Source organism: Streptomyces smyrnaeus (genome assembly GCF_017676345.1).
Classification (GTDB): Bacteria; Actinomycetota; Actinomycetes; order Streptomycetales; family Streptomycetaceae; genus Streptomyces; species Streptomyces smyrnaeus.
Window position 1 is genome coordinate 225,825 of the sequence record NZ_JAFFZM010000005.1, and the last position, 113,235, is coordinate 339,059.

Here is a 113,235-nt window from a genome sequence, read left to right on the forward strand (position 1 = left end):
CGACTCGTAGGCGAAGATGACGGCCTGGGCGCGGTCACGCAGGCCCAGCTTGGCGAAGATGCGGCTCACATGGGTCTTCACCGTTTGTTCGGCCAGCACGAGGGATGCGGCGATCTCGGTGTTGGACTGCCCGCGCGCCACGAGCTCCAGCACCTCGGTCTCCCGCTCGGTCAGTGCCTTGAGCCGCAGCTCGGGTGCCGAGGTACGCCCCTTGCGCGGGGCGGTTCCGGACCGCTGCCGGGCGAACTCCGCGATCAGCCGCCGGGTCACCGACGGCGCCAGCAGCGCCTCGCCCTCGGCCACCACTCGTACCGCGGCGATCAGGTCGGCCGGTGGCGCGTCCTTGAGCAGGAAACCGCTGGCGCCCAGCCGCAGCGCTTCGTACACGTAGTCGTCCACGTCGAACGTGGTCAGCATCAGCACCTTGGGCTGGTGGGTGACGCCGGGTGGCGGGTCGAGGAGCTGCTGCGCCGCCTCCAGGCCGTTCAGCCGGGGCATCCGCACGTCCATCAGGACGACGTCCGGGTGGGCGCGGCGGCACAGCTCGACTCCCGCCACGCCGTCGGGTGCCTCGCCGACCACATCGATGTCGCTCTGGGCGGCCAGCAGGGCGGCGAACCCCGCGCGGACCATGGCCTGGTCGTCGACGATGACCACACGGGTCACCCGGTCCGTGGGGGAAGCGCCGGGGGCGCCAATGCCGTTCATCCGGTCGCGGAGCCCTTCGTGTCCTGCCGGCTCTTCGAGTCCTGCCGGTCCTTCGTGTCCTGCCGGTCCTTCGGGTTCTGCCCGCCGCCCTTCGCCTCGCCGGCGTCCGCGGCCTGCTCGTTCCCGGCGTTCCCGGTGTTCTCGCCGTCCGCTCCGTCCGCTCCGTCCGCGCCGTCCGTTCCGTTCCCGGCGTCCTCGGCGGTCTCCTGCGGCTCTTCCAGGGCCGTGACGGGCGGGTGCAACGGGAGCCGGGCGGCGACGCGGAAGCCCCCGTCGGGCAGTGGGCCGACCTCCAGGCTGCCGCCGACCAGCCGTACGCGTTCCCGCATCCCCACCAGCCCGTGTCCGGTACCGGCTGTCTCCAGCGGCGCGGCCTCCGGCTCGGGAGAGGGCCCGTTGACGACCAGGACGGACAGCTGGTCCTCCGGTGCCGTCACCGAGATCCGGGTCCGCGCACCGGGTGCGTGCCTGACGACGTTGGCGAGCGCCTCCTGCACGATCCGGTACGCCGACAGGGCCACGGCCGGCGCCGGCCCGGAGCCCCCGACCGCTGTGCCGTTCTCACCCTCGTCCCCGGGGAGGGAGACGCTCAGCTCGGTGGGTACGCCGGCCCGTACGGTCGCCTCCACCAGCTGCTCCAGTCTCTCCAGGCCGGGCTGGGGGTCGCGCTCCCCGCGGCTGTGCTCGCTCCGGAGAACGCCCAGCAGGCGGCGCATCTCGGTCAGCGACTCGCGGGCCGTGGCGGCGATGGAGCCGAACTCCTCGCGGGCTTCCGGGGTCATCTCGGCGATCCGGTAGGGGGCGCTGTCGGCCTGGACAGTGATGACCGACATGTGGTGCGCGACGACATCGTGCAGTTCCCGCGCGATACGGGCACGCTCCTCCAGCAGGGTGCGCTGGGCGCGTTCCGCCTCGCTGATGGTCTCCTGCTCGGCCAGCCGCCGCTGCGCCTCCGCGCGCTCCCGCAGCGTGGCGCCGAGCAGCAGCACGGCACCGCTGAGCACGATCAGCAGGACATTGGTGCCCTCGCTGCGCTCAGGAGCGACGAACCCCAGCGTGATGGACGCGGTCACCGTGGCGAGCCAGACGGCCAGCAGGGTGCGGCGGCTCTCGCGCAGTGCCAGCGCCAGGCACAGCACCAGATAGCCCACGATCACCGTCGGCGGCCACGGCCAGGGGCGGCCCGCGGTCCCGTCCGCCGCCAGCAGGGTGAGGGCGCCCACCAGGTCGGCGGTGAAGACGATCCACCAGGCGGGCAGCGGCCTGGTGACGGCCAGCAGCAGCGGTGCCGTCTGTGCGACACCGAGCGCACCGGCCAGACCGCCCGGCATCTTGTAGTCGTTCGTGAGCAACTGGACGGTGGACGGGAGGAGGGCGACGGTGAAGGCGAAGGCCAGCACGTAGGGCAGCCGTCGCACCAGTCGGGACGAGGCGTGTCCGAGCAGCGGCTCGTGGGAGGCGGCGGGCGTGGCCAGTGCGGTCCCCAGCGAGCGCACCCCGTCCCGCAGGTCGGGGACCACAGAGCGTAGGGTCACAGTTCCGCCAGCAGCTCGGCCTTCTTGGCGGTGAACTCCTCGTCGGTCAGCAGCCCGGCGTCGTGCAGTTCGCCCAGGTGACGGATGCGTTCGGCCACGTCGGCCGGGTCCGAGCGGTGCGGCTGCGGTGTCGCCGGGGCCGTACGGACGCTCTCCAGCTCCCGCACCGGGTCTGCCGCGCGTACCGCCTCCAGGACCGAGGCGGCGAAGGGCAGCGATTCGTAGACGGGGCCGTAGCCGAGACCGAACACCACGGAGGCCGGGTCCTGGTCGGCCTCCGCGAGCATCTCGGCCCCGCGGGGGCGCAGCCGCAGGTGGCCGCTGAGGCCCTCCGGGGAGCGCCATTCGACGTCTTCGAGCTCGCCCACGGGGAAGAACTGGTCGCCGGCTTTCCATTTGGCGGTGGAGGCGCCGGTCCAGAACCAGCGGAAGGCGACGACCTTGCCGTCGAAGGATGCCTTGCCGTCGTACGCCTTGAAGCTCTGCGGCGCCGCCGGTGCGGCGACCAGATGGTGCTCGGCGGGTTTGGCCGCCTCCTCGGGCAGCGCGGCCCGCAGCTCGGTCGCGTAGTAGTCCGCCAGTGTCTCGCGCTCCGCGGGCAGCACCAGGCGGTAGGGGTCGCTGCTTGCCTTGAGCTGTCCGGCGGCCGCTTCCAGCAGCGGGTCGGCACCCTCGCGGGGCACGGCACGCAGCACCACGGTGCCGCGTTTGCCGCCCGGGGCCAGCTCGACGGCGCTCAGCGCCTCGTACGGAATACGCCGTTCCCCGAGCACCTGGAAGAGCTTCGGTGTGCGGATCCCCCGTTCGAAGCGGATGAGCACGGAGTCCGATTCGAACTCCCAGGTGGAGTGAATTCCAGCCAGTACGTCACCCATGTGGGCCATCGTATGCGGCAGCCGCCTGTCCGTCCCCCCTCCGCCGCCCTCCGTGACGCTACGCGCGCTGATTCGGCGGGTACGGCGCCCCGGGAGCGCTCCGGCGCCCTGGCGTGATGTCAGGAAACGCCAGGAACGAAGGAGCAGTGCGGGTCGGAGGAGTCGCACGTGATGTCCTCGTAGGAGCCGGTGCCGATCGCGGCGAAGTTGTCGAGGCTGCGGGTGTGCGGCACGAAGTAGCCGGTGTGGCCGACGGCGCCCCGGGCCGACAGATGCCGGGCGCCGAAGGCGTCCGCGACGGGGTCGGCACCGTGTCCGAGCCCCCCTACGTCCATATGGGGCACATCGGCGATCCAGTCGTCACGGTCCCGCATCGCCCAGACGCGGGCGCGGGTGTCGAGCTGTGCCACGTTGTCGGCGCGCATCCCGGGACTGCCGGCGACGGCGATGTCGGTGACGCTGCCGGGCAGCTCGGGTGCCGCCACCCCGCACACCACCGAGCCGTAGCTGTGGCAGAACAGCGCCACCTTGGGGGAGGCGGCGGCCGCGGTGGAGGGCAGTGTCCGCAGGAGTCTGTTGAGCCGTACCGCGCCGTCCTGGGCCGGTCCGCCGGATGCCGCGTCCACCCCGAGGCCCGCGGGTGCGGTGTAGTCGGCCCAGGCGATGGTGGCCGTACGCACGCCCGGGCGCGCGCTGTGCTGCTGCCGCTGCAGCGACTCGGCCATGCCGACGGGGGCGGAGTACTGCCGTGCCGACCTCTCGAAGGTCAGCAGTTCGGTGTCGACACCGGGGACGACCACCGAGACCCGCTGTGCGTCCCGCAGGTCGCCGAAGACCTCGGCTGCCCGGCCCCGCCCTGTCGGGTCGAAGGCGAGGATCTGCCGCCCGGGGCGCAGCATCGACTCGAAGCGGTGCATCCGCTGCCCCGCCTGGTTGCGGCCCTCCTCCGTCAGCCGCTGGTCACGCATCCGTTTGCGCTCGGTGTCGCGGGCCTTGAGCAGCGCCGCGTGGTTGGCCCGGTAGCGCAGCTTCAGGGGGGCGCCGCCGAGGTTGCCCACGACCAGCGGATAGCGCGTGGCCAGGGTGCGCTGCTGCGCTGCGCTCAGCGTGGCGAAGTAGCGGGCGATGCGATTGGGTGAGGCGTCCGGGTCGGGCAGTGGGCGGCCGGCGAAGGAGCCCTTCTCCCAGGCGTGCAGTGCCGCTGCGCGGGGCCCGTCGGCGGCCTGGTGCTTGCGGACCGCGGTCCAGCCGGTGGTCGCCAGCAGGACGAAGACCACGGCCAGGGCGAGCAGCGCACGCCAGGCCGTGCTGCCCGGGGCGCCCGACGGGGGGACGCCTGTTCCGGACAGCGGGTTGCCTAGTGCGGAGAAGTAAGTCACTGGAGCGACACCTTAGGAGATGCCGCCCGGCGGTCCCGCATTCATGAGTGCCCCGTGAGTCATCTCACGTTTCGTACTCCGCGGTCGGGTCAGTGCCACACCGCCGTTCGGCGTAGTGGTCACCGTCTGCAACTGCCGTGCGGGGCGCGGCAGTCGGGCTCAGCGCGCTCGGCCCCAGTCGGCGGTGAGCGCGGGGCCCAGTTGCGCGATGTAATCGCGGGTGACCTCACGTGCCGTCTCCAGGGAGGCGTCGTTGCGCATGCTCCACTGCCGGGCCGCGGTGCGCATCACTCCGGTGAAGGCCGCCACCAGTACGCGCGGCCGCGGATCCACCTCGGCGTCCACACCGGTACGCCGGGCGATCTCCTGGACGAGCTTCTCCTCCATCAGCAGCGAGTGCCGCAGATGCGCCGCGAGCAGGGGCGGGGTCACCTCGATCACTTGGCACATCTTCAGGTGCAGGTCGAGAGGGGTGATCTCCTCCACGGCCACGCCCACGTCGTCCCACACGTCGTTGAGGGTGCGGCGCAGGCACTCCAGCGGAGGCTCGTCCGCCGGGCGGGCGCACACCGCCTCGTAGTAGAACCGTTCGACCATGTCCTGCACGAAGAGTGCGACTTCCTCCTTGTTGGAGAAGTAGCGGAAGAAGGTGCGCTGGGAGACGTCGACGGCTTCGGCGATCTGGTCGACGGTCGTGGATTCGTAACCCTGCGTGACGAAGAGCTCGTGGGCCGCCACGATCAGGGCGTCCCTGGTGCGCTGTTTCTTCCGCTCACGCAGACCCGTCAATGCCGCTTCCTCTCCCGCGTCGAATTGCTCACGATACGTGAGCGCCGTCTGACATTTACCGGCTAATAATTTGGTTTGTCAATTGTCAGAGGCTGTCATTACTCTCGCGCCATGAGCACCCAGACCAGCACCGTCGCGCACGGCGCGCCGGATCCATCAGGCCCCGAGGGCGGTCAGGGGACCCGCACCGGGCTGCGCGGACACCCGTGGCTGACCCTCGTGACAGTCGCCTTCGGTGTCGCGATGGTCGCCCTCGACGGGACGATCGTCGCCATCGCCAACCCCGCCATCCAGGACGATCTCGACGCCTCTCTCGCGGACGTCCAGTGGATCACCAACGGCTATCTGCTCGCGCTCGCGGTCTCGCTGATCACGGCGGGCAAGCTGGGTGACCGCTTCGGCCACCGCCAGACCTTCCTCGGCGGCGTCGTCGGCTTCGCGCTGGCCTCCGCAGCCATCGGACTGTCCGGCAGCGTCGCTCTCGTCATCACCTTCCGCGTGCTCCAGGGCATATGCGGCGCACTGCTGATGCCTGCCGCGCTCGGCCTGCTGCGCGCATCCTTCCCCGCCGAGCGGCTGAACGCCGCCATCGGCATCTGGGGCGCGGTCATCGGCGCCTCCACCGCTGCCGGGCCGATCGTCGGCGGCCTGCTGGTCGAGCACAAGGGCTGGGAGTCGGTCTTCTTCATCAACGTACCCGTCGGGGCGCTCGCGCTGGTGATGGGCCTCGTGCTGCTGCTCGACCGGCGCGCGAAGGACGCACCCCGCTCCTTCGACCTGCTGGGCATCGTCCTGCTGTCGGGCGCGATGTTCTGCCTCGTCTGGGCGATCATCAAGGCCCCCGACTGGCACTGGGGCGACGCCAAGACGCTCGGCTTCCTGGCGGTGTCCGTGGTGGCCTTCGCCCTCTTCGGCTTCTGGGAGACGAAGGTCAAGGAACCCCTGCTACCGATGAGCATGTTCCGCTCGGTGCCGCTGACCGCAGGCACCGTCCTGATGGTTCTGATGGCCTTCGGCTTCATGGGCGGCATCTTCTTCGTCACCTTCTATCTGCAGAACGTCAACGGCCTCTCGCCCGTGGACAGCGGGTTGCGGCTGCTGCCGCTGACCGCGATGATGATCGTCGCCTCGCCGCTGGCGGGCACCGTCATCACCAAGGTGGGCCCGCGCATCCCGCTGGTCGGCGCCATGGTGCTGGCCGCCGTCGCGATGTTCGGCCTCTCCACGCTGGAGGCGAACAGCGGCATGGGGATCACCTCGCTGTGGTTCGCCCTCCTCGGCCTCGGACTCGCTCCGGTGATGGTCGGCGCCACCGAAGTGATCGTCGGCAACGCCCCGTTGCAGCACGCCGGTGTCGCGGGCGGACTCCAGCAGGCCGCCATGCAGGTGGGCGGCAGCCTCGGTACGGCCGTGCTCGGCGCCGTGATGGCCTCCAGGGTCGGCAGCGAACTGCCCCACAAGTGGGCGGAGGCCAAGCTGCCGCCGCTGCCCGAGAAGAAGGAGGCGGCCCTCAAGGACGCCGCCGAGGTCGGTATCGCGCCCGTACCCAAGGGCACGCCCGAGCAGATGGCCCAGGCGATCAAGCATGTGGTGCACGACTCCTTCGTCTCCGGCATGGGCCTGGCGTTCGTCTGCGCGGGCATCGTCTCGGTGCTGGCCGCGGGCGTCGCCGTCTTCACCAGCCGCGGCAAGAACGACGCGGGGCCCTCCGTGCACGTCTGACCAACCGGTATCTACCCGCCGCTTCCAGGATCGATCCGGCACGGCGGGAGGTATCCGGATCTCTTCCGGCCCGGTGCATCCGGGGACGGTGGATAACTCGCGAGTTGTGGACAACTCCGCCACCTGTCCCGGTGAACCGGGCCGTTTGCTCTTGGCGGCCCGTCGGCGGCACGCACATGCTGATCACACGCCGGGCGAGAACGTGCCCGGCCCTGAGCGGGGGGAGTGATCAGCCGTGAAAGGCATGCTCGGACGAGGTCCGAAGACGGCGGCCGGGATCCTGGCCGCGACAGCGCTCGCGGTGTCCGTCACCGCCGCCGCACAGCCGGCGGGGGCACGGACGCAGCACGGGTCCCAGCAGCGGGCCGTGCAGAAGGCGGCAGGCAAGGCCGCGGTGGAAGGGACGGCGGCACAGCGGGCCGGCAACGGCGACACCGGGCCCCGGCTGGGGAAATGCGGCCCGGGGGAGCTGTGCCTGTGGGAGCGCCCGAAGTTCAAGGGGAAGCCGCGCGTCCACGAACTGAGCGGTATCGACATCGAAAGCTGTACGCCGCTGCGGGGCGGAGCCTCGGCCACCTCGGCGGCGAACCGCACCGGCAGGCCCGTCACGCTCTATCAGAGCGCGGAATGCGCGGAGACGGCCGAGTTCAACACCCATCCCTCGGGCTCCTGGACGCCCGAGCTGCCCTACCGGGCACGCGCGTTCAAGGTATGGGAGCACTGAGATGCCCGCCGCGTACGCGGGGCGCCGAGATCGGCCCCGCAGGCGAGCGGCCGGGTGCGGTCCACTCCAGGACCGGACCCGGCCGCAAGGCCCGGGCCGGGAGCCGACCGGCTCCCGGCGACCGGGAGCAGGCTCAGGCGTCGCCGCCGGCGGTGCCCGGGTCGGCCGCCGCGACCTCCAGCAGCTGGTAGCGGTCGATGGCCTGCTTCAGCGCGGAGCGGTCCACCTTCCCCTCCTTCGCCAGCTCGGTCAGCACGCCCAGCACGATCGACTGCGCGTCGATGTGGAAGTACCGGCGGGCGGCGCCCCGGGTGTCGGCGAAGCCGAACCCGTCCGCGCCCAGCGACTGGTAGGTGCCGGGCACCCAACGCGAGATCTGGTCCGGCACGGCCCGCATCCAGTCCGAAACCGCCACCTTCGGGCCTTCGGCGTCGTGCAGCGTGCGGGTGACGAAGGGGACGCGCTGCTCCTCCTCGGGGTGCAGGAGGTTGTGCTCCTCCACCGTCACGGCCTCCCGGCGCAGCTCGTTCCAGGAGGTGGCCGACCACACGTCGGCCTTCACATCCCACTCCTCGGCCAGGATGCGCTGCGCCTCCAGCGCCCACGGCACGGCCACGCCCGAGGCCAGGATCTGCGCGGCATGGGTGCCCCGCTCACCCGCCCGGTAGCGGTAGAGGCCCTTGAGGATGCCCTCGACATCCACGTTCTCCGGCTCGGCCGGCTGCTGGATGGGCTCGTTGTAGACGGTCAGGTAGTAGAAGATGTCCTCGCCCTGCGGGTGCTCCTCGCTGGAGCCGTACATCCTGCGCAGCCCGTCCTGGACGATATGGGCGATCTCGAAGCCGAACGCCGGGTCGTAGGCGACCACCGCGGGGTTGGTGGAGGCGAGCAGCTGCGAGTGGCCGTCCGCGTGCTGGAGGCCCTCACCGGTGAGCGTGGTGCGCCCCGCGGTGGCGCCCAGCACGAAACCGCGCGCCAACTGGTCGGCCATCTGCCAGAACTGGTCACCGGTCCGCTGGAAGCCGAACATCGAGTAGAAGACGTAGATCGGGATCAGCGGCTCGCCGTGGGTGGCGTAGGCGGAACCCGCGGCGATGGCGGCGGCGGTGCAGCCCGCCTCGGAGATGCCGTCGTGCAGCATCTGCCCGGTCGGGGACTCCTTGTAGGCCAGCAGCAGTTCACGGTCGACGGACTCGTACAGCTGCCCCAGCGGGTTGTAGATCTTGGCCGACGGGAAGAAGGAGTCCATTCCGAAGGTGCGGTACTCATCGGGCGCGATCGGCACGAAGCGCTTGCCGATCTCCTTGTCCCGCATCAGGTCCTTCAGCAGCCGGACGAACGCCATCGTGGTGGCGATCTGCTGCTGCCCCGAGCCCTTCTTCAGCGTGGCGTACGCCTTGTCGTCCGGCAGCCGCAGCGGCTGTGCCCGGTTGATCCGCGTCGGTACGTAGCCGCCGCACTCCTTGCGGCGGTCGTGCATGTACTGGATCTCTTCCGAGTCGCGGCCCGGGTGGTAGTAGGGCGGCACGCCCGACTCCAGCTCGCTGTCGGGGATCGGCAGATGCAGCCGGTCGCGGAAGCCCTTGAGGTCGTCGACCGTCAGCTTCTTCATCTGGTGGGTGGCGTTGCGGCCCTCGAAGTTGGGACCCAGCGTCCAGCCCTTGATGGTCTGCGCCAGGATGACGGTCGGCTGTCCCTTGTGCTCGGCCGCCGCCTTGTAGGCCGCATAGACCTTGCGGTGGTCGTGGCCGCCGCGGCCCAGGTGCAGGAGCTGGTCGTCGGTCATGCCCTCGACCATCTTGCGAAGCCGCTGGTCGCCGCCGAAGAAGTGCTCGCGGATATAGGCGCCGCTCTCGGTCGCGTAGGTCTGGAACTGCCCGTCGGGCGTGGTGTTCAGCTTGTTGACCAGTACGCCGTCCCGGTCCTGTGCCAGCAGCGGGTCCCAGGAGCGGTCCCACACCAGCTTGATGACGTTCCAGCCGGCACCCCGGAAGTAGGACTCCAGCTCCTGGATGACCTTTCCATTACCGCGGACCGGCCCATCCAGCCGCTGGAGGTTGCAGTTGATGACGAAGGTGAGGTTGTCCAGCCCCTCGCGGGCGGCCAGGGAGAGCTGACCGAGCGATTCGGGCTCGTCCATCTCGCCGTCACCGAGGAAGGCCCACACCCGCGACTTGGAGGTGTCGGCGATGCCCCGGGCCTCCATGTAGCGGTTCATCCGTGCCTGGTGGATGGCGCCGATCGGGCCCAGGCCCATGGAGACGGTGGGGAACTCCCAGAAGTCCGGCATCAGCCGCGGGTGCGGATAGCTGGGGAGCCCGTGCGGCGCCTTGCTCTTCTCCTGCCGGAAGCCGTCGAGCTGTGCCTCGCTGAGCCGGTCGAGCAGATAGGCGCGCGCGTAGATGCCGGGGGAGGCGTGGCCCTGGAAGAAGATCTGGTCCCCGCCGTGGCCCTCGTCCTTGCCGCGGAAGAAGTGGTTGAAGCCCACGTCGTAGAGCGAGGCGGAGGAGGCGAAGGTGGCGATGTGGCCCCCCACCCCGATCCCCGGGCGCTGGGCGCGCGAGACCATGACCGCCGCGTTCCACCGGGTCGCGTTCAGGATCTTGCGCTCGATCTCCTCGTTGCCGGGGAAGAACGGCTCGTCCTTGGTCGCGATGGTGTTGACATAGTCCGTGCTGCGCATCTCCGGGACGGCGACACGCTTCTCGCGGGCGCGCTCGATGAGCCGGAGCATGAGATAGCGGGCGCGTTCCCGTCCGCGCTCGTCGACGGCGGCGTCGAGCGAGTCGAGCCATTCCTGGGTCTCTTCGGGATCGAAATCCGGGACCTGGCTGGGAAGGCCGCCAATGATGATCGGGTTGCGATCGGATCCGGAAGCCACGCTGTTCCTTCGCTGTATCGGTCGGGTGGTGCTCGGGGCCGGGCGACGGCGGACGCCAGGAATCGTGCTCAGTGGGTGGCGCGCCGCCTCCATCGTGTACCGCCGCCGCTGTGACGTCATCTCTACCGATAAGTAACCCAGCGCCCCTCGAGGCGGACCGGAAAGGGGGTGTACGCAGGTGTTCGCGGAATACAGTGGCGCGGTCGAAACGCAACCTTACGCCCGTTCCGGGGCGCGCCGCCCACTCCGCCCGTACCACCCCAAACATACGTTCGGTACCCAGAGGTACCTCTACGGCTCCCCCGGCTCAGCCGGGGCAAACCTGGCAGATCTCAGCGGCTGTAATGTGGCCTGAATCACTCTCGATCAGGCATTGTGGGATGAGACGTCAACGTTTGGGCGGGATGGAAGGCCGGGTACTTGCGTGATCCGGCCCGCCCGTGTGGACTACGGCCCAATGCCTCGCGTACGCGCGGGGTGCAACCCCCATATTCGTAAGACATGACTGGAGGCAATCCGTGAGCGCGACCGCGGACCACGCGGAGGAGCGGACCAACCCCGCCGCAAGGCTGGGTTTCCAGCCCGGGCAGGTGGTCCAGGAGATCGGCTACGACGACGACGTCGACCAGGAGCTCCGCGAGTCCATCGAGGAGATCACCGGCACGGAGCTGGTCGATGAGGATTACGGCGATGTGGCCGACGCCGTGGTGCTGTGGTTCCGCGACGAGGACGGCGACCTGACGGACGCGCTGGTGGACGCGACCACGATGATCGACGAGGGTGCCCCGGTCTGGCTGCTGACCCCCAAGACGGGGCGTGAGGGCTACGTCGAGCCCAGCGACATCGGCGAGGCGTCCCAGACCGCCGGGCTCTCCCAGACCAAGAGCTTCAACGCGGCCAAGGACTGGACGGGCAGCCGTCTGGTCACCCCGAAGGGCGCCCCGAACAAGCGCTGACCGGCGTTCGGGAGGTTTGCGCCTCGTCGGCGTCGGCGCTGTGGCCCGGCGCCGCTTTCCGGTTGCTTCCTGGCCGGGGCCTCCCGGTCCGGTTGCGTTCCGGAACCACCTTTCGGTTGCTTCCGGTGTGTGCCCGACCCGCTCCGGCGGGTATGCGACGAGCCCCTGACCGGCCCATGGCCGGCAGGGGCTCGGTGCATAGGGTGGGACCGTCTTTGTCCGCCCACCGAAGGGAACCCGCCATGGCGATCGAGGCCGGCACCAAGGCACCCGACATCGAGCTCAAGGACCAGCACGGCCAGACCGTGCGGCTCTCGGACTTCCAGGGCAACAAGAACGTGGTCCTGCTCTTCTACCCCTTCGCCTTCACCGGCGTGTGCACCGGTGAGCTGTGCGCGCTGCGTGACGAGCTGCCCCGGTTCGTCAACGACGACGTGCAGCTGCTGGCGGTCTCCAACGACTCGCCGTTCTCGCTGCGCGTCTTCGCCGAGCAGGAGGGGCTGGAGTACCCGCTGCTGTCCGACTTCTGGCCGCACGGCGAGGCGTCCCGCGCCTACGGGGTCTTCGACGAGGAGAAGGGCTGCGCGGTACGCGGGACCTTCATCATCGACAAGGAGGGCACCGTGCGCTGGACGGTCGTCAACGGGCTGCCCGACGCGAGGGACCTCAAGGACTACGTCAAGGTGCTCGAAAAGCTCTGACGCCCGCCGGGCCGCCGCGCCGGGTACGCGCTCCCAGCGCTCCCGGCAACGCTCGGAACAACCCCGATTCCGCTCCGTAAGAGGGCTGTTTCCCGGGGAACCGCTCACTAGGATCGAATCGTTGATCCGAAGGCATCCACACAACGGGGGCACGCGGTGCTCCTCACGAACAACTGACCAGGAGGACTCGTGGGAGTCAGCCTCAGCAAGGGCGGCAACGTCTCGCTGACCAAGGAAGCGCCCAACCTGACCGCCGTCATCGTCGGTCTGGGCTGGGACGCGCGTACGACCACCGGCAGCGACTTCGACCTCGATGCGAGTGCCCTGCTGACGAACGCGGAGGGCAAGGTCGGCAACGACCAGAACTTCGTCTTCTTCAACAACCTCAAGAGCCCCGACGGCTCCGTGGAGCACACCGGCGACAACCTCACCGGTGAGGGCGAAGGCGACGACGAGGTCATCAAGGTGAACCTCGCCGGGGTGCCCGCCGACGTCGAGAAGATCGTCTTCCCCGTCTCGATCTACGAGGCGGAGAGCCGCCAGCAGAGCTTCGGCCAGGTGCGCAACGCCTACATCCGCGTGCTCAACCAGGCCGACAACGTCGAGCTGGCGCGTTACGACCTCAGCGAGGACGCGTCGACCGAGACGGCGATGGTCTTCGGTGAGCTCTACCGGCACGGTGCGGAGTGGAAGTTCCGCGCCATCGGCCAGGGGTACGCGTCCGGTCTGCGCGGCATCGCGCAGGACTTCGGCGTGAACGTCTGAGGACCTGTCGGGTATCGCCACCGGCCCCGCTCGCGGGCCGGTCGGCGCACCTGCCGGGGATCGGCAGCCACGGGCGCCGCAGACTTCCGTGACCCGGAGGTGTGCGGCGCCCGGTGGTACGGAGAGACTGGATGCACCGTGGCGCGGGCCACACGGTCGTGCCACTAGCCGGGGAGAGGACCAGAACATGAGCGTGACGCTCGCCAAGGGGGGAAACGTCTCCCTCTCGAAGGCCGCACCGAACCTGACCCAGGTACGGATCGGCCTGGGCTGGAAGGCCCGTTCCACCACAGGCGCCGACTTCGACCTCGACGCGAGCGCACTGCTGTGCTCCGGCGGCCGGGTCCTCGGTGACGAGTACTTCATCTTCTACAACAACCTCAAGAGCCCCGAGGGCTCGGTCGAGCACACCGGCGACGAGCTGGTCGGCGGTACCGGCGGGGACGACGACGAGACGGTGCTGGTGGACCTCACGCTGGTCCCGGCACAGGTCGACAAGATCGTCTTTGCCGTCTCGATCTACGACGCCGAGAGCCGGCACCAGACCTTCGGCCAGGTCGGCGAGGCGTACATCCGTGTCCTCAACCAGGAAGACGGAGTGGAGCTGGCGCGTTACGACCTCAGCGAGGACGCCTCTTCCGAGACGGCGATGATCTTCGGGGAGCTGTACCGCTACAACGCAGAATGGAAGTTCCGTGCAGTTGGCCAGGGGTACGCGTCAGGCCTGAGGGGCATCGCTCTAGACTTCGGCGTCAATGTCGCCTAGTCGCGGCGATGCCGTCGGGACGACTTCGAGGTCGCAGTCGTCCCGGATTCCTCACCCTTTGTGAACCTATGTAGACCGGATACCGGATTGGGAAGCCAGTGCTCCTGAAAACCTTTGGTTGGTCCTTCGGCGTCACCGCCGCAGGGCTGGCCGCAGCGGCGTTCTTCTGGGGGTGGGAGGCGTTCGCCCTCGTGGCGATCCTTTCCGTCCTCGAAATCTCGTTGTCGTTCGACAACGCGGTCGTCAACGCCGGCGTACTGAAGAAGATGAACGCCTTCTGGCAGAAGATCTTCCTCACCATCGGCATTCTGATCGCGGTATTCGGCATGCGACTGGTCTTCCCGGTCGTCATCGTCGCCATCAGTGCGCAGGTCGGGCCGGTCGAAGCCGTGCGGGTCGCGCTCGAGAATCCCGACCGCTACGAGCAGCTGGTCACGGACGCGCATCCGGCCATTGCCGCCTTCGGTGGGATGTTCCTGCTGATGATCTTCCTCGACTTCATCTTCGATGAGCGGGAACACAAGTGGATCGGCTGGCTGGAGCGCCCGCTGTCGCGACTCGGCAAGGTCGACGGTCTCTCCGTCTGCATCGCCCTGATCGTGCTGCTGGTGACCGCCACCACACTCGCCACCGCCGCGCACCAGCACGGCGGGGCACATGCCGACAAATCGGCCACAGTGCTGCTCTCCGGCGTGGCGGGACTCGTCACCTATCTGATCGTCGGCGGACTCTCCAGCCACTTCGAGAACAAGCTCGAGGAGGAAGAGGAGCGCGAGCACGAAGCCGAGGAAGAGGCCAAGAAGGCCGGGAAGCAGCCCTCGGCCGTCGGACTGGCCGGCAAGGCCGCCTTCTTCATGTTCCTCTACCTGGAGGTGCTGGACGCCTCGTTCTCCTTCGACGGGGTCATCGGTGCCTTCGCGATCACCAACCACATCTTCTGGATGGCGCTCGGTCTGGGCATCGGGGCGATGTACGTCCGGTCGCTGACGGTCTACCTGGTGCGCCAGGGCACCCTGGACGACTACGTCTACCTGGAGCACGGCGCGCACTACGCCATCGGTGCTCTCGCCGTCATCCTGCTCGTCACCGTCAAGTACCAGATCAACGAGGTCATCACGGGCCTCATCGGTGTGGTGCTGATCGCCACCTCCTTCTGGTCCTCGCTGCGCCGCAATCGTGTGATCGAGGCCAACGGGTCGGACGGGTCCGACGGGGAGGAATCCGAGCAATCCGGGGTCACCGCGCGCGTGTGACCGCTTGCCGATTGAGGAACGCTCCCAGCGGGGCGGCTTCCGCGACGGCGTGGGCCACCGGCCCGCACCGCCGTCCCGGAGCCGCCCCGCAGCGGTGAGTTGGGCTTGTTGAGGACGAGTGGGGGTACGGGATGGTCTCCCTGTGGGAGAACTGGCGCCGAGGCGTGGGCATGTCCCGGCGTGGACCCAAGTTCGACACGGTCGGCGGTCCTTCGACGTATGCGATGGAGCTGACCAAACGGCACCCTGAACTGTCGCTGACCAAACAAGGTGCCGACACCGGCAGCATGCAGGTCAATCTCTCCTGGCGAATGCGCAGTTCGGACCTGGAGAGCGTCGGTCGCGGTACGGGCGGCTCGCTGCGGCACCCGCTCAGAGCGTTCAAGCCCACCGTGGTCCAGGCGCACACCCAGGGTGTCGTCAACGTGGACCTCGACCTGGCCTGCATGTACGAGCTGATGGACGGCAGCAAGGGTGTCGTCCAGCCGCTCGGCAACTTCCTGGGGGACTGGAACGCGCCCCCTTACGTCAAGCTCACCGGCGACGACCGGTTCGGTTCGCCGTCCGGCGAGACGCTCTACGTCAATCTCGACCACCGGGACGAGATCAAGCGGCTGCTCTTCTTCGTCTACATCTACGACGGCACGCCGGCCTTCGACCGGACCCATGCCGTCCTCACCCTCATCCCCAGCAACGGCCCGCACGTGGAGGTCGGCCTGGACGAGCGGGCCCCTCAGGCCCGCTCCTGCGCGGTGCTGCTGATGGAGAACGTCAAGGGAGAGCTGAGGGTGCGCCGCGAGGTGCGCTACGTCTACGGCTTCCAGGCGGAGCTGGACCGGCTCTACGGCTGGGGCCTGCAGTGGGGCCGGGCCTACAAGTCGCAGAAGGTCTGAGCGGCCCCGCGCCGGTGCCACCGCGCGCGACACCACACGAGGCCCGGCCGGTCACCGGCCGGGCCTCCTGGTGTGCCGTCCGCGTCAGCGGTTGGTGAGGAACTGCGGGCCCTGGGGCGGCAGCGCGAACGCGGGGTCCGGCTGCGGATAGCCATAGGTGGGCTGTGGATAGCCGTAGGCGGGCTGGGTGGCGGGCGGCTGCTGCGGTGGCTGCGGGTAGCCGTAGGCGGGCTGGTGGGCAGGGGGTGCCGGGATGCCCGGAGCCCCCTGGGGTCCGAAGAGCGGTGCGCCCGGCGGCGGCACCTGCGCCGTGACGGCCGATGACGCCGCCGCTCCTGCCGACGCACCGACTCCCGCCGGGTCCGGCTGCGGCTCCGGTGAGGGAGTCGGCTGCGGCGGCTCAGGAGCGGGCGGCGGCGGCGCGGGGTCGGGGCCGGGGACGGGGCCCGGGCCCGGTGTGGGACCGGGCGGCGGCGCCGGCGGCACCGGTTCCGGCCCGGGCCCGGGCGGGGTGGGCGGCGGTCCGGGTGGGGGACCGGGCTCCGGATGGGGCGAGGGCTCCGGGTGCGGCTCGGGCGGCACCGGGTCGGGCTCCGGGAAGCCCGGCTCGGGCGGCGGCTGCGGGACGGTGGCGGCGGGCGGGCCCAGCCGGAAGTCGTCCGAGCCGACCGTGTCGAAGCGCGGCGTATGGGCCACGGTGGCGTCCGGATCGGGCTCCGCGCCGGGCGCCCCTTCCCGGTCGGCGCCGCGCACGGAGGTCTCACCCCCGGCTTCTGCATCGGTGCCGGCTTCGGCCTCGCCGGTGGCTTCGGCCTCGGTATCGCCCTCGTCGACGGTGATGCCGAACTCGGTGGCCAGGCCGACCAGTCCGGTGTCGTAGCCCTGGCCCAGGGCGCGGAACTTCCAGCCGTCGCCGCGCCGGTACAGCTCGCCGCAGACCATGGCGGTCTCGGCGCCCGTCTCCGGCTCGATGTCGAAGCGCGCGAGGAGCTGTCCGCCGTTGCCCGGGTCGGTTGCGCCGTCCGGGTTGCCCGCGTCGTGCAGCAGCAGCCGCAGCTCGCGCACGCCGGCGAAGGTGCCGCCGTCCGAGGAGGCAGCCAGCAGCACGCGGTCCACGGAGGAGTCCAGCGTGGCCAGGTCCGCCTCGACGGTGTCGCGCAGCCCTTCGGGCTCGCGCTTCTTGGCCAGATGCCGCACCAGTCCCGAGGGGTGGCGCGGCTGGTTGTAGAAGATGAAGTCGTCGTCGGAGCGAACCTTGCCGTCCGGGCCGAGCAGCAGAGCCGAGGCATCGACATCCGGCACACCAGCACCAGGCGCCCAGCAGAGCACAGCGCGCACCGCCGTGGCCTCCAGCTGGATGTTCGATCCCTTCGTCATCGCGTGCGTCATGTCTTCATCCTGCCCCCGGACGGACGCCATCGACAACGCGGCATGTGATGCGGCCGACCCATGACGCGGTGCCGGTGGGGGCCCGGAGGGCCGCATCCCGAGGCGAGGGAACTTGTGACCGACCCTCGTACGTACGATGAGCAGCCACGCGGCACCACGGCGGCCCCGGCAGGACCACCGCCACCGCGCGAGCCACCAGGTACGCCATGGCAGCCAAGAAGGACGGCAGGACGGCGGGACGGGGGACTTTCCATGCGGCATTTCAGGCAGCTGACGCCTGAGCGCCGAAGCGCGCTCTTCCACCGTGAGCCGATCGAGTTCACATCCGACGCACCGGCGAGCACGCTCGCCGTCGCGCTCGGCGCCACTCTCTACAGCCCCGCCACCAGGCCCGCGCTCGCCGACGACGTGCTGAAACAGGCGGCGCGCGGCGTCGTGTCCATGGTGCTGTGCCTGGAGGACTCGATAGCCGACGCCGAGGTGCCCGCCGCCGAGGACAACCTGGTGCGGCAGCTGTGCGAGCTGGCCGACCGGATTCCCGACCGCGTCGCGGAGGACGAGCTGCCGCTGCTGTTCGTCCGGGTGCGGGAGTCCGGACAGATCACCGCCCTGGTGCGCAGGCTGGGCGCGGCCGTGCGGCTGCTGTCGGGCTTCGTACTGCCCAAGTTCACCGAGGACCACTCGGTGCCGTTCCTGGAGGCGCTCACCGAGGCGGAGGCGGCCTGCGGGCGTCGGCTGTTCGCGATGCCCGTCCTGGAGTCGCCCGAGTTGCTGCACCGGGAGACCCGCACGCAGGCCCTGACCGGCATCTCCCGCACCCTGGACAAGTACCGCGACCGGGTCCTCGCGCTGCGGCTGGGTGTCACCGACTTCTGCGCCGCCTACGGGCTGCGGCGTACGCCGGAGATGACCGCGTACGACGTGCAGATCGTCGCCTCGGTCATCGCGGACGTGGTGAATGTGCTGGGCCGGGCCGACGGCACCGGGTTCACGGTGACCGGGCCGGTGTGGGAATATTTCCGGCCGCAGGAGAGGATGTTCAAGCCGCAACTACGGCAGAGCCCGTTCCTGAGCAGCCGGGCCGAGGACGTACGCGCCGCGCTGATCGAGCACGACCTCGACGGTCTGCTGCGCGAGATCGAGCTCGACCGGGCCAACGGTCTGCTGGGCAAGACCTGCATCCACCCCTCACACGTGGCACCGGTGCACGCGCTGTCGATCGTCAGCCACGAGGAGTTCTGCGACGCGACCGATGTGCTGCGCCCCGAGCGCGGCGGAGGCGGAGTGTTGCGCTCCGCGTACACGAACAAGATGAACGAGGTGAAGCCGCACCGTGCCTGGGCCGAGCGCACACTGCTGCGCGGCGAGGTCTTCGGGGTGGCGCGCGAGGGCGTGAGCTTCGTCGAACTGCTGGCGGCGGGAGTCAAGTGAACGGAAACGTACGGGATGCCGGGCCCCTCGCGGCCCTGGGACCGGGGACCGCACCCGATCAGGGCGCCGGAGCCGAGGTGTGGCCGGGCAGCTGGGTGACCCGACGGCTCGGAGTGCGGCTGGAGGGCGAGGGGCTGCGGGACCTGCTGGGGCTCGCACTGCGGCGCAACCCCAAGCGGGCCCACCTGCTGGTCTCCACCGTGCTGGGCAAGCACGTACCGCAGCGTCCGACAGTGGTGCTCGGCGCGGGTTGCCGTCTGGGCAAGCGGGTACGTGAGCTGCTCGGCCCCGAGCGGGCGGCCCGCTCCGTGGTGCTCGGTTTCGCCGAGACGGCCACGGGCCTCGGACTCACTGTCGCGCACAGCATGGGCAGCCGTACGAGCGCGCTGCACTCGACGCGGCGCCGGGTGCCGGGTGTACAGCAGTACGGCGGTTTCGAGGAGGAGCACAGCCACGCCACCTCACATCTGCTGCTGCCCCAGGACCCTGGTGTGCTGCGCACGGACGGGCCGCTGGTACTGGTGGACGACGAGCTGTCCACCGGCCGGACCGTACGCAATACCATCGCCGCACTGCACGCCGTCCATCCGCGCGACCGGTACGTGGTGGCAGCGCTGGTCGACACCCGCAGCGACGGCGATGCGGCCTCGCTGGAGAAGTTCGCCGCCGACCTGGGCGCCCGCGTCGATGTGGTGGCCCTGGCCGCCGGACGGGTGAGGCTGCCCGCCGATGTGCTGGAGCAGGGCCGGGGACTGGTCGAGAAGTACGGCAGCGACCCGGCAGCCGCGCGTGCGACAGCTGCCCGGTCCGCGGCTCCCCGGGGAACCGTGCGGCGGGTGGACCTCGGTTGGCCGCAGGGGCTGCCCGACGGCGGGCGGCACGGTTTCGGACCGCGCGAGCAGATACGGCTGGAGGCCGCGCTGCCGGGCATGGCCGAGCGGGTGCTGTCCGGTCTGGGCCTCGCCGCCGGAGCGGACGCCCCCGCCCACACCCGTGCGGACACCCTCGCCGGCACCCGTGCGGACGCCCCTGCGGGAGCCCCGGCAGACGCTTCGCCGGGGGAGGTGCCGCGCGTGCTGGTCCTCGGCAACGAGGAGCTGATGTACGCGCCGCTGCTGCTCGCGTTCGAGATGGAGAAGCGCACCAAGGGCCGTGCGGAGATCCGCTTCTCCACGACGACCCGTTCGCCCGTCCTCCCCGTCGACGACCCGGGCTACGCGATACGCACAGCGCTGTCCTTCCCGGCGCACGACATGCCCCAAGACGCGTCCCGGGCCGAGCGCTACGCCTACAACATCGCGGGCCAGGGCTTCGACGCCGTCGTCGCTGTCGTGGACAGCCAGGGCGACACCCCCGAACTGCACGCCCCCGGCGGCCTGCTGGACCAGCTCGCCGGATGTGCGCCCACGGTGCTGCTGTCCGTCGTCCCGGCATACGTTCCCGACCCGGCCGGGCCGAACCCGCCCGCGCCGCTGCGTGGCCCCGCCTTCTCCTCGTACGCGCCCGAGGACGTGGCCTGGCTGCTGCGCGACCTGTCCGACGTCGAGCTGGAGGCGCCCACCGAGGAGCGGGAGGAGGCCATCCAGGCGGGCGGCGCGCACTACGCCGAATCGCTGCCCGTCGAGTACCAGCCGTCCCCGGAGTACCAGCAGCTCTTCCACGACGCGTTGGAGTCAGCGGCCGAGCGCCTCGCCCGTGCGGTCGGCACCGTCACCGAGACGGTGCTCGCCGAGCGCGGCCCGCGTCCCGTGCTCGTCTCACTGGCCCGGGCCGGCACGCCCGTCGGGGTACTGATGCGCCGTTGGGCGCGGTACGCGCACGGTTCGGACCTGCCGCATTACGCCGTCTCGATCGTGCGGGGCCGCGGGATCGACACCAATGCGCTGGCCCACCTCGCCGCCCACCACGACCCGGCCGACGTCGTGTTCGTGGACGGCTGGACCGGCAAGGGCGCCATCACCCGCGAGCTGGCCCAGGCGCTCGCCGCGCACCCGCGCTTCCACCCGGAGCTGGCCGTCCTCGCCGACCCGGGCTCCTGCGTGCGCACCTTCGGCACCCGCGAGGACTTCCTCATCCCCTCCGCCTGCCTCAACTCCACCGTCTCCGGGCTGATATCCCGCACCGTGCTCCGTGCCGACCTGGTGGGCCCGCACGACTTCCACGGCGCCAAGTTCTACCGCGAGCTGGCGGACAGCGACCTGTCGCGGCACTTCGTGGACGCGGTGGCCGCCCGCTTCCCCGCCGTCCGCGAGGGTGCCGCCCGGGACGCCGCGGCTCTGGCGGGGGCGGACCGGACACCTACCTGGGCGGGCTGGCGCGCGGTCGAGGACATCAGCGAGGCGTACGGCATCGGCGATGTGAACCTCATCAAGCCCGGGGTCGGCGAGACCACCCGTGTGCTGCTGCGCCGCGTCCCCTGGCGCATCCTGGCCCGACGCGGCGCGGGCGCCGACCTCGACCACGTACGGCTGCTCGCCGCGCAGCGCGGTGTCCCCGTCGAGGAGACCGACGAGCTGCCCTACAGCTGCGTCGGCATCGTCCACCCCCGCTACACGCGCGGCGCGACCGGCGCCGACGGAAAGGCCGCACAGTGACGCCCACCGTCGCCGGGTCCGGCCCGGCGGGAGGCACCCTGGTCGCCAGCGACCTGGACCGCACGCTGATCTACTCGGCCGCGGCGCTGGAGCTGACCATGCCCGACCCCGAGGCGCCCCGGCTGCTGTGCGTGGAGATGTACGAGCACCGACCGCTGTCCTATCTGACGGAGCAGGCCGCCGGGCTGCTGGCCGCGCTGTGCGAGCGTGCGGTCTTCGTGCCGGCGACCACCCGCACCCCCGAGCAGTACCGCCGTATCCGGCTGCCCGGCCCGCCGCCCCGCTACGCGGTGTGCGCCAACGGCGGCCATCTGCTGGTCGACGGCGAGAGCGACCCCGAGTGGCGGGAGCGGGTGCGCGAGCGGCTGACCGGGTGCGCCCCACTCGCTCAGGTCCGCGACCACATGCTGGGCCGGGCGCGCCCCGAGTGGCTGCTCAAGGAGCGGGTCGCGGACGGCCTGTTCGCCTACCTGGTGGTCGAGCGGGCGCTGCTGCCCGACACCTGGGTCAAGGAGCTGGCTGCCTGGGCGGGCCCCCAGGGCTGGAGCGTCTCCCTCCAGGGCCGCAAGATCTACGCCGTGCCCCATCCGCTCACCAAGAGCGCCGCCGTGGCCGAGGTGGCCCGCCGGGCGGGCACGGAGCGGATCTTCGCGGCCGGTGACTCCCTGCTCGACGCCGATCTGCTGCGCGCCGCCGATGTCGCCTGGCGTCCGGCTCACGGCGAGCTCGCCGACAGCGGCTGGCAGCTGCCGCACCTACAGGTGCTGCCGGAGCGCGGCGTGCTGGCGGGCGAGACGATTCTGCGCCGGATGAGCTCCGCGCTGAGCTGACGGAGCCGGACCGCCCATCGGGTGCGGCCCGTGAGGGGTCAGCCGTCGTCCCGCTGCTGCTCGCCCGGGTCGTCGCCCCCCGCACCGGCGCCTGCCGCGCCGGACGGCCCGCCTCGCCCGCTCTCCCCGCCGTGCGCGCTCTCCGTGCCCCCGTACAGCGAGGCCCTGCGGCGCAGTTCCTCGCCGCGTAGGCGAGCACGAGTCCGCTGTTCGCGCAGATCCCGGGCGCGCCGGGCGCCCTCGACCTCGCCCGGGTGACGCTGCTGCCAGTACGGGTTGTCGTGCGGCAGCGCGCTGCCCACTCTCCCGTACATCCCGAAGACCAGCAGCAGCAGTCCGACGGCAAAGCTGAACAGCACGTTCTGCAGCTCGAAGGCGAGCACGTTGAACCGCGTCTCCAGCAGCGCGAGATTGACGAACCCGCTCAGCAGGAACAGCACACCGAAGGTGATGTTGAGACTGGAGGCGAAGTTGCCGCCCCGCACCATGCCCAAGAAGAGCAGCAGCCCGACGACGACGGACAGGACGCTCAGCGCGCCGTTGGTGTTCAGACCCCCCACCCGGTCGCCCCCGATGTCGAAGAAGCCGATGTTGTTCGTGAGCCCCAGAGCGCCGAAGGCGGTCAGGATCACCCCCACCAGCCCGGCGCCCACCCGGTAGACGCGGCTCAGCTTGTGGTGCACCGGCATGTGCTCGTCCAGGACGCGCCGCCCTCGCGGCAGGATGCGGCGGTGGCGGAACGTACGGGTGGGGGACGCAGCCACGGGGGCCTCCTCGGGACGGCTGAGGCGCTCAGCTTCCCCTTCCAGCATCCGCCCGAGGCGCCCGCACCTCAACAGCGACGCTCCGTGACGGCTGCACCAGCTGTTCCAGCGGCTCCAGCTGCTCGGGCTGATTCCGTCGCACCGGGCGCGCCCGGCGAGCCCCACCGTCCCGCCCGGCCCGCCGACAGACGGCCACCGGGGCCTCAGTGCCCGGCCGCGCGCTCCTGGCGGATCTGCTCGACCACCTGCTGCACCGTCTCCTTGACCGCGTCCAGCTCGGTGAGCAGGTGCCAGTAGTCCGGGTGGCGGCCGGTGAGCGAGGCGACCGCGCGATCCACCCGCTCCACCGCGTTGTCCAGCGGCTGCGCATGCCGCGGGTCAGGGGTGGAGCGTCCGGCCATCGCGAGCCGCTGTGCGTCGCGGATCGCGAACCGGGTGCGCTCGACCTCCTTGCTGTGGTCGAAGGAGACCTCGTTGAGCCGCTGCAGCCGCTCTCCGGCGGCCTTGACCGCCTCGTCCGTGGTGTTCAGCAGCGCCCGCACCGTCGACAGCAGGGCTGTGGCGTCCGGCCAGCGCTGCTCCTCACGCGCGGTGCGGGCCTCCCGCAGCTTCTCGTCCGCCTGCCGCGCCGAGCGCTCGGCCTGCTGCGGCACCTGCTGGAGGTCCTGCCAGCACGCCGCGCTGAAGCGGCGCCGCAGTTCGCTGAGGACGGGCTCCACCTGCTGGGCCCTGTTCTGCAGCGCCTCGGTGCGGGTACGCAGCGAGGCCAGCCGCTTGTCGATGTCGGCCGCCTTCTGCGGCAGCCCCTCGGCCTGCGCGCGGAGTGCCTCGGCCTCCCGTACCACCTGGTCGGCGCGGTGGATGGTCTCCTGCACGCCGTGGGTGCCCGCACCCTCGTTGAGCTTGGTCAGCTCCGGCGAGAGCGCCGCCAGCCGTGCCGCGAGGTCGTCCGCCTTCAGCCCTTGTGCCCGTACGGCGTCCAGCGCGTTGCTGGCGGCCAGCAGCGCCTGCCGGGCCCGCTCCACGGCGGGTGCCAGACGGGCGAGCTGGTTCTCCGCGCGGGTCAGCTGCGGGCCGAGACTCTGCGCGAACCGGTCCAGCTCCCCCTTGACCCGCTCCAGCTCGCCGCGCGCCCGGTCCAGCTCGGTACGGGCGCGGGAGGCGGCAGCGGTGTCCAGGTCGTCCCGGTCGAGGTCGTGGGAGTCGACGGCGGTGATGTAGTCGTGGCTGACACTGTCGATGCGCCGCCCGAGCTCGGCGAAGTCCGCCGCGGCCTTGCGGCCCGCGGGGGAGCTGTCGACGGCACTGATCGTCTCTATGGAGATGCGCAGCTCACGCTGGGCGGTGTCGAGTTCGTAGAAGGCGGCTGCCGCGGCGTCCTTGGCGGCCTGCGCGTCGGCCCGGAGGTGTTCCGCGCGGCCACTGCCCCAGCCCCAGCGGCGGATGCCACCGCCGTTCATCGCCGTCACGAAACATCTCCCCGTACGCGCCTGTGGCTCTTCGACCGCTGCTCATTCTCCCACCTGGGCTCAACGAACACACGAGCTGATTCGTTCACGGAACGCTTTGGCCACCCCCACGTTTGCACTGCCCACCGCCGAGCGAGGTACGCTGTCGTCCCACACGTGCTCCGGGCGCATAGCTCAGCGGTAGAGCGCCTGCCTTACAAGCAGGATGTCACTGGTTCGATCCCAGTTGTGCCCACCGGACGGTCGAGCTTTCGGCCAGTGACGGAATCGGGTCCCCGCGGATGTCCGCGGGGACCTTTTGCTGTGCGCGGCGGTTCTTCGCCGGCACGGCGGCTCTTCATCAGTTGGTATGAACAATCCCGGGTGTCTGCCGGATCGCGGGGCGGGGCGGGGACGGATGCGCGGTGTGAGTGGGACCGGAAGGTGTGGACGCCGACGAACGGGCCGGGTGGGCCGGGCGGGCCGACTGGTGGGTGTGGCGGTGTCGGGGCTGGCCGTGGTGGCAGCGGGCAGTGCGGACGGGAACGGGAGCGGGACCGGGAACGAAGGCGGGGGCGCGGGGGTGGTGTCTCCCCGGCCGGTGGTCGAGCCCTATCTCTCCCTGGGGTGGGGCGACCCGCCCGATCCGGCCGCGGTGCTGCGGAAGACCGGGGTGCGGGGTTTCACGTTCGCGTTCGTGCTGAGTGCGGGCGGGTGCGAGCCGCGCTGGGACGGGGTGCGGCCGCTGACCGGCGGGGTGGACGCACGGGCGCTGCGGGCCGTGCGGGCTGCGGGCGGGGAGCCCGTGGTGTCGTTCGGCGGTGGCACGGGGCGCAAGCTGGAGCAGGACTGTCCGGACGCCGCGGCACTCGCGGCCGCCTACCGGAAGGTGATTCGCGCCTACGGGCTGCGCGCGATCGACGTCGACATCGAGACACGCACCTACGAGAGCGCCGCGGCCCGCCGCAGGACCGTGGAGGCGCTCAAGCGGGTCAAGGCCGCCCACCCCGGGCTCACCGTCCATGTGACGCTGCCCAGCGACCGCAACGGGCCCGACGCGCGGCTGATCCGGACGGCGGCGCGCGCGGGGCTGGAGCCGGATTCCTGGACCATCATGCCGTTCGCCTTCAGCAGCGGCTCCGCGACCACCGGGAGCAGCGGGCAGCAGGCCGGTGAGGAGGACATGGGCCGTACCACTGTGCGCGCGGCGGAAGGGCTGGCCGCACGGCTCCGCAAGGCGTACGGCTACGACGCGGCCACGGCGTACGCGCACAGCGGTATCTCGACGATGAACGGCATCACGGGGCGTCAGGAGGTCATCACCGTCGCGGACTTCCGGACCATCGCCCGGTATGCCCACGACCGGCGGCTGGCCCGACTGGCGTTCTGGTCCGTCAACCGGGACCGGCCCTGCGGCGAGCTGCCCTACCCGGCCGAGGACCGCTGTTCGGGGGTGGACCAGCGGCCGTGGGAGTTCACGCGGACGCTGACGGCACCGCGGCGGAACCGGTGACCGTGCCGTCCTCGGCGCCACCGTCACCGGCCACGCGCATCCCCGGCAGGCCGGGGAGCACGGGCAGTACCGGGAATGTGGCCGGTCCGGCGAAGACGACACCGATCGCCGGCAGCACCTTTGCTGCGGGCGGCAGTTGAAAAGCCGTACCCGCACCGGCGGGGGCGGTGCTGCCCGGCACTTCCGCGTCCGGGTCCGCTTCCGCCGACAGGGCCGCGCCCATGCCCGTGCCCGCGCGCATGTCCGTGCCCATGCCGCCCCTGCCCGCGTCCGCAGTCCCAGTCGCGTCCTCGCCTTCGGGCTCACGCCGTATCAGATACGCGGCGAGTCCACCGGCCAGGAAGAGCGCGAGCACCGAGACGGCCGTGCCCAGCCAACTGGTGCCCAGCCACTGGCCGCCGAGGTAGCCGAGCCCCACGCTGTAGACCGCCCAGGCCACTCCGGCCAGCGCCGACCAGGGCACGAAGTCCCGTGCGCTGCGGTGGGTCGCGCCGGCGGTCAGGCTGACGACCGAGCGTCCGGCGGGCGCGAACCGGGCGAGCACCACGAGGGCACCGCCGCCCTGGGACAGGGCGCGGCCGAGCTGTTCCTGGGCGGAGGTGAGCCGGCGGGAGCGGGCGAGGGCCCGGTCGAAGCGGTCGCCGCCCCGCCAGGCCAGCCGCCAGGCCGCCAGGTCACCCAGTACGGAGGCGCCCGCCGCACAGAGCATCAGCAGCAGGACCTCGGCGAGATGGCCGCTCTCGGCCGCGCCGCGCGCTGCGGCGCTGGGCAGATCGGCGGCGTCGGCCGCGGTGGTTCCGGCGGCGGCGGTGGAGGCGGCGATCACCAGCACACCGCTGGGCAGCACGGGCACGAAGACATCGAGCAGTACGGATACGGCGATGACCAAGTAGATCCACGGGGATCCGGTCACCGACCCCAGGATTTCCGGCACTGCTGTCCCCGTTTCTCCCCTGCCCGGCTCTCGTCGGCCGGCGGTTTACCGCCGTACAGCGTACGCCCGGGTCCCCCGCTCAGGGCCGCTGGGTTCGCCAGGTGACACTTCCGCCGTGCCTGTGGATACGGATGTAACGGAATCGGACCATAGGAAAACCGTGAATCAGTGGAGGCCGGCACGATGAGGGTACGTATGCGCACGGTGGGCGTGGGGGGAGTGGCGGCTGTCACGGTCGCGACAGCGCTGCTGGCGGGGAGCGGGTCGAGTACGGCGAGCGATGTGCCGAAGGGCGACGACGGGAAGTCCTCGGCCCGCGCCGAGCGCGTGGATCTCAAGGGCCTGGCCGACCTCTTGAAGAACCTCGGCGGCTCCGGCGCCGACGAGGCGGACATGGACCGCCTGGCCGCGCTGAAGAACCTCCGCGACCTGCCGGAGAGATTCCGCGACGCCCAACTCGGCAGCGTGCGTATGAAGGTCGAATCGGGCGAGGTCGAGATCGTCAGCAGCAAGGGCGGGCACCGCTTCTTCCCACTGGGCCGCGGTACCGCCGACAGCGCCGACCCGATCATCCGGCACACCGACGAGGCCGCCGACGCGACCGACGGCGCCGGTTCTACCGACTCCTACCGGCAGTCGATCGTGGTGCGCTACGACCAGTTCTCCCCGGCGAAGGCCTTCATCCGCCCCGACGCGGTCACCTACGACCGTGCCAAGGTGCCCGCGGGGGCGCACATCATGGTGGCGCGGAAGGCCACCGAGCACCGCACCACCGTACGGTTGCGGGTGAGCGGGCTGCTGCCGAACCGCACCTACGGGGCGCATGTCCACACCGAGCCGTGCGGCGCCCGGCCCGAGGACGCGGGGCCGCACTACCAGCACCGCAAGGATCCCGAGCAGCCCTCCACCAACCCCCGTTACGCCAACCCGCGCAACGAGGTGTGGCTCGACTTCACCACCGACGGGGAGGGCCGGGGCAGCGCCGTCTCCCGCCACGACTGGACCTTCCGGGAGGGCGGGGCCCAGTCGGTCGTACTGCACGAGAGCCGCACCCGCACCGAGCCGGGGCACGCGGGGCAGGCCGGCGCCCGGCTCGCCTGCTTCTCGGTGCCGCTCAGCGGCAGCTGATCGCCGCTCAGCCGCCCCGGTGCTGCCCGGCGGCCGGTTCCGCTCAGCTGAGCCGGCCGCTGAAGACCCGCTCCAGCGCGGAGCGGGGCGTGCCGTCCGGCGCCGAGGTCGCCGGGCGGGCCTGGTCGAGCGCATAGGTGGCGTCGCGTCCGTGCAGGGTGAGCGTCATGAGCATGTTGCCGAACCAGGGGCCGCCGGTGCGGCTCCAGCGCAGGGTGGGCTCCTCGGTGCGGGCGTGCCGTTCCAGCAGCTGCCCGAGCCGGCGCCCTGCCCGGCTCCAGCCGAAGCGGAAGCCCGAGCGCATCACCGCCGGGATGTCGTTGTGTATCGGCGAGCAGGTGAGCTGCACCACGCGGGAGCGCCGCCCGCCGCCGGACACCTTCAGGTCGTCGAACTCCGGCTCGGTGACGTACGCGTGGTGCACATCACCCGAGACGACGCTGACCGAGGCCGGCGCCTCCTGGTCGGTGGCCACCCGCTGGATCAGCTCGGTCAGGGCCCGGAAGGAGCGCGGGAAGGCCGCCCAGTGCTCCAGGTCGGCGCGCTGCCGCAGCTTCTCGCTCAGCCGCGTCCAGCGCGGCCCGCGCGCCCCTGAGCACAGTGCGGTGTTCCAGGTCTCCAGGCCGTGCACGGCGGGTGGCAGCAGCCACGGCAGCGAGGTGCCCAGGATCAGATGGTCGACGGCGCCCGGCCCGCCGTCGAGCACCTGCTCGTGCAGCCAGTCGAGCTCGTCGTCGTCGAGCATCCGCCGCTCGTTCTCGGGCAGCACCCGGCCGGCGCGGGTGTCGATCATCACCAGCCGGGTCCGGCCGAAGTCGCGGCGGTAGCTCCACCGGGCCGCGGTCGGGTCCCGGTCGGCGCGTTCGGCGAACGCGCGCAGCTGCGGCGCCCCGTCGTCCGCGTGCCGTACGGCGGCGAACACCGGGTCCTCGGCCAGCTCGGCGGGCGAGAGGTTGCCCAGGTGCTGATAGACCCAGTAAGAGGTCAGCCCGCCCAGGATGCGTTCGCGCCACCAGTCGGTGGCGCGGATCTCGCGCTGCCACGCCTCGCTGGTGTTCCAGTCGTCGATCACGTCGTGGTCGTCGAAGATCATGCAGCTGGGCACGGTGGACAGCAGCCAGCGCACCTCCGGGTCCAGCCAGGACTCGTAGTACAGCTCGGTGTATTCCTCGTAGTCGGCCACCTGGTCCCACGGGGGTCTGCTCACATCGCGGCGCCGGGCGAGCTTCGCGCGGACCGGTTCGGAGGTCTCGTCCGCGTAGACCTGGTCGCCCAACAGGAGCAGGACGTCCGGGCGGGGGCCGCCGGCCAGCGCCTGGAGCGCCAGGGCGTCCAGTGCGTCGGGTCCCATCGGATCGTGCCGGGAGCCCGCCGGGCGGGCGGCCCAGCGGCACGACCCGAAGGCTATCCGGAGGGGAGGCGTTTCGGCCGGAGCCGCGTCGGGCGGCGGGAGAGTGCGGATGGTGCTGGCGGGGAACGGGGAGTCCGTCAGCGGCCACACCTGTTCGCCGTCGAGAGTCACCCGATAGGGCGTCTCGGTGCCCGGCTCCAGCCCGACGACGGTGATCAGCGCGTAGTGGTGTCCGGCGACCTGCCAGGTGCGGGCCGTACCACCCGCCGTGCTGCCCTCGCAGTGGACCTCGGCCTGACAGGGAGCGTCGGTCTCGACCCAGACGGTGGCGGTGTCCTGGTCGACGTAGCGCAGCAGCGGGCCCAGTCGAAGGCCGGTCATGCGGATCTCCCTCGTCCGTGTGGCGCCGTACGGTGCGGGCCTGGAACCCGCACCGTACGGAACGAGGGAGCCGCCCGACCAGTTTCCCGGCCGGGTCGGACATCGGTTCGTGGCCGGTTTTCGCGTCAGCGGCCGACCGCCTCGGCAACCGGTCGCGTCAGCCGGCCGGCCGTCTCACCGGTCGGCCGCGTCAGCAGCCGGCCAGTGCCTTCTTCAGGGCCGCCTTCTCCTGGGAGTCCGCCGTCAGGTCGTAGGTGTGCTTGACCCAGACCCACATGCGCACGTAGGTGCAGTGGTAGTCGGAGGAGGGCGGCATCCACTCCGCGGGGTCCTTGTCGCCCTTCTCCTGGTTGACGTTGTCGGTGACCGCGAGCAGCTGGGCGATCTTGAGATCGTTGGCCAGTTTCTGGCGCTTGTCCTGGGTCCAGTCGGCGGCGCCGGAGCGCCATGCCTCGGCGAGCGGCACCATGTGGTCGATGTCCACGTCGGAGGGCTTGGTCCAGGACTCCCCGTCGTAGGGGCTGGTCCAGGTGCCCTTCGTCGGGTAGCAGTCGCTGCCGGTCTCCACGCCCTTGCCGTCCCGCTTGAGAACGGCTTCGCGGGTGTTGCAGCTGTCGCCCTGGTCGATCCAGTGGGGGAATTTCTCGCGCGAGTAGCCGTCCATGGAGCCCTCGGACTTCTCGGTGAGATCACCGAGCATGGTGGTGGCCTCCGAGGCGCTCGGCGGCGTGGGGGGCTCAGCCGCGGCGGGGGAGGCGCCCAGGGTGAGGGCGACCAGCAGTCCGCTGACGGCGGCTGCGAGGGCTGCGAGCAGCGCCGACCAGCGTCGACGCGCGTAGAGGGTGCGGACGGTCCGGTGCTTGTGCGCCATGCGAACTCCCGGTTGTGGGGGGAAGTCGAGCGATCCTGCGTGAGGGTGTGTGGCGGGTGCTGCGTTGACAGTGCTGCGTGGACGTGCTCGCCGATGGTGCTTCGGGTGGTGCGGCTCACAGCCTGACGGTCGTGTGCACGTCACATCAAGAGCCTGCCCGGGAATCCGTCTCCGGCCACACGCGATACACCCACCCGACGGATGCCGTACGGGAGTTGGACACCAGAACGACTGCCGACGACTGCCGACGACTGCCGACGACTGCCGGCGACTGCCGTCGGGGCGCGAGCGGAGCACGATCGCGCCCGCGTGCGGACATCGCGTACAGTCGTACGCGTCTGAAGGGGAGTAGCTCTTCGCCGGACCGTCGACACACTGGCCCGCCGCGTGCGGGCCCGGCGCCCGGAGCGAGGCATCCGCCACCCGGTGGCGGTGCCGCGCCAGCGAGACCTTCGGCCGCAGTGTCCGCGTCCGTGCCAGCGCACGGGCGGCCCATGACGCTGCCGTGCCGAAGTGTGCTCGCGCCGGTGCGGCAGCCCCGACCACGGAGGAAACCCGTGCTCAGCATCACCGTCGTCGCCGTCGTGTTCGGCGTCGTCTTCCTCGCCGAGCTGCCGGACAAGACGGCCCTGGCCGGGCTGATGCTCGGCACCCGCTACCGCGCGTCCTACGTCTTCGCCGGGGTCGCCGCGGCCTTCCTCGTCCATGTCACCCTCGCTGTTGCGGCGGGCAGTGTCCTGACTCTGCTGCCGCACCGGCTGGTGCAGGGCATCGTGGGTGTGCTGTTCCTGCTGGGCGCCGCCATGCTGCTGCTCAAGAAGGACGACGACGAGGAGGAGCAGGCGCGCAAGCCCGCCGACCAGTCGTTCTGGAAGGTGGCGGGCAGCGGCTTCATGCTGATCCTCGTCGCCGAGTTCGGTGACCTGACACAGATCATGACCGCCAATCTCGCCGCCCGCTACGACGACCCCTTCTCGGTGGGCATCGGGGCCGTGCTCGCCCTGTGGGCCGTGGCCGCGCTGGGCATCCTGGGGGGCCGCACCCTGCTGAAGTTCGTCCCGCTGCGGCTGGTCACGCGGATCGCGGCGCTGGTGATGCTGGCGCTGGCCGGATTCAGCCTCTACGAGGCGGTGGCCTAGCAGCCGCCGGTGCCCCGGAAGGCCCGCCGCAGTCGGCGGCGCGTCCCCTACGCGGTGCGCCCCCCGGACGGCGGTGCGCCCCCCCGGACGGCGCGGCGTCCCCGGTCGGCGCGGCGTCCCCGGTCGGTGCAGCGTCCCCCGGACGGCGGCGGTCGACAAGCTGTGTGACCGCCGGACCGGCACCGTGGGCGTATGAGCGGGGAACACGCGGCACCGGCACCCCCTCGCACCAGCGGGGTCATGCTGCCGATCGGCGCGCTTTTGCTGGGGCTGCTGCTGGCCGCGCTCGACCAGACGATCGTCGCGACCGCGCTGCCGACCATCGTCAGCGACCTCGGCGGCATGGACCACCTCTCCTGGGTGGTGACCGCCTATCTGCTGGCCGTGACGGCAGCCACCCCGCTGTGGGGGAAGCTGGGCGACCAGTACGGGCGCAAACGCCTCTTCCAGACCGCCATCGTGATCTTCCTGGTGGGCTCCGCACTGTGCGGGGTGGCGCAGGACATGCCGCAGCTCATCGGCTACCGCGCCGTGCAGGGCCTGGGCGGCGGCGGGCTGATCACGCTGTCCATGGCGATCGTCGGCGACCTGGTGCCGCCCCGCGAGCGCGGCCGCTACCAGGGACTGTTCGGCGCGGTGTTCGGGACGACCAGCGTGCTCGGTCCGCTGCTGGGCGGGTTCTTCACCGAGCACCTGGACTGGCGCTGGGTCTTCTACATCAACCTGCCGATCGGCGCCGTCGCCATGGTCGTGATCCTCCTCGCGCTGCACATCCCGGTGCACGCCGAGCCCCACCGGATCGACTACCTCGGCACCTTCCTGATCGCCGCCGTCGCCACCTGCGTGGTGCTCGTCACCTCACTGGGCGGCACCACCTGGTCCTGGAACTCCGCACAGATCTACGGCCTGTCGGTGCTGGCCGTCATCCTGCTGGTCGGCTTCGTCGCGGTCGAGCGCAAAGCGGCGGAGCCGGTGCTTCCGCCGAGCATCTTCGCCGTACGCAACTTCACCCTCTCCGCGGTGATCAGCTTCGTCGTCGGCTTCGCCATGTTCGGGGCCCTGACCTATCTGCCGACCTTCTTGCAGGTCGTGCACGGGATCACACCGACGCTGTCGGGTGTGCACATGCTGCCGATGGTGCTGGGCGTACTCGTCTCCTCCACCGTCTCCGGGCAGCTGATCACCCACACCGGGCACTGGAAGATCTTCCCCGTGCTGGGCACCGCCATCACCACGGGCGGACTGCTCCTGCTGCACGTGATGAGCCCGGACAGCTCGCAGTGGGAGATGGGCGTCTACTTCGCCGTCTTCGGCCTCGGCCTCGGACTGGTGCTGCAGGTGCTGGTACTGGTCGCGCAGAACGCCGTGCGCTACGCGGACCTGGGCGTGGCCACCTCGGGGGTCACCTTCTTCCGTTCCGTGGGCGCCGCCGTCGGCGTGGCCGTCTTCGGTGCGATCTTCGCCTCCCGGCTGGGCCACGAGCTCACCGACGCGCTGCGCGGGCGCTCCCTGCCCGGCGGGATCACACCGGACTCCCTCAAGCGCGACCCGCAGTCCGTCGGCCGGCTGTCGCCCGGCGCCCGGCGCGGGGTGCTGGAGGCCTACTCGACCTCCATCACGGATGTCTTCCTCTACGCCGCGCCGCTCGCCGCGCTGGCCTTCGTCCTGACCTGGCTGATGCGGGAACAGCGGTTGCGGCGCAGCGTGCAGGTTCCGGACGAGAGCGAGACGCTGGGCGCCTGCCCCGTCGAGCGCAGCCCCGCCGACGAGGTCACCCGGGCCCTCTCCCGGCTGAGCACCATCGAGGGCCGACGGGACCTGTATGCGCGGATCGCACAGACCGCCGGGATCGATCTGGCCCCGGCCGCCACCTGGATGCTGTTGCGCGTCCACCACGACGGGCCCGTCGAGCCCGCGCTGCTGGAGGATGCCGGAGTGGTGCCGCGCCGGGTCGTCGCAGACGGGGCACGGGAGTTGGAGGAACGGGGGCTGGCGACACGGGAGGGGCTGGAACTGGTCGCGACCCCGCGCGGCGAACAGGCGGCGCGTGCCCTCTCCGACGCCCGCCAGGAGCAGCTGGCCGAACTGCTGGGCGACTGGTGGACACCGGACCGTCCCACGGACCTGACGGAGCTGGTACGCGAACTGAACGCGGAGGCCGGGCACGCGGAGCCGCCCCGGGCGTCCTGACCGCCGCCTCGCGCCGCCCTTCGTTGTCTTTCGTTTGCCGCCTTCGGTCACTTTCCGTCGTGTCCGCTGCGGCGCTCTTCTGGGCCTTTCCGCAGTACGAACTTTCCGCCCCTGTCACGCTTTTCCTGTGCGCTTGACCCTGACCGACCTCGACCGCGTATCGTCCAGCACTGGACAGTTACTGGCGATTCGGGCACGGCCGCCGTGAACCGGATACGGGGTGGCGGTGCCAGGGGAGGGGATCGGGATGACGGGGGACGGACGATGTCCCGAGTGCGACGGCAGCACACAGCCGTGCGTACACACTGACGGAGGGGCCGTCGGGGGCGGGGCGGACCAGCACGGCGGACAGCCGCACGACCCCGAGGACCCGCTGCACATCCGCCCCTACGTACTGCTGCACGAGGCCAACTCCGCGCAGTCCGGCCCCCGCTCCGAGGGCCCGCCCGGGGCCCGGTCCGGGACAGGGGATGCCGGTGACGTGGACGACGCCCATGTGCCGTTGCCCGACCTGATGCCGGCGGCGGATCCGGGCGGGGACGAGACGGCCGAACTGTCGGCCGTCACCGAAGCGGACAGTCGCGGCGACAAACGGGACGGGCCCGGCCCCGGCGCCCGGAGCTCCGCGGCCGGGGCCTCCGCGGGCCATCGGCGGATGCGGGAGCGTCGCAGACCCAGCACGGCGGTGTTCGCCGGGGTCGGGGTGGCCGCCGTACTCGGTGGGGGTCTGCTGACCACTCAGCTCCTCACCGACAACGGCAGCCGCGCCGGGGACGGGCGCGCGCTGCGCCATATGCCGACCGGCGCCCCCGTCGACCCGGAGCCCTCCGCTTCTCCGTCCGAGGAGGAGAAGCCGGAGCGCAGTGAGCGGCCCACGCCCGCTCCCTCGCGGCCGAGCGCCTCGGCGACGCCCCGCGCCGACCGGGACAGCGGTGAGCACACCGCGCGCCCGTCCCCCTCCCGGGAAGAGGAAAATGCGTCCGGTCGGCCCGACCCTTCGGGGGACAGGGAGCGCAGGCACGGCCGTCCGCACCCGGTGTGGCCGGACCGCCCCTCGGGCGAGACCCTGCGCCCCGGCGACTCCGGTGCCGAGGTCGTCGAGCTGCAGCGCCGTTTGAAGCAGGTCGGTTACTACGACCGGAACGCCCGTGAGGACGGTGTCTACTCCGCGCGCGTCCAGGAGGCCGTCTTCCGCTACCAGGCGCACCACCGGCTGTGGGACGACACCCCCGGTGAGTACGGCCCTGCCACCCGGCGCCATCTGGAGGCCCGGACCTAGGAGAGGGCGGCAGTGCGCGCGGGGCTGGCCGGTTGCCCGGACTGGTTTGTATGATGGGGGAACAAATGGTCCCGCCCGTGTCCCTCACCTGACGGGAGGGGCGTCCCTGACCGGCGGGCGGGCCATCTGTATCTCGTCAGCCGCCCTGTGAGCCGTCAGCTTTTCCGCCTTCCCGCGACAGCTGCGCGCCGACCGCGATTCCGGGAGCCCCGTATGCCCACACCACCGCTCACCGTCCGCGCGCTGCTGCTCGACATGGACGGCACGCTCGTCAACTCCGACGCCGTCGTGGCGCGGGTCTGGCGGGGCTGGGCCGTCGACAAGGGCCTCGACCCGGACGAGGTGCTGCGGGTCGCACACGGCCGCCAGGGGCATCTGACGATGGCCACTCTGCTCCCGGACCGCCCCATGGAGCAGAATCACGCGGAGAACCGGGGCCTCCTCGCCCAGGAGACCGCCGACACCGAGGGCATCGTCCCCGTCCCCGGCGCCGGCGCCTTCCTCGCGGCGCTCGAAGATCTGCCGCACGCCCTGGTGACGTCCGCGACGCCCGAGCTGGCGGCGGCGCGTATGGCGGCGGCGGGGCTGCGCATGCCCGCGATCCGGGTCACGGCCGCCGACGTCAGCGCCAGCAAGCCCGACCCCGAGGGCTTTCTCAAGGGCGCGGCGGAGCTCGGTCATCCCCCGGAGGAGTGCGTCGTGTTCGAGGACTCGGGCGCGGGAATCGCCGCGGGTCTGGCCGCCGGAATGCCCGTGGTCGGCGTCGGGCCACGCGCCGCGGAGCACGGTCCGACCGTGCGGGTGCCGGACCTGGAACAGGTGCGTGCCACCCGACTCCCGGACGGCCGGGTACGCCTCACGTTCGACGGCTGAGCCGAGCCCGGCCACGGCGCAGACACCGTCCGGCCACGGCGCAGGCACGACCCGCCCGCGGCCCTGCCTCGGCCACCGGCGGCCCGTCGGCGGCCGGCTGCGTTGTCGGCGCGGCCATGATCGGCGGGGCGACGTCACCCCGCCGAGGGAGTCACTTCTTTGGCGGTGCCTGCTGGACGACCTCGAAGGACCAGGTCTCCGAGTCGGTCGCCGCGGGCTTGGGCCGCTCGCCGCCGGCCGGCTGCGCGTCGGGCCCGGCCGGCTTGGCCTCCGCACCGCTGTCCTCGCCCTTGGCCCGCTGGTGGGCCTCCTTCATGGGGCCGTTCATCCAGGCCTGGAAGGCCTCCTCGTCCCGCCAGCGGGTGTAGACGAGATACCGGTCGCTGCCCTCCAGCGGACGCAGCAGCTCGAACCACTCGAAGCCGTCGGCGCTCTCCACGAAGCCCTTGCGTGCGGCGAACCGCTGCTCCAGCACCTCCCGCTGGTCTGCCGGGACGGTCAACGCGTTGATCTTGACGATGCTCATGGGCCCATCCTGCCTCACCCGGGGGAGGGGAACCGCCGCCCGGTGCCGGGCCTGTCGGTGACAGGTCTGTCCCGCTTGGTGGCCGGTCGCGCACAGCTGTCAGGTAGCGAGTAGGTTTCTAGCGTCTGACCTGAAGGCCGGCCCCGAGGAACGGGGAGGATCCGGACAGGTGCGGGGGACCCGCGGACAGAACACCGGTGGACAGGACGGGAGACGGCGGGGCGTGGCGGCGGAATCGGTGGCGGAGGGGCCCAAGGGGCCGGACCGGGGCGGCGAGTGGCGCCCGACCGGAGGCGGACCGTTCCGCAGGTCGGCCCGGCAGTGGGGGCGGCTGGACTCCCGCTCGGGAATGCTGCTGGCGGGTCTGTGGCTGCTGGCGCTGGCGTTGGCCGTGCGGCAGGCGGCCGCAGTGCTGCGACTCCCGCAGGACGAGCGGCTCGTCGACCTGTTCGCGTGGATCGGCGACAACGGCGTGCTGCGCGTGCACGGTTCGCTCTACGACGGGGACACGCCCTTCACCGGGACGCCTTTCGCGGGGCTGGTGCTCAAACCGCTCACCCGGGCTGCCGAGCGAGGGCTGGGCGTGGCCTGGACGTTCGGCACGATGCTGCTGGTGGCCGCCGTCGGAGTGGTCGCGGCGCGGGCCCTGCCCGACCCGGTCCCGCGGCGTACCGCGCTGTTCGCGGTACCGGCCGCGCTGAGCCTGCTGGTCCTGTCGGTGCCGGTGCGCAACACCTTCCATCTGGGGCAGACCAGCATCCTGCCGGTCCTGCTGGTGCTGACCGGCTGGCTGGTGGGCGGCGAGTCCCGGCAGCAGTCCGGCGGGAAGGCCGCGACCGCTCTCGCCGGAAAGGCGGGCGGCGTCCTCATCGGCGTCGCGGGCGCGCTGCAGCCCGCCACCTTGTTGTTCGTACCGCTGCTGTGGCTCACCGGGCGCCGCACGGCCGCCGTCTCGGGTGCGGGCACGTTCGTCATCTGCACCCTGGCCACCTGGGCCGCCATGCCGGGCGACTCGTGGACGTACTGGATACACCACGTCGCGGGGGTCGGTCTGGGCGATCCGGCGGACGCGACCGCCAACCAGTCGCTGCACGGCGCCCTGTTGCGTGCCGGACTGCGCGGTGCGCCGGAGGTGGTGCTGCTGGTGCTGCTCGTGACGGGGGTGAGCTGGCTGGCGCTGCGCCGTGCGGTGCGGTACGCGCGCGACGGGCAGTTGCTGCTGGCGGCGGCCGTGGTGGGCTGTGCGGCGGTGGTGGCCTCGCCGATGGCCTGGCAGCACCAGCAACTGTGGGTGCTGCCGGCGGTCGTGGGGCGGGTCGGCCGACGCACCGGGGACCGGCTGGTGTGGCCGGTTTTCGTGGTCATGGTGATGACGCTGGACGGCACGGCGCTGGTGCCCAAGGTCGCCGCTTTCGGTGTGCTCGGCGAGAACGCGGTGCTGCTCGCGGCGCTGCTGGCGTCCTGCGCCGTGCCGTTCCTGCCGCGCACCTCGCCGGCCTGGGCCGACCCGCAGCCCTCCGGCCTGCTCAGCCGTCCCAACCTGATGCTGGAACTGCTGCTGATCCGCGTCGGCTACTGGGCGTACTCCTATGTGCGCGGCCACGCCCCCGACTCGCGCTCCTTGGCCGAGGGCCACGGCGACCAGATACTGACCGTGGAGTCCTTCCTCCACATCGACATGGAGCACAGCCTCAACAAGCTGGCCGCGCGCACGGAGTGGCTGCGCGACGCCTGCGACACCTACTACACGACGTTCCACTTCCTGGTGCCCATCGCGTTGCTGGGCTGGCTGTATGTGCGCAGAGTGCCCCTGTACCGGTCGGCGCGCACGGCGTTGAGCTTCGCCACACTGCTGGGGCTGGTCGGCTTCTGGCTGTATCCGCTCGCGCCGCCGCGACTGATGCCGGGCCTGGGCTACATCGACACCGCCCACGGCCCGCAGGACCTGTCCAACCCGGACTTCGGCGCGCTGACCCAGCTGTCCAACCAGTACGCGGCGATGCCGTCGCTGCACGTGGGATGGTCGCTGTGGTGCGCCATCGTGGTCTTCCTCATCACCCGCAACCGCTGGCTGCGCGCATTGGGGGCGCTGTATCCGCTGCTGACGACGTTCGTGGTGATGGCCACCGCCAACCACTATCTGCTGGATGCGGTGGGCGGTGTCGCGGTCGTGGCGGCGGGCTTCCTCGGACAGCGGTGGCTCGCCCGTATCCGCGGTGACAGGACGACCGCCGAGCCCGGCGCGGACGCGGAGGGCCGTGCGGACGGGGATACGCGTGCGGACGAGGACACCGGTGTGAACGGGGACGCCGGCGCGGAGGCGGCCAACCGTGCTGCTCCGGACGTGGCACAGTCCGGCGCACCCGGCCCCGGGGACCGTGGAGCGGCGGCCCGGGGCGACTGAGCCGCACCGTGATGGGGGCCCCAGCAGGTTTTCGCGGTCACGCTGGAGGCGTACGCCCTGGCGCGCGTCTCACCCGTACACGACCCGCAGTTCCTTGATCCCGTTGATCCAGGCCGAGCGGAGCCTGCGGGGTGGTGGGCCGACGAGGCAGATGTCGGGGGCCAGGTCGGCTATGGCGTCGAAGATGAGGTTGATCTCCAGCACGGCGAGGCTCTTGCCGAGGCAGAAGTGTGGGCCTCCGCCGCCGAATCCGAGGTGGGGGTTGGGGTCGCGGGTGATGTCGAAGACATGGGGGTCCGCGAAGACCTCGGGGTCGTTGTTGGCGGAGGAGTAGAACAGGCCGACCCGCTCACCGGCCGAGATCTTCTCCCCGCCCAGCTGGGTGTCCTGGGTGGCGGTGCGCTGGAAGGAGACCACGGGGGTGGCCCAGCGCACGATCTCCTCGGCCGCGGTCCGGGGGCGCTCGCGGCGGAAGAGCTCCCACTGGTCGGGATGGGTGAGGAAGGCGTGCATGCCGTGGCTGATCGCGTTGCGCGTGGTCTCGTTGCCGGCGACGGCCAGCAGTATCACGAAGAAGCCGAACTCGTCCGGGTTGAGATTGCCCTCGCCCTCGGCCGCCACGAGCCGGCTGACGATATCCGCTGCGGACCCGGCGTAGTGTGCCGGGCACTCCTTGCGGGCCTCGGCCATCGTCATCGCGTACGAGACGAGCTCCGCCGCCGACTGGGTGCCGACCTCCTCGGTGATGGCGTACTCGGGGTCGTCGTAGGCGACCATCTTGTTGGACCAGTCGAAGATGCGGGAACGGTCCTTCTGGGGTACGCCGATGAGTTCGGCGATGGCCTGCAGCGGCAGTTCGACGGCGACGTCGGTGACGAAGTCCCCGCTGCCGCTTTCCTTGGCGTCCCGTACGATCCGCGCGGCACGCTCGCGCAGGGCGTTCTCCAGTGCGCGGATGGCGCGGGGCGTGAAGCCGCGCTGCACGATCTGGCGGACCCGGGTGTGCTCGGGCGGGTCCATGTTGAGCATGATCAGCTTCTGGACGTCGATCTGGTCGCGGCTCATATGGTCGGCGAACCGGATGACGGCGGTGTTGAGGTTGGAGGAGTACAGCTCCGGGTGGGTGGAGACCTCCTTGACGTCCGCGTGCCGGGTCACCACCCAGTAGCCCTCGTCGTCGAAGCCCGCCACACCGCGCGGCTGCCGGTTCCACCACACGGGCGCGCTCTCGCGCAGCACGGCGAACTCGGGCAGGGGAACGCGCTGTTGGTAGACGTCCGGATCGGTGAAGTCGAACCCGTCGGGCAGCGCGGGGCAGGAGGACATCGGCAGCTCCACTCCATCTTCGACGTGCTGACGGCTCGTTCACGGCGCGCGCACCGGGGCGCCCGGCCGAGCCTGACGGTCCGTCAGAATCGCCCCGAAGGTAGTAACGGGTTCTACAAGTGGCAAGAGCCGCGGCGGCAGTTCTTGTGCACGGAGCGTGCGGTCGCGTATGCGGCGGAGTGAGCGCGGAGGGTGCAAGACCCTTGCGCGGCGGTGAGCGCGCTCCGCACACTGTCCGAAGAACTAGAACGCGTACTAGTTGTGCTGGTGGGGAGCCAGCCGGGCTGGAGAGGACGACTCATGGCCGCCGAACCCGTCATCGTCGAAGCGGTACGCACCCCCATCGGCAAGCGCTCCGGCGCCCTGGCCAACCTGCACCCCGCCTATCTGCTGGGGGAGACCTACCGCGAACTGCTCGGCCGCACCGGCATCCACGCCGACTGTGTCGAACAGATCGTCGGCGGCACCGTCACCCACGCCGGCGAACAGTCCATGAACCCGGCGCGCAACGCCTGGCTGGCCGTCGGCCTGCCCTACGAGACCGCCGCCACCACCGTCGACTGCCAGTGCGGCTCCTCCCAGCAGGCCAACCACATGGTGGCCAACATGGTCGCCGCCGGCGTCATCGACATCGGCATCGGCTGCGGCGTCGAAGCCATGTCCCGCGTGCCGCTGGGCAGCGGCTCCAAACACGGCCCCGGAAAGCCGTGGCCGGACGAGTGGAACGTCGACCTGCCCAACCAGTTCGAGGCCGCCGAACGCATCGCCCGCCACCGCGGACTCACCCGCGAACGTGTCGACTCGCTCGGCCTCCTCTCCCAGGAGCGGGCCGCCACCGCCTGGGCCGAGGAGCGCTTCAAGCGGGAGACCTTCGCCGTCCAGGTGCCCACCACCGAGGAGGAGCAGGCCGCAGGGCAGGGCATGTGGCGGCACGTCGACCGCGACGAGGGACTGCGCGACACCTCCATGGAAGCCCTCGCAGGGCTCAAACCCGTGATGCCCACCGCCGTGCACACGGCCGGGAACTCCTCGCAGATCTCCGACGGCGCAGCCGCCGTGCTGTGGGCCTCCAAACGCATGGCCCGCGCCCTGAAGCTCCGCCCCCGCGCGCGGATCGTCGCACAGGCGCTGGTCGGCGCCGACCCCCACTTCCACCTCGACGGGCCGGTCGACGCCACCCGTGCCGTCCTCGGCAAGGCCGGAATGTCCCTCAAGGACATCGACCTCGTCGAGATCAACGAGGCCTTCGCCTCCGTCGTGCTCTCCTGGGCCCAGGTCTTCGAACAGGACCTGGAGAAGGTCAACGTCAACGGCGGGGCCATCGCCCTCGGCCACCCCGTCGGCGCCACCGGCGCCCGGCTCATCACCACCGCACTGCACGAACTCGAACGCGTCGACAAGGAGTTCGCCCTGATCACCATGTGTGCGGGCGGCGCCCTGGCCACGGCCACCATCCTGCAGCGACTGTAGGCGACCGCCCCTGCGGACTCCCGCCGGACCCGGGCCGCCCGCGGTGCCGGCCGGGCCGCACCCGCGGTGACGGCCGGTTCCGGCCTGCGGGGTCCTGGGCGGTGCGGGCGGCGTGCGCGGGCTGCGCGGCATCGGGTGGTCCGGGTGGCCCTGGGCGCGACCTGAGTGCGTGTCCAGACGGTCGTCCGGACGTTCACGTGACCGTTGAGGCGGCCGTTCAGACGGCCGGGGAGGCCGCGCCGTTCAGCAGCGTCTTCGCGGCGGAGCGGGCGTGGCGTGCCGGGTCGGGGGAGTCGGTGATGGAGGCGTTGCTCATCGCGCCGTCGAGCAGCACGGCCAACTGCGAGGCGAGCCATTCGGGCTGCGCCGCGCCGGTCTCGTGGGCCAGGTCCCGCAGATAGCTGCGGACCGCCGTCTTGTGGTCGCGCACCGCGTCGGCCACCGACTGCGAGTCGGCGCCCAGTTCGCCGAAGGCGTTTATGAAGGCGCAGCCGTGGAAGTCCGGCCCGTCGACCCAGTCGTAGAGCCAGTCGAACACCGCCAGCACCCGCTCCTGAGGATCGGTGTGGCAGGCCACCCGCTCCTCCAGTGCGGTCCGGGCCCACTTGTCCCGGCGGCGCAGATACGCCTCGACCAGCGCGCCCTTGGACGGAAAGCACTTGTAGATCTTCTTCAGCGAGACGCCGCAGGCGTCACGGATCCGGTCCATACCCACGGCCTGTACGCCGTGCTCGTAGAAGAGCGCATCCGCCGCGCTGAGGATGCGAGCCTCGGTCGTGGCTTCGCTGTCCATGCTCCCCGTTCTCCCCGTTCTCCCCGTCGTCCCTGTTCTCCCCAGGTCTTGAGAACCGTTGTTCTCTACGATACAGTCTTGCCTGACCGGAGAACGGGCGTTCTCCCGGTCGTAACGGGGATGAACGGGGGGCCTGAGCATGACCGAGCAGACGTTGCAACAATGGACATGCCTGGGCGAGCTGGCGGGGACCGGGCTGTGCGCAGTCCCGGTCGTCGCCGGTGCACGCACAACTGCCGCGCCGCCGCCTCCGACCATCCACGCCGAGGCCATATCCTTCCGCCTCATAGGCACCGGTGCCCGCGTCTGACCGCTGAACCCACCGCAGCCTCCCGGAGTCGGCGCCAGGTCGCGCCACCCGGGACAGGAGCCGCGAGTCCGCTCATCCGGCGGGGCTCGCTGCAGGGCTCGTGTTCCTGCCCGTCGGGGTCGGGCAGGAACACGGGGACCTCACCGCCCCGGCTCTGCCCGGTATTCGGTGGGGCTCATCGGGACTCGGGCAGCGGCGCCGGGACGCTGTCGCTCCCCTCCTGGACGTCCTCCTGCTGCCCGGGCGCCGTCCTGAACGCGGGCGAGGCGTCGAAGGCGGCGCGACGGGTGGCCCGGCGCAGTGCGCGCAGCACCGTGCCACCCAGCGTCAGGGTCAGCACCACGGTGAGCAGCGCTCGCGGTACATCCCAGCCGAGTGAAGTGGCCAGCACATAGGCGGCGTAGCGGGCCAGATTCTCCCCAAGAGGGTCACCGGGTACGAAGGAGATGCCCGACCCGAGGCCCGCGATGTACGGCCAGCCCTGCAGATTCATGACCAGGCCGTAGAGCAGCGCGGAGACCGCCCCGTAGACAGCGAGGAGGAGAAGTTCCCGCCGCCCCCGCAATGTGCCGGGCCCGGGCAGGAGCCCGGCCCCCATGGACACCCAGCCCATGGTGAGCATCTGGAACGGCATCCAGGGGCCCACCCCACCGGTGAGCAGCGCCCCGGCGAACATCGACACAGCGCCCAGCACGAATCCGAAACCCGGCCCCAGCACCCGGCCGGAGAGCACCATCAAGAAGAACATCGGCTCCAGACCGGCGGTGCCGGCGCCCAGCGGCCGCAGCGCGGCTCCGGCCGCGGCCAGTACGCCCAGCATGGCCACGGCCTTGGCGTCCAGCCCGGTCTCGGAGACGGTCGCCACGGCGACAGCGAGCAGAAGGGGGAGCAGTGCGGCGAACAGCCAGGGAGCGTCCTGCGAGTGCGCCAGACCGGAGGTCCGATCGGCCAGCAGCGGCCAGGCGAACGCGGCAACCCCGGTGGCACTGGTCAACGCCAGCGCGGCAATGGACTTCGGCCCCAGCCGTACGGCGCGAACGGCCCGGCCGGTCACAGCGCCTCCCGAACCTGGCTGACGGTCAGCCACGGCTGCGGAGCAAGGATCTTGGAGACCTGTGGAGCGTAAGCGGGTGAGGAGGTGACGACCTCGTCGGTGGGTCCGTCGGCCACGGGCTCCCCCTGGGCGAGGACGACGACGCGGTGCGCCAGCTCCGCGACGAGCTCGACATCGTGGGTGGCCAGCACGATGGCGTGGCCCTCGGCCGCCAGTTGGCGCAGCAGTGTCACCAGCCGGGACTTGGCCGCGTAGTCCAGTCCCCGGGTGGGCTCGTCCAGCAGCAACAGCGGCGGCCGGGCCGTGAGGATGATCGACAGGGCGAGGGCCAGCCGTTGGCCCTCCGACAGATCGCGGGGGTGAGTGGTGTCGGCGATATCAGGAAGCAGTCGGGAGACCAGCGCGCGACAGGTGCCGGGCTCGGCACCGGCGTCGGCGTCGGCCGTCCGGCACTCATGGGCGACGGTGTCCGCGTAGAGCAGATCGCGCGGCTCCTGCGGCACCAGACCGGCGTGCCGGAGGAGTTCGGCCGGACGGGTGCGGTGCGGGGTCCTGCCACCGACGGTGACTCGGCCCGACGTGGGCTTGTGCATCCCGACGAGCGTGTTCAACAGGGTGGACTTGCCCGCCCCGTTGCGCCCCATGAGTGCCACGGTCTCCCCGGCGTGCAAGGAGAGGGACACCTCGTGCAGGGCGGGGACACGGTCGCGGATCAGAGTGAGCCGTGAGACCTCCGCCAGTGGCTCGGCGCCGTGCGGAGGGGCGGCGGTGGTGGCAGCAGCGAGACGGGGAGCCAGTCGTTCGCGGAGCGGACCGGAGCTGCGGCGGGCGTCCCGGACCGACAGCGGGAGGGGGTCCCATCCGGCCAGTTCGCCCAACTCGACCACGGGCGGCCGCACGGGCGAGACCGCCAGCAGCGCGGCCGGCTCCCCGAGCCGCGCCGTACCCCGCAGGGAGAGGGCAGGGGTGGGTGGGGGAGGGGAGGGGAAGCCCCCCGGAGCCGCGCTACCGCTCCCCTCGTCCTCCGGTGCCAGCAGCAGCACCTGGTCCGCGTACTGCACCACGCGCTCCAGTCGGTGTTCGGCCATCAGAACGGTGGTGCCCAGGTCGTGGACGAGCCGCTGCAGGACGGCCAGCACTTCCTCGGCGGCGGGCGGGTCCAGCGCGGAGGTGGGCTCGTCGAGAACGAGGACCTTGGGGTGCGGGGTGAGGACGGAGCCGATGGCGACGCGCTGCTGCTGACCGCCGGAGAGGGAGGCGATGGGGCGGTCACGCAGCTCGTTGAGGCCGAGCAGATCGAGGGTCTCCTCCACACGGCGACGCATGGTGCCGGGAGGCAGACCCAGGGACTCCATGCCGTAGGCGAGTTCGTCCTCGACCGTGTCGGTGACGAAGTGGGCGAGCGGGTCCTGTCCCACCGTGCCGACGATGTCGGCGAGTTCGCGGGGCTTGTGGGTGCGGGTGTCGCGGCCCGCCACGGTCACCCGGCCGTGCAGGGTGCCCCCGGTGAAGTGCGGAACCAGGCCGGAGACGGTGCCCAGCAGGGTCGACTTGCCCGCTCCGCTCGGACCGATGAGCAGGCACAGTTCGCCCTCCGGTATCTGGGCGTCCACCAGCGGGAGGGCGGGGGCGGTCGCGCCGTCGTGGACGACGGTGACCTGGTCGAAGGTGATCACGGTGCGCTCTCCTCGTCGTGCTGTCGGCCCCGCAGCGCCCGCGCGGTACGGCGCTCCGGCGCGCCCTTCACCGGCGCGCCCTTCACCTGTGCGCTCTCCCCAGGTGCGCTCTCCCTGGCGGCGGCCTCCCCTGGTGCGGCCTTCCCCTGCGCCGCGTTCCTCCGTGCCGCGTCCCTCCGTGCGGTCCGCCCGTGTGCGGGGTCGGGGGAGGGGGCACGGGCAGTGCTCGGGGCGGTCCCCGGAACGGCTTGAACGGTGTGCGGGGCCGGGGCGAGGACGGCGGGGAGAAGGCCGAGGAGGACGGCGGCGGCCGGCCACAGGGGCAGGTGGGGTGCGGTGAGCGGTACGGCCGGAGGGTTCAGTGGTCCGGGAAGGACATCGGCTGCCGTGATCATGAGGGCGCCGACGGCGGCGCCGGACGCCGACACCAGCCAGGCGCGGGCTCCCCAGCGGTCGGGGCGATAACGGGTACGGGCCGCCCGTCTGCCGCCCAGCCACAGTCCGGCCAGGGCGAGGGCCAGCCCAACCAGTAGGACGGGAAGGCCGAAGCCCGCGCCCTTGGCCGCCAGCAGACCGTAGGTACCCGCGCAGACGCCGAGCAGCCCGCCGAGGGTCAAAGCGGTGGTGGTGTGGCGTACGGCGGCCGGTACCTGTGCCGTGCGGCCGTAGCCGCGCGCGTCCATCGCCGCCGCGAGCGCCACCGAGCGCTCCAACGCGCCTTCCAGTACCGGCAGACCGACCTGGAGCACGCCGCGCAGCCCCCGGTCGTCCCGCCCGCGCAGTCTGCGTGCCGCCCGCAGCCGCCGTACGTCGGCGACGAGGTTGGGGGCGAACGTCATCGCCACCACCACCGCGACTCCCGCCTCGTAGAGCGCGCCCGGCAGGGACTTGAGCAGTCGCGCGGGGTTGGCGAGCGCGTTGGCGGCGCCGACGCAGATGAGCAGGGTCGCCAGTTTGAGCCCGTCGTACAGGGCGAAGAGCATGCCCTCCGCCGTGACCCGCCCGCCGATCCGCACCCCGCGTGCCCACTCGGGCAGCGGCACCTCGGGCAGTTCGGCGAGCACATGGCTGCCGGGGATGGGGGAGCCGAGGAAGAACGCGAAGACGAGGCGGATGGTGAGTACGAGCAGACCCAGTTTGAGGAACGCGGTGTAGGAGCGGGCCCAGGGGGCGTCGGTGCGGCGGGCGGCGACGACGTAGCCCGCCACCGCGATCACCAGGGCGAGCAGCAGGGGGTTGGTGGTGCGGGAGGCTGCGGTGGCCAGACCCAGGGCCCAGAGCCACCATGCGCCCGGGTGCAGAGCGGTGCTGCGGGTCGAGAGCGGTGCTCTCGGCAGAGAGCGGGGTGCCGTCCGGGCCCCCGCTCCCGCTCCCGTGCTCTTGGTGAGCAGTGCTCTCGGAGTGGAGCGGTGCATCGGCTATCGCCTTCGGCGGCGTGCCTGCCACAGTGCCGCGACTCCGAGGATCGCCACGGCCGCGACACCGGCACCGACCCCCAACCCTGTCGACAGGCCGTCGTCGCTTCCGCTGCTCTTCCCGCCGTCGCTGTCCTTCCGGCTGTCGCTGCTCCCCTTCCCGCTGTCGCCGCTGCCCTTCGCCTGCTCGCCGCATCCCTTGGCGGGATAGTGGTCGATGGCGCACAACAGCCCCTCGGAGCTGTAGCGCAGCGGGGAAGCGACTTCGGCGAGGGCTTCAGCAGCTGTGCCCTTCTCCGGTATGCGCGCGCAGCCGGTGCGGGGGGCCGGTGGGGCCTTGGGCTCACCTTCGGCGGCGTCGGCGCGGGTGCCGAAGTCGATGCGCACGGCGACCCGTTTGCTGCCTGCCTCGGCCGCCGTCTTCGCGCAGGCGTCGGCGAACGCGACGGCGCCGCGCGGCTTGTCGGCCTGTTGCGAGTTCTCGCTCAACGCGAAGCGGAAGCCGAGGGTGTCGCCGTCCTCGGGCCGGTGGGTGGCCGGCCCCTGGGTGGCGTACGACCAGGAACCGCCCTCCTTCTGCTGCCAGAACGACCAGTAGCGGTAGCCGTCCGCCTCGGCCACGACACGGACCTCGGCACCGGCACCCGCGCCCGTGCCGGCGGCGGGGTGCTGGGGAGCAGCCGCGCTCGCCGTGGCGACCGGAAGCGCGGCCGGCGAGGCGAGCGCCGTGACCGCCATCAGGGCGACGGCCGGCAGGCGCACGCCCCGCCACCCCGCGACCGCCCCTGCCCCTGCGCCAGCCCCCGCCCGGGGCCTGGACCTGAGCCTGGGCAGGGGCGGTTCCGGCGCGGTGGCGCCGTGCGCCGTCCGGGCCGTCACAGCTGCTGCCTCTTGCGGCGACCGCTGAGCAGGATGCCGAAACCGGCGCCGATGGCGAGACCGACCAGGATGAAGGCCCAGACGGGGATGGTGGCGCCGTCGTCCTTCTTGTCGGAGGACGAGGAGTCGGCGTCGTCCGACGGCATCTTGGCGGGCTTCGGGCCGGTGTTGCCGAGGCGGGAGAGGAGGTCGGTGCCGCCGAGCTTCGTGGGGTCGCCGCCGGCGGCGCGGGAGGCGAGCATGAGGGAGCTGATGGCGGCCGGGTCGTTCTTGGCCTTGTCCCACTTGTTCACATTGTCCGCGAGCCACGCCAGGGAGGACCTGGCCGGCTTCCGGTGGCCGCCGGCCGCCAGCGCGACGACGGCGTCCGCGGTGTTCGCGTAGTCGGGCTGCTTCTTCGTGTCGCCCGGGGTCACGGAGCTGAAGTGGCCGCCGTTCTTCTTCAGCGTCGCGGCCAGATAGGCCGCGCCCGCACCCGCCGCCTGCTTGCGGCCGCCCGGAACGCCCTTCTTGTCCCCCTCGTCGGTGCCCGCGTCGGCGTCGGTGCCCGCGTCCGAGGCGCACTTCAGCGGTGTGACCGGCTTGTCCTTGGCGTCCTTGGACAGCGGTTCGGGCAGCGCGCCTTCGCCCAGCGCGGCGAGGGAGGCGGCGGCGGTGGCGTCGTCGTTCGGGGCGAGCTCGCCCTTCTTGTCCGGTTGGTAGGCGAAGGCGCCCTGTTGGCCGGGGGCGTTCTCAAGGCCCTTCGCGCCGCAGGTGAGCTGGAAGGACAGCAGCGCGTCGTAGGGAGACCTGCCGCCCTGGGCGGTGGCCTTCTCCGGGTTTCGGCCCGCCGCGTGCAGGGCGCCGATGGCCAGCGAGGTCGAATTGGCGTCCGAGGCGGCGCGCGGGGCGCTGCCCCAGCCGCCGTCCTTGTTCTGGACCGAGGTCAGCCACTCCAGGGCCTCCCGCACCGCGTCGCTCCGGCCGCCGACCGCGGCGAGGGCCTGCACGGCGAGGGCGGTCGCGTTGGTGTCCGAGGGAGTGGCGTCCGGGTCGCACTTCTTGCCGGTGTCGGCGCGGTAGGCGGTGAACGAGCCGTCGGCGCACTGCTGGCCGGCCAGCCAGTCGACGGCCTTCTTCGCGGGGACGGCACCGGCGCCGTCCAGCGCCAGCAGCGCCATCGACTGCCGCCACACCCCGTCGTACTTCGGGTCGGCCGTTCCGTAGAGCCCGTCCGGCAGCTTTGACGGCTTCGCGGCGGCATGGGGCGCGGTTGCGGCGGCGGATGCCACGGGTGCGGCTGTCGCGCACAGCACGGTGGCGGCGGCGAGGACCGTGGCGCGGCGGCGGCGCGGTGACATTGCGAGTGCCTTTCGGTGACGGGAGCGGACCGCAGCCGGGCACGGCCGCCCCGCCGAGGGGGCTCGCGACTTCGCGGCCCCGCACTGCGGCGCACCGGGCTCGGCTCCGTATACCTCGACGGGCCGGTGGCCTCGTTCGGCCACAGGAGCCCACCTCCACCCGGGTGCTCCGGCTCGCGGCCGGCCACCTGCGCGCATACGCCGGGTCGTGGAGGACGACCCGCGGCCGGCGTACGGCGACGGGGTGACGGACCGCTCACGGTTGCGGGTCAGCGCCGGATTCGCACCGGCTTCCCCCGGTCGGAGGCGTTGTCTGGCTGTCGGCCACTGTAGCCGGACCGCCCGCCGGGGCGTTCCGTCGGGCCGGTCCGCTTCGTCCGACTCCAGGTCGCGGTAGCCGCGCGGCCGGGGTCCTCAGCCGGTGGCGCGGTAGGTGACCGGTGTGCTGCCGGGGACGGCCTCGGCCCGGCCGAGCTTGACCAGATGGCGCAGATGGGCCTCGGCCTCGGCCACGGCGATGTTGCGGGAGCCGAACGGGATCTCCTCCCAGGGGCGGTTCCAGCGCATGGTCTCGGCGAGCTGCCAGGGGGTGAGGTCCCGCTCCGAGAGCAGTGCTCTCAGATCGGAGAGGCGCTCCGCATGGTGAGCGGTGAGCTCGTCGACCCGGGCCTGCGCGTCCGTGAAGGCGTACTGGTGTGCGGGCAGCACCTCGGCGGGCCGCAACCTGGCTATCCGTTCGAGGGAGTCGAGATAGTCGCCGAGTGGATCGGTGCTCTCGTCGCTGTCCGGGTCCTCGTACAGCCCGATGTGCGGGCTGATCGTGGGCAGCAGATGGTCGCCGGAGAACAGCCGCCCTCCCCGGCCCCGACCACCCGGGTTGCCAGGGTCGCCGGAGCCGGAGCCGGAGCCGGAGCCGGAGCCGGCCGGGTTGCCCGGGTGCTGCTCCTCCAGGTGCAGGCACACGTGCCCCGGGGTGTGCCCCGGGGTCCAGACGGCGCGCAGCCGCCGTCCCGGCAGGGCCAGCAGCTCGTTCGGCTCGATCTCGCGGTCGGGAAGTGCGGCCCGCGCCCCGGGCAGTGCCCCGCCCCTGCCCTCCGCGAGGGCCGTGCGCAGCGGCGCCGTATGGGTCTCGGGGGCGCCGGCCGCCGCGAGCTTCTCGACGAGGTAGCCGAGCCACTGGCCGCGGTCCGAACGGCGGGTACGGCGCACGACGGCGGTGTCCGCCGCGTGCATGGCGATCCAGGCGCCGGACTCCTCCCGCACCCGCGCCGAGAGCCCGTGGTGGTCCGGATGGTGGTGGGTGACCAGTACGCCGTGCAGCGCTCGGACGGAGGTGCCGCAGGCGGTGAGCCCGTCGGCGAGGGTCTGCCAGGAGGTGGGGTCGTCCCAGCCGGTGTCGATCAGCACGGGCCCCGCGTCCGTCTCGATCACATGGACGAGGGTGTGGCCGAGGGGATTGTCCGGGATGGGTACGGGGATGCTCCAGATTCCGCCCCCGTGGTCGGTGACCCGGGGCCCGCGCGGGGCCGCCCGCGATCCGTCGTCGACCCGCGGTCCCCCGTCGTCGATCCGCGGTCCCTCGGCGTCCACCCGCGGTTCCTCGGCGTCCACCTCCGGCCCCTCGTCGTCGGCCTGCGGTCCGTTCCTCATGGCGACGGCTCCCCCCGGTTCGGTGCGCGGGCGTGGCGGCCTGCGGGCCGGCAGAGGCATTGTTCCCTAGAACTAGAACTGGTACTAGTTCTGATGCGCTGTCAGGAGAGTGTCAGGGGTCACACCGACGGGTGGGGCGCGAGAGGGAGGGCACGGGCATGACGGACAACCCCAGCGGAACCGGCGGCGGAATCGCGTACGCCGACCACCGGCAGCTCTACATCGGCGGGACCTTCACCGACCCGGCCGGCGACGAGGCCATCGAGGTGGTCTCGCCGCACACCGAGCAGCCCATCGGGCGTGTCCCGCACGCCTCGCGCGAGGACGTCGACCGCGCCGTACACGCGGCACGCGAGTCCTTCGACTCCGGGGTGTGGGCGCAGCGCCCGCTGGCCGAACGGATCGAGACGGTCACCCGCATCAAGGACGCCTTCGCCGTGCGCAGCGAGGAGATCGCCAAGGTCATCAGCGCCCAGAACGGCACCCCGTACACCTCGGCCGTCATGGTCCAGTCCCTCGCCGCGATGATGGTCTGGGACACCGCGGTCAAGATCGCCGCCGACTTCCGCCACGAGGAGCGCCGGGCCGGGGTGCTCGGTCCGCTGCTGGTACGCCGGGAGCCGGTGGGGGTGGTGGCGGCCGTGGTGCCGTGGAACGTGCCCCAGTTCACCGCCGCCGCCAAGCTGGCTCCCGCGCTGCTGGCCGGCTGCTCGGCGATTTTGAAGGTCTCGCCGGAGACCCCGCTGGACGCCTATCTGCTGGCCGAGATCGCCGATGAGGCCGGGCTGCCCCCGGGTGTGCTGTCGATCCTGCCCGCCGATCGCGAGGTGAGCGAGTACCTCGTGGGGCACCCCGGCGTCGACAAGGTGTCCTTCACCGGTTCCGTGGCCGCGGGCAAGCGGGTCATGGAGGTGGCCTCCCGCAATCTGACCCGCGTCACCCTGGAGTTGGGCGGCAAGTCGGCCGCCGTCATCCTGCCCGACGCCGATCTGGAAGCGGCGGTCGCGGGTATCACCCCGTTCGCCTGGATGATCAACGGCCAGGCGTGTGTGGCTCAGACCCGGATCCTCGCACCGCGCAGCCGCTACGACGAGATCGCCGAGCGCTTCAAGGCCGCCGCCGACGGACTGCGGGTCGGCGATCCGCTGGATCCCGCCACCGAGGTCGGCCCGCTGGTCGCCGAACGTCAGCGCCAACGCTGCCTCGACTACATCGCCCTCGGCCAGGAGGAGGGCGCCAAGGTCCTCGCGGGCGGTGGCAGGCCGGAGTCCATGCCCACCGGCTGGTATGTCGAACCCACCCTTTTCGGGGACGTCGACAACGCCATGCGGATCGCCCGTGAGGAGATCTTCGGCCCTGTCATCTGCCTGCTGCCGTACGAGGACGAGGAGGAGGCGGTCCGTATCGCCAACGACTCCGACTACGGGCTCTCCGGCAGCGTATGGACCGCCGACACCGAACACGGCATCGACATCGCCCGCCGTGTACGCACCGGCACCTACTCCGTCAACACCTTCAGCCTCGACATGCTCGGTCCGTTCGGCGGCTACAAGAACTCCGGTATCGGCCGGGAGTTCGGGCCCGAGGGATACGCCGAGTATCTGGAGCACAAGATGATCCACCTGCCCGCGGAAGCGTGAGTTCCCGGGAAGCGAGGGGCAGGAGTCACCAGACCGCAGGCGATACGCAACGGGCCGACAGACGGCTGGGGCACCGGCCCGGGATGAGGAGAGCCGATGGCTGACCGCTGGCACGTCGAGGTGGACCGGGACCTGTGCATCGGGTCGGGGATGTGCGTGGGCGGGGCGCCCGAGGAGTTCCGGCTGGATGCCGCCCGCCGGTCCCACCCCGTGACCCCCGACCGCGAACCTTCCGAGGAGGTGCTGGACGCCGCCGAGAGCTGCCCCGTCGAGGCCATCACCATCACTCTGGCCGAGACGGGGGAGCCGGTCTTCCCACCGGAGGACTGACCGGACGGGCAGGGCGGGAAGCGGGCCGAGGGCGGACCGGAGCCGGTATTCCGTTGCCCGGAGCCGGAACGCCGGGGTAGGAACAGCCGCATGACATCTTTCGGTGCCGACAACGCTCTCGGTGCGGTCTTCCGGCCTCAGTTGCCTCCCGAACGGCTGCGGGGCGTGGTCCGCGCCGCCGACGAGGCGGGGCTGGAGCAGCTGTGGCTGTGGGAGGACTGCTTCTTGGAGAGCGGCATCGCCACGGCCGCCGCCGCCCTCGCCTGGTCCGAACGGCTCCGGGTGGGCGTGGGCCTGCTCCCCGTCCCGCTGCGGAACGTCGCGCTGACCACGATGGAGACCGCGACACTGCGCCGTCTGTTCCCCGGCCGGTTCGCGGTGGGCCTCGGCCACGGCATACAGGACTGGATGGGTCAGGTCGGCGCACGCGTCGACTCGCCCGTCACCCTGCTGCGCGAACACCTCGACACCATGCGGGCGTTGCTGCGCGGCGAGCGGGTCACGGTCGAGGGGCGCTACGTCAAGCTGGACGGGGTCGCCCTCGACTGGCCGCCGCTCGCCCGGACGTCCGAAGCGGCCCCGGCGAAGGCCTCGGCAACAGTACCGGCGACGGACCCGGCGACGGACCCCGCCTCGGCGCCCGCGACGGACCCCGTGTCGGCCGCCGCCTCGGACACGGCGGTGTTCGCGGGTGCGCGCGGACCGCGTTCGCTGCGGCTCAGCGGCGAGGCGGCCGACGGCACCGTGCTGGACAGCAACACCACCCTCGCCGGTATCCGCCGCGCGCGGCAGCTCATCGACGAGGGACGGGCGGCGGCCGGACGCACCGACCGCCACGAGGTCGTCCACTACCTCAGCACCGCAACGGGGCCCGACGCCGCAGCCCGGTTGCGCGCCGAACTGCTCCGCGAGGGGCACGACCCCGCCACCGGGCCGGGCGTCGCCGGAGACGCGGCGGCCGTGGCCGAAGCGGTCGGGCAGGCCCTCGACGCGGGCGCCGACACGGTCGTCCTCCAGCCCACGGCGGACGAACCCGACCCGGAGTCGTTCGTCCGCTTCGCCGCCCTGGAGGTCCGCCCCCTGCTGCGGTGACCCCGCGCCCGCCCCGCCGCCCGGCGTCAGCCGGTGGTTCCGCCGCCCAGGGCGAGCGTGGCGAACGTCGCGAGCCAGTGGTCCGTGGTGAAGTCGCCCGAGGTGGCCGACGGCAGCCCCGCCGCCAGGTTGGCCTCGGCCGCCCCGGCCAGGGTGGTGGCGCGCGGGTCGCCGGACGGGAGCGCGGCGGCGATGCCGCGCAGGGCGGCGGCCCGGCTGAGACACAGGCCGAGCAGGTGCCCGAGCTGTGGATCGGTCGGGTCCGAGACCTGCGGCGGCGGAAGGAAATCCCGTCCGGAGACGTGGTTCAGCTCGGGCAGGAAGCGCTCCAGCCAGGTGGCGAACTCGCCCTGCGGCAGCACCCGGCGCACCGCGTCCGCCTCGCAGAGCAGCGGCGAGAGGAAGTCCTGCCCGGAGGGCTCCCAGCGGGTGGCGGCCCCGTGGTCGGGGACGTACCACTCACGGATCTTCTCCGCCAGCGGTGCCAGCAGCCGCTGTTGGCCGGCCCTCTCGGCGCTGTCGAGCAGCAGTCCGAGCGCGAAGGCGCTGTTGGCGTGCGTACCGTGCCGCACGGGATAGGTCGCCTTCGGCAGCCAGGCCAGCACCAGTTCGGCCACGGCCTCCGCGGCGGGTGACAGGGCGGCACGCCACCGCCGTCCCGCTTCGAGAGCACCGCTCCCGTACGCGAACGCTGCTCCCCGCGCTCGGTGCTCCGAGTGCGGAGCACCGCTCTCGCCCCCCGGCCCCGCTCCCTCGCCCCGCCGCTCCGAAACCAGAGCAGCGCTCTCGCTTGTGAGCGCCAGTAGCCAGGCCCAGCCGTAGGGGCGTTCGAAGGAGGGGTGGTTGCGGAGATAGGTGGCCTCGGTCGCGAGGGCCTCCGGGGTCAGATGGGCGTCCAGCGCCCGCACCACTGCCGCGCGCCCCTCCCCGCCCGGTGCGCCGTTGTCCGTGTGCCACGGGATTCGCAGCAGCCGCATGAGCAGCCAGTGCATATGGACGGAGGAGTGCCAGTCGTAGGCGCCGTAGAAGGCGGGGTGGAGCACCCGGGGTGGGACGAGCTCGTGGGGACCGGCGAGCAGATGCGCGGGAGCGTTCGGGTACTCACGGGTGACGTTGGCGACGGCCACCTTCGCGAACCGCTCCGCGCACCGGGCCAACACCGCCTCGCCATGGCTCCGCGTGGGCACCGGCGCCTCCCCTCCGGGCGCCGGCGCCCCCGCGGTCCCTGCCTCCGCGTCCCGTGCCGTGCTCAATGTGTGGCCCCTCCGGGTTCGCGGATGTCGGTGGTGGTGCGGGCGGCGGCCGTCAGGAGGGCGCCCAGCCCGCGTACGGCGTCGGGTACGGACAGCGAGGGCGGCGCCGGGTGCCGGGCCGCGACCTGCTCGGGGGAGTACGGCACGTGTACGAAGCCGCCCCGCACCCGGGGGTGTTCGGTGGCGAGCAGGTGGGCGAGGCCGTAGAAGACGTGGTTGCAGACGAAGGTGCCGGCCGTCTGGGAGACGGAGGCGGGTACCCCGGCGGCGCGGGCCGCGGCGACGCACGCCTTGATGGGCAGCGTGCTGAAGTACGCGGCCGGGCCGCCGGGGACGACGGGTTCGTCCACGGGCTGCCGGCCCGCGTTGTCGGGTATGCGGGCGTCGTCCACGTTGATGGCGACGCGCTCGACGGTGAGGTCGGTGCGCCCGCCCGCCTGCCCCAGGCAGACCACCAGCCGCAGGTCGTCTCCGGCGGCGTGCACGGCGGTGCGCAGCTCGTCGAGTGCCGTACCGAAGACGCAGCTCAGCTGTACCGCGCTGATGTCGAGTCCGGCCGGGGGCTCGGCGGCGAGCAGTTCGGCGGCCTGCCAGGACGGGTTGACCTCGGCGCCGTCGAACGGTGCGAACCCGGTGACCAGCACCTTGCCGGAAGAGGTGGAAGAGACGGAAGACATGGGTGTTCGGCTCCGCTCGGCCCGCTAGAAGGCGAAGAGATAGATGATGAGGATGTTGCAGGCCAGCATGGCGCCGGCGGTCGGTGCCTGGGCCTTGATCGGCCCGTACTGGTCCTTGAGCTCCAGCAGGGCGGCCGGTACGAGGTTGAAGTTGGCCGCCATGGGGGTGCACAGCGTGCCGCAGAATCCGGCGAGCATGCCGACGGCGAGCACGGCGGCCGGGTTGCCGTTCATCTGCTCGATCAGCACCGGCCAGCCGACGGCCGCGGTCATGACGGGGAAGGCCGCGAAGGCGTTGCCCATGATCATGGTGAAGACGGCCATGCCCACGCAGTACACGGCCACGGCGGTCAGCTTCTGCCCGTCGGGCAGCACCGACTCGGTGATCTTCCGGACCTGGTTGCCGACGCCCGCGGCCTGGAATATCGCCCCCAGCACGGCCAGCAGCTGCGGCAGCAGCAGGGCCCAGCCCATGGACTCCAGCAGTCCGCGTCCGGCGTGCAGCGGCACGCTCGCGCGGCGTTCGCGCAGCACCCACATGCCCACGCCCAGTGCCACGATGGCGCCCAGGCCGAGGCCGAGGATGGTCTCGCTGCCCTCCTCCAGCAGCGGCCGGCCGCCGATCTTCCACTTGTCGGCGACCACCGCGCACACCATGGCGATCAGGGGAATGGTCAGCGCCGGGATGAACAGCTTGCCGCCGAACCGGGCAGCGAGCCGGGCGCGTTCGCTCTCACTGGTGGTGTCGGGCTTGCCCTTGCCGGTGAGGTTGAAGCCGCCGAGGCAGATGAGGGCCAGAACGGCCACGCCCAGCGGTTCGGAGGGCAGGGACTTGTCGTTGACCCCGGTGCTGTAGAAGAAGCACAGGCCCAGCAGCCCCCAGAAGGCGGCGGTGCCGAGCCGTTTGGGGTTGGTGCGGTCGACGACCATCTGCGCCGCCATGGCGAGGAAGACGGCACCGACGAGCCAGAAGAACCACTCGGACTTGATCACTTGGCGGCCCCGCCTTCCTCGCTGCGGTCCAGCGCGTCTTCCCGCTCGACGGCCATCTGCGCGTTCGCGGTGACCAGTTCGCGCTCCAGCGTGCGGTCCAGCCGCAGCAGCCGGCCGCCGTGGATGAAGAAGGCGCACACGGCGCTGGGTATCGCCCACAGCGCGAGGTGCAGCGGTTCCAGATGCGTGTGATACGTGCTGTTGACCAGGCCGGTGATCAGCAGGATGGAGCCGATGGCGAGGAAGCAGTCCTCGCCGAAGAACAGGCCCACGGTGTCGGTGCCCGCCGAGTGCGAGCGGACCTTTTCGCGGACCTTCTCCGGCAGCGGCCGCCCGCCTCCCCCGGCTGCTGCTGAAAGGTGTCCCCAGCGGCGCTCGGTGGCGGCCTCCGCCATCGGCGCGATCATCGGCCGGACGCTCTGCGCGGGTCCGCCGATGGTCTGCAGTCCGACGGCGGCGGTGACCTGCCGCAGCAGCAGATACAGGGTCAAAAAGCGCCCTGTGGTGAGTTTGGTGCCGAGCTTGCCGATGAGCGTACGGGCCTGTTGCTGGAGGCCGTTGCGCTCCAGCAGGCCGATGACGGGCAGCGTGATGGCGAAGATCGTCACCGAGCGGCTGGAGGCGAAGCTCTCGCCGAAGGTCCTGAGGACCTCGACGGGGGAGAGCTTGCCCAGCAGCCCGGTGACGATCCCCGCCACGCCGACGACGAGCAGGGGGTTGCGGCGCGTCGCGAAGCCGAGGACCACCACGAGGACGCCGAGGAGAACGATCATGTCGTCCGCCTTCCGTGAGCGATTCCTCGGGAGGCTAGAGGATTGTTGAACGATCCCACAAGAGTGAGGCATGTCACTCCGGTGGGATCGCGAGGAGGCTCACTCCTCGGCGGCCTCCTGCGGATACGCGTCCAGCAGTTGCTGCAGCGAGTCCTGCAGATATGCGTCCAGCAGCCGCTCGGCGCTCGCGGCGTCGCCCGCCTCGAGGGCGCCGACGATCTCCTGGTTGCGGGTCACATAGGGCTCGTGGAAGCGGTGCAGATCGCCCATGATGTGGAAGGCCAGCCGCAGCTCGGCCAGCACGCCGCGCATCATCTCGTCGGTGCGGGCGCTCCCCGCCAGGGAGGCCAGCGCCTGGTGGAAGCGGATGTTCGCGGTGGAGCACTCCTGCCACCGCCCCTCGCCGGCGGCCTTCTCGCCCGCCGAGACGGCCGCGCGCACCTCGGTCACGTCGTACGGCGGCTCCTCCAGCCCGCGGACGGCCGCGCACTCGACCAGTCGCCGTACGCGGTAGATGTCCCGGATGTCGGTGTCGGTGAGCACGCGGACGAAGGTGCCCCGGTTGAGCCGGTGGACGAGCAGCCGCTCGTGGGTCAGCAGCCGGAAGGCCTCCCGCAGTGTGTTGCGCGATACTCCCAGGGCGCCGCAGATCCGCTCCTCCGAGAGCCGGATACCGGGCGGGAAGGAGCCCTGGGCGATCCGCTCGCGCAGGATGGCCGCCACGCGCTCGGCCGTGCTGGTGCGCCCGAGCAGCTCGCGGTCGGCGGCGAGCTCCGAGAGGGCGGCGGACGGGTCGGCGGTCATCGTGGTCTCCCTTGGGTGAGCGGGCGCCGGCCGGGCCCGGTGCGGCATGCGGCACGGCGCCCGCGGAGTGCGGGCCGCCGGACCCCCTTGCCGGATTGTTCAACAATCGCTTACGTTGCTGCTGATGGACCGGAAGATCGACCTTAACGCCGACCTCGGTGAGGGCTTCGGCCGCTGGCAGCTCACCGACGACGAGGCCCTGCTCGCCTCGGTCACCAGCGCCAATGTCGCCTGCGGCTTTCACGCCGGCGACCCCGTCACCATGCGCCGCGTCTGCGAGCTGGCCGCCGAGCGCGGCGTCCGCATCGGGGCGCAGGTCTCCTACCGGGACCTGGCCGGATTCGGCCGCCGGGCGATGGACGTACCCGCCGCCGAGCTGGCCGCCGAAGTGGCGTACCAGATCGGCGCGCTGGAGGTCTTCGCCCGCGCCGCCGGTTCCACCGTCGCCTACGTCAAACCGCACGGAGCCCTCTACAACCGCGCCGTGCACGACGCCGAGCAGGCAGCGGCCGTCGTGGCGGGCGTACGGATGTCCGGGGCCGCGACCGCCGGAGGAGGACCGCTGCCGGTGCTCGGACTGCCCGGCTCCCGGCTGCTGGCAGCCGCGGCCTCGGCCGGACTGCCCACCGTCGAGGAGGCGTTCGCCGACCGCGCCTACCGGGCGGACGGCACCCTGGTGCCGCGTACCGAGCCGGACGCCGTGCTCCACGACCCGGAACAGGTGGTCAAGCGCTCGGTACGGCTGGCCCGGGACGGCGAGATCGTCGCGGCCGACGGCACCGTCCTGCCCACCGGCGCCCGCTCGCTGTGCGTGCACGGCGACACCCCCGCCGCGGCCCGGCTCGCCCGCCGGGTCCGCGAGGAACTGGCCGCGGCCGGCGTCCAGGTCCGGGCCTTCGCATGAACACCCCGAGCGGCCCGGCCGCCGCTGCCCCGGCCCCCACTCCCGCCCCTCCCGTGGTGCGGCCCGTGGGCAGCCGCGGGCTGCTGGTCGAACTCGCCACCGCCGAGCAGACCGAGGCCCTGCACGCCGAACTGCTGCGCCGCAGGGCCGACGGCACCCTGCCGCCCGTACGCGAGATCGTGCCCGGCGCCAGAACCGTCCTGCTCGACGAGTTCGCCACCAGCGGCGCGGCGCGGCGGCTGGCCGCCCAGCTGCCCGGCTGGCAGGTGCCGCCGCTGACCGGCAACAGCGCGGAAGCGGTGGAGATACCCGTCCGCTACGACGGCCCCGACCTCGCCGACGTCGCCGCGCTGTGGGGCGTGGCGCCGCACGAGGTGGCCCGCAGACACGCGGCCACCGAGTTCCGGGTCGCCTTCTGCGGGTTCGCGCCCGGATTCGGCTATCTGACCGGGCTCGCCGAGCGGTACCACGTGCCGCGGCGCGCCACCCCGCGCACCAAGGTCCCGGCCGGCGCGGTCGGGCTCGCCGGCGGCTACACCGGCGTCTATCCGCGCTCGTCCCCCGGCGGCTGGCAGCTGATCGGGACGGCACCCGAGACCGTGCTGTGGGACACCGACCGCACCCCCGCGGCGCTGCTGGCACCCGGAACCCGCGTCCGTTTCGTCCCGCTCGACGCCCCCGGCGGCGCCTTTGGCTGCACTCCCGCGGACACCCTTGCCGACGCCCCCGCCGACCCCGACCCCGGCCTCGGCAAGGGCGGGTCCCGGTCGGCTCAGGAGCGGTCGTGACGGCCGAAGTCGGGCTGGAGACCGTACGGGCCGGCGCGCTGACCACCGTCCAGGACCTGGGCCGCCCCGGGTACGCGCATCTGGGCGTGCCCCGCTCCGGCGCGCTCGACCTGGCAGCCCACCGCCTCGCCAACCACCTGCTCGGCAATCCGGAGACCGCCGCGACGCTGGAGACCACTCTCACCGGCTGTGCGGTGCGCGTTTCGGGGCGCACCACCGCCGTCGTCACCGGGGCACCCTGCCCGGTGACGGTCGACGGGCGGCCCGCGCCCTGGGGGCAGCCGCTGCACCTCCCACCCGGCGCGGTGCTCGATGTGGGTGCCGCAACCCACGGGGTGCGCTCCTATATGGGCTTCGCCGGGGGAGTGGACGCCGAGCCGGTGCTCGGCAGCCGCGCCACCGATCTGCTCTCCGGACTCGGTCCCGCTCCGCTGAGCGACGCGACGGTGCTCCCGGTGGGCACCCCGCCCCCTTCGACGGCGGTCACCGTCACGGACGCGGCGCCCTGGGCGGCGCCCCCGCGGGAACTCGTCCTGCCCGTCGTCCACGGGCCGCGGGACGACTGGTTCACGGCGGAGGGACTGCGCACACTGGTCACCGGGGCCTACCGGGTCTCGGCCGCCAGCAACCGGATCGGGCTGCGGACCCAGGGCCCGGCCCTGGCCAGGGCCCGGGAGGGGGAGTTGGCGAGCGAGGGCATGCCGCTGGGTGCCGTCCAGGTGCCGCCCGAGGGGCAGCCCGTCATCTTCCTCGCCGACCACCCCACGACCGGCGGCTACCCCGTGATCGGTGTCGTCCCGGCCGAGGCGCTGGACGCCGCCGCGCAGGCACCGCCCGGCACCCCCGTCCGCTTCGTCCCGTCGAGCTCCTGATCCCGGTGCGCCCGGGCGGATCGCGCACGGGCGGGATAGGGTCACGGGCATGTCGGCGCCCCCCATCCTCCGCGATGTCTTCCACGCCTTGCGCGACGAGTGGGGTGACGAACACGACGGCGTCACCTTCGAGCACGGCCCACCGCCCGTCGAACGCCTCGACGTCATGCTCTTCCGTGCGGCCGACCCGGGCGGGGTCACCGCCTTCGCCACGGTCGGCATGTCGGCCCACCCCATGCCGCCGCGCGAGGGGCGGGCCGGTGGCCGCGCCGAACTCCGCCTCTTCCGGCGCGGTATCCTCCAGCGCGGCGACGAACAGGGCCTGGTCACCCGGCTCGCCAACCTGGCCGTCTACCCGTGGACGCAGGACCGGCCGCTGGGCTGGGGCGAACTGGTCGGCTTCGGCGACGAACTCCCCGCGTTCCCCGGCTGCAGCAGCGTCCTGCTGGCGGGTGCCTGGGCGGCCGGCCAGACGTCCACCGTCGAGACCAGCGTCGAGCCGGTCCGGATCCTCAACGTCGTGCCGGTCAGCGAACTGGAGCGCCAACACGCCCTCACCCGCCGTCCGGAGGACTTCTTCAGCGACCTGCTCAACACCCGGGACATCTTCGCGCCTCCACCGCACGGCTGACCGTCCCGGCGGGGGCGAGCCGCCGCTCAGCGCGGTGCCGCACAGTACGGTGGCGCACAGTACGGTGCCGCAACTCAGTCCCGTGGGGCCGTCACATCGATCAGCTGGCACACGGTTTCGATGTCGATCTTCACCTGGGCGATCGAGGCCCGCCCCGAGAGCCAGGTGATGAGCGCCGAGTGCCAGGTGTGTTCGATGACGCGGACGGCCGAGAGCTGTTCGGGGGTGGGCGGTCCCTCCAGCCCCATCGCGTCCAGGATGATCGCCGTGGTCAGCCGGGAGACCGTGTCCACCTCGGGGCTGACCGAGCGGTCGGCGAAGTTGAGGGCGCGCACCATGGCGTCCGCCAGCTGCGGCTCCCGCTGCAGGGCGCGGAAGGCGCGCATCAGGGTCTTGGCGACCCGGGCCGCCGCCCCGCTCTCCTGAGGGGGGCGTTTGTGCAGGGTCTCGTGCATGTGCTGCAACTGGTCCTGCATGGTGGCGACCAGCAGGTGCACCTTCGAGGGGAAGTAGCGGTAGAGGGTGCCCAGCGCCACGTTCGAGGACTCCGCGACCTCCCGCATCTGCACCGCGTCGAACCCGCCCCGGCGCGCCAACTGGGCACTGGCCTGCAGGATGCGGCGGCGTCTGGCCTCCTGGCGCTCGGTCAGCGGTGGGGAGGGCGAGGCGGAGAGGGCCGGCGAAGACTCGGTCCCGCGGGAGCGGGTTCCCCCCGTACGGGTCCCGCCTGTGGACTGGGGCTTGGGCTGCGGCGGTGTCGGCATCGCGTTGTTGGTCCCGTTTCCGTGGCGTTCTTGAAGCCCTGAGGGAGCCGTGCATTGTTGCAGGCGCCGCCGGGGTGGCGCGAATCACCTGCTCCGGCGGCTCGCCCGAAGTGACTGGCCGGTAAATTCTGCAGTCCGGGCGCGGGTCCGCAGCGGCGTTCTTGCCGGATCCGCCCCTTCCGAAAGTCAATCCTGAAACTTGTTCTAGGTTATCGCGAGCGGCTACGCTCCGGCGGAACGCAGTGACGAAGGGGGCCGCGAGTGACCGCAGAGGCCGTAACCGACCGCCCGCTGCGCATCGCGCTGCTGACGTACAAGGGCAACCCCTTCTGCGGCGGCCAGGGTGTCTACGTACGCCATCTGTCCCGGGAACTCGCCCGCCTCGGCCACAGCGTCGAGGTGATCGGCGCCCAGCCCTACCCGGTCCTCGACGACCTCGGCGAGCCGGAGGCCCCCGCCCAGCCGGCGGACCCCGACGGCCTCGGCACACCGCCGGGCGCGCTCGACGGGCGGCCCGGCGCCGGCGCACCCGGCCGGCTCACCCTCACCGAGCTGCCCAGCCTCGACCTGTACCGCCAGCCCGATCCCTTCCGCACCCCCAAGCGGGACGAGTACCGCGACTGGATCGATCTGCTGGAGGTCGCCACCATGTGGACGGGCGGTTTCCCCGAGCCGCTCACCTTCTCGCTGCGCGCCCGTCGCCATCTGGCCGCCCGGCGCGGCGAGTTCGACGTCATCCACGACAACCAGACGCTCGGCTACGGTCTCCTGGGCGGCGTGCGCGCCCTCGGCGCCCCTTTGGTGACCACCATCCACCACCCCATCACCGTCGACCGCCGGCTGGAGCTGGAGGCGGCGGCCGGCTGGCGGCAGAGCGCCTCGGTACGCCGCTGGTACGGCTTCACGCGCATGCAGCGCCGGGTGGCCCGCAGGCTGCCCTCGGTCGTCACCGTCTCCGGGTCGTCGCGCCAGGAGATCGCCGACGACCTCGGCGTGGCGCACGAGCGCATCCACGTGGTGCCCATCGGGGCCGACACCCGGCTGTTCGCACCCGATACGGCGGTGCCCGAGGTGCCCGGCCGTATCGTCACCACCTCCAGCGCCGACGTCCCGCTCAAGGGCCTGGTCTTCCTGATCGAGGCACTGGCCAAGGTGCGTACCGAGCGGCCCGACGCCCATCTGGTCGTCGTGGGCAAACGCCCCGAGGAAGGCCCGGTCGCCGAGGCGATGCAGGCCCACGGGCTGGCCGGTGCCGTCGAGTTCGTCAAGGGCATCAGCGACGCCGAGCTGGCCGGCCTCGTCCGTTCGGCGCAGGTCGCCTGTGTGCCGTCGCTGTACGAGGGCTTCTCACTGCCCGCCGCCGAGGCGATGGCCACCGGCACCCCGCTGCTGGCCACCACCGGCGGCGCCATCCCGGAGGTCGCCGGGCGCGACGGCGAGACCTGCCTGGCGGTGCCGCCGGGCGACGCGGGGGCGCTGGCCGCCGGGCTCGTACGGCTGCTGCGCGACGAGGAGTTGCGGGCCCGGCTGGGGGCGGCGGGGCGCCGGCGGGTGCTGGAGAGGTTCACCTGGCAGAAGGCGGCCCTGCGCACCGTCGAGTGCTACCGCGCCGCCATGGGGGAGCCCTCCCGGCGGACCTCGCCCGCTCCGGTGGTGCGCCCGCCCGCCGAGGCGGTGCGGGTCGCCGCCGACAGCCGTTGATCGGCGTCCACCACCCCCGCCCCCCGTCCCTGAAAAACATGTGGAAGGCTGATCCCCCGTGCTGACCGTGGACTTCTCCCGATTCCCGCTCGCCCCAGGCGATCGTGTGCTCGACCTGGGCTGTGGTGCGGGACGGCACGCCTTCGAGTGCTACCGGCGCGGCGCACGCGTGGTCGCGCTCGACCGCAGCGCGGAGGAGATCCGCGAGGTCGCCACCTGGTTCGCGGCGATGGCCGAGGCGGGTGAGGCGCCCGAGGGCGCCACCGCGACCGCGATGGAGGGCGACGCGCTCGCCCTGCCCTTCCCCGACGACAGCTTCGACGTCGTCATCATCTCCGAGGTCATGGAGCACATCCCCGACGACAAGGGGGTGCTGGCCGAGATGGTGCGCGTCCTGCGGCCGGGCGGTCGGCTCGCCGTCACCGTGCCCCGCTACGGGCCGGAGAAGGTGTGCTGGGCGCTGAGCGACGCCTACCACGAGGTCGAGGGCGGTCACATCCGCATCTACCGCGCCACCGAACTCCTCGCCAAGCTGCGGGAGGCCGGACTGCGCCCCTACGGCACCCACCACGCGCACGGCCTGCACGCGCCCTACTGGTGGCTCAAGTGCGCCTTCGGCGTCGACCGCGACGGCGACCGGGCGGCCCTGCCGGTGCGTGCCTACCACAAGCTGCTCGTCTGGGACATCATGAAGCGCCCGCTCGCCACCCGCCTCGCCGAACGCGCCCTCGACCCGCTGATCGGCAAGAGCTTCGTCGCCTACGCCACCAAGCCCCATCTGCCGCACCTCGCGCAGCCCGCCGACCTGAGCGACCCGTCGGCGCGCGACACCTCGGCCGCGGCGGCCAAGTGACCAGCCCGGAGCGGACCGAGAAGCTGGTGCTGCCCGGCGTGCTGACCGCCGCGCAGGCCCGGTCGACCGTCGAGGGCATCCTGGCCGGACAGCGCGCGGACGGTGCCATACCGTGGTTCCGCGGCCACCACCTCGACCCGTGGGACCATGTCGAGGCCGCCATGGCGCTGGACGCCGCCGGGGAACACGACCGCGCCGAGGCCGCCTACCGCTGGCTGGCCACCCACCAGCTGCCCGACGGCTCCTGGTACGCCGCCTACGCCGACGGGGACGCGGCCGCACCCACCGACCGCACCCGGGAGACCAACTTCTGCGCGTACGCGGCCGTCGGGGTGTGGCACCACTACCTGGCCACCGGGGACGACACCTTCGTCGACCGGATGTGGCCGACGGTCGTGGCCGCCGTCGAGTTCGTGCTGCGGCTCCAGCAGCCCGGCGGCCAGATCGGCTGGAAGCGGGACGCCGACGGCACCGCCTGCACCGAGGCGCTGCTGACCGGGTCCTCCTCCGTCTACCAGGCCCTGCGCTGCGCACTGGCCCTCGCCGAGCGGCGGGAGGAACCGCAGCCGGACTGGGAGCTGGCCGCCGGATGGCTCGGCCACGCCATCCGCCGCCACCCCGAACGGTTCCTGGACAAGAGCCGCTACTCCATGGACTGGTACTACCCCGTGCTCGGCGGTGCGCTGCGCGGGCCCGCCGCCAAGGAGCGCATCGAGGAGGGCTGGGACCGGTTCGTGGTGCCCGGTCTCGGCGTGCGCTGCGTGACCCCCAACCCGTGGGTGACCGGTGGCGAGAGCGCGGAGCTGGCGCTGGCCCTGTGGGCGACGGGCGAGTCGGACCACGCGCTGGACATCCTGCGCTGGATGCAGCATCTGCGGGCGGACGACGGCATGTACTGGACGGGGTACGTCTTCGAGGACGAGGCGATCTGGCCCGACGAGCGCACCACCTGGACGGCGGCGGCCCTGCTGCTGGCCGTCGCGGCGCTGGGCGGCGACGACGCCACCGTGCAGGTTTTCGGGGGCGATGGTCTCCCCCATGGGCTGGAGCCCGACTGCTGCTAGCCCTTCGCCGGGCGCTTGCTACTGGGGTGCCCCTGATCGTCCTCGGCAGGCTGCTCGTGCGTTGTGGCTTTGGGGGCACCTCCCGGCCGGAGGCTGGGGGAGCAGTTCCCCGCGCTCCTTTAAGTCAACTCCGCGAGCACTCGCAAGGTCGTCGGGTCCGGTGCCGTCACCAGCAGGTCCGTCACGGGCCCCGAGCGCCACAGCTCCAGCCGCTCCGCTATCCGCCGGCGCGGGCCGACCAGTGAGATCTCGTCGGCGAAGGCGTCGGGCACGGCGTGCACCGCCTCCTGCCGCCGCCCCTCGGCGAAGAGCGCCTGGACGCGGGCGGCGTCCTCGGCGTACCCCATGCGCCCCATCAGCTCCGCGTGGAAGTTGCGGCGCGCGTGGCCCATACCGCCGATGTAGAAGCCGAGCATCGCCTTGACCGGCAGCAGCCCCTCCGCGACGTCGTCGCAGACGCGGGCCTGTGCCATCGGGGCGACCAGGAATCCGGGCGGTGCCTCGGCCAGCGCGGCCTCGTACACCGGGGCCCGGGTGGGCGACCAGTACAGGGGCAGCCAGCCGTCGGCGATACGGGCGGTCTGCGCGACGTTCTTGGGGCCCTCGGCCCCCAGCAGTACCGGCAGATCGGCGCGCAGCGGGTGGGTGATCGGCTTGAGCGGCTTGCCCATGCCGGTGCCGTCCGGGCCGGCGTACGGGTGCGTGTGGTAGCGCCCGTCCAGCCGTACGGGCGCCTTGCGGCGCAGCACTTGCCGTACGACGTCCACGTACTCGCGGGTCAGGGTGAGCGGGGAGGCGGGGAACGGGCGCCCGTACCAGCCCTCCACCACCTGCGGCCCGGACAGTCCCAGGCCGAGCAGCAGCCGGCCGCCGGAGAGGTGGTCGAGGGTGAGCGCGTGCATCGCGGTGGCGGTCGGGGTGCGGGCCGCCATCTGGGCGACCGCGGTACCCAACCGGATGTGTGAGGTGTGCGCGGCGATCCAGGTGAGCGCGGTGAACGCGTCCGAGCCCCACGACTCGGCGGTCCACACCGAGTGGTAGCCCAGCTCCTCGGCCCGGCGGACGAGTTCGAGGTGGCGCGGGTCGGGGCCGCGCCCCCAGTAGCCGAGCGCCAGTCCCAGCCGCATCCGCCGCCTCCCTCCTCTTCCGCAGCACCGCGCCCGCCCTGAGTTGACAGGGCGTCAGTTCGCTGGTCCGGCAGCGTACGGCAACGGCCCCCCGCCCGGAAGGGCGAGGGGCCGCTGTGCTGCCCGGCTGCGGCTCAGCCGCGCTGGATGTTGGAGGTGTCCTGCAGGACGCCGCGGCGGCCGTCCTGCGTCTGCGCGATCAGTGCCTGACCGCGCTGCTCCACGGCCAGGTACCAGGTGCCGGGCGCCAACTCGGCGATCGGCTGCGGCGAGCCGTCCTCGGGGAAGAGCGGACGCGCCATCGGGACGGCGAACCAGAACGGCTGGAAGTTCGGGTCCGGGGCGCCACCGGCGGGACCCTGGGCGCCGCCCGCGGGCTGGGCCGGGCCGGGCTGGCCCGGCTGCCCGGCCTGCGGCTGGCCCGGCTGCTGCCCGTACGGCTGGCCCTGACCGGGCTGTGCGCCGTAGGGACCCGGCTGGCCGCCCTGCGGGCCGCCCGGGTAGCCGTAGCCGCCCTGCTGCGGGTACTGCCCGCCGTAGGGGGCGGGGCCCGCGCCGCCCGCGGGCACCAGCGGGGCGCCGAGGGCCGGGACGATCGGCGTGATGAACGCGGCGACCGCGGCGATCAGGGTGGCGAGCACCGCCAGGATGGCACCGGCGCTGACGTTGGCGCCGTCCGGCGCGAGCATCAGCGACCACACCGCACCCCACGCGGAGGTCAGGATCAGGCCGGTCCCGAGCTGCGGCAGCGTCACCGGGCCCAACTTGCGGCCCTCCGGCAGGAAGCGGCCGATGACCAGCAGTGCGGCACCGATGATGCCTGCCAGGAACACCGAAGGCAGGACGATCAGCAGCTGGTCCGTGTCCTCCCAGGCGTTGAAGCTCGGCGCCTTGTCACAGTACTCAGCAGGGCCGTCGCACTCTGTCGAGAAGTAATCGAGGAACGAAGCGATGAACAGCAGCACCGCTGCTCCTATCACCGCGCCGTCGCCTCGCGTGAGCGAGCGGATGTTCACGTGGGGTCCTTAATCGGTCTTGTCATGGTTGAGGTCTGCCGGGGGTGAGCACCCCATCGTACGGATGACACTACGGGCCGCGCCGGGGGGTTCGCCTGTCGGTTTCATGCTTCCCCGTCTCTCAGTCGAGGAATGCGGTGATGCCGTCCGCGACCCCGCGCGCCGCCTTTTCACGCCACTTCTCCGACGTGAGGAGTGCGGCATCGGCCGGGTCACGCATGTTGCCGCATTCGAGGAAGACTTTGGGGACTTTGCTGAGGTTGAGTCCGCCCAGATCGCCTCTGGTGTCCAAACCGTTGCCGTCGCCCAGGTAGTTCGCGGGCGGCTCGTCGGTGGCTTTGCGGAACGCGTCGCGCAGGTCGGTGCCCAGCTGCCGGGAGGGGCCCACGATCTTGCGGGTGTCGGCCTCCCCCTTGTGCACGGATGCGGGGAGAATCACATGGAAACCGCGGCTTCCGGCGGGTGCGCCGTCCGCATGGAGCGAAATGGCGGCGTCCGCTTGTGCTTGATTCCCTTTCCTCGCACGTTCGTCCACGCACGGGCCGTACGGCTCCTTGCCGTCATGGGTGAACTTGACGGTCGCACCGCGTTCTCGTAGCTGTGTACGGACGCGGCGCGCCAGATCGAGAGTGAACTCGGCCTCCGGGTAACCGGAATTGGTCGCGGTGCCCGTGGTGTCGCATTCCTTCTTTCCCGTGCCGATATCGACGGGCCGGGAAATCTTGCCGGGCTGGTCGCGATTGCGAGGATTGTGGCCCGGGTCGAGGACGATCACTTTGCCCCGCAGCGGTGAGGCCCCGGGCTTGTGCGCCCCCTGGCGCCCGTCGTCGTCCTTGCCGCTGTGCTCCTTGCCGCCGTGCTTGTCGTCGCCGTGCTTGTCGTCGTCCTTCTCGCCGCTCCGGCCGTCGCGCTCGCCGGTCGGGGTGGGCGAGGATCGGGACGGCCGGTCGCTCCCGCCGCCCTCGCTGTCGCCGAACGCCCCGCACCCGGCGGCACCCAGGCACACGGCCCCCACGACCAGCACGGCCGCCATACGCCGGCCCGCTCGCCGCCGCCCCACGAAGCATCCATTCGACACGGGCACCGATGCTAGAGCCTCGGGGCCGCGCCGCCTCCGTCCGGTTCCCGGATCGTCAGCCACGCCGCAGCACCCGCAGCGAGCCGGTGGCGGGGCCGGAGGTGTACTCGCCCGAGGCCAGGGCGCGCTCGTGGATGTGGTGCGGGGCCTGGCCGCCGTCGGCCGGGTCGGGGAAGACGTCGTGGATGACCAGCAGCCCGCCCGGCGCCAGATGCGGCGTCCAGCCCTCGTAGTCGGCGGTGGCGTGCTCCTCGGTGTGGCCGCCGTCGATGAAGACGAGCCCGAGCGGCGTCCCCCACACCGCCGCCACCTGGGGCGAGCGGCCCACCAGCGCGACCACGTGCTCCTCCAGGCCCGCCGCGTGGAGCGTACGGCGGAAGGTGGGCAGCGTGTCCATCCTCCCGACGACCGGATCGACCACCTCCGGATCGTGGTACTCCCAGCCCGGCTGCTGCTCCTCGCTGCCCCGGTGGTGGTCGACGGTGAGCGCCGTCACACCGGTACGCCGGGCCGCGTCGGCCAGCAGCAGGGTCGAGCGTCCGCAGTAGGTACCGACCTCCAGCAGCGGCAGCCCCAGCGCGCCCGCCTCGACAGCCGCCGCGTACAGCGCCAGACCCTCCTCCAACGGCATGAACCCCTTCGCCGCCTCGAACGCGGCGCGCGTACTGGACTCGGGGGCGGGACGGTTCATCGCTCGTTCCTCTGCTGTCGTCGGCCGGCTCGCGCTCACCGGGTCCGCTGTTCATCCGGGAGGGCTGGGCTGCTGCCGTGCGGTGGGCTGCTCCATGCTGCCCTACCGGCAACGGCCGCACGGGCGGCAGGTACCCTCACCGGACTGTTACGGGACACGGGGGAGTGGAGTGACGGGAAGCGACAGGTCCGATACGTCCGCCGCCGGGGCGTCCCGGCGCCGCAAAGGCCTCGGCAGAGGTCTCGCGGTGCTGCTGGGACTCGGCGTACTGGCCGGCGCCGGGCTCGGCACCTGGGCCACCGGTACCTGGCCGTTCGACAAGGCGAGTTACTGCTGGGGCGCCTGGCAGGAGAGCGACGGCGACGTTCCCGACTTCCTCGACAGCGACCTGGACGGGTACGAGCGCACCGGCAAGCAGTCCGCCGCACCCCGCAAGGGCGGGCGCGCCACCTGCTCGGTGACGTTGAAGGAGAAGTCCGCCGCCGGTGACAGCAGTACGCAGACCGGCAACCCGTACGGCGGATCAGTCCAGGAGACCGACCACCAGGAGCGGGTCACCGCCGAGGTCGCACCCGTACCGCGCGGTGCCACGGACCGGCGCGCGTGGCTGCGGGACTTCCTGGACGCGGAGTCGGCGCCGCTGCCGGACGGTCTGCCCGGGCTGGTGGGCAACCGGCGTGCCGTCTTCGTCCTCCCGGAGAAGTGCGACACCTCCGACGGGCGGCCCACCGTGGTGACCGTCGAGGGCTCCTCGAACTCCCCCCTGCGCTCGGCGGCTTTCGTGGGCTCCGAGACGCAGGTCGCCGAGCTGCTGCTCTCCCTCGCGAACAAGGCCGCGGGGCAGGCGGGCTGCGCGCCCGGCGAGCCGTTCGAGGTCACCTCGCCGCTCGCCGCCGCAGACGCCGACGACGACCTCTCGGCACAGGGGCGGGAGCTGTGCCGGATCCCCGGCTTCCGGTTCGATCTGGACAAGAACGACCGCTACAAGGCCCGGATCGGGGCCGTCCGCGACGATCTGCAGACCTGTTCGGTGATCGACGAGACGGACGTGCGCAATCCAACCTCCGCGGCCCTGTTCGTGATGGTCTCCCGGCCCCGGCTCGCCGCCCTCTTCACGGGGCTGGCGCCCGATGCCTCACCCGGCAAGGGCTGGCGCGGCAAGGGGAAGGTCGGCGACGAGCGCGGGCTGCTCACCGTCACCTGCGACGGCAGGCCCACCGTCTTCTACATGGAACTCGACGGCCTCCTGTCCGCCGCCGCCGATCCCGGCCCGCGCCGGGTGTTCGCGGCCACCGCCGACTCCGTCGCCGACCGCCTCGGCTGCGCCCCGGTGGCGCCCGCGTCATGAGCCAACAGCGGCCCGAAGAACAGGACAGGGACAGGGAGAGGGACCAGATGCCTCAGGAGGAGCCGGACCCCACCCGGACCCCGGCACCCGAACCGGCACCGGAGCCCGACGCGGCACCGGAGCCCCACGCGGGACCGGAGACCGTCCCCGGCCGGGAGGAACCCGAGCCGCAGCGGGAAGCTGTCCCGGCCCCGACCCCGCGGGGTCGGCGGCTGCGGCGGCTGCTCCGCGGCAGGCCGGGCGCGGCCGTCGTCGGCGCCGTCGTCGGGGCGCTGCTGGCCGGGGGCACCGCAGCCTGGCGCGCGGGAGAACTGCCCTTCACATCACGGGACATGTGCTGGGGCTCGCTGTCCGCCGACACCGTGGACCGCCTCGTCACGAACGGGGACATCCGGTCGGCCGAGTTGTCGCTGCGGACGACCGGCGACATCGGCGGCTCCAGCACCGAGTGCCGTCTCCAGCGCTGGGAGGACGACGAGCTCAAGTGGGAGATCTCGGCGCAGGTCCGAAGGCTCGAACAGTTCAACGGCCGGGGCGCGCGCGAGTGGACCCGCCAGTTCCTCTCCCCGGCGATGGTTCCGCTGGGCGGTGACACCCCGGGCATGGTCTCCCCCTCCCGTGCCTGGGTGGCCCTGCCCGAGAGCTGCACGGGCGGCGGGGGTCACGACGATCCGCCGACGGTCGTCTCGCTCTCCTCCGGCTCGCTCGACTCGTTCGAGGAAGACCCGGACAAGGCGCGGGAGTACCGGACCGCGATGGCCGACGCCGTGATCGAGCTGACCAACGGTGTGCTGGCCGAGAAGGGGTGCCAGGGGCGCTATCCGCAGCCGGGCGAGTTGGCCCGGCTCCCGGAGCGCCGGCCCCTGGACGAGCACGGCGTGGAGGAGCTGTGCGGTCTCAAGGGCACCCGGCTGCCCGCGCTGTTGAAGGGCTCGGGGGACGACTCCAAGGCGATACGCGTCACCACCGACGTCTCGGGTCCGGCGCACTCGTGCGAGTACGGCCGGAACTTCGACCTGGACGCGACCAGGTTCACCACGATCGAGAACCCGAACCTGGCAGGCTTCGTCATACCGCTGGCCTACAGCAGCCCCGTACGGTTCCGCGGCGACGGCTTCGGCGGAGTCTTCGGCGACATGAGCGTCTACATCGCCACCTGCCAGACCGGCCCCGTCGCCTTCCTGGTGCAGCAGGAGCGGGTCGACGGCAAGCGCGAGCCGATGGTGGAGCTGCTGCCCGCCTACGTCTCCGCAGAGGCCGAGCGGATCGGCTGCGGAAAGGTGAAGGTGACCGGCTCCGAGCCCGCCCTGTGACCGCACGGCCCGGCCGCCGGACGCCCATCCCGCCTCTTCCCCGCCTTCCCTCCTACTGGAACGTGTTCTACTGTGCCCCGCATGGGCATCGGCAGGGGAGCGGGCAGGCGGAACGGGAGCACCGGCAGCATCGGGACCACGCTGGAGCAGCGGGAGTTGGCCGAATCCGTGCGGGGCTGGACGGCGCGCGCCCTGCCGCCCGAGGAGCGGCGCAAGCTCCTGGACACCCCACCGGGCGCGGGCCGGCCCGGCTTCTGGGACGGGCTCGCCGGGCAGGGGCTGTGCGGGCTGCGGCTGCCCGCCGGCCACGGCGGCTCGGACGGCTCACTGCTCGACCTGGCCGTCGTGCTGGAGGAGACCGGCCGCGCCGCGCTGCCGGGCCCGTATCTGCCGCACGTGATCGCCGCCGAACTCCTGCACACGGGGGGCGGCCGACCCGAGCTGGTCCGGTCCCTGGCCACAGGTGAGCGCATCGGCGCCGTGGCGTTCGCCGCGGGCTCCCTCACCGCGACGGAGGGCCCGGACGGCTGCTGGATCCTGGACGGCACCGCGCCACCCGTCCTCGGCGGCGCCCAGGCCGACCTGCTCCTGCTGGCCGCCGACCGGGCCGCCGACCGGGCCGGGGAGGCGCCGGGCGTCCCCGGCGCACCCTTGTGGTTCGCCGTCGACGCCGCCGCGCTCGGCGTACGCGCCCACGAGTCCACCGACCCGCTGCGCCCCACCGCCGAGGTGGAGGCGCACCGGGCACGGATCCCGGCCAACCGCGTACTGGCCCTGGACAGCGCCTGCGTACGCGACCTGGCGTGCACCCTGCTGTCGGCCGAGGCGTGCGGGGTGGCTGCCTGGGCGCTGGAGACGGCGACCGCGTACGCGGGCACCCGCGAGCAGTTCGGGCGGCCCATCGGACAGTTCCAGGCCGTCAAACACCTGTGTGCCGACATGCTCGTCCGCGTCGAGCAGGCCCGCGCCCTCACCTGGGACGCGGCGCGCGCGGCCGGCGAGGAGGCGGTCACCGCGCAGGTACGCGGCCTGACGGCGGCGCTGGCGGCCTCCACCGCGTTGGAGGCCGCCTACAGCTGTGCCAAGGACTGTGTGCAGATCCTCGGCGGTATCGGCTTCACCTGGGAGCACGACGCCCATCTGTATCTGCGCCGGGCCGTGGTGGCGCGGCAGTTGCTCGGCACCGGCACCGCGCACCGGTTGCGGGCCGCCCGGCTCGCCGTCGACGGGGCACGCCGCGAGGTGCGGATGGAACTGCCGCCCGAGGCGGAGGCGTACCGCGCCGCCGCGCGCGAGGCCATAGCGCCCGCCCGCGGCCAGGACCCCGCCACCGCCCGCCGCACGCTGGCGCCCACCGGCTACGCCTCCCCGCACCTGCCGAAGCCGTACGGGCTCGGGGCGGGGCCCGTCCAGCAACTGGCCGTGCAGCGGGAGTTGGCGGAGTCAGGGGTGAAGGTCGCCGACCTGGGCATCGCCACCTGGGTCGTGCCCTCCCTGCTCACCTACGGCACCGAGGAGCAGCGCGCCCGGCACCTCCTGCCCACGCTGCGCGGCGACGTGCTGTGGTGCCAGCTGTTCTCCGAGCCGGACGCCGGCTCGGACCTGGCGTCGCTGCGCACCCGCGCCGAGCGCACCTCGGACGGTGGCTGGCGGGTCGACGGGCAGAAGGTGTGGACCTCCGCCGCGCAGTGGGCGGACTGGGGCATCCTGCTGGCCCGCACGGACCCCGAAGCGCCCAAGCACCAGGGGCTGACGTTCTTCCTCGTCGACATGAAGCACACCGCCGGCATCGAGGTCCGCCCGCTCAAGGAGATGACCGGGGACGCGCTGTTCAACGAGGTCCATTTCGACGAGGTGCGGCTGCCCGCCGACGCGGTGGTCGGCGAGGTGAACGACGGCTGGCGGGTGGCCCGGCACACGCTGGGCAACGAGCGCGTCCACATGGCCGACCAGCTCACCTTCGGCACCGGCCTCGAAGCGATGCTCCAGGGGCTGGGGTCCGCCGACGACGCCGACGACGCCGACGACGCCGACGACACGGTGCGCGCACGCCTCGGTGCGCTGGCCGCCGAGGCGCACGCGCTGGCCTGCATCTCGCTGCGCACCACGCTGCAGCGCGTCGAGGGCCTCGACCCGGGCGCCGGTGCCAGCGTCCGCAAGCTGATCCAGACCCCGCACCAGCAGAAGGTCGCCGAACTCGCCCTCGAAGTGCTGGGCCCCTACGGCGCGGTGTGCGAGGGCGCGGGCAGCGGCGCCGTACACGGCTTCCTGATGTCCCGGTGCCTGACCATCGCCGGCGGCACCACCCAGATCCAGCGCAACGTGGTGGCCGAGCGGCTGCTCGGGCTGCCCCGCGACCCGGAGCCCCGCCCCCTCATCTGACCGGACCGGCCACGGACCAAGGAGCACGGATGACCGGTACAGCGTTCGTCGTCGGCGTCGGGATGACCCGGTTCGTCAAGCCCGAGTCGGGTGAGTGGCGGTACTGGGAGATGGCCCAGGAGGCGGGCGGTACCGCGCTCACCGACGCGGGGCTCGACTACGGCTTGATCGAGCAGGCCGTCGTCGGCCACTGCCAACAGCCCTCCACGGCGGCCCAGCGCGCCGTCTACCAGCTCGGTCTCACCGGTATCCCCGTCTACAACGTCAACAACAACTGCGCCACCGGCTCCACCGCGCTGCTGATGGCCCGCCAGTTCGTGGCCTCGGGGCTGAACGACTGCGTACTGGCGCTCGGTTTCGAGCAGATGAAGAAGGGCGCCCTGGGTGCGGGCGCCGGCAGCGGGGACTTCGCGGCGTCCCCCGTCGCACGGCACTACGGCGTCATGGCCGCGCGGCACGGTTTCGGGACGACACCGCCCACCGCGCAGATCTTCGGCAACGCGGCCCGCGAGCACATGGAGCGGTACGGCACCACCCGCGAACAGCTCGCCGCCGTGGCGGAGAAGAACCACCGGCACTCGGCGGCCAACCCCTGTGCCCAGTTCCGGGACGTCCACACGCGGGCCGACATCCTCGGCTCCCGCACCGTCCACGACCCGCTGACCAAGCTGCAGTGCTCGCCGACCTCCGACGGCGCGGCGGCGGCCGTCCTCGCCTCCGAGCGCTTCGTACGCGACCACGGGCTCCAGGACCAGGCGGTGGCGGTCGCCGGGCAGGCGATGACCACGGACACCGAGGACAGCTTCGCCTCCGGCTCCTGCATCGATGTGGTGGGCCGCCCCATGTCGCGGGCCGCGGCCACCCGCGCGTACGAGGAGAGCGGCCTGGGCGCCGAGGACGTGGACGTGATCGAACTGCACGACTGCTTCTCGGTCAACGAGCTGCTGACCTACGAGGCGCTGGGCCTGTGCGCGGACGGGGAGTCGGGCGAGCTGGTGGCCTCCGGGGCGACGACGTACGGGGGACGGTGGGTCGTGAACCCCTCCGGCGGCCTCATCTCCAAGGGGCACCCGCTGGGCGCCACCGGGATCGCCCAGTGCGCGGAGCTGACCTGGCAGCTGCGGGGCCTGGCGGGCGGCCGGCAGGTGCACGGCGCGCGGGTGGGCCTCGCCCACAACATCGGGCTGGGCGGCGCCGCGGTGGTCACCCTGCTCCGCCGCTGACCGGCCCGCCCAGGTGTCACACTACGCGCATGCCGCAGACCGCACAGCCCGCGAGTTCCCCCTCCATATCCGGCTCCGCCGCCAAGGCGCCCCGCTTGTGGGCGGTCGTACTGGCCGCGTGTGCCGGTCAGTTCCTCGTCGTGCTCGACGTCTCCGTCGTCAACGTCGCACTCCCCTCCATGCGCGACACCCTCTCCCTCTCCGCGACCGGCCTGCAGTGGGTGGTCAACGCCTACACCCTCACCTTCTCCGGGCTGATGCTGCTCGGCGGCCGGGCCGCCGACCTGTTCGGCCGCAAGCGGGTCTTCCTGACAGGGCTCGCGCTGTTCACCGCCGCGAGCCTGGCCGGCGGCCTGGCCCAGGAGCCCTGGCAACTGCTGGCGGCCCGCGGGGTCCAGGGGATGGGTGCCGCGATACTGGCGCCCGCCACTCTCACCCTGCTGACGACCTCCGTCCCGGAGGGCCCGGCCCGTACCAAGGCGATAGCCACCTGGTCGGCGGTCGGCGCGGGCGGCGGTGCCGCGGGCGGGCTGGTGGGCGGTGTGCTCACCGACGCACTGTCCTGGCGCTGGGTCCTGCTGATCAACGTCCCGGTGGGGGTACTGGTGCTGGCGGCGGCGGCCGTGTGGCTGACCGAGAGCCGCGAGGAGTCGGTACGGCGGCTGGATGTGCCCGGCGCGCTGCTGGCGACGCTGGGCCTGGGCGCCGTGGCCTACGGCATCGTACGGACGGACAGCGCGGGCTGGACGGCGCCCAGCGCACTGGGCCCGCTGGCCGCCGGGCTGTTGATGCTCGCGCTGTTCGTCGCGGTGGAGGCCCGCTCCCCCGAACCGCTGGTGCCGCTGCGGCTGTTCCGCAGCCGCGCCGTCTCCTCGGCCAACGTCGCCATCTTCATCAACGGGCTGGCGATGTTCGCCATGTGGTACTTCCTGTCCCTCTACACCCAGAACGTGCTGCACTACACGCCGCTGCAGGCCGGCTTCGCGCTGGTGCCGCACTCGCTGGCCATCGTCCTGGGCTCCAAGATCGCACCGTTTCTGATGGCGCGGATGGGCGACCGCCACCTTGCCGTCGCCGGCTCCGCGATGGCGGGGCTGGGCTATGTGTGGCAGGGCACCATGGATGCCGACGGCGCCTATGTGACGACGCTGCTGGGGCCCGGCGTGCTGATGGCGCTCGGCGCCGGGCTGGCCGCGACGCCGCTGGCCACCATCGCCACCGCGACCGACGACCCGGGCGAGGCGGGCCTGCTGTCGGGGCTGTTCGGCACCGGCCGCACGATGGGCGGCGCACTGGGACTTGCCGTGCTCTCCACGGTCGCCGCGGCCCGCACCGGCTCCGACGAGGCCCCCGCGGCGCTGGCCGCCGGATACGGCACGGCCTTCTACGCGGGCGCCGCACTGCTCGGCGTATGTGTGCTGTTCATGCTGATCGCGCTGCCGCGCACGGTGAAGGACTAGGGCTCGCACTTCCTGCGCAGCCGGGGCAGCGCTCCGGCAGGGGCAGCCCCTCATCGGAGCAGGCGAGCTCCTCGGAGCGGACGAGGACTCAGAGCCATCCGTTGCGGCGGGCCGCGGACAGCGCCTCCATCCGATTGCGGGTGGCGGTCTTGCCGATGGCGGCGGACAGATAGTTGCGCACGGTCGCGCTCGACAGATGCAGCCGGGCGGCGATGTCCGCCACGGTCGAGCCGTCCGCGGCGGCGGACAGCACCTCGCGTTCCCGCTGCGTCAGCGGGTTGGGCCCGGTGCTCAGGGCCGCCGCGGCCAGCGCCGGGTCGATGACGCGTTCGCCCGCCAGCGCCTTGCGGATCGCTCCGGCCAGTTCCTCGACGGGCCCGTCCTTGACGAGGAAGCCGCGGGCCCCGGACTCCATCGCGCGGCGCAGATAGCCGGGCCTGCCGAACGTCGTCAGGATCAGCACCGCGCACGAGGGCAGCCGCTCGCGCAACTCCGCCGCGGCGTCCAGCCCGCTGCGGCCGGGCAGTTCGATGTCGAGCAGCGCCACGTCGGGCTCCGCGTCCAGCGCCGCCCGCATGATCTCGTCACCGGAGGCGACCTGCGCGACGACCTCCATGTCGTCCTCCAGGTCGAGCAGCAGGGCGAGCGCGCCGCGCATCATGCCCTGGTCCTCCGCGAGCAGGACCTTGATCACCGTGCTCCCCTCTCCCCGTCGGTGGCGAGCCGACCGTGCGCCGCCGCCGAGGCGCCGCCCCCGCTCCAGGCATCCTCGCCGGCCGCGGAGCCCTCGGCCGTCTCCGCGTCCTGCGGCAGTTCGGCGACGACGCGGAAGCCGCGCCGGCCGTCGGCGCCGCTGTCGAGCGTCCCCCCGGCGGCCGCCAACCGTTCCGCCAGCCCCTTCAGCCCCGTACCCGCGGGTCGCGCGCCCTCGTTCGTCTCGGCGCCGGTCGCCTGCGCGGTGGCGGGGCCGCACCCGTCGTCGGTGACCGTCAGCCGTACCCGGCCGGCTGCGGCGCGCACCTCGATCTCGCACCGTGCGGCCCCGCTGTGCCGCACCGTGTTGGTGACGCTCTCCCGTACCACCCAGCCCAGCAGCGCCTCGGTCTGCGGGGGCAGCGGCGGGCCATAGCGCCGTACGGCGGGTTCGATCCCCGCCGCCTGAAGCATCGAGTGCGCCCGTTCCAGCTCGCTGTCGAGGCTGCCGTCGCGGTAGCCGCTCACGGCCTCCCTGATCTCGGTGAGCGCCTGCCGGCCGACCGCCTCGATGTCGGCGGCCTGGGCGAGCGCCGCCCGCACATCGCGCTGCGCCAGCCGCCGTACGGCCTCGGCCTTGACGACGATCACCGACAGCGTGTGGCCCAGCAGGTCGTGCAGGTCGCGGGAGAAGCGCAGCCGCTCCCGTTCGACCGCGCCGCGGGCCAGTTCCTGCCGGGTCGCCTCCAGCTGCCGCACCGTGTCGAAGAGGCTCAGCACCGCCGCGGTGACCAGCCCGGAGACGAGCGTGCCGTAGCCGACGGACACCGCGTGCGAGAGGTCGCCGTCGCCGTGGTCCCAGCCGGTGAGGGCCCCGGCGGTGCAGCTGAGGGCGAGCACCCACACCGGAAGCCGCTTGCCCCACAGCTGCCGGACCGTTCCCGAGGCGAGGGAGAGCAGCGGGAAGAACATCATCCATGAGCCGCCGTAGCCCAGCGCCACGGCGAAGGTGACGGCGGCCAGTCCGGCGAGTCCGTACAGCGGAGCACGCCCGTCGCGGCGGCGCGGATCGAAGGCGGCGAACACGACGAAGATGTAGAGGGAGTTGAAGGCGAGCAGCGCCGCTCCGCCGACCCATGGGTTCCCGGATTTCCCCTCGATGACATGGGAGAACGCGCCGAGTCCCAGGAAGAGCCAGGGCAGGAAGGTGTACTTTCCCGGCCCCTTGCCGTCCCGCGCGGGCCGCGCCCGCGTCACCGCCGTCGTGGTCACGCCTACTGCTGTCGTCATGGCGTCGACGGTACGGCGCGCTGCCGTGAGCTGGGCAGATACGAATGTGGGCGGCCGGGTGGGACAAATGTCACCGGATCCGGCCGTGGCGCGGCACCGGCCGCGCCGGCCCATCGGCTGACGGTGCGTCAGCTCTTCCCTTGTCCAGGGGACTGCGTTATACAGGTAGCCGATCGATGAGAACGTGTTCTACTGCGGCCGTTCTCCGGGGGCGTCCGGCCGGTCCCCAGCGGCCCTGGCCCGGCCGACGGTGCGGACGGCCGGGCCAGGGTCTTCGTCCACAGGCCCGAGCGACAAGGAGCCCAGCTTCCGATGCCCATCGACGTAGCGAAGGCCCTCGCGGCCGAGCCCCGCAGCACCGAGATCTCCTGGGGCCACAAGGACGTCCAGCTCTACCACCTCGGACTCGGCGCCGGTGTGCCGGCCACCGACCCGGCCGAACTGCGCTACACCCTGGAGAGCAGGCTGCACGTCCTGCCGTCGTTCGCCACCGTCGCCGGTGCGGGCATGGGTGTGGTCGGCGGACTCTCGGCGCCCGGCATCGAGGTCGACCTGGCCGCCGTGCTGCACGGCACCCAGTCCATCGAGCTGCACCGCCCGATCCCCGTGGACGGCCACGCCACCGCGACCGCGCGCGTCGCGGACATCTACGACAAGGGCAAGGCCGCGATCCTCGTACTGCGCACCGACGTCGCCGACGAGGACGGCCCGCTGTGGACCAGCCGGGCCCAGATCTTCGTCCGCGGCGAAGGCGGCTTCGGCGGCGAGCGCGGCCCCTCCGGTCGGCTGGAGCCCCCGCAGCGGGACCCCGACCTCGTCGCCGAGCGCCCCATCCGGGAGGACCAGGCGCTGCTGTACCGCCTCTCCGGCGACTGGAACCCGCTGCATGCCGACCCGGACTTCGCCCGGCTCGCCGGGTTCGACCGGCCCATTCTGCACGGGCTGTGCTCGTACGGGATGGCGCTGAAGGCCGTGGTGGACGGCGCACTCGACGGGGACGTGGCGCGGGTCTCGTCGTACTCCGTGCGGTTCGCGGGGATCGTCCACCCCGGTGAGAGCCTGCGGGTGCGGGCCTGGCACCTGGACGAGGGGCGCCTCCAGCTGACCGCGACCGTCCCGGAGCGGGAGGACGCGCCGGTACTGGGGGACGGCGTGGTGACCTACGGCTAGCCGCCCCGCGGTCGCATGCCACCGGGAGGAACCCGCCCCGGCGGAACCTTCGCCCACAACCTCGATGGGAGCTGAACCATGCGCGCAGCGGTACTGCTCGAAACGGGCCAGGACAAACTCGAAGTCGTCGACGACATCGAGCCGGCCGCATTCGGTCCCGGCAAGGTGCGGGTCCGGATCAAGGCAACCGGACTGTGCCACTCCGACCTCTCCGCGATGAGCGGAGTGCTGCCGCAGCCGGCCCCGTTCGTGCCCGGACACGAGGGGGCGGGCGAAGTGCTGGAGACGGGGGAGGGGGTGACCCACCTCGCGCCGGGCGACCGCGTCGTGGTGTGCTGGCTGCCCCCCTGCAACAGCTGCCCCGCCTGCCGCCGCGGCCAGCGCCATCTGTGCCTGGCCGGATTCATGAACGCGGGCACCCCCAACTTCCGCCGTACCACGGGCGGTACCGCCGAAGGGGAGGTCTTCGGCTTCGCCGGCACGGGTACCTTCGCCGAAGAGGTCGTCCTCGACGCGCCCTGCGCGGTGCCGGTACCGGACGACGTGCCGTACGAGGTCGCCGCGCTCATCGGCTGCGGTGTCACCACCGGGCTGGGAGCGGTCTTCAACACCGCACGGGTGGAGGCCGGCACGTCGGTGGCCGTCATCGGCTGCGGAGGCGTCGGCATCAGCACCATCCAGGGGGCCCGGGTCTGCGGGGCCGCGCATATCGTTGCCGTCGACCCGGTCGCCGGGCGCCGCGAGGCCGCGCTGCGCTTCGGTGCGACGGAGGCGGTGGCGCCGGAAGAACTCGCCGACGCCAAGCGCCGGATCACCGCGGACGAGGGGTTCGACCACGTCTTCGAGGTCGTCGGCAGATCGGCGACGGCCCGCACCGCCTACGAGGCCACCCGGCGCGGCGGCACGCTGTGCGTGGTGGGGGCGGGCGCCATGGACGACCAGCTCCAGTTCAACATGTTCGAGCTGTTCTTCGACGAGAAGCGCATCCTCCCCTCCCTCTACGGCGGCGGCGACGTGCTGCGGTCCTACGACCGCGCGGTGGCGCTGTGGCGCGCCGGGCGGATCGAGCTGGAGGGGCTGATCACCCACCGGGTGCGCCTCGAAGAGATCAACGAGGCCATCGACCAGATGCGCACGGGGGAGGCGCTCCGCACCAGCATCTCCCTCTAGCGCGACCGCGAGCGCGAGCCACCGAGGAAGGACCGTATGTCTGCGCAGGGCTGTTTGCAGGGCAGGACCGCCATCGTGACCGGTGCGGGGCGCGGGTTGGGGCGCGCCGAGGCGCTGGAGCTGGGGCGGCTGGGCGCACGGGTCGTCGTCAACGACGTGGCGGGGGCGGGCCAGGGAGCACCTTCGGGGTCCCCGGCAACCGGGGAAGGCCGCGGCGGGGCGGCGAGGACGCCCGCCGAACAGGTCGCCGCCGAGATCCGGGACGCTGGGGGCGAGGCCGTCGCCCACCACGGCGACGTGGCCGACCTCGCACAGGCCCGCGAGCTGGTCCGGCTGGCCCTGGACACCTTCGGGTCGCTGGAGGTGCTGGTCAACAACGCGGGCATCCTGCGGGACCGGATGATCTTCTCGATGAGCGAGGAGGAGTGGGACGCGGTCGTCCGCGTCCATCTCAAGGGCCACTTCGCCACCACCCACTTCGCCGCCGCGCACTGGCGCGCGGCGGCGAAGGCGGCGGGCGGACCCGTCTACGGGAGGATCGTCAACACCTCCTCCGAGGCCTTCCTGGCCGGCTCACCGGGCCAGCCCAACTACGCGGCGGCAAAGGGCGGAATCGTCGGTCTGACGACCTCCACGGCGGGCGCGCTGGCCAAGTACGGGGTGACGGTGAACGCCATCTGTCCGCGGGCGCGCACCCGGATGACCGAGGACGTCTTCCAGGGGATCGAGGCACCGGCGGACGGCGTCGACCCGCTGGCGCCGGAACATGTCTCGCCGCTGGTGGGCTATCTGGCCTCCCCGGCGGCGGCCCGGATCAACGGGCAGGTGCTGGTGGTGCACGGCGGTACGGTGGCGCTGCTGGAGCGGCCCAAGGTGGCCGCCAAGTTCGACACCGGCAAGGACATGTTCACCGTCGAGGAACTGGACGAGCGGCTGACCCCGTACTTCGCCGAGCGCTCGGCGCAGGAGAACTTCGCCGCGGTCGAGGTGCTGGGCCTCAAGAAGGACTGACACGGACGGCGAAGCCCCGGCCCGCCGCGCCGTTCCGGGCGGCGGGCCGGGGCTCGTCACGTGCTCGCACGGGGTGGGCGACGAGCCGTCCGCCCGCCCCGCCGGTTACTGTGCGGGCTCGGGGCGGCGGTGGCGCCCCCGGGCCGCTACGGTCTGCTCCTCATGTGCGGCGGCTTCCCCCCTGTGCTTCCCCCGGTGAGTCCCCTCGCCGGCCGTCTGCGTGTCGCTGGGCGTCTCGGTCTGGGTGTTCGACATCGTGATGGCACTCCGTCAATCTCTTGCTCTGCCGTCGTACCCGGCGGAGTTTATCGACCTGACCGAGCGCCTCTCGATCCGTTTCACCGGCCGGTCACGCCGTTCCGCTGGCCAACGGGGCCTGCTGGAGGGGGACCGGTTTGGGCACCGGCTCGGCCCCGGCCCCGAACGAGCGGGCACTGCCTGCGGAAACCCTTCTGCGCACCATGGAACCCAGCAGTCCGGACGGCGGTACTCCGTGATCACGATGTTGTAGAGCCGTGACGTCACCACCGGCCGGAGCCGTCGGCTCCGCCCGCTCGGCCGCCCTCGGCGGCGCACCCGGTGCCGGTCCGGGTGCCGGTCCAGGCGCCGGTCCGAGGGCCGGTCCGGGAGCGGGCGCGGGGGCGGGCGGCGGCCCGGACGGGGGGTCGGCGGCGCCGCCCTCCTCCTCGTCCGGCAGCGGTGTGCGCATCCGTGCCAGCCCGCACGGGTTGTGCGCCGTCGAACAGGGGACGCGCAGCTCGCCGTCGGCCGTCCACAGCGCGTGCCCCGTCAGCCACCCCGGCGGGCCGGCCAGGTGCCGCAACTCCCGCAGCCCCGGCCGCCACACGGCCAGCCAGGCCCCTGCCGGAACCCCGGGTCCCGAAAGCCCGCACGGCACCCTTGGCGCGGGGTCCACGCGCAGCGCCACCGCGCACCGCTCGGGCAGCAGCGTCTGCCCGGGCTGCACGGCGATCGGCGTCAGCCGGGTGTCTTCTGGGTGCAGCGCCTCGGGGAACCGGACCGGGCGGTGGCTGCCCAGCACGCCCCAGCCCAGCCGCTCCTCACCCGGCGCGTTCGAGCGGACGAGCAGCAGGCCGCTGTCCCGGTCGGCCAGCAGCAGCCGGTCGTCGCTCTCCTCGGTGATCTCCAGCAGCGGTGAGACCTCGCCGCCCGCGCCGAGGTCCACCGCGACCGACTTGACGGGCCCCTCGCCGTCCGGGCCCGCGGCGTCGAGGGCGAGCAGCCGGCCCTCGGGGTCCAGCCAGGCGCCACCGGAGCACCGGCCGCCCAGGCGCGCGACCCGGACAGGCGGGCGGCAGGAGCCGTCGGCCACCAGCCAGACGCCGGTGGCGCGGCCGTCCGGCTCCCGGGCCAGGGCGTAGGCGCGGACGCCGCAGGGTGCCGGGGGCAGCAGCCGCAACTCGTCCGTCTCCACGGTGCCCAGCCGTCGCTCACCGGTCTCCGGGCCCGAGGGGTAGAGCAGCGCCAAGGAGTAACGTCCCTGCGCCCGGCGGGCGATCAGCACCCGTCCGTCCGCGAGCGGCAGTACGCCGCTGTCGGCCTCCTCGGGCTGTTCCACGGGCAGCGGCACCGCGTACGGCTCCGGGCCGTCGAGCGTCCAGCGCTCCGGATACCACAGCTCCGTGCCGGGCTGCGTGGTGAGCCTGGCGGCGTAGGAGCCGTCCGCAGCGACCGTGAAGCTCTCGTTCATGACCCTGGCAGCACTCGCAGTCATGCCTCGATCACCTCCGGTGACGAAGCTAGGCGTCGTACTCGCAGTCGAACAGCGACAGTTGCACCGCTTCACGCGGACGGGTGACCGAATACGGCGTTCCGCTGCGAGGCGCCCGGGAGTGTGCTGACGGCCCTCCCGCGCCCGCCCGCCCCGGGCCGGGCGGGCGCCGACCGGGCCGACGGCGCCGCGGCCGTGGACAGGTAGCCTTGCCCCCGTGCCAGCACAGCCCACACTCTCCGAAGTCATCGCAGCGCTCGACACCCTGTGGCCACGCGACCGCGCCGAGCAGTGGGACGCCGTCGGCACCGTCTGCGGCGAGGTGTCCGACCCACAGGCGCGCGTCAGCCGTGTCCTGTTCGCCGTCGACCCCGTACAGCAGGTCGCCGACGAGGCCGTCGCCAAGGGCGCCGAGCTCCTGGTCACCCATCACCCGCTCTATCTGCGCGGCACCACCACGGTCGCCGCCGACACCTTCAAGGGCCGTGTCGTCCACACCCTGATCAAGAACGGTGTCGCACTGCACGTCGCCCACACCAACGCCGACACCGCCGACCCCGGCGTCTCCGACGCGCTCGCCGGAGCGCTCGGGCTGCGCGTGCTGCGCCCCCTGGTGCCCGACCCCACCGACCCCGCCGGGCGGCGCGGCCTGGGCCGGATCTGCGAGCTGGAGCGCCCGCTCGCGCTCGGCGACTTCGTCGAGCAGGCCGCCGCCTCGCTGCCCGTCACCGCACAGGGCATCCGCGCCGCCGGCGACCCCGCCGCGACCATCTCGACGGTCGCCGTGTGCGGCGGCTCCGGCGACAGTCTCTTCGACGCCGTACGGGCCGCGGGCGTCGATGCGTACCTCACCGCCGACCTGCGCCACCACCCCGCGTCCGAGGCCCGGGAGCACTCGCCGCTCGCCCTGCTGGACGCCGCGCACTTCGCCACCGAATGGCCCTGGTGCGAGCAGGCGGCCGCGCAGCTCGACGCCGTCGCCGAACGGGAGGGCTGGGACCTGCGCACCGAGGTCTCGCGCACCGTCACCGACCCGTGGACCGCGCACGCCCCCTCGCTGCCGCAGGAGACACCCTTCTCCGGGCGGTCCATGGCACAGCAGACCGCACTGACCGACAACGACCTCACCCCGGGAGCCCCCAACTGAATGCCGCGCCCGCCGATCAGATCCGCCTGCTGGACGTCCAGGCACTCGACACCCGCCTGACGCAGCTCGCGCACAAGCGCAGGACCCTGCCCGAGCACGAGGAGATCCAGCAGCTGGAGGCCGACCTCGCCCAGCTCCGCGACCTGCTCGTGGCCGCGCAGACCGAGGAGAGCGACACAGCGCGCGAACAGACCAAGGCGGAGCAGGACGTCGACCAGGTCCGTCAGCGGGCGGCCCGCGACCAGCAGCGTCTCGACTCCGGCGCGGTCACCAACCCCAAGGACCTGGCGAATCTGCAGAGCGAGATCGCCTCCCTCGCCAAGCGCCAGAGCGATCTGGAGGACGTCGTACTGGAGGTCATGGAGCGCCGCGAGTCCGCGGCCGAGCGCGCGGCCGAACACGGCGAGCGCGTCGAGTCCGTCGGCGCCAAGCTGCAGGAGGCCACCGCCCGCCGCGACGCCGCGCTCCAGGAGATCGAGGCCGAGCTCGGCAGCGTCCGCAAGGAGCGCGACACCGTCGCCGGCGCCGTCCCCGACGAGCTGCTCAAGCTCTACGACAAGATCCGTGAGCGCGAGGGCGGGGTCGGAGCGGCCAAGCTCTACCAGCGGCGCTGCGAGGGCTGCCGCCTGGAGTTGAACATCACCGAGATGAACGACGTCCGCGAAGCACCCGCCGACGCCGTGCTGCGGTGCGAGAACTGCCGCCGCATCCTGGTGCGCACCCCGGAGTCCGGACTGTGAGCTGGGGGCACCCTCGGCCGGAGTCCCCCAGCTACCGCTGGGAGGTGCCCCCAGGGGGAGCGCACGCGGCTGCCGGGGTGCAGTCGGCGACGATGCCGGCACGCTGCCGCGTGGGCGGCAGTGACAGGAGCCGCTGCCGCGGCGGGGCGAACGGAGGGACGCTGTGAGTGGCGCTCGGGCGCGCCGCACGTTTGTCGTCGAGGCCGACGGCGGCTCCCGGGGCAACCCGGGTCCGGCCGGATACGGCGCCGTCGTCAAGGACGCGGCCTCGGGCGAAACCCTGCGCGAGGCCGCCGAGTTCATCGGCCGGGCCACCAACAACGTCGCCGAGTACCGCGGCCTGCTCGCCGGGCTGCGCGCCGCCTACGAGCTCGACGCGGACGCGGCGGTGCTGGTGCGGATGGACTCCAAGCTGGTCGTCGAGCAGATGTCGGGCCGCTGGAAGATCAAGCACCCCGACATGCGCCCCCTCGCCATGGAGGCTGCCGCCGTCTTCCCGCCGGACGCCGTCACCTACGAGTGGATCCCGCGCGAGAAGAACAAGCACGCCGACCGCCTCGCCAACGAGGCGATGGACGCCGGTGGGCGCGGGGAGCGCTGGGAGGCGGGCGCCTCCCGCGCGGAGCTCGACACGGCGTCGGACGCCGGGGCCGTGGGAGGCACGGTGCCCGCACCGCAGCCCGCCGCGACCGACCCGGGCCCCACGGCTCCCGCCGCCCGCGTGGGCTGGGGCCCCGACCTGGGTACACCCACCACCTTCGTACTGCTCCGGCACGGCGAGACGCCCCTCACGCCCGAGAAACGGTTCTCCGGCAGCGGCGGCCGTGACCCCGAACTCTCCGCCGTGGGGCTGCGGCAGGCCGCGGCCGTCGCCGAGGCGCTGGCCGCACGCGGCACCGTCGAGGCCGTGGTCTCCTCTCCGCTGCGCCGCTGCCAGGAGACGGCCGCCGCCGTCGCGGACCGCCTCGGGCTGAGCGTCGGCACCGACGAGGGGCTGCGCGAGACCGACTTCGGTGCCTGGGAGGGCCTGACCTTCGCGGAGGTCCGCGAGCGCCACCCGGAGGACCTCGACGCGTGGCTGGCCTCCGCCGCCGCCCGGCCCACGGGGGGCGGTGAGTCGTTCGAGGAGGTGGCCCGGCGGGTGGCTGCGGCCCGCGATGAACTGCTCGCCCGCCATACGGGCCGCACGGTGCTGCTGGTCACCCATGTGACGCCGATCAAGACGCTGGTCCGGCTCGCCCTGGGCGCCCCGCCCGAGTCCCTGTTCCGCATGGAGCTGTCCGCCGCGTCGCTGTCCGCCGTCGCCTACTACGCCGACGGCAACGCCTCGCTGCGGCTGCTGAACGACACGGGACATCTGCGCTGACTCCGCGTCGCCGCGCCCCCTGTCGAAGAGACGCTCGTCGAAGGGGCACTCGTCAAAGGGACGCTTCCTTGGCGGGGCCCGTGAGTTGGTCCGCGTAGCCCGCCTCGGTCCACACGAATTTCTTGAACTGCTCCGGCGTCAGCGCCCCCTGCCAGGGGACCCCGCCGGGGCAGAAGACGCACTCGCAGCCGTGGCAGTAGAACGCGGGGTCCCACACGCGAGCGGCGCGCTCGGCACCCGCGGTCTCGGCCGCACGTTCGCGGCGATCACCGCGCACGACGGCGAGGGTGCCGAGGAAACACACCAGTGCCAGCGCGACTCCGCCCGCGAGGTAGAGCGGCTTGTCCTGCTCGGTGCCCGCGTAGGCGAGGGCGACGCCGATACCGGTGAGGACCATGCCCTCCAGAAAGTGCAGACAGCCGTCGCCCGCCTTCTGCGGACCCGGTGCCAGCCGCGTCAGCAGATCGTTGCGCAGACCGCCCTTGCCGCGTGCCTCGGCCACCGGGCGCGTCTGTGTCCCACCGCAGCCGGGGCATATCGGCCCGGAGCCCCCACCAGTGCTTTGCCTCGCCATGGAGGCAATCTACCGGGCGGCTGCGGCCCCCGACGCCTCGGCAGCCAGCGCCTGCACCCGGTCCCAGTCCTTGGCCGCGAGGGCGTCCTGCGGCAGCATCCAGGTACCGCCGACGCAGGCGACGTTGGGCAGTTCCAGATAGCCGGCAGCGTTGGCCGCCGTGACGCCGCCGGTGGGGCAGAAGCGTGCCCGGGGCAGGGGCGAGGCCAGGGACTTCAGATAGGCGGTACCGCCTGCCGCCTCGGCGGGGAAGAACTTCATCTGTGTGACCCCGCGCTCCAGCAGCGCCACGACCTCCGAGGTCGTCGAGACGCCGGGCAGGAACGGCACGCCGGAGGCGCGCATGGCCTCCAGGAGTGTGTCCGTCCAGCCGGGGCTGACCAGGAAGCGTGCACCGGCCGCCACGGCGGTGCGCACGCTCTCCGCATCGAGCACCGTGCCCGCGCCGACGACCGCCTCGGGCACGGCGTCGGCGATGGCGCGGATCGCCTCCGGCGCGGCCTCGGTGCGCAGTGTCACCTCGATCGCGGGCAGCCCGCCCCCGACCAGCGCCCGGGCGAGCGGCACGGCGTCGGTGGCGTCCTCCAGTACGACGACCGGGATGACGGGGGCGAGATCGAGCACGGAAGGGGAGGCGGAGGGCGCTGGAGGCATGCCCGTATCGTGCCCGGCAGTAGCAGGCTGCGCAACAGCCGTTGCACTGCGCGCAACACATGCCTGTGGCCGAGCCGGAGCTACAGCTCCGTCACCACCACGTCCAGCGCCGTGGCCCCCGGCTTGTCGTCGCCCTCGACGACATGACCCAGCTCGCGCAGTGTCCCGGCCAGCGCCGCCGGGGTCTTCGGTGCCGCGCCCGTCTCCAGCAGCGCGCGGACGATGCGGCCCTTCGTCGCCTTGTTGAAGTGGCTGACGACCGACCTCTTCTCCACCCCGCCCACCAGCCGCGACTGCAGCACCCGCACGGTGGCGGTGCGCCGCGCCAGGTCGCCCTTGGGCTTCCACATGCCCGCGTACGCCGACGAGCGCAGGTCCAGCACCAGGCCGCCGCCCGCGGCCTCGGGCAGCACCGACTCCAACGGGCCGCGCCAGAAGCGGCCCAGCGCACCGATGCCGGGCAGTTTCACCCCGCCGGAGAGCCGGTAGGAGGGAATCCGGTCCTTGATCCCGACCGCCCCCCACAGCGCGGAGAACACCAGCAGTGAGCGGGCGGCGCGCCGTTTGGCGGCCGGGTCGAGGGTGGCGAGCCCCAGCGCGTCGTACAGCACACCGGTGTAGATCTCGCCGGCCGGCAGGGTCGGCGCGGTGCGCAGCCGGGCGTTCTTGACGACCTCGCCGCGCAGCCCCTGGCTGAGCCCCAGCACCTCGCGCGCCTTCTCCCGGTCGTCCTCGTCCCCACGGCAGAGCGCCACCAGCTCGTCCAGCACCGTCTCCCGCGCCCGCGTCAGCTCCGGCAGCGAGAGCGAGTCCAGTTCCAGCGGACGGCCCCTGGCGCCCTCGGCCTTCCCCTCGGACGGCGGCAACAGCACGAGCACGGCACTTCTCCTCGGTTCCTCGGTACAGCGTCGCCGCAGATCCGGCGATGGTGCGCCTCCCCGGCCTCCGGCCGGGATCCCCAGCGTACGGGCCGGGGCGGACGGCACCCTTCCGGGGCGCTCACACGGCGTGCGGGAAGGCGAAGACCCGATCCGGGTCGTACACCGCCTTGGCCTTGGCCAGCCGGTCGGCGTTGGCGCCGTAGTAGGCACGCCGCCAGTCGCGCAGCGCCGGGTCGGGGCAGTTCTGATAGGCGAAGCCGCTGGCCCACCTGCGCATCGCCGTATGGGTGCCGTCCAGCCAGCCGCGGTGGCCCGCCACCGTCTCGGCGTCCGCGGCGTCCGGCCAGGAGACGAGGTACTGCGCGAGGAAGCGCGCGTCCCGGTGCACGAACGCCGTCGCGTCCGGCCGGGGCCGACTCACCGCGCCGCCCAGCGCGTCGAGCGCGACGCCACCGGCGCCCCCGTCCCGCAGCCCGGCCAGCCGTTCGACGCGGTCGACCAGCGCCCGTATCCCGGCGTCGGGGAGGGAGCGGGTGTAGAAGTCGGAGCGGACAGCGTACGACTCGCGGGCCACCTTCCCCCGCTTCGTACGGCCCGGCAGCGTGCCCCGCTGATGGGCCTGGGCCAGCGTCCAGCCGGACACCCCGCCCATCACCTTCATGGCGTCCAGGTACGAGTGCCGTCGCAGCGAGACGTCCAGGGCAGGGGCCCCGACCCGGCCCGCGAGCCGGTCGAGCTGGTTCTCCAGCTCCCGGCGCGCCCCCAGGGACAGCCCGCCGACCCGCGCGCTGCCCGGACGCCCGCCGGCCGGTGCCGACAGCTGGAGGTTCGCCCAGATCTCCTCGGGCGCGGCCGGAGCCCACCGCTGCCACTCGCGCACCACGGCCGCGGCCCGCGACCACGGCCAGGACAGGAAGAAGGTCTGGCAGGTGGGCGCCACCTGGGTGCGGAAGTCCAGCGAGGTGACGACGCCGAAGTTGCCACCGCCCCCGCCGCGCAGCGCCCAGAACAGATCGGCGTCGCTGTCCTCGGTGGCCTCGCGCAGCTTGCCGTCGGCGGTAACGACCGCGGCGCCGGTGAGACTGTCGCAGGTCAGCCCGTAGGCGCGGGCGACGGCGCCGATCCCGCCGCCCAGCGTGAGCCCCGAGATGCCGACCGTGGGACAGGAGCCCGCCGGTATCGTCCGCTTGCGCGCCGCCAACCCGGCGTAGACATCGATGAGTTTCGCCCCGGCGCCCACCGTGGCACGGCGACCGGACGCCTGCACCGCCGCCATCTTCTGCACATCGATGACGAGTCGGCCCTTGCCGCTGGACCAGCCGGCGTACGAGTGCCCTCCGCTGCGCACGGCCACGGGTATGCCGTTGCGGCGTGCGAAGGACAGGCACTCGGCGATGTCGCCCGGTCCCGCGCAGTACGCCACCGCGGCCGGGCGTACGACGTCGAACCGGGGGTTGAACAGCTTGCGCGCCGCGGTGAAGTCCCGGTCGCCGGGCCGCAGCAGCGTCCCGTCCAGCCCCTCACCGAGCGCGGTCCACCCGGCGTTCTGCTGCGTCCCGTGCCCACGCCCCGTCATCCACGTCCCTCCGGCCGCCTTCGCCGCCCCCTGCTGCCCCGTCGGCACCACCGGCCGTCCTCCTGCTCCGCGACGAAGATCGACTCCGTCGTGGGAGGGGACGGATGTGCGGGTAAGGCGGTTCCGTGCGGAGCGCGGCCCGCTCGCACCCGGGGTTCCACGATCGGGTGAAGGGCGACCCGTCCCCCGGCACCCACGCGGGCGGCAGCTGAGTCTGACCGCGACCGAGGAAAGGGCGCGACATGACTGCCATGGCACACGAGCCGCTTGCGCCGGAAGAGCTCCTGTTGGAGGGCTTCTTGGCCCTGGATACGCCCGAGGGCTACCGGGCCGAGTTCATCGAGGGGGACATCGTCGTGAAGCCGCCGCCGGACGGGGACCATGAGGGCTGCATCAGTGTGGTGATGAGACAGGTGACACGGAGGTCCGTCACCGACATGGATGTCTCCGGGCACAAGGGCCTCAAGCTTGAGCGCGGAAGCCGCTGCCCGAAGAACCATGTGATTCCGGACGCCACCTGGGCGCCGAGGGAACGCCGTCTCTTCCGGGGCGCCGAGCCCTGGATGCCCGCCGACGGGGTGGCGATGGTGACCGAGGTGACCTCGCTCCGGGCGGACCGCGACCGTGAGGTCAAACGCCATTGCTACGCCCTCGCCGACATCCCCCTCTACCTCCTCGTCGACCGGGAGCGCGGGTCGGTGACCCTCTTCAGCGAACCCGGCCACGACGACTACCAGCAGATCGTCACCATGCCGTTCGGCAAGGAGATCGAGCTCCCGGAGCCCTTTTCCATGACGCTGGAGACAACCGACCTCGCCTAGCGGCAGGGGGTCCTTCGGGGTGACGGTCACCCGGGAAGCCAACCAGCACCACCGCACCCCCGCCAGCCAATTCTGGTTACAGTCGGCGGCATGACTGATGTGACCGGATTTTCCGCGCGTGGCGATGTCGGGCCTCCCTATGCGATGGGCGGCGAGAAGGAAACACTGGCGGCGTTCCTCGGCTATCTGCGGGAGGCGGTGATCGCCAAGGCGGCCGGGCTCACCGACGAGGTCGGCCTGGCCCCGGGCGTCCCCTCCGGAACGAGCCTGCTGGGCCTGGTCAAGCATCTGACCCGGGTGGAGCGCAACTGGTTCGGCTGGGCGTACGCCGGGCTCGGCCACCAGCCGCTGGACGACGACGAACCGCCCCGGCCGGGGGAGACCGGTGAGGACCTGATCGCCGCGTACCAGGAGGCGATCCGCGCGTCGGACGAGACCATCGCCGCCTGCGACGACCTGGACCGCACCGGCGCCCGTTCGCTCCGTGACGCCGAACCGCCCACCATGCGCTGGGTCCTCGTCCACATGATCGAGGAGACGGCCCGGCACGCGGGGCACGCCGACATCCTCCGCGAGCAGACCGACGGCGCCACCGGGCGGTAGGGGCGGCGCCACCGGCAGCGGGTCCTCAGAAGGAGCCGAACGTCGGCCGCCCCGCCGGGGTGTAGGTCTGCATCGTGACGCCCGAAGGGAGGGCGTCGGTGGCCTGCAGGCGGAGCGCCGTGGGCACGGCGCCCTCCGGGAAGAGGCGGTGCCCCTTGCCCAGGACCACCGGGTAGACCAGGAGGCGGTACTCGTCGATCAGGTCGTGCGCCATCAGCGACTGGGCGAGTACGCCGCTGCCGTGGATCTGCAGCTCGTCGCCCGGCTGCTGCTTCAGCTCCCGTACGGCGGCGATCACGTCGCCGCCGAGCACCGTGGTGTGTTGCCAGTCGGCGTGCTCCAGGGTGGTGGAGGCGACGTACTTGGGCAGGTTGTTCAGCCGGCGGGCGATCACCGGGTCCTCCTCGTCGCCGACCTGCGGCCAGTACGCCGCGAAGATCTCGTAGGTGCGCCGCCCCAGCAGGAAGGCGCCCGCGCGTTCGAACCAGGTGCTGATGTGGTCACCCATGCCCTGGTCGGCGTAGGGCACCACCCAGCCGCCGAGGTCGAAACCGTCGCGGGGGTCCTCCTGGGGCCCGCCGGGCGCCTGCATCACGCCGTCGAGCGACAGCATGGTGGTCAGTGTCAGCTTCGCCATCGTGCATCTCTCCTCGCTGCTTCTCGTTCCCCGCGGCCTTGCGCGGTTGTCCACGGCCTTGCGTGGCCTTCCGCGGTTGTCCACGGAAAGGGCTCCGGTCCTTCCCGTGGAAAGACCGGAGCCCTCAGCAGAACTCATCGGCGAGGAGCCGCCCGGCTCATGCGACCGGCGCGCCCTCTTCCGCCGGCAGCGTGTCCATGAACGAGCTGACGGAGAAGACCGCGCGGCCCGCGCCCGCCGGGCCGTATCCGGGCGGCGAGGACAGCCCGTGCCGCTGCATCGCCGAGCGGTAGGCGTCCAGCATGCGGATGTGGTACTCCAGCGGGGCGCCCTGCGGATTCGACTTGCCCAGCGGCGTCGTCGGCTCCGGGCACCAGGTGGTGAACCGGGGGGTGATGCCGTGGGACATGAAGAAGTCCAGGCCCTCGGTGGTGGAGGCGATGGCGTCGTCCACCGAGTCGAAGCCGAACGGCGCCGCCATCTCCACTCCGGCGACGAAGTTCGGGATCACGTTCCGCGGCCCGAAGACCTCCGCGGAGTCGAGGATGCGGCGGTGCCACTCCTCGCGGCCGACGTAGCGCTCCTTGCCGGGGCAGTACAGCTCGAACAGCCGCTTGTCCCACACCTCGAAGTTGGGGTGGTAGATGCGGATGCCGTAGTCGTGGAAGCGCTTGACGTCCTCCTTGGGCAGCGCCTGCGCCACGACCTTGCCGGTCCAGCGGCCCGGGAAGCGTTCCTCGATGGCCTTGGCGTACTGCCCGTAGAAGTCCGCCTCGTCCTTGCCCTGCACCTGCGAGGTGATCGATCCACCGGTGAGGGTGTAGGCGCTGGAGGCCCCGAGGGTGTCGTGGTCGGAGATGATCTGGAGCGCCTCCAGCACCTCCTCGACCGGCTTCACCCCGGTGTACGGGCGCCCGGCCGCCTTGTGCTGGCGCCAGTTGTGGTTGATGTCGCAGTACTGGCACTCCTCCTTGGCGCCGAAGTACTGGCACACCCGGAAGACCGTCAGATAGATCAGGTAGCCCCACTGGATGGTGGGTGCCACCTCCATCACGGACTTCCCGTTGGCGAGCGTGTGCCGGTAGTAGTCCGGCATCGGCGGCAGACCGACGTCCGCGATCCGCCGTCCGTCCAGATAGAGGCCCAGGGAGCCGTCCTCGCCGGCCTGGACGCGGTACGGCGAGCTCGGGTTCACCCGTACGGAGACCACGGTGCGGCTCAGGTCGTACGGGCCGCCCGTCAGGACGATCTCCTCCGGCGGCCTGCGCAGCGCGGCCTCGCCCAGTTCGGGCAGGGTGCGGTGGTCGAAGGAGAAGATGAAGTACGACTTCGGCTTGACCTCGCCCGTCGCCTTGTCGGCGGTGTCGCTGAGCGCCGAGTCGTCGAAGGCCATCCCGCCCCGAAGCAGGTCCTCCTTCAGCACGGCCTCCCGCGGGATGTGCGGGAAGCGCTCCATCAGGTCCTCGACCAGTGCGGTCCGGTTGCCTTGCTCCTGGTCCCGCTGGCCCTGCCGGTTCCGCCCCGAGGGCGCGGGGGACGGCATCGGCAGGGGAGTCGGCGTTGGCGGCATGGTGTGATCAAGCTCCTCACTTCGCGGCCCGGGGGCGTACCCGACGGTACTCCGGTGCCCGAAAGAGCCGCACACCTGGCCTCTTGTTCCGTACGTCGTCCCCGCGTCTTCGCCGGGGACGACGCAGGGACGACCTACGGGGCGGCCGTACGGGGGCGGCCGTACGCGCGGCGCGGCGGGCCGGCCGGCTACGTCCACACGTCGGGGCCGCCGCCGCGCCACTCGATGAGGTTGGGATCGTCCAGCTGGATGTCGGCCGGGTCCAGCCCGGCGCGGCGCAGGAATTCCACGACGTCCTCCGGACGGTGTGCGAAGCCGAGACTTTCGGTGTGTGCGGTCACTTTCCGTCCACTGGTTCCGGACGGAGGGTGCACGACGATGGGTGGGGTCATACCTCCAGCGTGCAACTGTGGCCAACGGTCCGCACCTGTGCGGAAGAGGCGGAAGGGGCCGAGGGTGCTGCGAGGGCTTCCGTCCGGGTGACGAGCCATCGGGTGAAGTGCGGATACGTCCTGAATGACCGGACCGTGCCTTGGGCAGCCCGCACGTGTTCGGTGGTCCACCAGCCCCACCGGGGCACCACAGGAAAGGCACCCCCCATGCTCAAACGCACAGTTCTCGCCGCCGCCGCACTGGCCGCCACCGCGATCCTCGCCGGTGCCGGGTCCGCGGCCGCCTGCCCCGAGGACGAGAACGGCCGCGACGACCACGGCATGACCCAGCCGCAGCAGGCCCAGCAGCCGAAGCAGCAGGCCAAGGACAACCAGGGCGCCATGTCCTCGCCGGCGGACCAGGGAGCCATGCGGCCGCAGCAGCAGGGCCGGATGGACGACCAGGGCCGTACGGACGGCATGCACGACAGCATGCGCCCCATGAGCCCCATGGGGCCGGGGAGCATGCCCGGCATGTGACGGCCGGCTGCCATCCGGCAGCCGTCCCGCAGACGAAGGGCGCGGCCTACGTGGGAGCCGCGCCCTTCCTGCGTGCTGGGCACCGGGTGGGGCCCTGCCGGGAGAGGACCTGGCGGGAGAGGGCGCCGGGTATGAGGGCCCTGCGCGAGAGGGCCCCACGAGCGACTGCCCGGCGCGCCGGACCGCAGTGCGCCGGGCCTGCCGCACTGCGGTCCGCGGCGCGCGGCAGCCGGCGTCCCCACGGGCCCGAAATCCAGTTGGCGCTGCCGAGGACAGCACCTACAGTGCGCCTCATGTCTGCCTCTTCCTGCGCCTGCGCGGCCTGCACCTGCGCCGCGTGCTGCGCCGTCACGCGGATCCGCCGCCCTTAGCGGCGGCCCACTCTCCTCACGAGCGCCCCTTCGGGAGCTGACGGGAACACACGAGCGTCCCAGGAGAACCGCCGCTTCAGCGCGTCAGCGCCGGGCGGCCCGTCGTGCTGCCCGGCTTCCCACGAAGCCGCGGAGGACCCCGTGCCCAGGCACAGCACCCGACACCACGAAGGCCGTCACGAGCTCGGCCAGAACTTCCTCACCGATCCGGCCACGATCGGCACTTTCGTCACTCTCGTCGCGGAAACCACAGGCCCCGTCGTCGAGATCGGCGGCGGCGACGGCGCGCTGACGCTGCCGCTGCAGCGCCTGGGCCGCCCGCTGACCGTACTGGAGACCGACGCCCGCACCGCCGACCGCCTCCGGCGGCGTACGGCCGCCTCGACCACCGTCCTGCACGCCGACTTCCTGCGCTGGAAAGCGCCGCGGGCACCCCATGTCCTGGCCGGCAACCTCCCGTTCCACCGCACCACCGCGATGCTCCGCCGCATCCTGCACGCGTCCGAGTGGACCGACGCGGTGCTCCTCGTCCAGTGGGAGGTGGCGCGGCGCCGCGCGGGCGTGGGCGGCGCGACGATGATGACGGCGCAGTGGTGGCCCTGGTACGACTTCCGGCTGATCCAGCGGGTACCGGCGGCGGCCTTCCGGCCCCGGCCCGGGGTGGACGGCGGACTGATGACGCTCACCCGCCGTGCCGAACCGCTGCTGGACTCCCATGAGCGGCACCGCTACCAGGACTTCGTCCACCGGGTGTTCACCGGCCCCGGCCGCGGCCTGGCCGAGATCCTTCCGGCGGCGGTACGCGGCAGCGGAGGCGGACACGGTGGCGGACAGGGAGGTGGACCGTCCCGGGGCCGAATCCACGGCTGGCTGCGCGGTCACGGTGTCCGCCCGGACGCGCTGCCCAAATCGCTGACGGCGACGCAGTGGGCGGAGCTCTACCACTTCACCGCCCGTACCGCCCGTACCTCCCGTACCGCGAACGGGCGGCAGGCGGGCGGCACTCGCGTCCGGCGCCGGACGACTGTCAGTGGCGAGTGACAGACTCCTGAACATCCGTAACCATCATGCTGGCTGCGTGTGGACGGAAGGCCCCGCCGACAGCGCGGCGGGGCCGCTCAGCGAACGGAGGGACGGGATGACGGACGTGTCAGGCAGTGGGGGAGGCCGGAAGTTCCGAGCCGTCACGGCGCTCCAACGTCATGTGGTCAACCCGCTCTCCCGCCGGATGCCCGGCCAGATCCTGCTGGAGACCACGGGCCGCACCACCGGCCGTCCGCGCCGCACCCCGGTCGGCGGGCGCCGGGTGGGGCAGCAGTTCTGGCTGGTGTCCGAGCACGGCACCAGATCGCAGTACGTCCGCAACATCCAGGCCGACCCGCGTGTGCGGGTGCGCGTGTCCGGCCGCTGGTACACCGGTACGGCCCACCCCCTCCCGGAGGACGACCCGAAGGCCCGCCTCGCCACCCTGCCCCGCCTCAACAGCGCCGTGGTCCGCGCGGTCGGCACCGAGTTGCTGACCATCCGCGTCGACCTCGACGCCGACCGAGTCGACGGAGCCGACTGAGCCGACCGTGCCCAGAGCCGCGCCCGGACACCTCCGCCCTCCAGGGCGGAGGGCGCAAGGCGAGGGGCCGAGCGGGGCTTCGGAACGCCGGGCCCGGGTCACCTCCGCATGGTGGCCGCGGCATAGCCCACATGTGACCGCCGATCCACCGAGTCCTCCCGGGCAGCCGCCGAAAACCGATCGACAGACCCGTCCGCGACACATTGTGATGGCTCCGACTGCCCGCCGTACTGAGCGGGCCGAGCGACCGCAGGAGCTGTTCTTGACGACCGGGGGAACCGCGGATCTCCGCCCCGCGATCGATGCCGCACTGGCCAGGCGACTGGTCGATACGCAGTTCCCGCAGTGGGCCCGGCTGCCTCTCGAACTGCTCGATCCGGCCGGCTCGGACCATGTGATCTACCGGCTGGGGGAGGAGCTGTCCGTCCGGCTGCCCCGCCACGTCGGGGCCATCGGGCAGGCCAGGAAGGAGGCCGAGTGGCTTCCCCGGCTCGCCCCGCAGCTGCCCCTGGCCGTCCCCGTGCCGGTGGGGGTGGGTGAGCCCGACTTCGGCTATCCGTGGCCGTGGGCGGTGTCGCGCTGGCTGGACGGAGAGGTGGCGACCGCCGAGGCGCTGGCCGACTCGTCCCGGGCCGCCCTCCAGCTGGCGGAGTTCCTCACCGCCCTTCAGCACTGCACGCCCGAGGACTTCCCGTCCGAGGAGGCCCGCGGCGACCTGGCCGCCGAATCGCTGGCCGACCGGGACCGGGCGACACGGGCCGCCATCGCGCAGGTCGACGGCGTATTCGATGCTGCGGCCATGACCGGGCTGTGGGACGCGGCGCTGAGCGCCCCGGCGTGGGGCGGCCCTCCGGTCTGGTTCCACGGCGACTTCCACACCGGCAACCTGCTGACCGTAGGCGGCCACCTCAGCGCGGTCATCGACTTCGGCGGGCTCGGCATCGGCGACCCCGCCTGCGACCTGACCATCGCCTTCACCCTGATGTCGGCCGGGAGCCGGGCTGCCTTCCGGGCGGCGCTCGGCGTGGACGACGCCACCTGGACCCGGGGCCGTGGCTGGGCCCTGGCCACCGGCCTGAACGCCTACACCTCCTACGCCGCGTTCGATCCATGGGTCGCCGCACAGACCACGCGGCAGATCACCGAGGCCCTGATCGGCTGAGCAACCGGCTCACCAGCCCACCGGCTCAGCAGCCCACCGGCTCAGCAGCCCACCGGCCCTCCCGGGGCTGAGCCCCCGCCTTCGGCCTGCTCGCGGGCGGCGGCACCGACTCGTCCCTGAGACCCAGGTGTACAGGTCACCCCTGTCCGGGGCCGGTCATGTGAAGGAGGTCTCGTTCCACGTGTCGTTGTCGCTCAAGTCGTCGCACCGGGTGGATCGCCCCTCACCCGGGGACTCGAGCACGAGTACGTCGACGTCCGGGGCCGTCGAGCACAGGACGGGCAACTGGTTGACGGGGTCGGTCGTCTGCGGGGGCGCGGCAGCCAACGTCGCCGCCACGGCGAAGCCGCCCAGCAGCCCGGCGAGGAGCCGCCTGCGCCGACCGGTGAGAGTCTGGTGGACCATGAGAACCTCCGAAGAGCGAGTGCGGGCCCGCTCGGGCCCTGCACCGTGCTTCCCGGATCTCCTGTGTCCGCCAACCGCACACGGCGCGTCATCACCCCGGCGAGTGAGGTTTCAGGTCTGACCGGAAGCTGCACGCTGCAGGACGGATACGTGCGTCGCCGGCCCCCGCTCCCGTGCTGCGCCGCCCTTCGGCCCGACGGGATGGCCGCCGTCGCCCCGAACCGGCGCGCCCGGCCCTCCCGCTGCTGCCGCACGGCGGGGCCACCGCGGGCGCGAAGGGGCTTCCCGGTCGGCCGACCGGTCTGATTCCCCCATAAGAGGACCACAGCGCATGGATACGACCACTCGCACCTGGGCATGCACTCGTCGGATCGAGACAGTCGCTCTGCGTGTTCACTGGAGGGTAGATGGCATCCCGGACCCCTCCCAGGCATGTCGCCTGCATCATGGACGGCAACGGGCGCTGGGCCCAGCACCGCGGGCTGGAGCGCACCCAGGGCCATATGGCCGCCCTGGCCGCCCTCGACGCGGTCGTGGACGGTGCGTTGGAGCAGGAGGTCGAGTGGCTGTCGCTGTTCGCCTTCTCCACGGAGAACTGGTCACGCCCGGCGGAAGAGGTCGGCTTCCTGGTGAACTTCCTCGCCCAGCACTTCATCGGCCGGAAAGCACAGGCCATGCACGAGCGCGGAGTGCGCCTGCGCGTGCTGGGCAGTGAGGACGCCCGCATCCCCGAAGTGGTGATGGACTCACTGCGCGCCACCGAGGAACTCACCCGCGACAACAGCACCTTGCAGGTGAGCCTGGCGTTCAACTACGGAGGCCGCCAGGACCTGTGCGAGGCCGCGCAATCCCTGGTCGCCCGGAGAGTTCCGGTCCGGGAGATCACGCCCGAGATCTTCGCCCAGCACCTGCGGCTGCCCGAACTGCCCGACGTCGACCTGCTGCTGCGCACCGGGGGCGAGCACCGGCTGTCGAACTTCCTGCTGTGGCACTGCGCCTACGCCGAACTCGTCTTCCTCGACGTGCTGTGGCCCGACTTCCGCGTACCGCACTTCCGGCACGCCCTGGAGCTGTACCACCAGCGACGGCGCCGCTTCGGCACCGTCGACCCGACGGACGCAGCCGACGCTGCCGCCCCCACGGCGGTCACCAGTGACCCTCGCGCACCCGGCCCGAGCGCGTTGCCCGGCTCCTCCGGGTTGCTGGGCCTGCCCACGGCGATCGCCTCCCATCTGGGCGCCACCTTGTGGGGCGGGCTGAAGGAGACCGCCCGCTTCACCCTGCAACAGCTCAATGGTGAGTCCGCACAGCCCGCGCGCTCGGACCGCCCGTCGTGACCGTGCCCGGTCTGCCAGGGCTGGGCCGGCTTCTGTCCCAGGTCACACCCTGGCAGTACGCACTGCACCTGGCCGGGATCCCGCGGGGCCGGCTGCGCGGCGACTACACCGCCGCAGCACATGTGGTGGCCCGCAGATACCCCGGCGCCTATGTCCCCGCCCGTCTCCTGGTCCCACCGGCCTGGCAACCGCATCTGGTCGCTGTGGGCGCCCTCGGTATCCATGCCGACTGCCTGGCGGATGCGCCGGCACACCGGTGCGATCCGGCGGCCTTCCACGCCTGGACCGAGCAGGTACGGCAGGGACTTGCCACCGGCCGGGCCGAACAACCCTTCCTGCGAGCCTTTCTGCACACCGTGCAGGTGCGGTCCATCGACCCCGCCGACGTCCACACCGCCCTGGCAGGACAAGCCGGCCGCCTGGGAATGACCGGTTACGCCACCGAGCAGGACCACCACGACAACACCGAACTCAGCAACGTCCCAGCCGGCCGCATCCTGCTCGCCGCGTGCGGTGTCCCGGCCCATCCCCGCAACGAGACCGCGCTGCGACTGGGCGCCGACGCGGTGCAACGCTGGGACGACCTCGCCGACCTGGCCGACGACCTGCGAAACGGCTTCCTCACCATTCCCGAAGCCGACCTGCTGCGCTTCGACGTCACCCGCGCCGACCTGGAAGCCGGCCGCGACACCCCCGCCGTCAAAGCCCTCCTCGCCCACGCCTGCGACAAGGCCCGCGCCGCCTTCGAGGCCGCCCATGCCGCCCTGGACGACGCCGACCCAGCGGTCCAATACATGTGCCGCCCCTGCCTGATGTTCCTCTCCCAGGGACTCAGGGGCCTGGAACAGCGCGGCACCGCCCTGCTCCGCCCCAGCCGCCGCTGGCACTTCCGCCTCTCACCCGCAGAACTGGTCGACGGCACTGTCCGCACCCTCCACCACCGCCTCCACCTCCCCTGACCCACCCCACCGTCACGACCCCCGCGCCACGCCGGCCGGCGGCGCCCGATGTGCGTTCGGTGGCGGAGGAAGCCGCCGGCATCGGGCTGGCTGAGGGCGGGACCAGCACGACGCCGGCAGAGAGTGGTTGGGGCACATCGACCCGGCGTTGCCGGCCCGGGGCGACGACAAGCCGGAGGCCGCGCCGACGTTGGCTCAGGCCGCACAGAGAACACTCAGGACGGGTCGAGCATTTCGGCCCGTCTGCACAGGCACGGCGGCGAAGATGGGCGGCATGAGTGACTGGACGGTGATCGGCCTCATCGATGAGGACGCCCGGATCCTGCACGTGGCCGCGGTCTTCCCCGGCGATGTCACCCGGGCTGCCGGGACCCCACGGACTGATGGCTTCCGGCCCATCATCCGCGCAGTGGCCGCAGCGACGAGCGCGGAGGCCGCGTCCCGGGTGCGAGCTGAGGTCGAGGGCGCCGAGCCGATGCCTGCCGGCGGGGGCTGCTTCTCCTGTCGCAACCTCCGGAGTGGCGATCTGCGCGTCCGTGACGCGTTCGGCCACGACCAGCACGGGCACCGGCTGTCGAACCTGATGATGCGGGAGGGCTACGGCGACCCCGCGTCGCTCCTCGCGGCCGACCTCACGGTGCTGGATGCGCTGCGGGGCATGGGCGACGAGTCGAGGGCCCGGGTACGGCGAGCCCGCCGCCGACTCCGTGGCGCCTGACTCGTGATCTACGGACGGGACCTGCCCCCACGGACGCGAGCCTTCCCGGACCGGTCCCACGCCCGGGCGGCCGGGCGGGCGTCCCGCACCCCCGGCTGTCTTGCCTTCGGCCTGCCGCCGCCCCGCCCGCCGTCTTCGTCCGGCGGGTACACGGTGATCGGTGCAGCCATGACACCACCGGCGCCCGCACCGCGGCCCGCATCTCGGAGGCGCCTGCACCCCGCCGCAGTCAGAGGCACGACAGCCGTAGGCTGACGCCGATGATTACCAGTATCGTCTTCGACGTCGGTGAAACCCTCACCCGTGATGACCGTTACTGGGGGCGCTGGGCCGACTGGCTCGACGTTCCCCGCCACACCCTCTCCGCCCTCGTCGGAGCCGTTGTCGCCCAGGGCCGGGACAACGCCGACGCCATCCGGTTGCTCCGCCCTGGCGTGGACCTGGGTGCCGAACGGGCAGCGATGGAGACCGCGGGCCTCGGCGAGGTCCTGGACGACTCGGACCTGTACGACGATGTGCGGCCTGGCTTGGCAGCCCTCCGGTCTGCTGGCTACCGGGTGCACATTGCTGGGAACCAGACAGCCCGCGTCGGCGAGCTGCTGCGGAGCCTCGACCTTCCGGCCGACACGATCTCCACGTCCGGCGAGTGGGGGTGCGCCAAACCGACGGCCGCGTTCTTCGAGCGGGTCCTGGCCACGGCGGGAAGCGACCCGGGCGCCACTCTTTACGTGGGTGACCACCCGGCGAACGACGTGGCGCCAGCTGCACGGGCGGGACTGCGGACCTGCCTGCTACGCCGTGGACCGTGGGGGCACCTGTGGGCGGACACCGCTGATCCTGCACCGGACTTCCGCATCGACGGCATCCTCGACTTGCCCACGGTGCTGACCTCATAGGCGTGGTGCCCCGTCAAAGCCGCAGCCTGACGGGGCACCAGTCGCTACCGTTCTATGTGCCTGCACAGAACGGAGTACCAGTATGCCCGTTGGTCCGCGCTGGGGAGTCGGGGAACGCGTCGCTGCCGCACGGGGGCTAGCCCGTATGACTCAGAAGGAACTGGCCGATGCGTCGGGAGTCTCCTACAGCATGGTGCGTGCCATTGAGCGAGGCGCCCGAATGCCAGGGGAAGACGTGCTCGATGCGCTCGCCGACGCCCTGGGCGTCGATCCGGGTCGCCTGCTTGGGCACCGTGGTCCTACCGACTCCCGCGTGCACGACGAAATTCCCGAGCTGTCCCGGGTGCTCGCAGCGTACGACCTGCCGGAGGACGGGCCGGTCCGGCCCCTCGAAGAGCTGCGCGGCGCTGTCTCGAAGGTGACCGACTGGCGGGTGGGGGCCCAATACCTGCGCATCGCCCGCACCGTGCCGGGGTTGCTGGACGAACTTGCACGGGCCTTCGACCGGGCCAACGGTGCTGATCGACCAGAGATCGCCCGGCTGCTGGTGTCGGGGTACCGCACTGCGGACGCGGTGGCCTACAAGTTCGGCTACAGGGACTTGTCGGCGCGACTGGTGGAGCTCATGAGATGGGCTGCGCCAACAGCAGAGGACCCGCTACTCGATGCGGCTGTCGCCTACGTGCGCACCGAGACGTATTTCGCGGCCCAAGCCCACGAGCCGGGGCTACGCGCGCTGGAAACAGCCCTGGACACTGCCCCTCGCACATCCGGCGCCGCAGAGGTCGCCGCCCGGGGGACCTTGCACTTGCGGGCAGCGATCGTTGCAGGCCGCGCAGGGCGCGAGGACACTGCGATGATGCATATCGGCGAGGCGCGCCGCTGCGCCGATGCAGTACCCGAAGCGGTTTATTACGGGACGGCGTTCGGTCCTTCATCGGTTCGCGTCCATGAGGTTTCTCTGGCCGTGAGCCTCGGGGACCGGCACCTTCAGCGAGCGCTGGACATCGCGCACGAATGGGCTCCCCCTCGTGATCTACCCGCTGAGCGGCGCTCGGGCTTCTACATCGAGGTAGGTCGCGCCCAACTGTGGGCTGGCCTGGCGGATGACGCGTTCGAGTCGCTGAAGGTCGCGCGCCGGATCGCCCCGCAGCATGCTCGCGACCACAAGTGGGTTCGTGAGGACATCGCCACGCTGCGCCGGCTGAAGCGTGCTGACCGCGAGGATCTCTCCAATTACGCGGGTTGGTGCCGCGCGGTATGACCAACTAGCCCGAAGCTGCCACAGCGTGTAGCAGTTGTGGCAGGTCTCTCACTGCACCATCTGGGTGTCCGAAACCAGCGCACAGATGGGCTGCAGGATGCTCCAGAACGGGTCATCAGAGAGCTCGGCAGAACCGGCGATCAGTATCGCTCGTCTCCATGGTGAGGCGTGCATAGTGTGCGGGACCGTACACGGTGAGCTGTCGCCCGCAGGCACGATGCAGGCGACCTATAGCGGTCGAGCCCGCCGTTGGCCGGTAGTCGTCTGCAAGCAGCACGAGTTCCTGGTCGGTGCTCGGTGACCGCGGGCGCCGCCCAGTACGGGCGCGGCGACTACGTGGTGGACAAGTCCACGCGGAAGGAGAGGCCGCCCGAGCCCGCGTGGGTAGGCCGCGTGCAGACGGTCGTCGACGACGAGTGGGTCCGCCTCGTGAACCCGCACAGCGCCGAATGGATCACCCGCAAAAAGGATCTGCGTGAGGCCTCGGCCGCCCAGCGCGCCGCCTACGACTCCGCCGTTCCCTACCGCGTGGGACCGCGACCGTGAGCGCTCTGCGGCTCCGCATCTCCCGGGACGGTGGCCGCACATGGAGCCGGTGGCGGCGACTGCGCGGCAGCAAGCTCTGCCCGATGAGCACGGCCTGGCCGCCGTGCCGGTGCCCGGTCTGCCGACGGAGGCCGTGACCATGCCACCCGAGCCCGCGGCCATCGCGGCCCGGCGCGGCACCTGGTACGGGACCTGCCCCCGCTGCAGACGGCCCCTCAGCCTCACCAGCGACCGCAGCGACCACGGCCACGTCGTCAGCAGCCGCTGCCGCGCCTGCCCACCCGCAGAGAAGGAGAAGCCCAAATGACAGCCGGATACTGCGCGTGGCACGACGGCCCGGCCGACGACGTCGCGCTCATCGTCGTTCACGAGCAGGGCTCCGGGGCTGGAAGCGGCGCGTATGCGTGTCTGCCGTGCGCCCGGCCCATGGTCGGCCGGTGGACCACCTCCCGTTACGCGGAAGAGGCGATTGCGGAGTTGGAGAAGCGCGCCGCCTCGGCCACGACCGCTCAGGAGGCCGGCCGTGCCTGAGCTTCCTGACAGCCCGGTCCAGTCCCTGAGCCGCCATCTGCGCCAGCAGCTGCACCTGCACGGGCGCCGCCGCGCGGCACAGACGCCCTTCCTCCTCGCCGTGTGGCAATTCACGCCGCGTGAGGACCGTGCCACTGTGCTGGCACGCCTCGCCTGGCACGCCCGGCACTCCCGAAACGCGGTCCTGGCGGCGCCTGCCGACCAGGCCGAACGGCTGGCCAAGCAGCTACGCCGGGATGCCCGGCGCTGCGACACCGGGCAGGACGTCACCGTGGCGGCCGCCTTCGACGCCGACTGGCAGACGCAGCTGGAGGCCGCCCTGGTGCTCCTCGCCGACTGCCCGGACCGCCGCGCCGCGCTGCCCGTCGAGGTCGCAGAGCCGGAGGACACACCATGACGGACCGAGACACGCTCCTGACCGCGGTGGCCGACGCCCTCGCGCAGCACTGGGCCGGCACCCCACTGACCGTGACCGCCGCCTGGACGGACGCGCCCCTCACGGACCGGGCGACGACCTTCACCCACCTGGCGTGGCAGGCCCGCGACGCCGAGGTCGCCCACCCAGCGACGCACCCCGCCAGCCGCCTGGCCCTGGCCGCCGCACAGGAAGCCCACATGTGGGAACGGGCCCTGAACGCGGGCGGCATCCCGTTCCAGTTGCGGGCCCACTGGCTGGCACACGACCCGCCCGAGGTCCAGCTGGAGGCCTGCGCCCGGCTCCTGGCCGCCGCCCGTACCGGCGTGCTGCCAGCAGCTCCGTACCGCTGCGCCATCTGCAAGGCCGAACGGGACCTCCACCTGATCACCAGCGTCCGGTGCTCCGGGCCAAACCTGGAGGAATGGCGGTGCGAGGTGTGCGCCCAGCTTCCCCTCGACCCGGGCGACCTGCCCGACAACGTAGAGGCGATCTACCGCCAGCACCGGCGCCGCAGCGACGACCGGCGCCCATGACCCCCGCCCCGGACGGGCCGTCACGGGGTGAGGCCGGCCCCACACTCGTCGCTGCCGCTCCGTCGTCCGACGGGGCGTCGTCGCTCAAGGGGCCGGTCGGGCTTCGGGTCGACTTCAGGACGGGCTGCGGGGTGGGCGCCCGGCGCGCGGTGGCGGACCATGATCGTGAGTCAGCAGGCTCACCGTGGACAGCAAGCCGGGATGGGGCGGACGAGTCGGCCTGTACGCCGGGTTCTGTCACCTGGCGGCCTTGCGGCCGCCGGGGTGGCGGTCATCCATCTGGGACCGGTGTTGCCACCGGCCTCGTGCGGTCTACCCGCGGACTCGGGCGGGCCGCCCTCGATCGTCCGCGCAGGGCCGCGATCCTGCGGCCCCTCTTGACCTTGCTCCGGATGGGGTTTACCTAGCCGCCCAGGTCACCCTGGGCGCTGGTGGTCTCTTACACCACCGTTTCACCCTTACCGGGTCCGTCCGAGGACGGACCGGCGGTCTGCTTTCTGTGGCACTGTCCCGCGGGTCACCCCGGGTGGGTGTTACCCACCATCCTGCCCTGTGGAGCCCGGACGTTCCTCGGCGGAAGTGCGCTGGGCACTCCCGACGCGACCGCCCGGCCGGCTCGTCCGCCGTGCGGCCCATGGTACCCGCCGACGGCAGGGGCTCTCCGCGCGGTGCGGGCCGGGTGATCTCGGGCTCAGCCCCTTCCGATGTAGGGCATCTTCGTGGCCAGCACCGTCGCGAACTGGACATTGGCCTCCAGCGGCAGGGACGCCATGTGCAGGACGGTGCGGGCCACGTCCTCGGCGTTCATGGTCGGCTCCGGGGCGCGGCTGCCGTTCGCCTGGGGGACGCCCTGGCTCATGGCCGCCGTCATCTCGGTGGCGGCGTTGCCGATGTCGATCTGCCCGCAGGCGATGTCGTACGGGCGGCCGTCCAGGGAGAGGGATTTGGTCAGGCCGGTCACCGCGTGCTTGGTGGCGGTGTAGGCGATCGAGCCGGGGCGCGGTGTGTGGGCGGAGATGGAGCCGTTGTTGATGATCCGGCCGCCCCGGGGCCGCTGGTCCCGCATCAGCCGGAAGGCACCCTGGGCGCACAGGAAGGCGCCGTGCAGATTGACGTCCACGACGCCGCGCCACTCCTCGAAGGAGAGCTCTTCCAGCGGTACGGCGGGACCGAACGTGCCGGCGTTGTTGAACAGCAGGTCGAGCCGGCCCTCCCGCTCACCCACGGCTTCGAACAGCGCCGTGACCGCGGCCGGATCCGTGACGTCCGTGGGTACGCACCGGGTGGCGGCGCCCCCGGCCAACTGCGCGGTCTGCTCCAGGGTCTCGCGGTGGCGGCCCGCCAGGACGACGGTCCAGCCCGCGTCGGCGAGGGTGAGGGCGACGGCGCGGCCGATCCCGGAGCCGGCGCCGGTCACCACGGCCGTACCGGGGACGCGGACGCTGTCTGCCGCCCCTCCCGCCTCCTGGGCCTGGTGCGGCTGCGGACCGGGGTCGCGCCCGTGTGCGTGGTGGTTCTCCTGCGTCATGGGCGCAGCGTACGTGCGGTTGCAGGGTGGCCGGGAAACGTCGTCGCCGGAGGGTCGGTTGCCATCGTGGCCGACCGGGCGGGGAACAAACGTGTGGGACGTTCCCGGAAACCCTGGGAGAATGTTCGGGTCCGTGACAATCTCCTGGAGAGGTGCATGACCAAGACCGGCCCTCAGCAACCGGCCGCAATACCCGCCGACCCCTCGCAGCACCCGGAAGCCGCGGCAGCAGCCACCGCGGACGCCGCCCGGGAAACCGGGGCGATTCCATCGGAAGCCCGCACCGTCCCGGAAGCCCGCACCACCTCCGAAGGCCGCACCGCGCCGGAAGCCCGCACCGCGCCGGACAGCGGGAGCGCGGCACCCGCGTCCTCCTCCGGGGTCCGCCCGCAAGAGGCCCCCATGACGCGGCGGCGCCGCGCCGGGCTGTTGTTCACCCTCATCCTCGGCGGGTTGACCGCGCTCCCGCCCCTCTCCATCGACATGTACCTCCCGGCGCTCCCGGAGGTCAGCTCGGCGCTGCACGTCCCGGCCGCCACCGCACAGCTCACCCTCACCGCCTGCCTCGTCGGGCTGGCTGTCGGACAGCTGGTCGCCGGGCCGATGAGCGACCGGTTCGGCCGCCGCCGCCCGCTGCTGATCGGCATGGCCTGCTACATCGTCGCCGGTGTCGCCTGCGCGCTGGCGCCCACCGCCGCCACCCTCACCGTCTTCCGGCTCGCCCAGGGCCTCGCGGGGGCGGCGGGCATCGTGATCGCCCGGGCCGTCGTCCGCGACATGTACGACGGGCTGGCGATGGCGCGGTTCTTCTCCACCCTCATGCTGATCTCCGGCGTGGCGCCGATCCTCGCCCCTGTGCTCGGCGGCCAGGTGCTGCGCTTCACCGACTGGCGGGGTGTCTTCTTCATCCTCGCCGGGATCGGCCTGCTGCTTCTGGTGGTCGTCCTGCGCAAGCTGCCCGAGACGCTGCCGGCCGAGCGCCGCCACAAGGGCGGGCTGCCCGACGCGCTGCGCACCATGCGCGGGCTGCTGGCCGACCGGGTCTTCACCGGCTATCTGCTCACCGCGAGCCTGGCCTTCGCGGCGCTCTTCTCCTACGTCGCGGCCTCGCCGTTCGTCGTCCAGGAGATCTACGGCGCCTCGCCGCAGACCTTCAGCCTGCTGTTCATGGTCAACTCCATCGGGCTGGTCGCCCTCGGCCAGCTCAACGGGAAGGTACTGGTCGGCCGCGTCCCGCTGGACCGGGTGCTGGCCTTCGGGCTGTGCATGGTCGGGGTCGCCACCGTGGCACTGCTGCTGATGACCGCCGGCGTCTTCGGACGCGTCGGGCTGGCGCCGCTGGCCACCGGGCTGTGCGTCATGATGTCCGGCATGGGGCTGATCATGCCGAACGCCAACTCCCAGGCGCTGATGCGCACCCCGCACGCGGCCGGTTCGGCCTCGGCGCTGCTGGGCACCTCGCAGTTCCTCATCGGCGCCGTCGCCTCTCCGCTGGTGGGTGTCGCGGGGGAGCAGACCGCCGTTCCCATGGCGTTGGTCCAGCTCAGCTCGGTCGCGCTCGCCGCGCTCGCCTTCGTGGCACTCTGCCGCCCATGGCGCGTACGCGACTGAGGAGCGTGGCCTCCCTGGACGACGCCGCCGCGCGGCGCCGCTTCCGGGAGAAGGCCGGGCTCGACGGTGACCAACTGGCCGCACTGGCCCACCAGATCGACGCACTGCCCACCGCGGGCTGGTGCGCCGGTGCGGTCGTGCTGGCCGGCCGCGGCCCGTACATCGCGCTGGAGCACGCCACCGGCTGGGCGCTGCGGTATGCCGCCTGGGATCCGGAGGCGGGGCTGCCGGTCGAGCTGCCGCGCGAGAAGTGGCTGCCTGTGCGGGTGGAGACCGTCTTCGACCTCGCCTCCCTCACCAAGCTGTTCACCGCGATCGCCGCCCTCCAGCAGGTGGAGCGCGGCGTCCTCGCCCTGGACACGCCCGTCGTCGACCACGTCGACCCGCGTGCCGGACTGGTCACCGACCACGGCATCACCGTCCGTCATCTGCTCACCCACACCTCAGGGTTGCGTGCCGAGCTGCCCTTCTACGAGCACAACACCGCCGCCCATCCGGAGCTGCTGTGGAGCGAGAAGCCGCTCACCGAGCCGGGCTCCTCCTACCTGTACTCCGATCTCAATCTGCTGCTGCTGGAAAGCGTGGTGCGGATGGCGACGGGGCAGCCGCTGGACGTGCTCGTCCGGGAGGGGGTCACCACACCGCTCGGTATGGACCGCACCCGCTTCAACCCGCCCCGCTCCTGGCGCTCCGCCATCGCCGCCACCGAGGACCAGCGCAGACCCTGGGCCAAGGTCAACCGAGGACTGGTCCACGGCCGGGTGCACGATGAGAACGCCTATGCGAGGGGCGGCGTCGCCGGGCATGCCGGGCTCTTCTCCACGGCGCGGGACCTCGCCGTGCTGTGCCGCACCCTGCTCGCGGGCGGTGCCTACGGGCCGGCCCGCATCCTGGCGCCCTCCTCGGTGGCCGAGCTCCTGGGTCCGCCCGGGCTCGGCTTCCAGACCGGCGCCGCCTGGTTCATGGGGGAGCTGGCCGGGCCCGGCTCCCGCGCCGCCGGGCACACCGGCTTCACCGGGACCAGCCTGGTGCTCGACCCGGCGACCGACACCTTCCTGGTGCTGCTCGCCAACACCGTGCACCCCGTGCGCCGGTCGCCCGACAGCCGCCCCCGCGCCGCCGCGGCCACCCGGCTGGCCCGCGCGGTGCTGTGAACCCCCGCACCGCCCCGGCCCCGGCCCCGGCGCCCGGCCGGGACGGGCGCGGTGCTCGGGCTTCCTACACTGGTGAGGTGATCGAGCAAGAACTGCGCGGCGCGCTCGCCGCAGCGCTGGAGGGGCTGCCCGCGCGGCAGGCGTCGGCCGCCGTCGAGCGGCTGATCGCCCACTACCGGGGCGAGACCCCCACCGGCGCCCCCGTGCTGCGGGACGGTGCCGACGCGGCCGCGTACGCCGCCTACCGGATGCCCGCCACCTTCGCCGCCGCCTGCGCGGCGCTGGACGCGCTGGCCGAGCGCGCCCCGGACTGGGCGCCCGCCAGCCACCTGGACGTGGGCGGCGGTACGGGCGCCGCGGTGTGGGCGGCGGCGCAGGTGTGGGGGCCCTCCTCGGACCCGGCCGGGGAGGCGCCGCGTTCGACGGTGGTCCTCGACTGGGCCGAGCCCGCGCTGGCCCTCGGCCGTCGGCTGGCGGCGGGCGTGGAGGCGCTGCCCGAGGCTCAGTGGCGCCGCGGCTCGCTGCGCGGGGGCCCCGCGCCGGAGCTGGGGGCCGCTGCCGATCTGGTGACCGCCTCCTATGTGCTGGGAGAGCTCGGTGCCGAGGACCGGGGCGCTGTCGTGGAGGCGGTGGCACAGGCGGCGCGGGGTGCCGTGGTGCTGGTGGAGCCCGGTACGCCGGACGGCTATCTGCGTATCCGTGAGGCCCGCGAGGCGCTGATCGCCGCGGGGCTGCGGGTGCTCGCGCCCTGTCCGCACGACGGGACCTGCCCGATCGCGGTCGGCCAGGACTGGTGCCACTTCGCGGTGCGGGTCGCGCGCTCCTCGCTGCACCGCCGGGTCAAGGGCGGGGAGCTGCCGTACGAGGACGAGAAGTTCAGCTATGTGGTGGCGGTACGGGAAGCTGGACCGGACGCCCCGGCGGGCGTCCGGGCGGGGGCGCCCGCGAGGGCGCGCGTCGTGCGGAAGCCGCAGCTGCGCAAGGGGCAGGTGCTGCTGGATCTCTGCGAGGACGGCGGCGCCCTGCGCCGCCGTCCTGTCACCAAGCGGGAGGGCGACACCTATCGGGCCGCCCGCAAGGCCGGGTGGGGAGCTGCGTGGTGACCGGCCACGGCCCCATCCTCGGCGAGGGTCCTACGGTCGCAGCTCGGCGGTGACGCATTTGACGCTGCCGCCGCCCTTCAGCAGTTCGGTGAGGTCGACGGGGACGGGTTCGTAGCCGCGGGCCCGCAGGGGTGCGAAGAGGCCGGTGGCCGCCTCCGGCAGGAACACATGGTGGCCGTCGCTGACGGCGTTGAGGCCGAGGGCGAGGGCGTCGCTCTCCTCCGCGAGCAGCGCCTGCGGGAACAGCCGTGCGAGAACGGCCCGGCTGCCGGGGGAGAAGGCGGCCGGGTGGTACATCACGTCGTCCGTCTCGGCGTCCAGCACGCACAGGGCCGTGTCCAGGTGGTAGTAGCGCGGGTCCACCAGGTCGAGACCGATGACGGGGCGGCCGAAGAACTCCTGGGCCTCCCCGTGGGAGAGCGGGCTGCTGCGGAAGCCGCGGCCGGCCAGCAGCCAGGAGGAGGTGACGGCGAAGTCGCCTTCGCCCTCGTTGATGTGCGCGGGTTCGGTGACGTCGGCGAAGCCGTGGGCGCGGTACCAGGCGCGGTGTGCGGCTGCCTCCCCGGCGCGTTCGGGGTGGGCGAACCGGGCACCGAGCACTCTGCCGTCGACGACGGTCGCGCCGTTGGCGGCGTAGACCATGTCGGGCAGCCCCGGTTCCGGGTCGAGGATCTCGACTGTGTGGCCGAGTGCGCGGTAGCGGTCGCGGAGGGCTTCCCACTGGGCGAGCGCGAGGGGAAGGTCCACGGGTTTGGCGGGGTCCATCCAGGGGTTGATGGAGTAGGTGACACGGAAGTGGGCCGGAGGACACATCAGATAGCGACGGGTTGCGTACATCTCAGGCTCCTCAGGGAACGAGCGTGCTGCGGTGTGCTCATGGTGCTCCCTGAGGGGCCTGTTCGTG

At 72.3% G+C, this 113,235-nt stretch carries 104 protein-coding genes, 1 tRNA gene and 1 other RNA gene (1 of these 106 cut by a window edge); 61 read left to right on the plus strand and 45 right to left on the minus strand.

Annotated elements, in window-relative coordinates:
- The 5 genes from JW613_RS10730 to JW613_RS10750 form a co-directional block, all read right to left on the minus strand.
- Positions 1-708: the 5' portion of a response regulator gene (locus JW613_RS10730; protein WP_209210527.1), read on the minus strand. The gene continues 27 nt to the left of window position 1, outside the view; 708 of the gene's 735 nt are visible here — the first part of the coding sequence; it begins with the start codon at positions 706-708; its stop codon lies beyond the left edge, outside the window.
- Positions 705-2,228: a sensor histidine kinase gene (locus JW613_RS10735; protein ID WP_307865857.1), complete on the minus strand. Its 1,524-nt coding sequence runs from the start codon at positions 2,226-2,228 to the stop codon at positions 705-707. The genes JW613_RS10730 and JW613_RS10735 overlap by 4 nt, the downstream gene beginning before the upstream one ends.
- A gap of 11 nt (positions 2,229-2,239) precedes the next feature.
- Complete coding sequence (locus tag JW613_RS10740; protein ID WP_209210529.1) at positions 2,240-3,118, minus strand: DUF4429 domain-containing protein; 879 nt, start codon at positions 3,116-3,118, stop codon at positions 2,240-2,242.
- A gap of 119 nt (positions 3,119-3,237) precedes the next feature.
- The gene (locus tag JW613_RS10745; RefSeq protein ID WP_209210531.1) at positions 3,238-4,497 is read right to left on the minus strand and encodes an alpha/beta hydrolase; all 1,260 of its coding nucleotides are present in this window, start codon (positions 4,495-4,497) and stop codon (positions 3,238-3,240) included.
- A gap of 159 nt (positions 4,498-4,656) precedes the next feature.
- A complete protein-coding gene (locus JW613_RS10750) occupies positions 4,657-5,286 on the minus strand; it encodes a TetR/AcrR family transcriptional regulator (protein ID WP_099880476.1) in 630 nt (209 codons plus the stop codon).
- A gap of 111 nt (positions 5,287-5,397) precedes the next feature.
- On the opposite strand from JW613_RS10750, the gene JW613_RS10755 reads away from it, so the two are divergent.
- Both JW613_RS10755 and JW613_RS10760 read left to right on the plus strand, forming a co-directional pair.
- Positions 5,398-7,008 carry an MFS transporter gene (locus JW613_RS10755; RefSeq protein WP_209210533.1) on the plus strand — a complete coding sequence of 537 codons (1,611 nt, stop codon included), beginning with the start codon at positions 5,398-5,400 and terminating at the stop codon, positions 7,006-7,008.
- A gap of 244 nt (positions 7,009-7,252) precedes the next feature.
- Positions 7,253-7,732, plus strand: a complete 480-nt coding sequence (locus JW613_RS10760) for a peptidase inhibitor family I36 protein (protein WP_209210684.1) — start codon at positions 7,253-7,255, stop codon at positions 7,730-7,732.
- Positions 7,733-7,865: 133 nt separating this feature from the next.
- On the opposite strand, the gene aceE is transcribed toward JW613_RS10760, so the two are convergent.
- Positions 7,866-10,613 (minus strand): pyruvate dehydrogenase (acetyl-transferring), homodimeric type, encoded by a 2,748-nt coding sequence (aceE, locus tag JW613_RS10765; protein WP_209210535.1) that lies wholly within the window; start codon positions 10,611-10,613, stop codon positions 7,866-7,868.
- 518 nt (positions 10,614-11,131) lie between these two features.
- Between aceE and JW613_RS10770 the strand changes: the two genes are divergently transcribed.
- The 6 genes from JW613_RS10770 to JW613_RS10795 all read left to right on the plus strand — a co-directional run bounded on the left by JW613_RS10770 (position 11,132) and on the right by JW613_RS10795 (position 15,947).
- Positions 11,132-11,569 carry a DUF3052 domain-containing protein gene (locus tag JW613_RS10770; protein ID WP_099880468.1) on the plus strand — a complete coding sequence of 146 codons (438 nt, stop codon included), beginning with the start codon at positions 11,132-11,134 and terminating at the stop codon, positions 11,567-11,569.
- A 242-nt stretch (positions 11,570-11,811) separates the two neighbouring features.
- Positions 11,812-12,270, plus strand: a complete 459-nt coding sequence (locus tag JW613_RS10775; RefSeq protein ID WP_209210537.1) for a peroxiredoxin — start codon at positions 11,812-11,814, stop codon at positions 12,268-12,270.
- 189 nt (positions 12,271-12,459) lie between these two features.
- Positions 12,460-13,035 (plus strand): TerD family protein, encoded by a 576-nt coding sequence (locus JW613_RS10780; RefSeq protein ID WP_099880465.1) that lies wholly within the window; start codon positions 12,460-12,462, stop codon positions 13,033-13,035.
- 187 nt (positions 13,036-13,222) lie between these two features.
- Complete coding sequence (locus JW613_RS10785) at positions 13,223-13,801, plus strand: TerD family protein (RefSeq protein WP_209210539.1); 579 nt, start codon at positions 13,223-13,225, stop codon at positions 13,799-13,801.
- 98 nt (positions 13,802-13,899) lie between these two features.
- On the plus strand, positions 13,900-15,054 hold the full coding sequence (locus tag JW613_RS10790) for a DUF475 domain-containing protein (RefSeq protein WP_209210540.1): 1,155 nt from the start codon (positions 13,900-13,902) through the stop codon (positions 15,052-15,054).
- Between the two features lie 131 nt (positions 15,055-15,185).
- Complete coding sequence (locus tag JW613_RS10795; protein ID WP_099880462.1) at positions 15,186-15,947, plus strand: TerD family protein; 762 nt, start codon at positions 15,186-15,188, stop codon at positions 15,945-15,947.
- Positions 15,948-16,031: 84 nt separating this feature from the next.
- Here JW613_RS10795 and JW613_RS10800 read toward each other — a convergent pair whose 3' ends face one another.
- On the minus strand, positions 16,032-17,336 hold the full coding sequence (locus tag JW613_RS10800) for a TerD family protein (RefSeq protein WP_209210542.1): 1,305 nt from the start codon (positions 17,334-17,336) through the stop codon (positions 16,032-16,034).
- Between the two features lie 252 nt (positions 17,337-17,588).
- On the opposite strand from JW613_RS10800, the gene JW613_RS10805 reads away from it, so the two are divergent.
- Genes JW613_RS10805 through JW613_RS10815 form a run of 3 tightly spaced genes read left to right on the plus strand, consistent with a single transcriptional unit; the run spans position 17,589 to position 22,191 of the window.
- Positions 17,589-18,767, plus strand: coding sequence for an HpcH/HpaI aldolase/citrate lyase family protein (locus tag JW613_RS10805; RefSeq protein WP_209210544.1), 1,179 nt, complete (start codon positions 17,589-17,591; stop codon positions 18,765-18,767).
- Entirely contained in the window at positions 18,764-21,361 is a 2,598-nt protein-coding gene (locus JW613_RS10810) for a phosphoribosyltransferase (RefSeq protein ID WP_209210546.1), read from the plus strand. The genes JW613_RS10805 and JW613_RS10810 overlap by 4 nt, the downstream gene beginning before the upstream one ends.
- Entirely contained in the window at positions 21,358-22,191 is an 834-nt protein-coding gene (locus JW613_RS10815) for an HAD family hydrolase (RefSeq protein WP_307865858.1), read from the plus strand. Before JW613_RS10810 ends, JW613_RS10815 begins: the two co-directional genes overlap by 4 nt.
- A 38-nt stretch (positions 22,192-22,229) precedes the next feature.
- Here the strand turns inward: JW613_RS10815 and JW613_RS10820 are convergent, their stop codons facing one another.
- Both JW613_RS10820 and JW613_RS10825 read right to left on the minus strand, forming a co-directional pair.
- Complete coding sequence (locus JW613_RS10820; protein WP_372447930.1) at positions 22,230-22,955, minus strand: DUF4383 domain-containing protein; 726 nt, start codon at positions 22,953-22,955, stop codon at positions 22,230-22,232.
- A gap of 203 nt (positions 22,956-23,158) precedes the next feature.
- Complete coding sequence (locus JW613_RS10825) at positions 23,159-24,415, minus strand: hypothetical protein (protein WP_209210686.1); 1,257 nt, start codon at positions 24,413-24,415, stop codon at positions 23,159-23,161.
- Positions 24,416-24,587: 172 nt separating this feature from the next.
- On the opposite strand from JW613_RS10825, the gene JW613_RS10830 reads away from it, so the two are divergent.
- Positions 24,588-24,659, plus strand: a tRNA-Val gene (locus JW613_RS10830).
- Positions 24,660-24,986: 327 nt separating this feature from the next.
- Positions 24,987-25,916, plus strand: coding sequence for a glycoside hydrolase family 18 protein (locus JW613_RS10835; RefSeq protein ID WP_209210549.1), 930 nt, complete (start codon positions 24,987-24,989; stop codon positions 25,914-25,916).
- Here the strand turns inward: JW613_RS10835 and JW613_RS10840 are convergent.
- Complete coding sequence (locus tag JW613_RS10840) at positions 25,879-26,829, minus strand: DedA family protein (RefSeq protein WP_307865859.1); 951 nt, start codon at positions 26,827-26,829, stop codon at positions 25,879-25,881. The genes JW613_RS10835 and JW613_RS10840 overlap by 38 nt on opposite strands.
- 204 nt (positions 26,830-27,033) lie before the next feature.
- Between JW613_RS10840 and JW613_RS10845 the strand changes: the two genes are divergently transcribed.
- Positions 27,034-27,978: a superoxide dismutase family protein gene (locus JW613_RS10845; protein WP_245225321.1), complete on the plus strand. Its 945-nt coding sequence runs from the start codon at positions 27,034-27,036 to the stop codon at positions 27,976-27,978.
- 43 nt (positions 27,979-28,021) lie between these two features.
- On the opposite strand, the gene JW613_RS10850 is transcribed toward JW613_RS10845, so the two are convergent.
- A complete protein-coding gene (locus JW613_RS10850) occupies positions 28,022-29,710 on the minus strand; it encodes an alkaline phosphatase D family protein (protein WP_209210552.1) in 1,689 nt (562 codons plus the stop codon).
- Positions 29,711-29,900: 190 nt separating this feature from the next.
- The gene (locus JW613_RS10855; RefSeq protein ID WP_099880451.1) at positions 29,901-30,581 is read right to left on the minus strand and encodes an HNH endonuclease family protein; all 681 of its coding nucleotides are present in this window, start codon (positions 30,579-30,581) and stop codon (positions 29,901-29,903) included.
- Between the two features lie 557 nt (positions 30,582-31,138).
- Between JW613_RS10855 and JW613_RS10860 the strand changes: the two genes are divergently transcribed.
- The 4 genes from JW613_RS10860 to JW613_RS10875 all read left to right on the plus strand — a co-directional run bounded on the left by JW613_RS10860 (position 31,139) and on the right by JW613_RS10875 (position 36,062).
- Positions 31,139-31,720 (plus strand): TMEM165/GDT1 family protein, encoded by a 582-nt coding sequence (locus tag JW613_RS10860; protein WP_209210554.1) that lies wholly within the window; start codon positions 31,139-31,141, stop codon positions 31,718-31,720.
- A gap of 192 nt (positions 31,721-31,912) precedes the next feature.
- Positions 31,913-33,910: an MDR family MFS transporter gene (locus tag JW613_RS10865; protein WP_209210556.1), complete on the plus strand. Its 1,998-nt coding sequence runs from the start codon at positions 31,913-31,915 to the stop codon at positions 33,908-33,910.
- 247 nt (positions 33,911-34,157) lie between these two features.
- Complete coding sequence (locus JW613_RS10870; RefSeq protein WP_209210557.1) at positions 34,158-35,189, plus strand: peptidoglycan-binding domain-containing protein; 1,032 nt, start codon at positions 34,158-34,160, stop codon at positions 35,187-35,189.
- 213 nt (positions 35,190-35,402) lie between these two features.
- A complete protein-coding gene (locus JW613_RS10875; protein ID WP_209210559.1) occupies positions 35,403-36,062 on the plus strand; it encodes an HAD-IA family hydrolase in 660 nt (219 codons plus the stop codon).
- A gap of 151 nt (positions 36,063-36,213) precedes the next feature.
- Here JW613_RS10875 and JW613_RS10880 read toward each other — a convergent pair whose 3' ends face one another.
- On the minus strand, positions 36,214-36,588 hold the full coding sequence (locus JW613_RS10880) for an antibiotic biosynthesis monooxygenase family protein (protein ID WP_209210561.1): 375 nt from the start codon (positions 36,586-36,588) through the stop codon (positions 36,214-36,216).
- Positions 36,589-36,937: 349 nt separating this feature from the next.
- Between JW613_RS10880 and JW613_RS10885 the strand changes: the two genes are divergently transcribed.
- Positions 36,938-38,992 carry a bifunctional glycosyltransferase 87/phosphatase PAP2 family protein gene (locus JW613_RS10885; RefSeq protein ID WP_209210688.1) on the plus strand — a complete coding sequence of 685 codons (2,055 nt, stop codon included), beginning with the start codon at positions 36,938-36,940 and terminating at the stop codon, positions 38,990-38,992.
- A gap of 69 nt (positions 38,993-39,061) precedes the next feature.
- On the opposite strand, the gene JW613_RS10890 is transcribed toward JW613_RS10885, so the two are convergent.
- Complete coding sequence (locus JW613_RS10890; RefSeq protein WP_209210563.1) at positions 39,062-40,318, minus strand: cytochrome P450; 1,257 nt, start codon at positions 40,316-40,318, stop codon at positions 39,062-39,064.
- Between the two features lie 300 nt (positions 40,319-40,618).
- Between JW613_RS10890 and JW613_RS10895 the strand changes: the two genes are divergently transcribed.
- A complete protein-coding gene (locus JW613_RS10895) occupies positions 40,619-41,788 on the plus strand; it encodes a steroid 3-ketoacyl-CoA thiolase (protein WP_209210564.1) in 1,170 nt (389 codons plus the stop codon).
- A gap of 217 nt (positions 41,789-42,005) precedes the next feature.
- Here JW613_RS10895 and JW613_RS10900 read toward each other — a convergent pair whose 3' ends face one another.
- Positions 42,006-42,581, minus strand: coding sequence for a TetR/AcrR family transcriptional regulator (locus tag JW613_RS10900; RefSeq protein WP_209210566.1), 576 nt, complete (start codon positions 42,579-42,581; stop codon positions 42,006-42,008).
- Positions 42,582-42,720: 139 nt separating this feature from the next.
- Here JW613_RS10900 and JW613_RS10905 point away from each other — a divergent pair, with 139 nt between their 5' ends.
- Positions 42,721-42,891 carry a hypothetical protein gene (locus JW613_RS10905; protein WP_209210568.1) on the plus strand — a complete coding sequence of 57 codons (171 nt, stop codon included), beginning with the start codon at positions 42,721-42,723 and terminating at the stop codon, positions 42,889-42,891.
- A gap of 175 nt (positions 42,892-43,066) precedes the next feature.
- On the opposite strand, the gene JW613_RS10910 is transcribed toward JW613_RS10905, so the two are convergent.
- From JW613_RS10910 to JW613_RS10935, 6 genes are all read right to left on the minus strand, one after another.
- Positions 43,067-43,978 carry an ECF transporter S component gene (locus JW613_RS10910; RefSeq protein ID WP_359228782.1) on the minus strand — a complete coding sequence of 304 codons (912 nt, stop codon included), beginning with the start codon at positions 43,976-43,978 and terminating at the stop codon, positions 43,067-43,069.
- Positions 43,942-45,621: an ABC transporter ATP-binding protein gene (locus JW613_RS10915; RefSeq protein ID WP_209210571.1), complete on the minus strand. Its 1,680-nt coding sequence runs from the start codon at positions 45,619-45,621 to the stop codon at positions 43,942-43,944. The genes JW613_RS10910 and JW613_RS10915 overlap by 37 nt, the downstream gene beginning before the upstream one ends.
- Complete coding sequence (locus JW613_RS10920; protein WP_245225322.1) at positions 45,618-47,036, minus strand: energy-coupling factor transporter transmembrane component T; 1,419 nt, start codon at positions 47,034-47,036, stop codon at positions 45,618-45,620. The genes JW613_RS10915 and JW613_RS10920 overlap by 4 nt, the downstream gene beginning before the upstream one ends.
- A 3-nt stretch (positions 47,037-47,039) precedes the next feature.
- Positions 47,040-47,774: an SCO2322 family protein gene (locus JW613_RS10925; protein ID WP_209210690.1), complete on the minus strand. Its 735-nt coding sequence runs from the start codon at positions 47,772-47,774 to the stop codon at positions 47,040-47,042.
- A gap of 137 nt (positions 47,775-47,911) precedes the next feature.
- Positions 47,912-49,255 carry an SCO2321 family membrane protein gene (locus JW613_RS10930; RefSeq protein ID WP_209210573.1) on the minus strand — a complete coding sequence of 448 codons (1,344 nt, stop codon included), beginning with the start codon at positions 49,253-49,255 and terminating at the stop codon, positions 47,912-47,914.
- 414 nt (positions 49,256-49,669) lie between these two features.
- Positions 49,670-50,905 carry a Strvi_7410 family MBL fold metallo-hydrolase gene (locus JW613_RS10935; RefSeq protein WP_209210574.1) on the minus strand — a complete coding sequence of 412 codons (1,236 nt, stop codon included), beginning with the start codon at positions 50,903-50,905 and terminating at the stop codon, positions 49,670-49,672.
- Between the two features lie 158 nt (positions 50,906-51,063).
- On the opposite strand from JW613_RS10935, the gene JW613_RS10940 reads away from it, so the two are divergent.
- From JW613_RS10940 to JW613_RS10950, 3 genes are all read left to right on the plus strand, one after another.
- On the plus strand, positions 51,064-52,545 hold the full coding sequence (locus JW613_RS10940) for an aldehyde dehydrogenase (RefSeq protein ID WP_209210575.1): 1,482 nt from the start codon (positions 51,064-51,066) through the stop codon (positions 52,543-52,545).
- A 96-nt stretch (positions 52,546-52,641) separates the two neighbouring features.
- Positions 52,642-52,875, plus strand: coding sequence for a ferredoxin (locus JW613_RS10945; protein ID WP_209210576.1), 234 nt, complete (start codon positions 52,642-52,644; stop codon positions 52,873-52,875).
- Positions 52,876-52,965: 90 nt separating this feature from the next.
- Positions 52,966-53,967: an LLM class flavin-dependent oxidoreductase gene (locus tag JW613_RS10950; protein WP_209210577.1), complete on the plus strand. Its 1,002-nt coding sequence runs from the start codon at positions 52,966-52,968 to the stop codon at positions 53,965-53,967.
- A gap of 26 nt (positions 53,968-53,993) precedes the next feature.
- Here the strand turns inward: JW613_RS10950 and JW613_RS10955 are convergent, their stop codons facing one another.
- From JW613_RS10955 to JW613_RS10975, 5 genes are all read right to left on the minus strand, one after another.
- Positions 53,994-55,154: a DUF2891 domain-containing protein gene (locus tag JW613_RS10955; protein WP_307865861.1), complete on the minus strand. Its 1,161-nt coding sequence runs from the start codon at positions 55,152-55,154 to the stop codon at positions 53,994-53,996.
- A 62-nt stretch (positions 55,155-55,216) separates the two neighbouring features.
- The gene (gene pcp, locus JW613_RS10960; protein ID WP_209210578.1) at positions 55,217-55,897 is read right to left on the minus strand and encodes a pyroglutamyl-peptidase I; all 681 of its coding nucleotides are present in this window, start codon (positions 55,895-55,897) and stop codon (positions 55,217-55,219) included.
- Positions 55,898-55,921: 24 nt separating this feature from the next.
- Positions 55,922-56,890: a DUF979 domain-containing protein gene (locus tag JW613_RS10965; protein WP_209210579.1), complete on the minus strand. Its 969-nt coding sequence runs from the start codon at positions 56,888-56,890 to the stop codon at positions 55,922-55,924.
- Entirely contained in the window at positions 56,887-57,663 is a 777-nt protein-coding gene (locus tag JW613_RS10970; RefSeq protein ID WP_099880416.1) for a DUF969 domain-containing protein, read from the minus strand. Before JW613_RS10970 ends, JW613_RS10965 begins: the two co-directional genes overlap by 4 nt.
- A gap of 99 nt (positions 57,664-57,762) precedes the next feature.
- Complete coding sequence (locus JW613_RS10975; RefSeq protein WP_099880414.1) at positions 57,763-58,467, minus strand: GntR family transcriptional regulator; 705 nt, start codon at positions 58,465-58,467, stop codon at positions 57,763-57,765.
- A gap of 124 nt (positions 58,468-58,591) precedes the next feature.
- On the opposite strand from JW613_RS10975, the gene JW613_RS10980 reads away from it, so the two are divergent.
- From JW613_RS10980 to JW613_RS10995, 4 genes are read left to right on the plus strand one after another with little or no spacing between them, the layout of a single operon-like run.
- Positions 58,592-59,371 (plus strand): LamB/YcsF family protein, encoded by a 780-nt coding sequence (locus JW613_RS10980; RefSeq protein WP_209210580.1) that lies wholly within the window; start codon positions 58,592-58,594, stop codon positions 59,369-59,371.
- Positions 59,368-60,159, plus strand: a complete 792-nt coding sequence (locus JW613_RS10985) for a 5-oxoprolinase subunit B family protein (protein WP_209210581.1) — start codon at positions 59,368-59,370, stop codon at positions 60,157-60,159. The genes JW613_RS10980 and JW613_RS10985 overlap by 4 nt, the downstream gene beginning before the upstream one ends.
- Complete coding sequence (locus JW613_RS10990) at positions 60,156-61,031, plus strand: 5-oxoprolinase subunit C family protein (protein ID WP_209210583.1); 876 nt, start codon at positions 60,156-60,158, stop codon at positions 61,029-61,031. The genes JW613_RS10985 and JW613_RS10990 overlap by 4 nt, the downstream gene beginning before the upstream one ends.
- A gap of 49 nt (positions 61,032-61,080) precedes the next feature.
- On the plus strand, positions 61,081-61,662 hold the full coding sequence (locus tag JW613_RS10995; protein ID WP_209210585.1) for a suppressor of fused domain protein: 582 nt from the start codon (positions 61,081-61,083) through the stop codon (positions 61,660-61,662).
- Between the two features lie 74 nt (positions 61,663-61,736).
- On the opposite strand, the gene JW613_RS11000 is transcribed toward JW613_RS10995, so the two are convergent.
- Positions 61,737-62,426, minus strand: coding sequence for a TetR family transcriptional regulator (locus JW613_RS11000; RefSeq protein WP_245225323.1), 690 nt, complete (start codon positions 62,424-62,426; stop codon positions 61,737-61,739).
- Positions 62,427-62,687: 261 nt separating this feature from the next.
- Here JW613_RS11000 and JW613_RS11005 point away from each other — a divergent pair, with 261 nt between their 5' ends.
- The 3 genes from JW613_RS11005 to JW613_RS11015 are packed head-to-tail and all read left to right on the plus strand — an operon-like array spanning position 62,688 to position 66,044.
- Entirely contained in the window at positions 62,688-64,127 is a 1,440-nt protein-coding gene (locus tag JW613_RS11005) for a glycosyltransferase family 4 protein (protein ID WP_209210587.1), read from the plus strand.
- Between the two features lie 58 nt (positions 64,128-64,185).
- Positions 64,186-64,980, plus strand: a complete 795-nt coding sequence (locus JW613_RS11010) for a class I SAM-dependent methyltransferase (RefSeq protein WP_209210589.1) — start codon at positions 64,186-64,188, stop codon at positions 64,978-64,980.
- Entirely contained in the window at positions 64,977-66,044 is a 1,068-nt protein-coding gene (locus JW613_RS11015) for a prenyltransferase/squalene oxidase repeat-containing protein (RefSeq protein ID WP_209210591.1), read from the plus strand. The genes JW613_RS11010 and JW613_RS11015 overlap by 4 nt, the downstream gene beginning before the upstream one ends.
- A gap of 119 nt (positions 66,045-66,163) precedes the next feature.
- On the opposite strand, the gene JW613_RS11020 is transcribed toward JW613_RS11015, so the two are convergent.
- From JW613_RS11020 to JW613_RS11035, 4 genes are all read right to left on the minus strand, one after another.
- The gene (locus JW613_RS11020) at positions 66,164-67,171 is read right to left on the minus strand and encodes an LLM class F420-dependent oxidoreductase (RefSeq protein ID WP_209210592.1); all 1,008 of its coding nucleotides are present in this window, start codon (positions 67,169-67,171) and stop codon (positions 66,164-66,166) included.
- Between the two features lie 134 nt (positions 67,172-67,305).
- Complete coding sequence (locus JW613_RS11025; RefSeq protein WP_209210593.1) at positions 67,306-68,187, minus strand: hypothetical protein; 882 nt, start codon at positions 68,185-68,187, stop codon at positions 67,306-67,308.
- A 121-nt stretch (positions 68,188-68,308) separates the two neighbouring features.
- Complete coding sequence (locus JW613_RS11030) at positions 68,309-69,220, minus strand: N-acetylmuramoyl-L-alanine amidase (RefSeq protein ID WP_209210692.1); 912 nt, start codon at positions 69,218-69,220, stop codon at positions 68,309-68,311.
- A gap of 100 nt (positions 69,221-69,320) precedes the next feature.
- Positions 69,321-69,956 (minus strand): class I SAM-dependent methyltransferase, encoded by a 636-nt coding sequence (locus JW613_RS11035; RefSeq protein ID WP_209210595.1) that lies wholly within the window; start codon positions 69,954-69,956, stop codon positions 69,321-69,323.
- A gap of 247 nt (positions 69,957-70,203) precedes the next feature.
- On the opposite strand from JW613_RS11035, the gene JW613_RS11040 reads away from it, so the two are divergent.
- The 5 genes from JW613_RS11040 (at position 70,204) to JW613_RS11060 (ending at position 77,682) form a co-directional block, all read left to right on the plus strand.
- A complete protein-coding gene (locus JW613_RS11040) occupies positions 70,204-71,304 on the plus strand; it encodes a hypothetical protein (protein ID WP_209210597.1) in 1,101 nt (366 codons plus the stop codon).
- A gap of 47 nt (positions 71,305-71,351) precedes the next feature.
- Complete coding sequence (locus tag JW613_RS11045) at positions 71,352-72,617, plus strand: hypothetical protein (protein ID WP_209210598.1); 1,266 nt, start codon at positions 71,352-71,354, stop codon at positions 72,615-72,617.
- An 81-nt stretch (positions 72,618-72,698) separates the two neighbouring features.
- On the plus strand, positions 72,699-74,999 hold the full coding sequence (locus JW613_RS11050) for an acyl-CoA dehydrogenase family protein (protein ID WP_209210600.1): 2,301 nt from the start codon (positions 72,699-72,701) through the stop codon (positions 74,997-74,999).
- 29 nt (positions 75,000-75,028) lie between these two features.
- Complete coding sequence (locus tag JW613_RS11055) at positions 75,029-76,222, plus strand: thiolase C-terminal domain-containing protein (protein WP_209210602.1); 1,194 nt, start codon at positions 75,029-75,031, stop codon at positions 76,220-76,222.
- A 29-nt stretch (positions 76,223-76,251) separates the two neighbouring features.
- A complete protein-coding gene (locus JW613_RS11060; RefSeq protein WP_209210604.1) occupies positions 76,252-77,682 on the plus strand; it encodes an MFS transporter in 1,431 nt (476 codons plus the stop codon).
- Between the two features lie 88 nt (positions 77,683-77,770).
- Here the strand turns inward: JW613_RS11060 and JW613_RS11065 are convergent, their stop codons facing one another.
- Together JW613_RS11065 and JW613_RS11070 are read right to left on the minus strand one after the other, a co-directional pair.
- Complete coding sequence (locus JW613_RS11065) at positions 77,771-78,376, minus strand: response regulator transcription factor (RefSeq protein WP_209210606.1); 606 nt, start codon at positions 78,374-78,376, stop codon at positions 77,771-77,773.
- On the minus strand, positions 78,373-79,665 hold the full coding sequence (locus JW613_RS11070; RefSeq protein ID WP_209210607.1) for a sensor histidine kinase: 1,293 nt from the start codon (positions 79,663-79,665) through the stop codon (positions 78,373-78,375). Before JW613_RS11070 ends, JW613_RS11065 begins: the two co-directional genes overlap by 4 nt.
- 312 nt (positions 79,666-79,977) lie before the next feature.
- Here JW613_RS11070 and chsH3 point away from each other — a divergent pair, with 312 nt between their 5' ends.
- From chsH3 to JW613_RS11085, 3 genes are all read left to right on the plus strand, one after another.
- Positions 79,978-80,835: an enoyl-CoA hydratase ChsH3 gene (gene chsH3, locus JW613_RS11075; protein ID WP_209210608.1), complete on the plus strand. Its 858-nt coding sequence runs from the start codon at positions 79,978-79,980 to the stop codon at positions 80,833-80,835.
- A 78-nt stretch (positions 80,836-80,913) separates the two neighbouring features.
- Positions 80,914-82,005, plus strand: a complete 1,092-nt coding sequence (locus JW613_RS11080) for a Zn-dependent alcohol dehydrogenase (protein WP_209210610.1) — start codon at positions 80,914-80,916, stop codon at positions 82,003-82,005.
- Between the two features lie 36 nt (positions 82,006-82,041).
- Positions 82,042-83,016, plus strand: coding sequence for a 3-oxoacyl-ACP reductase (locus JW613_RS11085; protein ID WP_209210612.1), 975 nt, complete (start codon positions 82,042-82,044; stop codon positions 83,014-83,016).
- 349 nt (positions 83,017-83,365) lie between these two features.
- Here JW613_RS11085 and JW613_RS11090 read toward each other — a convergent pair whose 3' ends face one another.
- Positions 83,366-84,751 carry a hypothetical protein gene (locus tag JW613_RS11090; RefSeq protein WP_209210614.1) on the minus strand — a complete coding sequence of 462 codons (1,386 nt, stop codon included), beginning with the start codon at positions 84,749-84,751 and terminating at the stop codon, positions 83,366-83,368.
- A 214-nt stretch (positions 84,752-84,965) separates the two neighbouring features.
- On the opposite strand from JW613_RS11090, the gene JW613_RS11095 reads away from it, so the two are divergent.
- The 3 genes from JW613_RS11095 (at position 84,966) to JW613_RS11105 (ending at position 88,001) form a co-directional block, all read left to right on the plus strand.
- Positions 84,966-85,895, plus strand: coding sequence for a Nif3-like dinuclear metal center hexameric protein (locus tag JW613_RS11095; protein ID WP_209210616.1), 930 nt, complete (start codon positions 84,966-84,968; stop codon positions 85,893-85,895).
- Entirely contained in the window at positions 85,892-86,635 is a 744-nt protein-coding gene (locus JW613_RS11100; protein WP_180289901.1) for a zinc ribbon domain-containing protein, read from the plus strand. Before JW613_RS11095 ends, JW613_RS11100 begins: the two co-directional genes overlap by 4 nt.
- 163 nt (positions 86,636-86,798) lie before the next feature.
- Positions 86,799-88,001, plus strand: coding sequence for a bifunctional RNase H/acid phosphatase (locus JW613_RS11105; RefSeq protein WP_209210617.1), 1,203 nt, complete (start codon positions 86,799-86,801; stop codon positions 87,999-88,001).
- Positions 88,002-88,053: 52 nt separating this feature from the next.
- Here JW613_RS11105 and JW613_RS11110 read toward each other — a convergent pair whose 3' ends face one another.
- From JW613_RS11110 to JW613_RS11125, 4 genes are all read right to left on the minus strand, one after another.
- On the minus strand, positions 88,054-88,503 hold the full coding sequence (locus tag JW613_RS11110; RefSeq protein ID WP_307865863.1) for a hypothetical protein: 450 nt from the start codon (positions 88,501-88,503) through the stop codon (positions 88,054-88,056).
- An 81-nt stretch (positions 88,504-88,584) separates the two neighbouring features.
- Positions 88,585-89,229, minus strand: coding sequence for a bifunctional 4-hydroxy-2-oxoglutarate aldolase/2-dehydro-3-deoxy-phosphogluconate aldolase (gene eda, locus JW613_RS11115; protein ID WP_209210619.1), 645 nt, complete (start codon positions 89,227-89,229; stop codon positions 88,585-88,587).
- 80 nt (positions 89,230-89,309) lie between these two features.
- A complete protein-coding gene (yaaA, locus tag JW613_RS11120; protein WP_209210620.1) occupies positions 89,310-90,107 on the minus strand; it encodes a peroxide stress protein YaaA in 798 nt (265 codons plus the stop codon).
- A gap of 121 nt (positions 90,108-90,228) precedes the next feature.
- On the minus strand, positions 90,229-91,686 hold the full coding sequence (locus JW613_RS11125) for an FAD-binding oxidoreductase (protein ID WP_209210693.1): 1,458 nt from the start codon (positions 91,684-91,686) through the stop codon (positions 90,229-90,231).
- 251 nt (positions 91,687-91,937) lie between these two features.
- Between JW613_RS11125 and JW613_RS11130 the strand changes: the two genes are divergently transcribed.
- Positions 91,938-92,507: a Uma2 family endonuclease gene (locus tag JW613_RS11130; protein WP_209210694.1), complete on the plus strand. Its 570-nt coding sequence runs from the start codon at positions 91,938-91,940 to the stop codon at positions 92,505-92,507.
- Positions 92,508-92,597: 90 nt separating this feature from the next.
- Positions 92,598-93,110, plus strand: a complete 513-nt coding sequence (locus JW613_RS11135) for a DinB family protein (protein WP_209210621.1) — start codon at positions 92,598-92,600, stop codon at positions 93,108-93,110.
- Positions 93,111-93,135: 25 nt separating this feature from the next.
- Here the strand turns inward: JW613_RS11135 and JW613_RS11140 are convergent, their stop codons facing one another.
- From JW613_RS11140 to JW613_RS11150, 3 genes are all read right to left on the minus strand, one after another.
- Complete coding sequence (locus JW613_RS11140; RefSeq protein WP_209210622.1) at positions 93,136-93,747, minus strand: dihydrofolate reductase family protein; 612 nt, start codon at positions 93,745-93,747, stop codon at positions 93,136-93,138.
- Between the two features lie 157 nt (positions 93,748-93,904).
- A complete protein-coding gene (locus JW613_RS11145; protein WP_245225415.1) occupies positions 93,905-95,203 on the minus strand; it encodes a radical SAM protein in 1,299 nt (432 codons plus the stop codon).
- 302 nt (positions 95,204-95,505) lie between these two features.
- The gene (locus JW613_RS11150) at positions 95,506-95,709 is read right to left on the minus strand and encodes a hypothetical protein (protein WP_099880351.1); all 204 of its coding nucleotides are present in this window, start codon (positions 95,707-95,709) and stop codon (positions 95,506-95,508) included.
- A gap of 207 nt (positions 95,710-95,916) precedes the next feature.
- Between JW613_RS11150 and JW613_RS11155 the strand changes: the two genes are divergently transcribed.
- The 4 genes from JW613_RS11155 to JW613_RS11170 all read left to right on the plus strand — a co-directional run bounded on the left by JW613_RS11155 (position 95,917) and on the right by JW613_RS11170 (position 99,328).
- Complete coding sequence (locus JW613_RS11155; protein ID WP_209210623.1) at positions 95,917-96,228, plus strand: hypothetical protein; 312 nt, start codon at positions 95,917-95,919, stop codon at positions 96,226-96,228.
- A gap of 512 nt (positions 96,229-96,740) precedes the next feature.
- Positions 96,741-97,640: a 23S ribosomal RNA methyltransferase Erm gene (erm, locus tag JW613_RS11160; RefSeq protein ID WP_209210624.1), complete on the plus strand. Its 900-nt coding sequence runs from the start codon at positions 96,741-96,743 to the stop codon at positions 97,638-97,640.
- Between the two features lie 97 nt (positions 97,641-97,737).
- Positions 97,738-98,166 carry a nitroreductase/quinone reductase family protein gene (locus tag JW613_RS11165; protein WP_209210625.1) on the plus strand — a complete coding sequence of 143 codons (429 nt, stop codon included), beginning with the start codon at positions 97,738-97,740 and terminating at the stop codon, positions 98,164-98,166.
- A 262-nt stretch (positions 98,167-98,428) separates the two neighbouring features.
- A complete protein-coding gene (locus tag JW613_RS11170) occupies positions 98,429-99,328 on the plus strand; it encodes an aminoglycoside phosphotransferase family protein (protein ID WP_245225324.1) in 900 nt (299 codons plus the stop codon).
- A 156-nt stretch (positions 99,329-99,484) separates the two neighbouring features.
- Here JW613_RS11170 and JW613_RS11175 read toward each other — a convergent pair whose 3' ends face one another.
- A complete protein-coding gene (locus JW613_RS11175; RefSeq protein ID WP_209210627.1) occupies positions 99,485-99,733 on the minus strand; it encodes a hypothetical protein in 249 nt (82 codons plus the stop codon).
- Between the two features lie 407 nt (positions 99,734-100,140).
- Between JW613_RS11175 and uppS the strand changes: the two genes are divergently transcribed.
- The 10 genes from uppS to JW613_RS11225 all read left to right on the plus strand — a co-directional run bounded on the left by uppS (position 100,141) and on the right by JW613_RS11225 (position 106,935).
- On the plus strand, positions 100,141-101,070 hold the full coding sequence (gene uppS / locus JW613_RS11180; RefSeq protein ID WP_209210628.1) for a polyprenyl diphosphate synthase: 930 nt from the start codon (positions 100,141-100,143) through the stop codon (positions 101,068-101,070).
- Entirely contained in the window at positions 101,067-102,029 is a 963-nt protein-coding gene (locus tag JW613_RS11185; RefSeq protein WP_209210629.1) for a squalene/phytoene synthase family protein, read from the plus strand. The genes uppS and JW613_RS11185 overlap by 4 nt, the downstream gene beginning before the upstream one ends.
- Before the next feature lie 274 nt (positions 102,030-102,303).
- Complete coding sequence (locus JW613_RS11190; RefSeq protein WP_209210630.1) at positions 102,304-102,747, plus strand: hypothetical protein; 444 nt, start codon at positions 102,304-102,306, stop codon at positions 102,745-102,747.
- A gap of 260 nt (positions 102,748-103,007) precedes the next feature.
- Complete coding sequence (locus tag JW613_RS11195) at positions 103,008-103,643, plus strand: HAD family hydrolase (protein WP_209210631.1); 636 nt, start codon at positions 103,008-103,010, stop codon at positions 103,641-103,643.
- 82 nt (positions 103,644-103,725) lie between these two features.
- Complete coding sequence (locus JW613_RS11200; RefSeq protein WP_209210632.1) at positions 103,726-104,907, plus strand: helix-turn-helix domain-containing protein; 1,182 nt, start codon at positions 103,726-103,728, stop codon at positions 104,905-104,907.
- A 297-nt stretch (positions 104,908-105,204) separates the two neighbouring features.
- Complete coding sequence (locus JW613_RS11205; protein WP_209210633.1) at positions 105,205-105,453, plus strand: hypothetical protein; 249 nt, start codon at positions 105,205-105,207, stop codon at positions 105,451-105,453.
- 40 nt (positions 105,454-105,493) lie between these two features.
- Positions 105,494-105,760: a hypothetical protein gene (locus JW613_RS11210; protein WP_209210634.1), complete on the plus strand. Its 267-nt coding sequence runs from the start codon at positions 105,494-105,496 to the stop codon at positions 105,758-105,760.
- Entirely contained in the window at positions 105,757-105,984 is a 228-nt protein-coding gene (locus JW613_RS11215; RefSeq protein WP_185019673.1) for a hypothetical protein, read from the plus strand. Before JW613_RS11210 ends, JW613_RS11215 begins: the two co-directional genes overlap by 4 nt.
- On the plus strand, positions 105,977-106,381 hold the full coding sequence (locus JW613_RS11220) for a hypothetical protein (protein ID WP_209210635.1): 405 nt from the start codon (positions 105,977-105,979) through the stop codon (positions 106,379-106,381). Before JW613_RS11215 ends, JW613_RS11220 begins: the two co-directional genes overlap by 8 nt.
- Entirely contained in the window at positions 106,378-106,935 is a 558-nt protein-coding gene (locus JW613_RS11225; protein WP_209210636.1) for a hypothetical protein, read from the plus strand. Before JW613_RS11220 ends, JW613_RS11225 begins: the two co-directional genes overlap by 4 nt.
- A gap of 207 nt (positions 106,936-107,142) precedes the next feature.
- Here the strand turns inward: JW613_RS11225 and rnpB are convergent.
- Together rnpB and JW613_RS11235 are read right to left on the minus strand one after the other, a co-directional pair.
- Positions 107,143-107,554: RNase P RNA component class A (gene rnpB, locus JW613_RS11230), an RNA gene on the minus strand.
- A 72-nt stretch (positions 107,555-107,626) separates the two neighbouring features.
- Positions 107,627-108,463 (minus strand): SDR family oxidoreductase, encoded by an 837-nt coding sequence (locus tag JW613_RS11235; protein WP_245225326.1) that lies wholly within the window; start codon positions 108,461-108,463, stop codon positions 107,627-107,629.
- Positions 108,464-108,619: 156 nt separating this feature from the next.
- On the opposite strand from JW613_RS11235, the gene JW613_RS11240 reads away from it, so the two are divergent.
- From JW613_RS11240 to JW613_RS11250, 3 genes are all read left to right on the plus strand, one after another.
- A complete protein-coding gene (locus JW613_RS11240) occupies positions 108,620-110,074 on the plus strand; it encodes a Bcr/CflA family multidrug efflux MFS transporter (protein ID WP_209210637.1) in 1,455 nt (484 codons plus the stop codon).
- Positions 110,056-111,228 (plus strand): serine hydrolase domain-containing protein, encoded by a 1,173-nt coding sequence (locus tag JW613_RS11245; RefSeq protein ID WP_209210638.1) that lies wholly within the window; start codon positions 110,056-110,058, stop codon positions 111,226-111,228. The genes JW613_RS11240 and JW613_RS11245 overlap by 19 nt, the downstream gene beginning before the upstream one ends.
- A 77-nt stretch (positions 111,229-111,305) precedes the next feature.
- Positions 111,306-112,331: a small ribosomal subunit Rsm22 family protein gene (locus JW613_RS11250; RefSeq protein WP_307865865.1), complete on the plus strand. Its 1,026-nt coding sequence runs from the start codon at positions 111,306-111,308 to the stop codon at positions 112,329-112,331.
- 30 nt (positions 112,332-112,361) lie between these two features.
- Here the strand turns inward: JW613_RS11250 and ddaH are convergent, their stop codons facing one another.
- A complete protein-coding gene (gene ddaH / locus JW613_RS11255) occupies positions 112,362-113,168 on the minus strand; it encodes a dimethylargininase (protein ID WP_209210639.1) in 807 nt (268 codons plus the stop codon).
- Positions 113,169-113,235: the final 67 nt, after the last annotated feature.

Excerpts from the sequence above, each read along its gene's own strand:
- JW613_RS10740 (WP_209210529.1), bottom strand. The coding sequence starts at position 3,118 with ATGGGTGACGTACTGGCTGGAATTCACTCCACCTGGGAGTTCGAATCG.
- JW613_RS10755 (WP_209210533.1), top strand. The coding sequence starts at position 5,398 with ATGAGCACCCAGACCAGCACCGTCGCGCACGGCGCGCCGGATCCATCA.
- JW613_RS10760 (WP_209210684.1), top strand. The coding sequence starts at position 7,253 with ATGCTCGGACGAGGTCCGAAGACGGCGGCCGGGATCCTGGCCGCGACA.
- JW613_RS10775 (WP_209210537.1), top strand. The coding sequence starts at position 11,812 with ATGGCGATCGAGGCCGGCACCAAGGCACCCGACATCGAGCTCAAGGAC.
- JW613_RS10785 (WP_209210539.1), top strand. The coding sequence starts at position 13,223 with ATGAGCGTGACGCTCGCCAAGGGGGGAAACGTCTCCCTCTCGAAGGCC.
- JW613_RS10795 (WP_099880462.1), top strand. The coding sequence starts at position 15,186 with ATGGTCTCCCTGTGGGAGAACTGGCGCCGAGGCGTGGGCATGTCCCGG.
- JW613_RS10800 (WP_209210542.1), bottom strand. The coding sequence starts at position 17,336 with ATGACGCACGCGATGACGAAGGGATCGAACATCCAGCTGGAGGCCACG.
- JW613_RS10805 (WP_209210544.1), top strand. The coding sequence starts at position 17,589 with ATGCGGCATTTCAGGCAGCTGACGCCTGAGCGCCGAAGCGCGCTCTTC.
- JW613_RS10825 (WP_209210686.1), bottom strand. The coding sequence starts at position 24,415 with ATGAACGGCGGTGGCATCCGCCGCTGGGGCTGGGGCAGTGGCCGCGCG.
- JW613_RS10845 (WP_245225321.1), top strand. The coding sequence starts at position 27,034 with ATGAGGGTACGTATGCGCACGGTGGGCGTGGGGGGAGTGGCGGCTGTC.
- JW613_RS10850 (WP_209210552.1), bottom strand. The coding sequence starts at position 29,710 with ATGACCGGCCTTCGACTGGGCCCGCTGCTGCGCTACGTCGACCAGGAC.
- JW613_RS10855 (WP_099880451.1), bottom strand. The coding sequence starts at position 30,581 with ATGGCGCACAAGCACCGGACCGTCCGCACCCTCTACGCGCGTCGACGC.
- JW613_RS10865 (WP_209210556.1), top strand. The coding sequence starts at position 31,913 with ATGAGCGGGGAACACGCGGCACCGGCACCCCCTCGCACCAGCGGGGTC.
- JW613_RS10870 (WP_209210557.1), top strand. The coding sequence starts at position 34,158 with ATGACGGGGGACGGACGATGTCCCGAGTGCGACGGCAGCACACAGCCG.
- JW613_RS10875 (WP_209210559.1), top strand. The coding sequence starts at position 35,403 with ATGCCCACACCACCGCTCACCGTCCGCGCGCTGCTGCTCGACATGGAC.
- JW613_RS10880 (WP_209210561.1), bottom strand. The coding sequence starts at position 36,588 with ATGAGCATCGTCAAGATCAACGCGTTGACCGTCCCGGCAGACCAGCGG.
- JW613_RS10885 (WP_209210688.1), top strand. The coding sequence starts at position 36,938 with ATGCTGCTGGCGGGTCTGTGGCTGCTGGCGCTGGCGTTGGCCGTGCGG.
- JW613_RS10890 (WP_209210563.1), bottom strand. The coding sequence starts at position 40,318 with ATGTCCTCCTGCCCCGCGCTGCCCGACGGGTTCGACTTCACCGATCCG.
- JW613_RS10895 (WP_209210564.1), top strand. The coding sequence starts at position 40,619 with ATGGCCGCCGAACCCGTCATCGTCGAAGCGGTACGCACCCCCATCGGC.
- JW613_RS10900 (WP_209210566.1), bottom strand. The coding sequence starts at position 42,581 with ATGGACAGCGAAGCCACGACCGAGGCTCGCATCCTCAGCGCGGCGGAT.
- JW613_RS10905 (WP_209210568.1), top strand. The coding sequence starts at position 42,721 with ATGACCGAGCAGACGTTGCAACAATGGACATGCCTGGGCGAGCTGGCG.
- JW613_RS10920 (WP_245225322.1), bottom strand. The coding sequence starts at position 47,036 with ATGCACCGCTCCACTCCGAGAGCACTGCTCACCAAGAGCACGGGAGCG.
- JW613_RS10925 (WP_209210690.1), bottom strand. The coding sequence starts at position 47,774 with ATGGCGGTCACGGCGCTCGCCTCGCCGGCCGCGCTTCCGGTCGCCACG.
- JW613_RS10930 (WP_209210573.1), bottom strand. The coding sequence starts at position 49,255 with ATGTCACCGCGCCGCCGCCGCGCCACGGTCCTCGCCGCCGCCACCGTG.
- JW613_RS10935 (WP_209210574.1), bottom strand. The coding sequence starts at position 50,905 with ATGAGGAACGGACCGCAGGCCGACGACGAGGGGCCGGAGGTGGACGCC.
- JW613_RS10940 (WP_209210575.1), top strand. The coding sequence starts at position 51,064 with ATGACGGACAACCCCAGCGGAACCGGCGGCGGAATCGCGTACGCCGAC.
- JW613_RS10945 (WP_209210576.1), top strand. The coding sequence starts at position 52,642 with ATGGCTGACCGCTGGCACGTCGAGGTGGACCGGGACCTGTGCATCGGG.
- JW613_RS10950 (WP_209210577.1), top strand. The coding sequence starts at position 52,966 with ATGACATCTTTCGGTGCCGACAACGCTCTCGGTGCGGTCTTCCGGCCT.
- pcp (WP_209210578.1), bottom strand. The coding sequence starts at position 55,897 with ATGTCTTCCGTCTCTTCCACCTCTTCCGGCAAGGTGCTGGTCACCGGG.
- JW613_RS10970 (WP_099880416.1), bottom strand. The coding sequence starts at position 57,663 with ATGATCGTTCTCCTCGGCGTCCTCGTGGTGGTCCTCGGCTTCGCGACG.
- JW613_RS10975 (WP_099880414.1), bottom strand. The coding sequence starts at position 58,467 with ATGACCGCCGACCCGTCCGCCGCCCTCTCGGAGCTCGCCGCCGACCGC.
- JW613_RS10980 (WP_209210580.1), top strand. The coding sequence starts at position 58,592 with ATGGACCGGAAGATCGACCTTAACGCCGACCTCGGTGAGGGCTTCGGC.
- JW613_RS10985 (WP_209210581.1), top strand. The coding sequence starts at position 59,368 with ATGAACACCCCGAGCGGCCCGGCCGCCGCTGCCCCGGCCCCCACTCCC.
- JW613_RS10995 (WP_209210585.1), top strand. The coding sequence starts at position 61,081 with ATGTCGGCGCCCCCCATCCTCCGCGATGTCTTCCACGCCTTGCGCGAC.
- JW613_RS11000 (WP_245225323.1), bottom strand. The coding sequence starts at position 62,426 with ATGCCGACACCGCCGCAGCCCAAGCCCCAGTCCACAGGCGGGACCCGT.
- JW613_RS11020 (WP_209210592.1), bottom strand. The coding sequence starts at position 67,171 with ATGCGGCTGGGACTGGCGCTCGGCTACTGGGGGCGCGGCCCCGACCCG.
- JW613_RS11030 (WP_209210692.1), bottom strand. The coding sequence starts at position 69,220 with ATGGCGGCCGTGCTGGTCGTGGGGGCCGTGTGCCTGGGTGCCGCCGGG.
- JW613_RS11035 (WP_209210595.1), bottom strand. The coding sequence starts at position 69,956 with ATGAACCGTCCCGCCCCCGAGTCCAGTACGCGCGCCGCGTTCGAGGCG.
- JW613_RS11045 (WP_209210598.1), top strand. The coding sequence starts at position 71,352 with ATGCCTCAGGAGGAGCCGGACCCCACCCGGACCCCGGCACCCGAACCG.
- JW613_RS11050 (WP_209210600.1), top strand. The coding sequence starts at position 72,699 with ATGGGCATCGGCAGGGGAGCGGGCAGGCGGAACGGGAGCACCGGCAGC.
- JW613_RS11055 (WP_209210602.1), top strand. The coding sequence starts at position 75,029 with ATGACCGGTACAGCGTTCGTCGTCGGCGTCGGGATGACCCGGTTCGTC.
- JW613_RS11060 (WP_209210604.1), top strand. The coding sequence starts at position 76,252 with ATGCCGCAGACCGCACAGCCCGCGAGTTCCCCCTCCATATCCGGCTCC.
- JW613_RS11070 (WP_209210607.1), bottom strand. The coding sequence starts at position 79,665 with ATGACGACAGCAGTAGGCGTGACCACGACGGCGGTGACGCGGGCGCGG.
- chsH3 (WP_209210608.1), top strand. The coding sequence starts at position 79,978 with ATGCCCATCGACGTAGCGAAGGCCCTCGCGGCCGAGCCCCGCAGCACC.
- JW613_RS11080 (WP_209210610.1), top strand. The coding sequence starts at position 80,914 with ATGCGCGCAGCGGTACTGCTCGAAACGGGCCAGGACAAACTCGAAGTC.
- JW613_RS11085 (WP_209210612.1), top strand. The coding sequence starts at position 82,042 with ATGTCTGCGCAGGGCTGTTTGCAGGGCAGGACCGCCATCGTGACCGGT.
- JW613_RS11090 (WP_209210614.1), bottom strand. The coding sequence starts at position 84,751 with ATGACTGCGAGTGCTGCCAGGGTCATGAACGAGAGCTTCACGGTCGCT.
- eda (WP_209210619.1), bottom strand. The coding sequence starts at position 89,229 with ATGCCTCCAGCGCCCTCCGCCTCCCCTTCCGTGCTCGATCTCGCCCCC.
- JW613_RS11125 (WP_209210693.1), bottom strand. The coding sequence starts at position 91,686 with ATGACGGGGCGTGGGCACGGGACGCAGCAGAACGCCGGGTGGACCGCG.
- JW613_RS11130 (WP_209210694.1), top strand. The coding sequence starts at position 91,938 with ATGGCACACGAGCCGCTTGCGCCGGAAGAGCTCCTGTTGGAGGGCTTC.
- JW613_RS11135 (WP_209210621.1), top strand. The coding sequence starts at position 92,598 with ATGACTGATGTGACCGGATTTTCCGCGCGTGGCGATGTCGGGCCTCCC.
- JW613_RS11140 (WP_209210622.1), bottom strand. The coding sequence starts at position 93,747 with ATGGCGAAGCTGACACTGACCACCATGCTGTCGCTCGACGGCGTGATG.
- JW613_RS11145 (WP_245225415.1), bottom strand. The coding sequence starts at position 95,203 with ATGGAGCGCTTCCCGCACATCCCGCGGGAGGCCGTGCTGAAGGAGGAC.
- JW613_RS11150 (WP_099880351.1), bottom strand. The coding sequence starts at position 95,709 with ATGACCCCACCCATCGTCGTGCACCCTCCGTCCGGAACCAGTGGACGG.
- JW613_RS11155 (WP_209210623.1), top strand. The coding sequence starts at position 95,917 with ATGCTCAAACGCACAGTTCTCGCCGCCGCCGCACTGGCCGCCACCGCG.
- JW613_RS11165 (WP_209210625.1), top strand. The coding sequence starts at position 97,738 with ATGACGGACGTGTCAGGCAGTGGGGGAGGCCGGAAGTTCCGAGCCGTC.
- JW613_RS11175 (WP_209210627.1), bottom strand. The coding sequence starts at position 99,733 with ATGGTCCACCAGACTCTCACCGGTCGGCGCAGGCGGCTCCTCGCCGGG.
- uppS (WP_209210628.1), top strand. The coding sequence starts at position 100,141 with ATGGCATCCCGGACCCCTCCCAGGCATGTCGCCTGCATCATGGACGGC.
- JW613_RS11190 (WP_209210630.1), top strand. The coding sequence starts at position 102,304 with ATGAGTGACTGGACGGTGATCGGCCTCATCGATGAGGACGCCCGGATC.
- JW613_RS11195 (WP_209210631.1), top strand. The coding sequence starts at position 103,008 with ATGATTACCAGTATCGTCTTCGACGTCGGTGAAACCCTCACCCGTGAT.
- JW613_RS11200 (WP_209210632.1), top strand. The coding sequence starts at position 103,726 with ATGCCCGTTGGTCCGCGCTGGGGAGTCGGGGAACGCGTCGCTGCCGCA.
- JW613_RS11210 (WP_209210634.1), top strand. The coding sequence starts at position 105,494 with ATGGAGCCGGTGGCGGCGACTGCGCGGCAGCAAGCTCTGCCCGATGAG.
- JW613_RS11215 (WP_185019673.1), top strand. The coding sequence starts at position 105,757 with ATGACAGCCGGATACTGCGCGTGGCACGACGGCCCGGCCGACGACGTC.
- JW613_RS11225 (WP_209210636.1), top strand. The coding sequence starts at position 106,378 with ATGACGGACCGAGACACGCTCCTGACCGCGGTGGCCGACGCCCTCGCG.
- JW613_RS11235 (WP_245225326.1), bottom strand. The coding sequence starts at position 108,463 with ATGACGCAGGAGAACCACCACGCACACGGGCGCGACCCCGGTCCGCAG.
- JW613_RS11240 (WP_209210637.1), top strand. The coding sequence starts at position 108,620 with ATGACCAAGACCGGCCCTCAGCAACCGGCCGCAATACCCGCCGACCCC.
- JW613_RS11245 (WP_209210638.1), top strand. The coding sequence starts at position 110,056 with ATGGCGCGTACGCGACTGAGGAGCGTGGCCTCCCTGGACGACGCCGCC.
- ddaH (WP_209210639.1), bottom strand. The coding sequence starts at position 113,168 with ATGTACGCAACCCGTCGCTATCTGATGTGTCCTCCGGCCCACTTCCGT.